We start from the raw sequence: 115,343 nt of genomic DNA on the forward strand, positions 1-115,343 counted from the left end.
TGCTGCGGTACATGTTTGTGATTAGTTCAAGTAATCGTTAACGTTCCAAGTACCAATATCGTCGTCGGTACCCGGTTCAAAGTCTGGGCCATTAGAGAAAATATCGATAGCGCCTAGCTCTCCCGGGCTAATCAATGTATACGGATTTCCCCAAGGGTCTTCAGGTAAACGCTTGATAAAGCCTTCATCAGGATAGTTACGAGGAATAGGATCCAGTGTTGGGATGTTCACTAATGCGTCTAATCCTTGTTCGGTTGTTGGGAAGCGATTAGTGCGCAGTTTGTACATTTCAAGCGCGCCTTCGAGCCTAACAATATCTGTGGCCGCCGCTTTGATTTGCGCTTCTTTTTGATTGTCGAGTACTGCAGGAGCCACCATTGACGCAATAATGCCAATGATCACAATCACTACCATAATTTCAATTAGGCTGAAGCCAGAGTGTCTAGATAAGGTCTTCATTAGATATTTACCATACTATTTAGTGCCAGAATTGGCTGTAAAATCGCCATTACAATAAACATAACTATGCCTGCCATAGTCACAATCAGTAATGGTTCGAATACTTTCAAAGAGATACCTACCAAGGCTTCAAATTCTCGGTCTTGGTTGTCGGCGGCACGAGCCAGCATTTGTTGTAACTCTCCTGATTTTTCACCCGACGCTATCATATGCATCATCATAGGCGGAAAAATCTTAGTGTTATCAAGCGCAGCTCGTAAACTGCTCCCTTCTTTTACATTGACCGCAGCTTCGGCCACTTGTCTCTTAATATGTTGATTTTCGAGTACATCACTCGAGATTCGCATCGCCTCAAGTAAAGGAACAGCACTAGCGTTGAGAATACTCAAGGTACGGGCGAAGCGTGCGGTATTTAAGCCGCGAGACACTTTGCCAATAATAGGTAGCGACAACAGTAGCCGATGATACTTGAGCTTCATGTGCTTCTGCTGCAGTAATCGCTGAAACACTACCAAAAGTGCGGCGAGTATCATGAGTAGCAATAAACCGTTGTTCTGCAGCCAATTACTGATAGAAATAAGGAATTGAGTCAGGGTTGGTAGATCTTGACCCATGTGGTCAAACTGCCCAACAATTTTGGGTACCACTACGGTAAGTAGTAGAACCACAATACCCGTTGCAAAAAACAGCATTAACGACGGGTACACCATTGCTTGTATTATCTGGCTTCGGGTTTGCTGACGTCGCTCAGTGTAATCAGCTAAGCGCATGAGAACGGTATCTAAGTGCCCAGATTTTTCACCAGCGGCCACCATTGCTCGGTACAAGTCATCAAATACACTGGGGAATTCTGCCATCGCATCGGCTAGCCCGTGCCCTTCAACCACTTTACTGCGCACGGCCATCATCATATTTTTATGGCGTGGCTTTTCACTCTGCTCTGCAACAGCAAGCAAAGCTTCTTCTACAGGTAGTGCCGATTCTACTAGCGTAGCTAATTGGCGAGTGAGTAATGCTAAATCAGAAGCAGAGATACGAGGTTTGAATAACGTAAATCCAGAAGACTTTTTGCTACCTTCACTACTTCGCTCAGCGACCTGATTAACCTCTAATGGTATCAGGCCCTTCTCACGCAGTTGTTGGCGCACCTGGCGGGCATTGTCACCTTCAAGTACGCCATTAGTATTGCGACCGCGAGCATTTACGGCTTTATAAGCAAAGGCCGCCATATTAGTCTTCCCTTGTTACACGAAGCACTTCTTCGAGCGCTGTCACGCCTTCAAGTACCTTGTTACAGCCGTCTTCTCGTATACTTGGTGTAGTCTTGCGAATGTACTTCTCAATGGCTTGTTCACCTTGACCTTCGTGCATCATTTCTCGTACTTGCTCGTCTACAATAAGCAATTCATGGATGCCTGTACGACCACGATAACCGGTATGATTACAGTTACTGCAACTTCCTGGCGAATAAATCGTGGTATTTTTCGGGTCGTTAATCCCTAAAATTTCAGCTTCTTGCGGTGTAGGTGTGTGGGCGACTTTACAGTCGTTACACAACGTACGAACCAAACGCTGTGACAATACTGCAAGTAGACTTGATGACAGTAAGAAGGGCTCAATACCCATGTCTTCCAGTCGAGTAATTGCGCCAGCAGCAGTATTGGTATGCAGTGTTGATAACACTAAGTGACCAGTTAAACTGGCCTGAACTGCTATTTGCGCCGTTTCAATATCACGAATCTCACCGACCATTACCACATCAGGATCCTGACGAAGTATGGCCCTCAATCCGCGAGCAAATGTCATGTCTACTCTAGGATTGACTTGTGTTTGACCGATACCGGGCAAGTCGAATTCAATAGGATCTTCTACGGTGAGGATATTGCGGTCACGAGAGTTAATTTCCGTAAGGCCTGCATACAAGGTGGTGCTTTTACCTGACCCTGTTGGACCGGTCACCAAGATAATGCCGTGGGGCTTACGAATAAGCGAAGAAAAGTGTTCGCGGTTATGCCCTGTCATTCCCAGGTCTTCAAGGTTTAGTCGAGCATTGTTCTTGTCTAGAAGACGCAATACAACACGCTCACCGTGACTCGAAGGCATGGTAGACACACGCACGTCAACGGCTCGGCCTGCGATACGTAAGGTAATTCGACCGTCTTGCGGGACCCGCTTTTCAGCAATATCCAGCTTGGCCATTACTTTAATACGCGACACCAACATAGAAGACAGTTTGCGGTTAGGGCGTAATATCTCACGTAAAACACCGTCTACGCGAAAGCGCACAACGAGCTGATTTTCGAAGGTTTCAATGTGGATGTCTGACGCGCCTTCTTTGATCGCCTCACCAAGCATGGCGTTAATGAGCTTGATGATGGGGGCATCGTCTTCGCTGTCGAGGAGATCTTCGGTGTCGGGTAAATCTTCGGCTAACGCAAACAAATCACTCTCGTTGCCTAAGTCTTCCATCAACTGTTTTGCGGCTGAACTATCTCGCTGGAAAGCATCAGTGAGAAGCGTTTCAAAATCGTCCACCGGAATGGTTTGGGGGACGAAAGGCGCGCCTAAAAAGCGACGCACTTCTGCAAACACCGCTACCGGAGTCTCTTCGGTGAAGTATAACTTTGCCGGCGTCTGCTCAGTATCTAGTAAGACTTGATTGCGTTTAGCGAAACTAAACGACAGCTGATTGCTGCCGGCTGATTGTTCTTCCAGCGTTTCTGCTTCTGCTTCAATGGCGTCTGCTTGAGCCTGTATACTCGAATCAGTCATTGTCACCTTGCTCAAGCTGGTCGCGTTCCATCAAGTATTCTTCAAACGAAGGCGGCAAACTCAACGCATCATCCCACGCTGGCATGGCTGGCGTTTCAGCATTTGGCATAAGCGATACACCATCTTGCTGTCGCTGTAGCTGCAACGCGCGCATGTAATTATATTTGCGATGGCTAATAGAATTCATGGTCGCAGCATCACGCACAATCGTAGGGCGTAAAAATACCATTAAGTTACGTTTGCGCTGGCTCGTCGACGTGGTCTTAAATAGGTGACCAATCAATGGCAAATCGCCGAGTAGAGGGACTTTAGATACGCTCTCTTGAACGTCTTCATCGATTAGTCCACCAAGTACAATCGTGCCGCCATCATCAACGATAACTGTGGTTTTTATTTCGCGTTTATTAATTGAAATATCTACAGCAGTAGCACCGCTGACGCTTGATACTTCTTGCTCAATAAGAAGTTGTACCGCGTCGCCTTCGTTAATTTGCGGGGTGACCTTAAGCTTGATACCTACTTCTTGACGATCAACGGTTTGGAAAGGGTTGGAGTTATTAGCACCTGTGGTCGTACCGGTAATAATAGGAACTTCTTGACCAACGATGAAGAAAGCTTCTTCGTTATCCATTGTAGTAAGGTGGGGAGTTGCAAGAATATTCGAATTCGTATCGTTACTTACTGCTTGAACCACTGCACCCCAACCGTCTTCGATTATACCAGCGATCATGCCGTTGGCACCGCCAAGTAGTGACGCCAGTGAAGTTAAGTTACCTTCGATAGTGTCAACGGTCTCAACGGCATTGCCGTTATCTGTGGTAGTGGTTACGGTAACTTCTCTATCTTCCGCTTCGCGCAGTGCAACACCTAGTGAGCCTACTGGAATAACACCGTTGTTAAATTGGGTACCGCCGCCTTCTTCTGAGATCCACTGAACACCCAAAGTGGTGCCGTCGCCCTCAAACACTTCAACAATAACTGCTTCAACCTGTACCTGCGCGCGACGAACGTCCAGTTGACGTACCACTTCTTCAAGTGAACGCATCATGTCAGGCTCGGCAGTTATTACCAAGGCATTAGAATCTTCATGTGCGTCAATACTCACTTCTCGGTTTGCACCTCGGCTAGAAGTACTTGAGCTTTGTTCTTCGGCTTGAATACTCGCAGAAACGCCCTGAAGTACTTGCACTAATTCATCTGCTTGGGCGTAGTTTAAGAACATTACCCGTGTATTACCGCTAGTTTCTAGTTCTTGATCCATTCGTTGGATAAGATTAACCAAGCGTTGACGAGCTTTAATATCGCCACTGACGATAACTGAGTTGGTTCTGTCGTCGGCAACAACACGTGGGTCAGACTTAACTCCTGTGTTTGCTTTGCCTTGAGACTTATTAATACTCTCGATAATACGCACCATTTCAGAAGCAGATGCAAAGCGCAGCTTAACAATTTCCACTTCTTCATCACCGGCTTGGTCGACCCGTTCGATAATTTCTACAAGACGGTTTACCACAGCAGCTCGACCGGTAAGCATCATTACATTTGATGGGTCATGGCTAACTACGTTACCACCGCCAGCTTGGTCATTTAGCTGACGTAAAATAGGCGCTAGCTCTCGAACAGGAACATTGTAGACAGGTACAACACGAGTGATCATTTCGTCGCCGTCTCGCGCTGAACCTTCCACTACAGGAATGTTGGAAGTTTTGGCATCTTTAGAACGCACTACTTTCAAGATACCACTCGGCATTTCTACCACAGCATAATCGTATACTTGGAGCACGTTCAGGAAGAACTGATAGTACTGTTCTTCATCGAGCATATCGTAGCTACGAACGCTGATTTTACCGCGCACATTCGGGTCGACAATAATTGTGCGCTCAAGGTTCTTGCTCACAATATTGATGAATTCGTTAATGTCAGTGTCTTTGAAGTTAGGCATATACTCTGCTGCAGTTGCAGATACACAGAGCACTGCGCCGCAAAGTGCGGAACCTAAGCGCGCTAACATTTTCTGGCTGGTTCGCCTCATATTTCTGTCTTCCTTTGGTGCTTATTCGTTTGTCGGCTGCGGTAAGTCTAGTGAAATGGTGGTTTCACTGCCGTCGCGAATGACGGTCAAATCTAGACTTTCAGCACTGCGCAATTCCGACAATGCTTCACTCGCCTGTTGTTGGTCGGTGAGATCTAGCCCATTAATCGCTGAAACAACATCTCCTGCTTTTAGCCCAGCAGACCTGAATAACGCAGGTGTACTTCCCGGGCTTACCTGATAGCCCACAAGTCGGCCGTTTTCGGTTTTTGGAGATATTGAGATGAAATCGGTAAAACTCGCTGGTCGAGAACGAAGTTCAGCGGTGGCTCTTTGCGCTTCTTGGCTTAGCGTTCTTCGTTGCGTGGGGCCGCTCGAAGGGCGACGAGCATCCGGTCTAATGTTTGCTGAACGTGGCACAGACCTTGTTGCAGGTTGAGGCGCCGTATTATAATCAACACCATCTAGCATGAGTGCTTCGTTTCTGATGCCATTTTTGATGATGACCCGGTCGCTAAATACTTGTTGAAGTGTGGCATTAGTGCCTTCGATTTTTTCACCTAAACCATATACTAGCTGGGTACCACTATTTTCTATAATAGCAGTAGCTGCCGAGGGATCTGAGCTTGTAACTACGCCAGTTAAGGTAAGGTTTAAACGGGTTTCAGGTGCATCTGACACTGGGGTTGTGTCAACCACTGGTGGCGCAGCTTGTGCATCACCAAATAAATTTAACGCTTGTATTTTCGCAATATTGACCCCACTTTGGGCAGTCGAAGGGCGAGATGGTTGAGCGCCTTGAGAAGAGCGAGTTGCAGTGAGCTGCGGTTCTGGCGCAATACGCCACAAAAGCTCCGCAGCAAAGGCAATGAGATACAAGCTCAAAAGCACCACAATAAGCGTATGCAGTTGTTTTTGGTGCTGGGTTACGTAGGTAACCAAGGAGTGAGTGTTTAGTTTATCGAAAGTCATGCCGCCACTGATGGTACTTGCTTTTATTATAATTGAAAAATTTAGGTTAACCGCGCTTTAGCCAACCCATAATAGCCTAGTCAAGGCGGGGGTCTCAACACTAAAGCCACACCATTACGAAATTATTACATGGGTCAACAGCAAACCGACAATACAACACAAAATGTGAGGCTAGACAAGTGGCTATGGGCTGCTCGCCTATTTAAAACTCGTTCAATTGCACGGGAAATGGTGCAGGCAGGCAAAGTGCACTACAACGGCCAACGCGCGAAACCCGGTAAACATGTAGAGCTAGGTGCTATGCTAAAAGTTCCCGCAGGCTGGGACATTCGAGAAATTTGTGTGCTGGGGTTAAGCGAAAAGCGGTTGAGCGCTCCACTGGCGCAGCAGTTGTATGAAGAAACTCAAGAGAGCATACAACAACGTGAAGACAACCAAGCGGCAAGGAAAGTGAACGCATTTCATAGCCCAAGACCAGAACAGCGACCTGATAAAAAACAGCGTCGTCAGATTATTAAATTTAAGCAACAGTAGTAGTGTTGCTGTGTACGAGCAAACATTGGGGCAGTATTAATGAGTACGTTTGATCAATTACATCGATTTCTATTTTCCAAAGCCAACGTGCGTGGGGAGTTAGTAAGACTGAATGAAAGTCTCAATCACATAGTGCATAGCTATGAATACCCTGTGCAAATCCAGCGCTTACTAAGTGAAATGGCTGCAGCTACATCATTACTTACTGCAACACTTAAATTTGAAGGTGAAATCGGATTGCAAATACAAAGCAAAGGGCCGGTGAGCTATGCGGTAATCAATGCCACTCACAATCAAACCTTGCGCGGCGTTGCGCGTTGGGATGAATCCTTGCCAAGTTTGCCAGAGGCGTTTTCTGATTTGCTTAAAGAAGCAGTACTCGTTATTACAATTACTCCTGAAGAAGGTGAGCGTTATCAGGGCGTGGTAGCTCTCGATAAACCGTCGTTGGCTGAATGTCTTGAAGCTTACTTTGAGCAATCAGAGCAATTGGCGACGCAAATTCGCTTGATGACAGATCTTCAGCAGGTCGAGAATACTAAGGCGGCAGGCATACTTATCCAAGTGCTACCCACTAGTGCTGAAGCAACGGACAAGGCTAATACCGGTGAATTTGAGCATATCGGCACACTGACCGAAACGCTGACTGAAGAAGAAATGTTCAATCTGCCTGTTGATGACATTTTGTATCGCCTTTATCACCAAGAAGAAGTTGAAGTGTACCCAGCACAATCTGTCACTTTTTCCTGTTCATGTAGTCGGGAGCGTAGCGCTGAAGCATTAAAAAATGTAGAAAAAGCGGAGTTACTTTCGATTATCGCTGAAGAGGGCGCAATTAAGATGAATTGCCAGTATTGCCACGCTGAATATCGCTTCGATAGCATAGATGTTGAGGCGATTCACAGTGGTAATCACGTCGCTTCAACTACCAACCAATAAAAGAAAAAACTTTTTTAATTATTTTCGGTGGGCGTTTAGATGAAAAAATACTTCATTTAGCGCCTATTTGTATTAAACGCCTATTTCTTCCTATCTCTCGTAATCTGCTCTGTAGAACTACCTATTCTGTAGTTGCCTAAATTCTTCGTGTCAATTTCTGTAATTTTATTACGAAATTAATGAAAATTTTGTTTGATTTATAGTCGATATGTGTCAGCTAAATGATGATTGGCCCTTATTTACTTTAGACTTAAGTCAATGTTAGTTTTCTGAAAGTTATGTTGAAATATTTCTTAGAGGGTTCTGGGTATGAGTGCAGCAACTTCGCTACACACGGATTTAAAAGTGAGTCCGTTGACTGATTTATCTAACGCCGCATTGATCGAAATCGCAGTGAAACGCGGCGAGGGTGTTCTCGACAAAAACGGCGCATTAGTTGTAGAGACCGGAGCGAGAACAGGGCGCTCTCCCAACGATAGATTTATCGTAAAAGAGCCTTCAACTGAAAGCGAAATAGACTGGGGTAACGTCAACAAGCCGTTTGACAGCGATAAGTTCGATGCTCTGTGGGATCGTGTTGAAGCCTATATTGCTACTAAAGACCATTTTTTATCGCATTTACAAGTAGGCGCAGATCCAGAACATGCCCTCCCTATTAAAGTGCGCACGCAAACTGCGTGGCAGCATGTGTTTGCACGTAACTTATTTATCGTTCCCGAATCTTGGAACCCTAACGATGATGAGCCTTGGCAGGTACTCAATGTTCCCGGTTTCGCTTGTGAGCCAGAGCGCGATGGCACCAACAGTGACGGTGTTGTGATTATCAACTTTGCGCAGAAGAAAGTGTTAATTGCGGGAATGCGCTACGCCGGAGAGATGAAGAAGGCAATGTTCTCAGTACAGAACTTCCTCTTACCGGCAAAAGATATCTTACCTATGCACTGCTCGGCTAACGTAGGTGAAGAGGGCGACGTTACACTTTTCTTCGGACTATCGGGTACAGGTAAAACTACACTCTCAGCCGATCCAAAACGCTTCTTGATTGGTGATGACGAGCACGGCTGGGCACCCGGTAGCGTATTTAACATTGAAGGCGGTTGTTATGCTAAATGCATCGACTTGTCTCAGAAAAATGAGCCAGTTATCTGGAATGCAATTAAGTTCGGTACGATTTTAGAAAATGTTGTGCTTGATGACACTCGTACACCTGATTACACCGATACGTCTTTAACGCAAAACTCTCGCGCAGCCTACCCTTTGACGCATATCGATAAGCGTGTTGAGGAGAATAGAGGTGGAGAACCACGTTCAGTGGTCTTCCTAACTTGTGATGTGAGCGGCGTTCTACCTCCAGTGAGCGTGTTGAGTGAAGAAGCCGCGGCTTATCATTTCTTGAGCGGATATACCGCGAAAGTGGGCTCAACGGAGATAGGTTCAACTGCAGATATTGAATCCACATTCTCGACCTGCTTTGGCGCACCTTTCTTCCCGCGTCCAGCAGGAGAGTATGCCGAGCTGTTGATCAAGCGTGTCAAAGAATTTGGTGCCAAGGTTTACTTGGTAAATACCGGCTGGACAGGTGGGCCTTATGGCACAGGTAAGCGCTTCGATATTCCAACAACCCGAGCCATTATTGATGCAATTGTTTCCGGTGCGCTAGCCGATGTTGATACGCAACACATTGATGCATTGAATCTAGATGTTCCCGTGGGTATTCCTGGTGTTGATGAAACGCTGTTAATACCAAAACAAACCTGGGACAACCCAGAGTTATACGACGAGTATGCTGAAAATCTTGTGAAAGATTTCCAACAAAACTTTAAAAAATACCAAGTTAGTGAGGCCATTGTTAACGCAGGACCTCGAAAAGCGTTCTGAATATAGTCAGGGGACTATAGTCAGGATAAGGGGTTGCACCCTACCCCTTCCCAACGTTCATCACACGTTACGTGATTGATGTTTTCGCCCGCGAATTTTCGCGGGCTTTTTTTTGTATGCCCTATCGCGCGCTTAAATTCCTTACTAATCACACTCTGTTTACATAAATAAAACACTTGCTATACGATCTTTTTTCATTTATAAGATCTGCACAATAATAATAACAATATAAACATACTACCTTTATATTAGTTTAGGATTACACATGAAAAACAAGGTTGGAACGCGGTTATTACCAGTTAGTCTTGCTGTTATTGCTGCACTGAATGTGCAGATTTCATACGCTCAAGAAGCTGAGCCTGAGGCAACAAACGACGATATGGTCGAAGTTATCTCGGTGCGCGGTATAAGAAGTAGTCTAAGAGAATCAATAAGCTTGAAGCGAGATGCGCGCTCAATTCAGGACAGTATTGTTGCTGAAGATTTGGGTAAGTTCCCTGATCAAAACGTGGCAGAGTCGCTCCAACGTATTACCGGTGTTGCCATTGACCGAACTAATGGTGAGGGTTCGAAAATCACCGTTCGTGGTTTGGGGCCACAGTTTAACCAAGTACTCGTTAACAATAGAACGTTAGCTACCACAGAACGAGGTAGAGAGTTTGATTTCCAGATCCTTCCGGCTGAACTCATCTCTGGCGCTGATGTTATCAAAACGTCGCGGGCGGACTTAGTCGAGGGTAGTTTAGGTGCTTACGTTAACATTGGTACTGCCCGACCTCTCGACAATGCTGGCTTTCATGCGGCCGGTTCAGTACAAGGTTATTACAACGACTTAGCGGGTGATACTGGCCCAAGAGCCTCGGCTATCGTGAGCAATACCTTTGCCGATGACACTGTGGGTGTATTGTTTGGACTTTCCTATTCTGATGTCACTAACCGGATTGATGCGGCGGCCACAAACCGTTGGTTTGAATTTGCTGCTGGTGACTACAATGCGCGCTACCTCGACGGAACGCCCGTTGCAGCAGATGAAGTTATTCACGCACCTGGCCGTGCAGTTTACTCCATTGACCAAGAAGAGCGCGAACGTTTAAGCGCCAACGCTACTGTTCAGTGGCAAATAAACGACGATGTTACAACAACCTTCGATGTACTTTATTCGGATTTAAGTCGTCAAGCTGACTCGAGTGGTATGCAGGTACCACTGCAAGGCGCAGCATCAACGTGGCAAGACGTTACTGTTACTGATTCATTTACTTTGGCGGGTGGTACTCGTTTAGGCCAACCAATTGATGGTTTGCCCATTGAGCGCGGTCAAGATTCAGAAACACTCGCGCTAGGTTGGAATACCAAAGCTTATGTTGGACGTTGGACCATCGAGGCTGATGTAGCTTACTCAAAAGCAGAAGCTACACCACGATTCAACGAAATGACGTTTCACTATGGCAACACTGACCACAACGGCGTTGCTGCCCCCTTTGACGCATATAACGATGCGCCAGAAGACATCCTTGCGTTTTATCAGGCTTACCTAGCGGGCGATACAGATTATCTGAACGGTTCAATCAAAGGGCGTTCATCTGATCCGTTTATAGCGAATATTGATGGTCAATTGGTACCGGTAAACGGTGACTTTATCGCAATTGATAACACAGGCGATATTCTTAACATCACGCAGACGACCATAGATTTTACTGACCCTGCTGCTGTACGTTCATGGTGGACCAACATTCGTAGCGAACAACTTGAAGATGAAGTGAAAGAAGCGAAACTCGACTTCGACTATGACATCGACGATGGAGTTTTCCGCTCAGTGGAATTTGGTTTGGCCTACACTAAGCGAACTAAAACCCGCGACGTGTATCAAATTGCTAACGGTTGTCGAGATAACTCTGCCACAACACCTTGGTTACCAGTACCAGACCTTGCAAGCGGCTTGTCGGCCGATGATATCGCTCAACTTGAAGCGTTAGGCGGAAGCGCACAGAGTTTCCAGCAGTTTGTAGGTCAAAATACCCTGCAACCATACAACACGTGTCAGGATTGGGATTTAGACGATAGCCTGTTTAGCGTAAACAACGAGAACTATCTGGCGGATGAATCCGGTAACTTCCCACGTAACTTTACCCTAATTAACAACATAGAAGCGTTTAAACGCGCTATGGGCGTGATTAGAAATCAAGAAGTGGGCAGTTCAAATGACTGGACTACTGAAGCACTTCGTCCTTCTGATTCAGTAATTAATGAAGAAGAAAATATTGCGTTATACACCCAAGTGAATCTAGAGGGCGAGTACGGTGATTGGACATGGAGCGGTAATGTCGGCTTGCGCTACATTCGCACCGAGACTACATCGACAGGTGAACGTAGAAATATTCAAAACATTGAAATTGAGAGTATTACTCCGGACCAAGGTACTATTCTTGAATTTACCTACTTCGACCCAGAACCAACCTCACTCGGTCGAGACTATGATGAGTTTTTGCCAAGCTTCAACTTGTCAGTTGACTTGAATAACGGTTTCTTTGTGAAGACTGCAGCGGCAAAAGTGATTACCCGTCCAGCCATTGAAGACACTGGGGTAAATACCACCACAGTGGATCGGGTTCGCTTAGACCAATACTTCACTACCGGCAATAACCCGTTCTTGAACCCATATGAAGCTAATCAGTTCGACCTGTCCATTGAGTACTACCAAGACAATGGTAATGCTTACTCGGTAGGCTTGTTCTACAAAGATATTAGTTCATTTATTTCAACGCGTACCGAGAACATCAGCACGGGCCAGTTCTTTGATACTTTTGACAATGGTGAGCAAGAACTTATTCAGGTAGCTACTCAGCCGTCTAACCGTCCTGGCGGTACCGTACAAGGCTTTGAAGCCGCAGCTCTGCACTTCTTCGACTATCTTCCTGGCTTTATGAGTGGTTTTGGTGTGCAAGCTAACTACACCTACACCGACACTGAAGACAAATTGGGCTCAAGTGATATTCCGGAGCGAGTTAATGTACGTTCTGCTGGAGACGGGCTCGAGGGCTTCTCGAAAAATTCATTTAACTTAGTGGCGTTTTATGACAAAGACGGCTTCCAAGCTCGATTGGCGTACAACTGGCGTGAAGGTTACTTGAAAGAGCGTACAGCGGCTGATTTAAGACTGTTACCTAAGCATGTAGATGATTATGGTCAGTTTGATTTCAGTACTTCGTACGACATTACGGAGAACTTCACGGTTCGTGGCGAGATCATTAACTTAACCAATGAAAACATTCTGGAATTCGCCGATATTCGCGAGCGTGTTTCATTGGTTCAGTATACCGGGAGACGTTTCCAACTTGGCGTAACAGCTAAGTTCTAAGCGCAGTGAGCTTAGTTGTTCACCTGAGTTAAAAGTTTTTTGGCTCGGGTGAACAACGTTTTATTGGCTATGACTATGAATGAAGTAAATTCCATAACTAACTACGTTGTTGTTGGGGGCGGTACAGCTGGATGGATCAGCGCCGCTATTCTTTCAAAAGCACTCAGAAATCAGCCGCATAAAATTTCGGTGGTTGAGTCACCAGATATCCCCACCATAGGTGTGGGTGAAGCCACGATTCCTTCTTTCGTTGATTTACTGGAATACCTACAGATCCCTCTGGCGGAATTTGTCGCAAAAACGGGGGCGACGTTTAAGCTGGGTATCAAATTTGTCGACTGGAAACAAAAAGGCCACCACTACTGGCACCAGTTTGGTGAAGTGGGAAACAAAATTGACGGAGTGGATTTTTACCAGCATTGGCTTAAACATCATTTAACCACGCAAAAGTATGAGTTTACCGATTTCTCCCCAGCCGTTGCTTTAGCAAAACAACATAAATTCTTCATTTCATCCCCTGAACATCCAACCAATCTCTCTAAATCCACGTTTGCCTTGCATTTCGATGCCAGCAAGGTGGCGAAATTTCTTAAACAGTACTGTTTAAGTCACGGCGTGGAGTATGTGCCTGCTAAGGTCTGCGATGTGACGAAACATAACGACGGCAGTATATATAGCTTAGTCACCGATGAAGGGAAAGAGCTCGAAGGAGACTTCTTTTTTGACTGTTCGGGGCAACGTGCCCTGTTAATTGGCAAAGCCCTACGTGTAGGTTACACCAACTGGCAGCACCATTTACCGGTAAATAGTGCCATTGCCGTGCAGTCTGAGTCGCGAGGAGAAATTCCCCCCTATACCGAATCCGTTGCTCTTGAACATGGGTGGCGTTGGCGTATTCCATTGCAAGAGCGAATTGGTAATGGCTATGTGTATTGCAGTGATTTTTGCTCCGACGAGAATGCACGTCAAACCTTGCTTGCCAATATAGAACGTCCAACCTCAGAACCGAGAAAAATCACTTTTACTACGGGCGTAAGACAAAAAATTTGGGACAAAAACTGTGTCGCCGTAGGGCTATCGAGTGGTTTCTTGGAGCCACTAGAATCCACGAGTATATACTTGGTTATGCGGACGATGCTTAAGTTTGTTCAGTCACTACCAAGTGCGCAATTGTTTCAACCCACCATCGACGAATTTAATCGCCTCATGGTGAATGAGTACGAGTATATTCGCGACTTTATTATCTTGCATTATTGCGTGTCTGAACGACAAGACAGCGACTTTTGGAGAATGTGGCAACACATGGAGCTACCCGATTCGCTAAAGTACAAGCTTGAGCTTTTCAAATGTCAGGGGCGACTCATGGACAATTACTATGACTTGTTCTCTCATGAGAGCTGGTACGCCGTGTTAGAAGGTATGGGCGTAAGACCCAGAAGCTATGACCCCGCCATAAACAACTCAGATGATATGTTAGTTGCGCAAGCTCTGGATAAAAGCTTCGCAGCACTTCAGGTGAGTGCTTCCAAATGCCTCGACCATAAGGACTATCTGGATAAGCTTATTGCCGCCTTTTATCGCGCCACAGCCTAGTGCACTGCGCTGTGGCTTTTGACAAACCGGCATGCAATTGTTGTTGCTAAACATAGCGATTGTTCGTAAAGTAGCGCCCATTACCTAAGCAAGCAATAGACTTGCGATTTCTACTGTTTTTCAGGCCGCCACTGGCTTTTTACCCCTACTCATAATCAAATAGTCATCACTGTTGGTTGCTTGCTCGATTTGCTAAATGCATAGACTGGGTTGCGCAACACAGGTGAGAGCGTATTCGTCTTGATTAAAGATAAGGATTTACCCATGGACCGCCGCCCAATAACCATTGTGATATTTACTGGCTTCTACCTACTTGGTTTGCTGTTTTTAATTGTGGGGGTATACTTCTGCCAGACATTATCGTCGATTTGAATGTCACTAAAGCGGATGCCGGTGTGTTGTTTACGCTGTTTTCTTTAGGTTCTATGGCCGGTGCTATCGCAGGAGGTAAATATGCAAGTCGCTTTGACTACCTATTCTTATTGAGTGTTCTCATAGTGGTGAATGCGGTTACCTTGGTGTTTATGTCCTTGGTGACTCACTGGTATCTCATGCTCGTTTATGCGGGAATCATCGGTATTGTGGCGGCCACTATCATCACCATAGGTCATACACTGATTGCCCGCCTATACGAAGAAAAGCGCTTTAAAATGATGGGCATCATGGACTTTATGTTCAGTTTTGGTGCCCTATCAGCCTCTTTCTACGTTACTGGGTTGTACTTGTTGAGCGAAAATTGGCGACTTCCACTGCAGGTCATGGCCGGCATTATGTTTCTATTGAGTGCCTATACCCTTGCGTGCGCCGTACGTTCATCTAAATCAGTCTCTGGCGATGTGGCGACAGAGAGGAAAACACTGTCATTCAAAGTGGTACTGCGCCAACCCGTTTTTCTATTTATGGCTGTACTGACTTTTGGTTATGGCGCGATAGAGTTTGGCAACGCTAACTGGTTCGTGACTTATGCCCAAACCGGATTGGGATACACAGGTGAGCAAGCGCGTAACCTACTGGCTTGTTTTACGGGTGGAATGGTTATCAGTCGTTTGGTGTATACCTATTTTCTAAGGTTCGTCACAGTTCACCATCTCATTATGGTACTCGCCACAGGCACCTTGTTGGGTACCCTTTCTATCAAGCTGTTTACCGACTTATATCTATTGGGTTTAGGTAACTTCATTCTTGGCTTTAGTTTAGGTGCCTTATTCCCACTGGTGTTGTCGTCGGCCATGAACATTGACAGCGACAACGGCCCAGTACTGTCGGGCGTCAGCATTGTAGCGAACTCCATGGGTGTACAAATCGCATCATTTTCCACAGGCGTTTGGGCAAACAGTGCCACTATTAATGTGGCATTTTGGGTGATTCCTATGGCTGGGCTAGTCTTGTGGTTATCTAGTATTGGGTTTGCCTACAAGATGAAGGCAGCGCGATAACCTTCTTTGGTTACCACCTGTCCTGTAGCGCTTTTAACCCATCTAGTAAGCTTCGATGAGTGTGCCTAGCTCGCTCCAAAAACTTCGACTTGCAATGGCGTTGTTGCGCAGTTCAGTCAGCTGAATAGCATCAAACCATGTTCCTTTTTTAATGACTGCATCTGGGTTTGTCAGTATGTTTAGATTGTCCAGTGGATTACCTCTAGAGTAGATAACATCAGCGTTAAACCCTTCAGCAACTTGACCAATCTCTTCCTCCATACCAAGTGCCGTCGCAGGATTTATTGTCGCCGCTGCTATAACATCGAACCGAGAGAGCCCTGCTTGCTCCAGTAGTTTCATTTCACCATGGGTTGCCAATCCATGAGGTGACAATAGCACCCCCGAATCAGAGCCCACCAACAGCGGGATATCGGCTTGATGTAATACGCGGGTAATAGTGAGTAGAAATTGCATGGTAGTTTGATTGTGTTTGACCATGGCATCGGAGGCTTCAAGCCAGCGAGAGACCTGATTATTCTTAGCTTCTAAGGCAATAATACTCGAGGTGTATTCATCGGGAAGGGTATCGAGAAACGCTTGTTTTTGTGCGCTTATCATGGTCAGTTGATTGAAGATATTAAGTGTAGGAGTAATAGGTACTCCCGTTGCCTTAAGGTCATCACTAATCGGTGGAAGCAGTGCTTCGTCCATTTGATAGTTGAGGGGGCCTTGATAGATATCTTCTGCGTGTTCGAAAGATTGAAAACCAATGAGGGTAGATACTGGCATATCGCCAGAGGCGTGGGGACCATGTTTACCCAAAGGCATACCTGATTTATGGGCTTCGTCTACGAGTGCGGTCAGCGCATCTTGATTTAGGTTGCCATATACCTTAATCAGATCGTAGCCAGCCTCGCTAAACTCTCTCACCGCTTCTCTTGCTTGACTAGCCGTGTGAACCGTGCGGTGCATCGGCGCGTTGTCGTATCCAGAAACAATAGGGCTACTCACGGTCACCGTGCTACCTACCATAGCACCGTTGTTTAATGCTTCTCGCCACTCAAGATGTGCAGGAATACCATTCATTATTCGAACATGGGTCACACCATGGCTCAGCGCAATCGGAAAGGCAGCAGGTTCATACATGTGAACGTGCATGTCGATTAAGCCAGGGGTGAGGTAGCCATTGTCACCGTCGATAATAGAAATGTTTAGCGGTAAATTTGCTGGGTTGTACTCACTGATATCAAGTATTTTCCCGTTGCCCACATGAACATTCTGATGAGGAATCACAACCCGGTGCTTAATATCAATTACATTAACGTTAGTGATTACAAATTCACGGTCTGAGTAATGGGTAGGCTCGGCATTCGCATGTTCATGCAGAAGTGAAAGTAATAGCGCCAGTGCAAGCAAGACGTATTTTGTGGTGGTTGAAGGTTTCATAAATAGCTCCGTAGAAATTACGGTGCCAGACTATCTATGACTGCATGCTATATCGTCTAATAACGCGATAATTCACGTCTACAATCGTGATCCTGTACCTATTTGTTGCTTATACTCACTTGGAGTAACACCGACAACGGCTTTAAACACCTTATTGAACGAGGCTTTAGAGCTAAACCCCGAAGCAAGGGCTAGATCGGTAAGAGTATGAGGCGATTCCTGTTTCAATTGCTCACAGAAGTACGCTACACGACATTGATTGATGTATTCGTTGAACGAGACCTTTGCATGAAGATTGATCGCCCGTGAAATATCACGGGTTTGCAATCCGCTCAATTCGCTTAAATCACTGAGTGTAAGCCGTGGTGTCAAGTACCATTGCTTGTCTTTAATTTGTGCGTCGAGATCTGCATAGATACCCTCGAAACTTTCTGGTAACTCTGTGCTTTCTACAACGGCCTTTTGGTGGGTTTGAGCGGGTAATTGATTTCTCTCAACCAACTTTACGATGATGATCATACAAGCGACTAACCACACTACATTATTGAGTCCTTGACCAATAAGGTTCAGCTGATGAGGAATGTAAGGTTGCAGATTGAGTCTCACTAAATCAACACAGTTAAACAGTGCAAGGCCAATAATTATCCATACCAGCCAAGTCAGTGAGTAGTCATCTGCATCTGAACGCTCTTGGCTTATAGTGCGTTGAAACTGGGTTAGCATGTGCACGATTAAGCCCGCGTAAATCAATCGCCACAATGTGCCTATCGCAATCACTTCTTGAGTGAAAGTAGTAAAAAACAAAACCGGTACAACGGGCGCAAAGTGCCACAGTGCTCCCTTGGGTAGTGACTTTTCCACGAATAACTTTATGGCTAAATACGATGCTGGGCCAAACAGCATGATAAAGATGGGACTGATCAGGTAGATATCGCGAGTAATGCCTGTTTCTTCAAGAATATTAATAAGGGAAGCGACTAGCGTAAAAAAGAATAGCGCCGCAATGCCTCTAAATTCGGGCTTCTTCCACAAGAGAAGCCCACCGAGAATAGCAACCGTTGCCGTACCTGATTGAATGAGGTTGATAGGGTTAAGAGGATCCATACTCGACCAAAAATTGCGTGTTAGCGAGGAAGGGCGACCAGTCTTGTTACTTTGCAGGAATAAAAAATTCTGCAATTAGCCCTTGTTGCGGGTGGTTTCGCAGTGCCACTCGTCCATCATGAGCTTCTACTATACGCCGAATAATGGCTAAGCCAAGACCAGAGCCCGTAGAGTTTCTTGCTTTATCCCCTTGCGCGAAGGGCATAAACAGACTGTCCAGCTCTTCTTCAGGTATCCCCGGACCAAAGTCTCGTACTTTACAGTACACGCTCTTTTTCTGCTTATTGTAATAGCTGGTGACCTCAATATGATCAGAGCCGTACTTAAAGGCATTTTCGATTAGGTTATCTAACACCCGTTTCATCGCGATATGGCGCAAGCTCAATGTTGGGATTGGATTGAGATTAAGGCTGATATGATGCTTATCGTCGAGCTGACGCGCTTGTACAAGAGCGTTAATAATGTCGTTCAGATTAGTGTTTTCGTGTACTTCTTCATTGTCGAGACGGGCGTAGTCAATAAATTGGTCAATAATGGCATTCATATCCTCTATGTCGTTAACTATGCCATCTTTAATCCAGCTCTCCTCATCGGGCAACATTTCTGAAGCCAACCGGATTCGGGTGAGTGGTGTACGCAGGTCGTGTGATATGCCCGCGGTCATAATATTACGGTCGTGTTCAAGCTGCTTGATACCCAAATTCATGCGGTTAAAAGCACGGGTGACCTGAATCATCTCAGAGCTTCCAAGCTCTTTGAGCGGAGCAGGATGTTCTCCTTTACCTACCGACAGTGCAGCTTTTTGAAGTTCTTGTAAGGGCTGGGTCATACGTCTTACGAACAACCAGCCGCCTGCCACACTCAATATACCTATCACCATCAAGTACATAGTTAATGGTGAAATGTTAGCCTTATTTAAACCTGAAATTGGAAGGGCAATCCAGGTATCTGGATAGCGATCAAGTGAAATCCACACTGTATAAGGGGCGTTTTTGCCTTCCGACCGAGGTTGAGTGCTTATCCTAACATCAGCCAGTTGGTTGAGTTGGTTGGTCACCTGAGAAGACATAAATTGATAGTACACGGCATCGTCTAAACCGTGGGTTCTCGCGTCGCTAGTGTCATACACATGAACGTTAGTTTTGTCGGCGTATCTGAGTCTTCTCGCCTCATTGCTTACCAATAGGTCGTTGGCCAGCACGCTTTTGACTTGTGTGGCCAGCAGGCTATTGATTTGTTGGTAACTGGGTTGAATAAAGTAATAGGTTACCGACAAGTAAGACACAACTTGGTTAATCAATAGCAATACCCCGATGAGCATTACTGTTTGAGCAAAGGTACTTTGCGGAATGATACGCACGGCGTCAGACTCGATTATTTATACTTGAGTCTCACCATCGGGTACGAATACATAGCCTAATCCCCACACAGTTTGGATATAGCGCGGATTAGCTGGATCAGCCTCTAACATTCTACGTAGTCTTGACACTTGAACGTCGATACTACGCTCTAATGCACTGTAGTCCCTGCCACGGGCCAGGTTCATGAGTTTATCGCGAGAAAGGGGCTCTCGAGGGTGTGTTACTAGTGACTTGAGTACAGCAAATTCTCCACTCGTAAGAGTTAGCGGGTTGCCGTCTGCGGTCATTTCTCGGGTGGCTAAATTAAGACGATAGTTACCAAACTCAATAATTTGCACTTCTTTGGTTGGCGCGCCCGGTGCTTCAGTACTTTTACGACGAAGAACCGCTTTAACTCGTGCAAGCAATTCACGTGGGTTGAATGGTTTGGGAAGGTAATCGTCTGCACCCATCTCTAGGCCAATAATACGGTCAACCTCATCGCCTTTTGCCGTTAGCATAATAATCGGCAGCTCGTTTTCCGCTTGGCGAAGTCGACGACAAATAGACAGGCCATCTTCGCCAGGTAACATGAGGTCTAAGACCATAAGGTGAAAGTTTTCTCGCTCAAGTAAACGATCCATCTGCTCTGCATTTGCTGCAGAACGCACTTGATAACCTTGTTCAACGAGATAGCGCTCTAACAAACTGCGCAAACGCATGTCGTCATCAACAACGAGAATTTTTGAGGTTTCCTGTCCCATAACTTTACCTTACTACCGTTTTTATCACTATAACCACAAGTGAACAAACACTAAAGAGGCGATGGCATTAATCACCACACCTCTTTGTTACAAATAGTGTCAAACGGCTTAAAATGTAAGTACATTCAACGCTTTGGTATCTGCACTACCATTAAGTGTGTCGAGATAAAGCTGGACTATGTTGCCGGCACCATCCACACCTTTTTCGTAAAAAGTGTCTTGAACTTTGCTTGCAAATTGTTGCCATGCACCAGCGTACTTAGTTAAAAATGCGTCGTGTCCCCACTCCCCTTGACGCAGTTTAACCCGTGCCGGTGCGAAGAATATTTCGGCATCTAAGGCTTTCTTGTTAGGTTTCTCTGAGGCCTTCCAATCAGTGGCGCCAATTAACGTAACTGTCGATAGTTTTTCCCCTAAGTGACTACCTAAGGCATTTATTAAGCTGCCGTTAGCGGCAAAATCAAGGAGCCAATAGCTGTCGTTGCTATCAAGCTTGGATAAATCGTCGTAACTCACTACATCATCATAGCAATCAGAGGCGCTTACCATGTCAACATTCGACGGCGAGGTTAATCCAATAACCCGATAGCTCGCGCCTCGAGCGGACTTCTGCTGTTTCAACAGTTGTGCAGTACCCAGCGCTGTTTTGCTTGAAGCGCTAGACAATAACAGTGATTCACCATTAGATAGTTCAGCTACATAATCGTCGAGTACGAAGGAGGTCATAAAGAGCGGACGAAAGTTAAGTTGCCACGCTTCTCGTGTTGGGTTGTATCCCGGGTCGGCAGCGCAGCGTAAATACTGATCGTATACTGGGCTGATACTCTTACGGTTGGTGTGTATATCGATGAAGCCATGGGGGGCTACTTTCCCCGCTTTAATCACCCAGTGGCTTGCCATGGGGAGATAACCGAATACTTTTTCACCTTCTTTAATATCTGCGTGTTTTGACGCAACGACTGTCGCAAACCCCCATACTGGAACAATACCAAAGCCATCACCAGCGGGGAAAAAGCCCCAATATCCCATTCCGTGGCCAAGTGCGGCATAGGTAATATTGTTGGCTGAAAAGCCAAAACTGTCGGTACTTAGCACAACTTCATCGTCACCAAGAGTGGCGGTATCAATGGAATGGCTTACGGTTTTGGTGTTGTTGAGTTGATTTTTATCAACCCAAATCTGGGTGCTATTTATGATTGTCATTGTTCCCATCTCGTTGTGCTGGTTAGGCTATAACCTTGGCTCAACTCAATGAGATTTTCGACTCATTGATGACAATACTTATATATAGTTTGGGTCAATGGACAGATGAGATTTGTCCACTGGGCGTTAATCGTCCTCGTGGCTGAGCCAATCCATTTGATGACCAGCACGGCGTTTTTTATCGAGAAGATCCTCAATGAGTGGTGTAAGAATAAGCTCCATAGCGAGACCCATTTTACCGCCGGGAACCACTAGCGTGTTGATACGCGACATAAATGCGCCATCAATCATTTTGAGCAGGTAAGGGTAATCTACGTTTTTCATTTCCCGTCTAAAGCGCACAACCACAAAGCTTTCGTCTTGGGTGGGGATTTCTCGTGCACTAAACGGGTTTGACGTATCAACTGTTGGCACTCGCTGAAAGTTTACGTGGGTGCGAGAGAACTGCGGGGTAATATAGTGGAAGTAGTCATCTAAGCCTCGCACTATGCTGCTCATTACCGCTTCTCGAGAGTGACCACGGTCTGTGGTATCGCGAACAATTTTTTGTATCCATTCTAAGTTCACGATAGGTACCATGCCCACCAACAAATCAACGTGCTTTGCTACGTCGTTTTCTTCTGTCTTCACACCGCCATGTAAGCCTTCGTAGAAGAGCAAGTCAGTATTCGACGGTAAATCTTGCCACGGCGTGAATGTGCCTGGCATTTGGTTGAATGGCACCGCATCATCAAAGGTATGTAAATACTGCCTAAACTGGCCGGTACCTGAACTTCCGTATTCTCTGAATAAGGTTTCTAGCAATTCAAAATCGTTAGCCTTGGGGCCAAAGTAGCTGATATGTCTGCCCTGTTCTTGTGCTTTTCTGATTTCTACTTCCATTTCAGGACGAGTAAATCGGTGAAAGCTGTCACCACCAACAATAGCGGCGTTAACACTCAAGTTTCTGAATATGTGTCGAATGGCATTGGTGGTAGTCGTCGTTCCAGCGCCAGACGAGCCGGTGATTGCAATTATTGGGTGTTTAACAGACATAAGCGTTTGATTTGAAAATGACACGACTAGTTATAAGCTGTGTCACCCTTTTAATCAAGAGGTACGAGCTGCAACAAGGCTTATAGAACACAATAGTCTTCATAATTGAGTTTTATGCATTTTCTGGTTTTGGTGCGCTATTAAGCCGTTGATATAGCCATCCAATACCTACTAGAGACAGTCCTAGGCCTATAAATGAAATGGCGCGATACAAGCCCTCTAAGTTCGACATATCAACTAAAAACGCCTTGAGCAGCACGATAGCCAGCAGTATGAAACCTGCTCGTCCAATACTATTGTAGTGCCTGATTTGGCTGACAAAAATCATCAACGACGCGATTAATAACCACACTAACGAATACGTATAGAGTTCGGATTGCAAAATGTTGTCGTTAAACATGAGCGCGTTAGGGTGGTAAGCACCGCGAATAAGTCCACTGATGTATAGAAACCCTAAAGCACCAACCACACAAAAGCATAATGTATGTAAACGCTGTGGGATAAGGTTGAACTTGGCTAACCCTGTTAAGACAACAGCGGTTAGTGCCCATTGCACCAATAGCCAGTTAAAAATAAAGCCATCTCCGGTGGGTTGAGGTGCAATGAACGGGTTGTTGGCCACTGACACATCCACATGCAGCAAACCTGCGCCGCAAGCCAGCGCTATGGCAAAGCCTCTGTACCATTTTGCCATTGAGGAGAATTGTGCTCGGTACAAATATACGCCTGACAAAACCAACCAATTAAATGCTAAAAGGACGTACCCTTGATATCCCATCGATATACTGGGGTATTCTCCTAGTAGTAAATAACTGGTTTCAGTGGTAGTTAATAGGGCTACTACATGCACACCAGCACCTTCAATCCATTGTTTTACTTCGTTAATAGGGTTGTGCTTGCGAGCAAACCAAAATATTCCTAGTACAACGGGATAAACCACAATGCTCCAATGAATCCCCATAATGTGTTCACCAGAGTAATCGCTGAGCCATGGTGCAAAAGTGAGTCGACTGGTAATACATACCAATGCCACCTTGTAGAGCCACGTAGGTAGAACCACCTCGTACTTTTTGCTGAGAAAGCTCATTGCAGCGACTTGCACACTGAGCGCCAATGTTAGTGTGGCGGCATCCAAAAGCATGGTTAGTGTGAGAGTCACACAGGCGTTGGCGAGCAAGGCGTAAGTAAGGCGATTTACCGTGACGTTGGAGCGCCCAACAGCGAGCGTACTGACTATGGCGACTAAGCTTAGCTCGAGAGCCCACACTGGATAAAGATGAGGGGCAACCTCATTCGGAGACAAGGCGTAACTTATCCCTAGTAGAGACACTGGACTAACAATGAGTAGCAGTAAGTAAGCAGGTCGTTGAGTAAGGGTGATCATAGCCACGCTGTACACAAGGGCGACGAGAGCTGCGAGCTGAACAAAAAGATAGTTACCACTAAAGAGTAGTCTTAACTCGTCAATCTGCGCAGTTTTGGGCAATAGCAGGTAACTGTACAGGGAAAATGTCAGTGCAAGGTAGGGCCAAGTATCCAGCGCGCTGTATCGATGCGCTGCGCCCAGTAATACTGCAGCTATGGCGATATTGGCGATAACAATGTGACTCACGCTATCGAATAACGCAATGCTTATCGCAAGCATAATCAGTGAAAAAAGAACGCCCAAGTGTTCCTTTCTAGGCATGAGTAACTGTGCTGTAGTGAGAGGGGCTGACATTGTGTTAAGTAAGCGCCAACCGGCAATATCACTGAGCACAAACAGATAAATGCTGAATAATGAAAATAGTAAGAGTGAGCTGAAATCACTGTTGGAAGCGAAGGTCAGGGAAATGCCAAACCAACTAAAATGAGCCGCAAAGGCAAGCCACCACAACCATGATTGTCTGACGGCTTGTGACAACCAGACTGCAGAGGTTGAAACCACCGCAGTATAAATAAGAAGTGCAGTAACGTTGTTACTGCCCGTAGATACCAGCAAAGGTACCGCATAAGCGCCGATGATCCCTATCCACGCCAATAAAGGGCCAAACCTAAAGGCCAGTGAGCTTGCAGCGAGTGCTACTGCGGCAAGTGCGATAAAGGCGGCTTGTGGTGATAGAAAATGGTAAAAATCAAAGGCGACCAATACGATGGCATAACAAGTGACTACGCCTCCGCTAGCAATCGAAGCGCAGATATACGGTGTATTAATATTAAACCGTACTTTGTTTCTCGCCAGATATTCCGCAGCTGCAATAAGAAATACGCCAAAGGTGCCGCCAGCAATAATACGCACGATTGGAGGCAATAAACCCGCTTCGATAGCGTAGCGAGCGAGAAATACGCCACCAATAGCTAAAATCAAACCACCCAGCCATAACAATCCGTTTGCGCGGATAAAATCCGTGAAAGTATCGGCAAAGGACGGGCCCAATACGTCGGTAGATTTAGGGGTGGGTGCTGCTGATGTTGTGTTAGTGGTTACGCTAGGTGTCACGCTAGATGCAAAGCTTGTTTTGACAGGTGACGTTTGCGCTGGCTTTTGTAGCTCAATATTAGCTGTGACTGGTGTTGTTTGTTTCGTCTGAGGCTCTTCAGAAGTTACACTGATATTCGTCGCGGAAGAGGAAGAAGGTGCCTTTAACGCAATTGACGTTTTTAGTGCCGCCAGTTGTTTCTCTAACCATTCTTGTTGTTTTTTTAGCTGGGCAATCTCGCTGGTAAGTCGGCTAATTTTTCCGTTGTGCGTGTAGGCCATTACAACGCCAATGAACACGAAAAGTATCAGTATGAGTGCGGCAAAAACTTCCATTGCAATCCCTCGCAAATGTAAATATTTGTAATTTATAGCATAATTGTTCGACTTATGTACTGAGATTTACAGTGCAAGGGCTCACATCAATGATGGCTTCTATGTTACTTGTAGGTTTTTTTGTCGTGAGGATCTCCGTGATGGTGTTGTAGCAATCGAATGATTAATCGTGCTTCTTCTTCATCCATAGCCAGTAAATCGCGAATCTTCTCAATGTGCTCCACATCATGGCGACTCAGTTCACCATCGGCTAGGGCAGTTTCTACTGAGGCTTTGAAACGCTCCCTTCGCAATTGAATTTGTGCGGTAAAGCTCGATGACAAAATACCCGCAGGTAACGCGTAGAAACAAATACCCATGACGGTAATCAAACCGCCAAACACTTTTCCTAGCGGTGTGATAGGTACAACGTCACCGTAGCCTACTGTGGTGAGTGTCACTAAGGCCCACCACAACGAGGCTGGAATACTACTGAACTCTTCTGGTTGAGTAGCGTGTTCGATGTAGTAAATACAGGTAGCGGCAATAACCGTGAACAACATCAATATACTCAGCGCTGCCAGTAGAGCGTGAGCTTCGTTCTTAATGACCGTCACTAGGGTTTGTACTGAGCGAGAATAGCGACCCAGTTTCATGATTCTGAACACTCGGAAAATACGTAAAATGCGCAAATCTAAGGTAAAAAACACGCTTAGGTAAAATGGGAGTATGGCGAGTAAATCGATAATCGCCATGGGGCTCTTTAAGTATCGCCAGCGAAGCTGACGCTCGGACAAATGGGGGGCATTTTGTTGCGGTGCTGCTGCGCTACTCCACACTCTTAGAACGTACTCTACAGTGAACAAAAACACAGAGACTATCTCAATGACAACCAGTTCAGTGTACCAATGCTGGCTGATATCAGACACGGTAGATACCATCATTGCCGTCACGTTGATGATGATGAGTACAATAAGTGCCATGTCGAACCACTTGCTGGCACTACGGTGAGTTTGCGCCTCCTGATAGGGCGTAAGGATCTGATAACACGTAGCTTTCAGTGACATTCACTCTGATACAATTTGCTGACTATGCATTTACCATAGCAAATTACGCAGTGATTAGTGAGGATATATTGGTAGAGAAGAGGGGCAAAAAAATGGCACCGAAGATTCGATGCCATTTCTAGAAAGCTTTACTCAGCTTCGCGAGCAATAGCGCGATAAGCAATATCGTTACGGAAATACACGCCTTCCCACTCGATTGCTTTCACTAGCTCATACGCTTGTTGTTGCGCTTCGGTTACCGTATTTCCTAGTGCCGTTGCACACAATACGCGACCACCACTGGTCACTACTTCACCGTCTTTAAGTGCCGTACCCGCGTGGAAAACTTTACCTTCGAGCTGAGCCGCGGCATCTAAACCGTGAATCGCGTCACCTTTGTTGTAGCTACCCGGGTAACCGCCAGCTGCTAGTACCACACCAACCGCTGCGTGCTCATCAAACTCAATAGTTTTACCCGCAAGTTCGCCCTTACACGCTGCCTGACACAAAGGAACAATGTCAGACTGCAAACGCAACATAATAGGTTGTGTTTCTGGATCGCCAAAACGACAGTTGTATTCAATCACCTTAGGTGTACCGTCGGCCATGATCATTAAGCCAGCGTACAAGAAGCCCACATAATCATTACCTTCTGACGCCATGCCATTAACGGTAGGCATAATCACTTCATTCATGATGCGATCGTGAATTTCTTGCGTAACCACAGGCGCAGGTGAATAAGCGCCCATACCACCGGTATTAGGACCTTGGTCACCGTCTTGTGCACGTTTGTGGTCTTGGCTGGTGGCAAACGGCAATACGTTTTTACCGTCAACCATCACGATAAAGGATGCTTCTTCACCGTCTAGGAACTCTTCGATAACGACACGACTGCCTGCTTCACCGAAAGCATTACCCGCGAGCATATCGCGAATAGCGTCTTCAGCTTCTTGCAAGGTCATTGCTACAATAACCCCTTTACCAGCAGCTAGGCCATCAGCTTTAACCACGATGGGAGCACCTTTCTCACGAACGTAAGCAAGGGCTGGGTCAATCTCGGTAAAGTTTTGGTACTCTGCTGTAGGAATAGCGTGACGAGCAAGGAAATCTTTAGTGAACGCTTTTGAACCTTCAAGCTGTGCTGCAGCTTGAGTGGGTCCGAAGATAGTAAGACCAGCCTCGGTAAAGGCGTCTACTACACCTGCAACTAGCGGCGCTTCAGGGCCAACAATTGTCAGTTCAATACCGTTTTCTTTAGCAAAGGCAAGTAAACCGTCAATGTCATCTACGCTAATAGCAACATTTTCGAGTTTAGGCTCATTGGCTGTACCAGCATTACCCGGTGCAACGAATACGGTTGAAACTAAGGTAGACTGCGCTGCTTTGTATGCTAGCGCATGCTCGCGGCCACCGCCGCCAATTACAAGTACGTTCATCAAGTGTTCCGATTAACCTTTAGGTTTTACAAATTTTAATGTCATGCGATTGCTCTCGCCAATCGCAAGGTATTTTCTTTATCTTGGTCTTCTAGTGCTAAACGCGGAGGAAGTGTCCAAACACCGCGTGGGTGATCGGCAGTATCCATTGGGTTAGCATTTACGTCGCTGCTCGCTTCAAGCACAAAGCCCGCTTTTTGTGCTGCAGCAATAACGTAAGAGCGCTTCATGTAGCCACTCTTTTCCATGGCTGAATCATCCGCACTTTCTGGTAGCTCATGCTCTACTACACCAAGTACACCGCCTGGTTTAAGCGCTGCAAAGAAAGCGCCAAATGCATTGTCGATACCCTCGTCACCATGGCGCATATACCAGTTGTGAACGTTACGGAAGGTTAGCACCATATCCGCACTACCTGGTGCTGCAACTTCAAGTGCTTTCATTGGATCGAATGCTGTAACTTCTGTACCTTCGTATCGCATGCCTGGTTGAGTTTTTTCAACAAAGCTAGCCAGTGACTTTTTGTAATATTCGTTGCTAGATTCATCTACATAAAAGTGCGCAGCAACAAATTGACCTTCTGCTTTTACTACTGGGTAAAGAATGTCGGTATACCAGCCACCACCCGGAGAAATTTCGACAACTGTCATTTCAGGCTGAAGACCAAAGAAGCGAAGGGTTTGTTGAGGGTTGCGGTATTCGTCACGAACTTTTGCAGCCGCTGAGCGAGCTTCACTCATGGCAGCATCGCTAATGGCATCTGCAGATACGTAAGTAGCAGACATTCCTAGCGTTGCAGCGAGAATAACTTGCGCTAATTTTTTCATCTTGTTGTATTCCTTCATACGTCGTTATTAGGTGTTATTGGTTCTAGGCTTGTACTGAGCGGACTCAGATTTAGATTAAGCATAGCAAGATTGTATTGCACCTAGCTGACTTCCTGTCTAGAAATATCAGCGAGTTATCGCCAATTTTAACAGAATAGAAGAACACAAAACCCCAGCAAACGCTCAACACCAGTCAATTAAGCATTTCAGGTTGCATTAGCTTCGTTGAGAGGAAGCAACAGGCTTTTTACCGCACGCCGCAAGCACATCCCTGTGGGCTCGGCTTCGGCATCCATGCCTCAGACGGCTGTAAAAAGCCCATTACTTCCTCTCGTAAACCAATCACTTTGCTTAACTGACTGGTGTTAAGCAAACGCTGGTTTTATATATTATTAATGGCGGAAGTGACGCATGCCAGTGAATACCATGGCAATGCCATGTTCATCTGCAGCAGCGATAACTTCTTCGTCACGCATTGAGCCACCAGGCTGAATGACGGCTTTAATGCCTGCTTCAGCTGCAGCGTCGATACCGTCGCGGAACGGGAAGAAAGCATCGGATGCCATGACAGAACCCGCAACTTCTAGGTTTTCATCTGCCGCTTTAATACCAGCAATTTTTGCAGAGTAAACACGGCTCATTTGGCCTGCGCCCACACCTACCGTCATACCGTCTTTGCAATAAACAATGGCGTTTGATTTAACGTATTTGGCCACTTTCCAGCAGAACATAAGGTCGCGTAGCTCTTCTTCTGAAGGTTGAGCTTTGGTAACCACTTTAAGGTCGTCCATATCTACCATACCGAAGTCACGCTCTTGTACTAGCAAACCGCCGTTAACGCGTTTGAAGTCATAACCGTCGGTAAGTTGGCCTGCCCAATCACCACATGCAAGAAGGCGAACGTTTTTCTTGGCACTAACGATAGTTTTAGCGTCTTCGCTAACGGTTGGAGCAATGATAACTTCAACGAATTGACGGTCAACAATAGCTTGAGCCGTAGGGCCGTCTAGTTCACGGTTAAAGGCAATAATGCCGCCAAATGCTGAGGTTGGGTCGGTTTTAAACGCGCGGTCATAAGCAGACAAAATGTCATCACCGATAGCTACACCACACGGGTTAGCGTGCTTAACGATAACGCAAGCTGGTTGATCGAATTCTTTCACACATTCTAGTGCTGCGTCTGTATCTGCGATGTTGTTGAACGACAGCTCTTTGCCTTGAAGTTGCTGAGCAGTAGCAACTGAGGCTTCTTGAATGTTGTTTTCAACGTAAAACGCGGCACTTTGGTGACTGTTTTCACCGTAACGCAAGTCCTGTTTTTTGCTCATTTGCACGTTGTAGGTACGCGGGAATTCACTTTCTGTTTCGCAGCAACCTGTTTCACACGTCGCGCTTTCAAGGCGAGCACCAAAATAGTTGGCGATCATGCCGTCGTATTCTGCTGTGTGTTCAAAGGCTTTAATGGCAAGGTCGAAACGCGTCTTGTACGTTAATGAACCTTCGTTGGCATTCATTTCTGCAAGTACAGTGTCGTAGTCTGATGCGTTTACCACTATGGTAACGTCTTTGTGGTTCTTCGCTGCTGCACGAACCATAGTAGGGCCACCGATATCGATGTTTTCAATAGCATCTTCAAGGGTGCAGTCTTCGTTAGCTACGGTTGCAGCAAATGGGTACAGATTAACAACCACCAAATCAATGGGCGCAATGTTGTTTTCTGCCATTACAGCTTCATCGGTACCACGACGAGCAAGAATGCCACCGTGAATTTTGGGGTGAAGTGTTTTAACACGCCCCGCCATAATCTCTGGATGACCTGTGTGGTCAGAGACTTCGATAACTGGAAGGCCAGCTTCACCCAGTAACTTTGCGGTACCACCTGTCGACAGTAATTCTACGCCAGCGTTATGCAGCGCTGTGGCAAAATCCAGGATACCAGTTTTGTCTGAGACACTTAAAAGAGCACGTTGAATAGGTTTTGGTGTTTGCATAAATGTTTAGCTTCAGTATTGGAGTGTGAAACAAAAAGAGCACCTGTTGGTGCTCTTGAGGTGGGCAAAGCCCAGAAATCTTAGTTCATGCCGTATTGCTTAAGCTTTTTGCGAAGCGTGCCACGGTTAATGCCCATCATTATTGCCGCGCGTGTTTGGTTTCCGCGGGTATAAGTCATGACTTCTTCAAGTAGCGGTGCTTCAACCTCTGCCAAAACCATCTCGTAAAGGTTGTCGATGTTGGCGTTGTCTAGTTGCTTAAGGTATTTGTTAACCGCCTGCTTTACTGAATCACGTAGTGGCTTTTGTGCCTGAGTCTGTGAAGGCGTTGTAACTGTAGTAGTGAAAGGAGAAGTCACATTTTGATCGAACATAATACTGTCTTTTGCTCTTAAGTTAGTCATCACTATGCTGCGGGAGAAATCTGTCGGGTTTCTCGTTGTTGCAGCGCTTGAAAATAAACGTTTAATGCTTCGAGTTGCGCGTTTGCGTCTTCGATAGCGTTAAACGATTTACGAAACTGACGATCCGTATCATGCTCCGCGAGATACCAGCCCACATGTTTACGGGCAATTCTTACACCGGTGACGTCGCCGTAAAATTCATGAACATTCGCCACGTGCTCGTGCAAAATGTCATATTGTTCCGTCATTGGTGGCGCAGATAACTTTTCGCCGGTTTCAAGGTAATGAAGGATTTGTTTAAAAATCCATGGGTTACCCTGTGCACCGCGGCCAATCATCACACCGTCCGCACCTGTGTAATTGAGCACCTCTTGTGCTTTTTCTGGAGAAGTAATATCTCCGTTGGCAATCACTGGAATAGAGATCGCCGCCTTTATACGACGAATAGTGTCGTACTCAGCCATTCCTTTAAACATACAAGCTCGCGTTCTACCGTGAACTGCTAGCGACTGTATGCCGTTTTCCTCTGCAATGCGGGCGATATCGACCCCATTGCGGTTTTCTGGGTCCCAACCGGTGCGTATTTTTAGCGTTACTGGAACATCAACCGCTGAAACAACAGCTTTGATTATAGATTCCACAGTGTCTGGATATTGCAGTAATGCTGAACCAGCGAGCTTTTTATTGACCTTCTTTGCAGGGCAACCCATGTTGATGTCGATGATTTGTGCACCATTATCAACATTAAACTGTGCTGCCTGTGCCATAAGCTCTGGATCTGCACCCGCGATCTGCACTGAACGAAGACCTTCTTCGCCTTCGTGATTCATTCTTGCCATCGATTTTGGTGTATTCCACACTTTGGGATTACTCGACAACATTTCTGATACCACCAAACCAGCACCCATACGCTTACACAATTGACGAAACGGACGATCTGTGATGCCAGCCATAGGGGCAAGCATCAAATTGTTCTCTAATGTGTAAGGTCCAATCTGCATGGGGCTCAATCAGTCTCGCTAACCTGGCGAATCAAATATCGCACAGAAAATATACACCCGGCCAAAACGGGGCGCTAAGTGTACGTGTTTTCATATTGCTTGAAAAGGCTAAAAATCACACAAAATTTCACTTCTTAGTCTTGACAGTGAAAAAAATCTGTCACATTAGACGTCTATGAGTGATTTTGGTTTAAAAAATAATCAAAATTGCTTGGGGAGCACGGTTTAAAAGGGTTTTAAGTGGGGTATAAAATACCGTTTACTGATGTTTTATACCCGAAACTCGTGCCCATTCACCTTCAGTGGCACTTTTATCCAGCGTAAAGTTGGTTTGGTAGGCTGTTTCTATCTTCTCGATTTGCTCGGTGAGAATACCTGAAAGCACGAGTTTTCCTCCCACTTTACAGTACCCGGCAATGACGCTTTGTAATTCCAGTAATGGACCTGACAAAATGTTTGCGACAACCACATCTGCTTCCAGTGTAGGCTGGTCTTCTGGCAAGTAAACGCTAAGTCGGTCTTCGACCTGATTGCGTCGCGCATTTTCTTGAGTCGCTTGTAGGGCTTGTGGGTCGATATCAATACCAATGACTTCTTTGGCGCCGAGTTTTAACGCCGCTAGCGCTAAGATCCCAGAGCCACAGCCGAAATCGACCACGGTTTTCCCTGCCATATCGATACCGTCTAACCATTGTAGACAAAGTGAGGTTGTGGGATGAGTTCCTGTACCAAAGGCCAAACCTGGGTCTAGCATCACGTTTACCGCCGTTGGATCTGGCACATCGCGCCAGCTTGGGCAAATCCATAGTCGCTCACCAAACTTCATAGGATGGAAGTTGTCCATCCATTCTCTCTCCCAGTCTTTGTCTTCGAGAGGCTCTAGCTTGTGTTTAAAACCCGGCCCAAGGATTTTAGATTTTTCTAAGCGCTTAACAATGGCAGGCATATCAACCGTTGCTTCGAACAAACCGACCACTTGAGTGTCTGGCCACAACATGGTTTCGCCCGGCTTAGGCTCGTACATGGGCGTATCTTTCGCATCCACATAGGTCACCGCTTGAGACCCGTTGGCACGCAGCATTTCGCCAATGGCGTCTGCAAATTCAGGGGAAGTATCTATTCTAAGTTGTAGCCAAGCCATGGATATTGCCGATAGGTGATTTGGGCGGTATTGTACAGGTTGAGGTAAAAAAGCGAAACGCACTTTCTCACCACTTCGAGGATAACGCATAGCTATGAAACGGGTTATTGTTTTCATGTTGACGATATTAAGTTCTGTCGCTTGTACAGCTGACGAACTGGATGTTGTAGTGAGTTGGCACAAACCTCCTTATGTAGTGATGGATCAGGACAGTGGTTTTGAACTAGACCTTGCACGAGCTATTTTCAATGAGATGGGGCATCAGCTAACGCCCAACTAGTTTACCCTTCGGAAGAATTGAGCGGGCAGTGGCCAATGGGCAGTTGGATATTGCGCTGACTCTCAATTATCGCCATGACGTCGATGTTGATATTCTTACAGACGAATACGTACGATTTCAAAATGTTGCCGTAACGCTAAAGAGTAGAAATATTGAGCTAAACAATATTTCAGACCTTGCTCAATATCGCGTAGTGGGATTTCAGACGGCATCTAGGGTGTTGGGTGAAGAATTTGCTCGAGTGACTGACGATAATTCTAATTACGCCGAAGTGGCTGACCAACGAGCTCAGGTTATTACCATGTTGCGAGGTAATTACGACGTTGCGGTAATGGACGGTAATATTTATCGTTGGATTAGCGCATCCTTACCTGACGAGATTCAAAAGCCCGTAACTATGCACAATTTGTTTGAACGTAATGGTTACCGAGCGGCAATTCCAGATGCAGATTTAAGAACCAAATTTAACGCCATCTTGCACCAGTTTATGCAAGATGGTCGTTATCAAGTTCTTCTCGACAAATATCATCTGGAAAACTTATTTGAAGAGCAAGTTAAGTCTGGGGACTAGGATTACCTATTTAACCCGGACGCTTGACCCAAGCACTACACCATCCGTCTGCTGCTACAAGTTTTCCTGGGAAGATGGCGCATGGGCGGTTCTCGTCGCCTTCATTGCCTTGAATGTACATGCAGTTACTACACATAGACCCAGCCACTTCTGACTTAGGTACGTACTTAAGCGCTTGTGCCGTTGGATCGCTAGTTTGAAGTAGTTCTTGTGCCTGACTGCGCAGTGCAACACTACCGCACGTTAAGCCAATAAGCGTTGCGCCCGACATTTTCAAAAAGTTACGGCGATTCACAGATTTCATTGTAAACTCCCAAGATGCTAACAAGAATGATTCTTTTTTATTCGCTTTCTAAAACGCAAAAACCTGCCCGGGGGCAGGTCTTTCTGTATGTATAATACGTTGAGAATAGCGTAAGTATCATTGATCTGTATTAAAAAAATTAAATTACTTTTTAATCTAGCGCTGATCAGCTCATTTTTGCTAAATCACTGTCTGGCTTCGCATAACTGTATTTGGCGATATGTTGCGTGGAGTGATAGGTATCTAATCCCGAAATACATGCACTGCCAAGGGATGCGATATCTATGTATCCATCGTCTTTCAACGCATCTTTGTTTGATGACGACAGAAAAACTTCTTTGATCTCACCAACAACGAATTCTGTGTCGTTACACAGCGTAAAGTGTTCGGTAACTGTGAGCCCTATTTTAACTGAGCTTTCCTTCACATATGGCGCTGAAAAGCTTTCGCTATACCAGGGTGTTAGCCCCGTGGCATAAAATTCACTTTCATCTTTTTCATATCGCGCTGAAGTTTGGTGTGCCTTGTCGGTAAAGGCTACCCCAATATGATTTAGCGTATAGCTTCCAGTGTTTTTGATGTTCTCTAAAGAGTCCCGTCTAACGGTATGCGGACGCATAACGACACCTAATAATGGCGGGTTGGCACCCACGTGAACCACTGAACTGATGACTGCTAAATTCGCTGTAGTTCCATTAGATGTGCCCAACAAAGAGGCAGATTTAAAGCCTGAAAGGCTATTGATAAAGTTTGCTCTAAATCGTTGTGGCATTTGCTCAATGCGTGAACGATCGAAAAAGTCCTCTTGGTTATCCATTCTCTTGTTCTACTCTTAGTTCGATGTCGTCGTTGAAGTTTGTGGTGACTGTAAGTGTGATGGGGCTGCAACAAATCTGGCAGTCCACTGTTTGCTCTTGGTCAATGTCATTCACTTCGTCTACCTCAACATCATTGGGGGCCATGCAATAAGGGCAAGAAAAATACATGGGTAGGGTTAGGCTCATGGCGTCACAACTCAGTGTTTTAACGTACGAGGTATTACGTCGAAATGGCGCCTGTGGATTGATCTTATGTTAATTCATGTATATATATACATGTAATTCAATATTGTTGTTCTGTGTTGGCATTGGTTCCTGGAATGAGAAAAACCTTACCTCCTCGTTATTACCTAACTCACTTCCACGAGTTTTTAGCTTTTTTCGACGGACAAAACGCGCCGCTGCTGACTGAGAAGGCAAAAGCATTCATTGAACGGTTCCATCAATTAGATGCAGATAAACAGTGCATTATTGCCAGAGCCGCTAATCGAAAATACGCCGTTATCGATCGTAGCCAGTTCAATTACGATGAAATTAATGCACCGCAACAACAAATCGATGCACTCATTGCATCGGGTTGGTTTGATACTATTAAAAATGCTGAACAAGAGGCATTAGAGGGCGTGTTGACAAAAGATGCACTCCTCTCGTTTTTGGCCAGTATGGGCGTGGTTTCTGGCGTAAAGTCCCTATCTAAGAGTGCGTTGTTGGCGAGATTCCTTGAGATTATTTCACATCAGGGATGGCCCGAAGATATGCCTGAGCACGACTATTTGCATTGTGCCTTTATAGAACCACTGAAGTATTTGTTGTTTCTTCACTTTGGCCATACCCGAGGGCGACTAAATCAGTTTTCTATGCGCGATCTGGGAGTCATGCGCACGCGACAAGATGCGGTTAACGATGTTGCGCGTTTCTCTTCATTACAAGACGCCGAATTAGCGTGGTTTTATGCAAGTCAGCGGGCCTTAATCAATTCAGCTTCTTCCGATGAATTACTCGCACTTGCTACGAGCGAACTGCCCAAAACTGAAGACGTTGCTGCAACCGTATTCCGCGATAGTTTCCTTTTCGCTTTGGGTACAGCTCTACTTGAAGACGAACCTACCCATGGGTTAAACGTATTGGGTATGGCAACCAGCGATAAGGCGCGAGAAAAGTGGGTACGGGAGAGCTTCAAAGCTGGAGAAGTTGATAAGGTTAAGGAGGTATTAGAGGGTTACATAGACGAGCCGCCTTCAGATACCTTTTTAGCCTTTGCCGAGGACTTTTACGCGCGAAAATATCATAAAAAGCGCACCAGTGCGTTAACCGATATGCTTCGCGCATCTCAACATACCTTGCTTATTGATGAGAGTAACAATCAGCAAGTAGAGCGAGGTGTGATGGCGCACTACGAACGTCAGGGTAAAACCTGCTGGCGCACTGAAAATCGCCTGTGGCTGAGTTTATTTGGGCTTACTTTTTGGCGTTTATTGTATGAAGAGGACGCGCTAGTTACCGAATTTGATAGGCGTCCTACGTCTATTAAACAAAATAACTTCTACCAAAAATTTGAACTTCACATTGAAGATCTGCTGGCATCTTTCACCAACAAAGAGGACCTTGCTGCTCACGTGAGGAAAGCAGCTGCTGCTCATTATGGCAAGGTGAATAGTATGTTCATGTGGTCGAGCAAGATCCTCGACCCCATACAAGCCTTAATAACCCATGGTGAGTTGACTGTCATCATCACGCTACTCAGGATGATGGCGAGAGACTTCGCATCACTTAAAGACGGCTTCCCAGATATTATGGTGCTAGACGATGGATTGCGCTTTGAAGAAATTAAAGCGCCCGGCGATCAACTGCGTCGCAATCAGTTAGTATCGATTCAACGGATGCAACAGGCGGGATTTGATGTGGGTATCACTGCCGTTGAATGGTATCGAGACCCTAATCAACCCTACGTTGTTGTAGATATTGAAACCACTGGCGGCAACAGTTCCAATCATCGCGTTACTGAAATTGGTATGGTAAAGCTGGTAGCGGGTAAGGTTATTGATACTTACGAGAGTCTGGTGAACCCAGAGCGATTTATTCCATCATCAATAACACGATTAACGGGTATTTCTAATGATATGGTGGCTGACGCGCCGCTATTCTCACAAATCGCGGATGACATCGATAAATTCACGCAAGACGCCGTGTTCGTTGCCCATAACGTGAATTTTGACTATGGGTTTATTAAACAAGAGTTTGCGCGACTCGAACTACCCTTTAGGCGCCCTAAACTTTGCACCGTACGAGAGATGCGCAAGGCTAAACCAGGTCTACCGTCTTATTCTTTAGCTAATCTAACCGCGCATTTTGGTATTACCATGGAGCGGCATCATCGAGCACTATCAGACGCCAGAGCTGCGGCCGAACTACTCAACATTGCTTTTGAAGTAAGCAGCTAATTGTGCGTAAACTAACCACAGTCTGCACGCTTTCTCCACAATCCTATGTCATGCTATTCCTGAACATTTTTATGGGAGTTCATCATGAAAGTTAAAAATACGGTAATTGCTCTGTTGGTCATGGGACTAATAGGTAGTACCCAAGCATTGGCTAATGACAGAGACGAACGTCGTGGTGGCGATAGACGAGGACCTCCTCCAGAAGCGATAGAGGCCTGTGAGGGCAAAGAAGAAGGCGAAAGCGTAACGTTTGAAACGCGACGTGGCGATACCATTGAGGCAACGTGCCAGACAATAGAAGAGCAGTTCGCCGCTGTACCTAACGACCATCCTCGTCGTTAATATCCCGTTCTAAAAAGCCAGCAACAATACCCTTTGTTACTGGCTTTTTCACATTTCTCACCGCTACCGGAATCAGTTTTCAAGTGACTGTTTAAGCGTGTTGATATCTCTTATAAGGTAACCCACCGACGCCGAATTTAGTCCGTTGTAAATGCCGCGAATATGCTTGTTCTGGTCTATCAAAAGAAGGCTCTCTGTGTGCAAAAAATCCTGATTTTGCTGCACATTACCCAAATCTTCACTGGCAAAATAGGACTGTTTTGCAATGGTGTATATTTCGGTTTTGTCTCCGGTCAACAAGAACCAGTGCGAACTGTCGATGTTATTCTTCTGAGCATATTGTTGCAGTACCTCTGTGGTGTCTGTGGTCGGCCGAATTGAATGTTGCACAATTCTCACGTGTGGATCATCGCCGAACGCTTCTTGTACTTTGATCAGTTTAGAGCGAATAGACGGGCAAATACCCGGGCAGGTACTGAAGAAAAAGCCAGCCACATAGATCTTGCCATCGAGAGTTTCGTCGGTAACCTCACGCCCCTGTTGGTCAGTAAAACTGAATGAGGGGATGGTGTGAAAGTCTTCTAAATCCACTTCATCTAGCGACGCCCAAAAAGGCTCGAACGAAGGATCTTTGTAGTAAGGTAGCTCCTCACTATAGGCTAAATTTATCTGGCAACTAAGTAAGCCAATGCTAAGAGTCGCCAGCTTGATTACGGTAGTAATCCAAGGAAATATTTTCATCTTCTAGTCCAACACAGGTATTTGATTTTCTGAGCCCAAATATACGCCCATTTTTATATTCAAAATTACTAAACAATTTTCCATTTAAACGCCAAGCTTGCTGAATACCAGACGGTTGTCCGTCGACAAAGTTATAGCGTTTGAATTTGTTGCCATTGCGATACCAGCTCCACGCTTCTCCTTGTGCTTTACCCGCCTCAAAAAAAGTCGACGAGCGAATGTTGCCGTTATACCACCAACTCTGGGTATAACCCTCTCTAACACCTTTGCGGTAGTTTGACTCGAAAGAGAGCACACCGTCGCGAAACCATTTTTGTGCTATTCCGTGCCTTCGACCATCGGCAAATTCGTCCAATGAGGCCAATTGTCCGTTGGGGTAATAGGTCACCACTTGTCCGGTAAAAAGCTTTGCATCATAAGTACGGAGTCCCGAATTATTCAAAGTAATTTCTGAACCATGAACTCGAATGACTTTGTTGCTTTGTGAACACCCAAAGTTAATCAGTAATAAAAGCAGCGCAAAGGCAATACAAACTTTCAAAACTCAACCTAATTCACGCCATTTGGCGTACCTTGGAAATCCCCGGGGAAAATCAGGTAGTTCTCACCATTAAGATATTGTTCGGGTGAAATGTGATAGTGATATACCGCGTCTTCAGATGAAGTACCGGTATAGGGTGTTAGACCAACGTGTCCGTTAGAGGCATCTACATCAGTAGGGTATTCGCCAGTCTCGTAGTCTCGACGGCCATAAATAAAAAATCCGTCAGACATAATACCAACGAGTTTATCGTCGTCATAAGAAATCGCAGCGGGTTCCAAATGATAGTGATAGGTTGAAGGTCCAGTATGCGCGCCATTTCTATCAAAACCCTGAATTACTCCCAATGAGACATCACCGTTACCTTCTGAGTCATTAAAAATTGGCGCGCCGCTGATCGCAATACCAATTGCTCCCAGAGGTGTAGCCGATGGTGTTTGTGCAAGTTCAGGTTCAATGGGGACGGTAAGCTGAAAAAGGTTATTGTAGTCTTCGATATCGCCCGGAGAACGTCTCTGATTAAATAGTTCGGGGTCTTCAGCTTCTACATAGAGACCACTAGCGTTGCCCGCATCCCAGTAGGACGATGTATGGTTGGGCCTTCCATTTGCTTCAATCGTAACAAAACAACCGTCTTCTGAGAGTGTAGCAGTGACATTCGGAGATGTGTTGAACTCTAGAAATATAGGAGGCAATGCAGAGACTGGGTTCTCACAAGCGTTTCCAGAATCACCTGAGCCGTCTGTATCGCCTGAGTCGGTTGAAGAATCCGGCACACTCACGGTATTGGTGTCTTCAGAACTACTGCCGCCGCAGCCACCGAGTAATAGCAGCAAACTTGCCGATATAAGGGCGTTCTTTTTGGTAAATAGTGTCATTTGTCGATTCAACCATGTTGGTGGTACGAGGAAATTACCACCAGCATATTGAATCAATGTGCAGTTTTACCGCAGAAACTCAGTAGTTGTTGCATATATGAGATATGCGTTTAGTTGAGCTCAGCGCTTGGAATAGAAATACATGAGTGAGTGAAAGACTTTTTATAGCACGCCATTACCGTCCATGTGGCTCAGCTTCGGCATCCATGCCTCAGATGACTATAAAAAGTCTATCACTCCCTCCATTGTGCAATTAAATTCGCTATTTACTGCACTGCTATTAGACATGTGACCTAAAAGCCAACTTAAACGTATTACAACGTCTCTAGAGTTTTTGCGGAACGAATATTGTGTTGAGTGAAGAAGCCCAGTCCAGAGTGATCGAAATGGCATGGGAAGACAGAACGCCGTTTGAAGCCATTGAGCGCTTATATGGTTTGTCTGAAAAAGAAGTTATTGCGCTAATGCGAGCTAACGTCAAAGAAAAAGCGTTTAAAAACTGGCGAGCAAGAGTGACCGGACGCAAAACCAAGCACCTTAAGCTTCGTTCTGACGAAGTTGGCAGAGGTTATTGCCCCTCTCAATACAAGGTGAAAGGGGCCAACAAGCGTAGATAACTTTTATTGTTGGCGATGGTTGCGAACAAGAACGAGCGTAAAAAGCCCACCGATTGCCAATAGAATGCTACTCGGCGCTGAAACCGTAGCGTAGGGATTTACTCCGTAGTAATGCACAATACTGTCTGAGCTCCAGCTAAAGGTTACAGTTGCCGGGGCAGAGAGGCCCAAAGTGGCCATTGATGCATTGGCTATGGTAGAACCACCGCTGATTGATGACCCGTTGACAAAGTCGTCAGCAACATACACTGCGCCGCCGAAATTCAGGCTAGAGGTGTTACCGAAACCAAAGGCGTCGCCGTAATAAGAGGTACTCGCAAGATTACCCACCGCGCTTAGTGCGGTTGAAGAAATTCCTCCGACAACCGACACGCTTGCATTGAAGTAGCCTATGTAGTCGTCCATGTTGAAGTAAAAGTTTCGAGATGGTCTCAACAGACGGTGACTGATCGCCGTGCTTCCTTGAGCAAAAGAAAGGCCGTTTAAGTTAAGTGTTCCTGAATATTCAGAGACAAGGTTGTTCCCATCTTCCCATGTGTAAACTATTACTCCGGCATTTGCAGCGCTTGAAACTACTAGGAGTGCAAATGCTATTAAGACTTTTTTCATAACTCGTACCTTATTCGCTGTGTGAGCGTCGAGTGACTGTAAAACTAAAAAGTGTTTAAGCAAATGCTACACCTATTTTATAGGTAACTGATTATTATACGGTTGTAAGTATGTTAGGTTGGATGGTGTAAAAAGATACGACGCTTTTTATAGGTTTTTCATTACACAAAAGTAATGATTGTTGGTGAACCTAATGAGAGATCGCCGCGTAACTTATTATGCACTGTGAAAGTGTGTACGCGTTCTTGCTGTTTGGCCCATCAATTTGGTGGGCCTTTTTTATTTCCGTCTTTTTATTTAAAAAGAGGCGCTTTTACACCTGTGAGTAGTCGACTTACACCATCAGCAGAATCAAAGCGAACAAACCATTCAACGCTATACTGCGAATATAAGCTTCCTGAAAACTCAGCGGATACGCCATGCCCCTTTCCCAAAAAATCCTCAGTAAGTTCGGCGCGTAATCCAAATCGTTCGCTCACGTAAGAATAATGAGCGAAGTATTCAACGGGATATTGCTCAACAAAAAACTCACCACTCATGCCAGCCACGAGTTTGGTCGAAGATTGGTCTTTTTGTCGAATAGCTTCCAAAAACAATGTTTGATGTTCGGCCACTCGCCAGCGATATTCACCGCGCAGATAACTGTTGTTGGTCATGTATTCAAGGCTAACTTCAAAGCTTTGGTCTTCACCTATCCCTGTTGAGTACTCTAACTCGGCGTAGTCTATATCGCGGGGGAGTTCCAAAGCATTCTTGGCATTAATGTCATCGAGTTGACCTACAACGAGTTCGATAGCTGTGTTGCTTGCGAGTTGTCGTACACCACGCACCCCCTTGATCCAACCAAAACTTGAAAGACCAGATGACGAGACTCGACCTTTATATGTCGGTATTACACCTAGTTCTACTTTGCCGTCTTGGTTTTCATATCTCGCAAAGAGCCTTCTGACATACAGGTGATTAGTTTCGCCACTGTCTATTACGTTATGACTGGAAGAGAAGCGGTCTCCTGTAACCACAAAGCTGTTCAGTGACCATGTATTGTCATTGCCAAAGTGAATCGTCGGGTAGTACCTGAAGCGATACTGAGCGCGAAGATCTCTGTTTGAACGGTCGTCCAATCGTGTTTGCGCGTCTAGTCGATGGCTAAAATTGATTGAAGAAGCCATAGTACTATCAATAGAGAGCATTGAAACTAGTAATGCTGCGGTGAACGTAATACGTTTTTTTGTTAGTTCGATGAATTGCGCTCCTCTTGTTACTATTTGATACGTATAAGTTTAGGCGAGGATCGGATAAAAAAAAGCCGGTGAATAATCACCGGCGAAAGGTATGGAGGAGGACTCCAATGAAGGGAAAACACATGGTTGAAAAAAATGTCGTTAGAAGACCGATTAAGCAACTTGGGATTATTATAAGAAACAGTTTTAATCATTAAAAATTAATAAAGTTGATTTATCTGATAGTAAAAACTGATTTGGAGTGGAGGCCCGACTTGAAAATATGTGGTGTTTGCCCTTCAATAACAAGCATACTGAAGGTGTGCGAAGGTACACATAAAACAAAGGGAGTGACGTTATGGTACAAGACAGCAAAGAAGCGTTTTTGTTTAGCGAGATCAATCAGAAAATAGAAGACTTTCAGAGAGACTCTAAAAAGCACAAGGATATGCATCGAAACTTTCGCTATTGGGCATTCGGTTTAACAGCGGTTTTGTCTACCCTGTCTGGTTTGGCTTTGTACTACCCAGAAAACTCCACCATCTTTAATATCTCCATACTCGCTATTACCGCTATCGCTGGCTTTTTATCCTCTGTTGAGGGGATACGAAAAGCCGACGAGTTGTGGATACACGAGCGCACAACTTATTACGCATTAAAAGACTTAAAGCGAGAATTAGAATTTGAGCTAACAGGAAGTGGCGATAAAGCCAAAGTGCTAGATGCTTGCTTTGTAAAGCTACAATCCTTGTTGAATCAAGCCGGTGAAAAATGGAGCTCAGGATTAGTGGCTAAAAACACCACACAAGATACCCAGTAACATACGAGCTGGAGAATATTCGAGGGAAGATAAAAAGTTCCTTACCTTCCCTCTCGTATTTTTTAGCCGCTTATGTCTTTGCTAAGCCTAAAAAAGTTACCTAGGCTAGACCAAGCTTTTTCTCTAGGTAGTGGATGTTGGTTCCACCAGCAAAGAAGTTTTCGTCGGCCATAATTGAGCGTTGAAGTGGCACGTTAGTTTTGATGCCTTCTACCACTAGCTCGTCTAGTGCGTGACGCATACGAGCAATCGCTTCATCACGGCTTTCACCAAAGGTAATTAACTTACCGATCATTGAGTCGTAATAAGGCGGTACGGTATAGCCTGAATAAATGTGAGACTCCCAACGAATACCCATACCACCCGGTGCGTGGAACATATCAATTTGCCCTGGGCTTGGAATGAAAGTGTCTGGATCTTCAGCATTGATTCGGCATTCAATAGCGTGGCCACGAATTTGAATTTGTGACTGTTCGATCGCTAGTGGTTGACCGGCAGCAATACGCAATTGCTCTTTGATAAGGTCGACACCAGTGATCATTTCAGACACAGGGTGCTCTACCTGAATACGAGTATTCATTTCAATGAAGTAGAACTCACCGTTTTCATACAAGAATTCAAACGTACCGGCACCGCGATAGCCAAGTTCGATACAGGCTTTACGGCAGCGATCACCAATCTTGGCGCGCATTTGCTCTGAAATACCCGGCGCTGGCGCTTCTTCTACCACTTTTTGGTGACGACGTTGCATTGAACAGTCACGTTCACCCAAGTGGATAGCGTTACCCTGACCATCGGCGAGTACTTGAATTTCTACGTGGCGCGGGTTTTCAAGGAACTTCTCCATGTAAACCGTGGCGTTACCGAAGGCTGCGCCCGCTTCTGCTTGCGTTGTCGCAATAGCGTTAATTAGCTCGTCTTCACTACGCACAACACGCATACCACGACCACCACCGCCACCGGCAGCTTTAACAATAATTGGGTAGCCGATACGCTTAGCGATCGCTTTGTTTCTGTCTTCATCGTCAGTCAGCGGGCCATCTGAACCAGGTACACAAGGTACGCCGGCTTGTTTCATTGCGTTGATCGCAGAAACTTTGTCACCCATCAAGTTGATGGTGTCGGCATCTGGGCCTATGAAGATAAATCCGCTCTTTTCCACAGCTTCAGCAAAGTCAGCGTTTTCCGCCAAAAAGCCGTAACCTGGGTGAATCGCAATTGAGTTAGTGACCTCAGCCGCCGCAATAATACGCGGAATATTAAGGTAGCTCTCAGTTGCAGCGGCGTTACCGATACAAATAGATTCGTCAGCTAAAAGAACGTGTTTAAGGTTTTTATCCGCGGTGGAGTGCACCGCCACTGTTTTGATACCCAGCTCTTTACACGCTCTGAGTATACGCAGCGCTATTTCGCCGCGGTTTGCAATAAGTACTTTATCTAGCATGATGCAGCACCTGACTTATTCGATAACAAACATTGGCTGGTCAAATTCAACCGCATCTTGGTTTTGAACAAGAATATCTTTGATAACGCCCGCTTTGTCCGCTTCAATCTGGTTCATCATTTTCATTGCTTCAACAATACAAAGGGTGTCACCAACGTTTACTGACTGGCCAATTTCTACGAACGCTTTAGCGGTAGGCGATGAAGAACGATAGAAAGTGCCTACCATTGGAGACTTAACCACGTGACCTGTTGGTGCTGCCGGTGCTGGTGCTTCCGCAGCTGGCGCTGGAGCCGCTGCTGGAGCAGGTGCGGCAACAGGTTGTGCTGCGGGTGCTGCTACATAGCTTACAGGTGCAGCTGCACCCGTTGCGCCTCTATGAATACGAACAGACTCTTCGCCTTCAGTGATTTCAAGCTCAGCAATACCTGATTCTTCAACGAGTTCGATGAGTTTTTTGATTTTTCTAATATCCATGATCTGTCTCTGTGTTTATTTGTTCGATTTAGGAAGATTAATCGCAGCGGTGAGTGCCAATGAATAGCCTATCGCACCTAGGCCAACAATGACGCCGGCAGCGACATCTGAGAAATAAGAATGGTGTCTAAAAGGTTCCCGGGCATGCACGTTAGATAAGTGCACTTCAATAAAGGGAACATCAATACTCAACAGGGCATCTCGCAGCGCTACACTTGTGTGAGTAAAAGCGGCTGGATTAATAATAATGGCGTCTACATCGTCTGCTGCTTGGTGAATACGGTTAATAAGCTCGTATTCAGCGTTAGACTGAAAGTGAGATAGCACTACATCAGAAGATGCTGCTTGCGCCGTTAAGTCGCTAACAATGTCGTCTAAGGTTTGTGCACCGTATTTTTCTGGTTCGCGTTGGCCTAAACGATTTAAATTTGGGCCGTTAAGTAACAAAATATTCATGAAAATGCTGCTAACTTCTGTAAACGTTCACTTAACTTGTCATTTGAGCAAACTTTCGCGCCAGTTGCACGAAAAAAGACGATTTTTTATGCCTGTTGCCAGTTTGGACAACGATTATAATAAGAGTTCAAGATTTAGCAGCAAAATACTGGTCTAATCAGGTGTTTTCGGCGCAAAGTTTTATTGCTCAGGCCAGTGAGATAGGGTGGTTGCAGCGGGTTTGAGTGTAAATATGATGTGAATACAACCTGTGCTGTATTCACATCATGAGAGGATATGGCCTAATTTTGAAGGATGTTATTGACGTGTGCGGCGAAGTCTTCACCTTTCATAAATCCAGTCACTCTTGCATGGGATAACTCGTTACCTTGGGTGTCAAAGAACAAAATGGTAGGGAGCCCAAGTACATCGAGTTGTTGCTGGAACTCGATATTCACTGGTGTATTGTCCGTCAGGTCAATTTGCATCCATACGGTATTACCGAGAGCGTCGATAACCTTGGGGTCAGTAAAGGTGTATTTTTCAAACTCTTTACAGGCAACGCACCAGTCAGCATAAAGGTCGACCATGACTGATTTACCTTGCGCATTTGCCGCAGCGACTTTTTGTGCTAAATCTTCAGCACTTTTCACAACCATAAACTGAGGATGACCAGCGTCATTGGTCGTATGTGCTGTGGTGATAGTGCTCATTGTACTGTAACCGTAGTAAGCACTACCAACGAGTCCGGCCACAACAAATATGGTGCGTACAAACTTTGCCGCTGAACTTTGAGTTGCAGCGTTCTTTTTGAGTAAGTAGACAAAAGCAGCTAAACCTAGCAAAGACCAAAGTAGATCCGTGTACTCACTTACCCAAAGACGCTCAACAAAAATCAGCGCCACGGCGAGCATCATGAATCCAAAGATAACTTTGACCACGTTCATCCACTCGCCTGCTTTAGGCAGCAGTTTTCCACCTGTCATACCGAATATAATGAGTGGCAAGCCCATACCTAAGCTTAGTAAGTAAAGAGAAAGGAAACCGACGAGCATATCGCCTGTTTGTGCGATAAATAGCAAAATACCTGTCAGTGGTGCGGTAGTGCAGGGTGAGGCAATTAATCCCGACAATATACCCATCACAAAAACACCCACCAAGCTGCCCTGCTTCTGATTATTACTCAGTTGTGTCAGACGCTCTTGCCACGATGATGGCAGTTGTATTTCGTACGCACCAAACATGGCCAATGCTAATGCGCCGAAAATAGTGATAAAAATGCCAAGAATAATAGGGTGCTGCAGTGCTACCTGAAATTGAACACCCGCAGATGCTACTACTAGACCCAGTAAAGAATAAGTAATTGCCATACCTTGAACGTAAACGAAAGTAAGCTTAAAGGCGTGCCCAAGTCTGACAGACTTTCCGTGACCTATCACAATACCCGATACGATAGGATACATAGGGAATACACAGGGAGTGAACGCCAAACCTACACCCAGCGCAAAGAACACTAGCAAAGTTAGCGCTAAGTTTTCGTTGTTTACCAAGCGGTCGAGTAATTCATTTTGCTGAGAAACCGGCGGTTGAGAACTCGCGGTGCTTTCTACTTGGCTTTCTTGCTCGGCAGATATACTCGATAAGTAAATAACTTTGGTGGTTGGCGGATAACAAAGGCCAGCTTCAGCACACCCTTGGTAACGAATTTTCACTACACCGTCTTGTAGCGATGAAACAATGGGGGTATTGATTTTTACCCCATCAAAAAACACCTCTGATTCACCAAAAAATTCATCTTCAATGATTCTAGCTTCAGGATAAGTTGCTTCACCCAGCTCTGCATTTTTTGTTGCGAACTTAAATTGCTTTTTATAAAGATAGTAACCTTCGGCAATATCAAAGGTGATTGCTAAATTGTCGCCTTGTTGGGCATAGTCAAAAACAAACGCCTGATCGACTTTCAAAAACGTGGGCGTATCCGAAAATACATCGTCAAAGCTCTCGTTAACTTGAGCGTAGGTAAGCGGCACTGCCGCTAGCAAACACAGAGCGCACAACGCGCGTAGCAATACTGATTTCATACTAATAATAACTGCCGAATAATTATAAAGGTTACTGATCGAAATCCACTTCGCTTTCGATCCATCGCGTATACTCTTCACTAGCACCAATTTCTTTAATGACCACCCACTCCGGTACCGTATACGGATGGATTTCGCTGGTCATTTTAAAGGCGAGCTTCTCTCTTTCCTTTGTGGTTTTGATAACGAGTTGATACTCATTGTCAGTGGTTACCTCATTTTCCCATCGATATACAGACTGAACGTTAGCAATTATATTCACACAGGCTGCTAAGCGAGCTTCAACAAGCGATTTTGCAATCGTCTGTGCTGTTTGTTCATCGGGTGCGGTACAAAGCACTACACATAGGGTCATGATGTGTTCCCAAAAAGTAAGTTATTGTTATGAGAGTACGAGCACAACAATTCGAATAGACCATTATTGTTACCCTATTCTTTCATAAACTATGCGGTAATTAAAAATACCCATCGTATCATTCTGTTACTAAACGTATGTAACCGCGACTTGCAATTAGGCGTTTACCCCATACATTATTTGTGAGTTGTTAGATAAAGAGTACCTAGATTTGCCCATTTTATTTTTACTGTTTGCGGTATTACCGATATTAGAAATTGCACTATTAGTGAATATCGGCGGTGCTATCGGCGGATGGAACACGATTGCTATTGTTATCTTTACCGCGTTTTTAGGGGCGTTTTTAGTCAAACGGGAAGGTATCAGTACATTGCAAACGGCGCAGGCTAAAATGCAGCGTAATGAGCTTCCCGGTAACGAATTGGTGCAAGGCTTGATGTTGGTGGTTGCGGGGGTACTTTTGGTTACACCCGGGTTTATCACTGACGTATTTGGCTTTTTATTAGTACTGCCTGGCAGTCGTCATGCTATTGCGGCGCAAGTCAGTAAGCACATGAAAATGCGTGTGGTAACCTCACAAACGGGTTTTCATCAACAGCAAAGCCCATTTCAGCAACACAGCAATCCGTTTAACGAAGGCCGTGGCGACGTGATTGACGGTGAATATACAGACACCACTAAAAACGACCCAAACAAACGCATAGAGTAGATGTTTCGGGATTAATTGGCTGGCAATAGTGGGTTATTCTTCCTTCGCGTCAGTCAATTCTTTATCTTTTTCGATTTTTTTCCTCAATGCCCCTTGAGATTGTCAGGTTACTCCCCCATCTAACTTCGCAGACAAGATTTTAACAACTCGATCATCGGGTTGGTCATAAACAATCGACTGTACGTAAACTACAGTTTTTAACACTTAAACTTGAATAGTGAAATTTTCAGGAGACTTGAAAATGGCAATTCGTCCTTTACACGACCGCGTAATCATTAAGCGTGCAGAGCAAGAAAGCAAATCTGCCGGCGGTATCGTACTTACTGGTTCTGCAGCTGAGAAATCTACCCGTGGCGAAGTTATCGCTGTAGGTAATGGTCGTATTCTAGAGAACGGCGACGTAAAAGCGTTGGATGTTAAAGTTGGCGACACCGTAATTTTCAGTGACGGTTATGGCGTAAAAACAGAAAAGCTAGATGGTGAAGAAGTTCTGATCCTTAGCGAAAGCGACATCCTAGCGATTGTTGAATAAGACATTTACGTATAATCGAATTTAAGAGGAATTAATCATGGCAGCTAAAGAAGTACGTTTTGGTGATGACGCTCGTACAAAAATGCTTAAAGGCGTTAACACTCTAGCAAACGCAGTTAAAGTTACACTAGGTCCTAAAGGCCGTAACGTTGTTCTAGACAAGTCATTTGGCGCACCTACCATCACTAAAGATGGTGTATCTGTAGCGAAGGAAATCGAGCTTGAAGACAAGTTCGAAAACATGGGCGCACAGATGGTTAAAGAAGTAGCGTCAAAAGCGAACGACGAAGCGGGTGACGGTACTACTACTGCAACTGTTTTAGCGCAAGCTATAGTAACTGAAGGTCTTAAGTCGGTGGCTGCGGGTATGAACCCAATGGACCTTAAGCGCGGTATCGACAAAGCTGTTGTTGCAGCGGTTGAAGAGCTTAAAGCCCTTTCTACTGAGTGTGCAGACAGCAAGTCTATCGCTCAAGTAGGTACCATCTCTGCAAACTCTGACGCAGAAGTAGGCGACATCATTGCTCAAGCAATGGAAAAAGTAGGTAAAGAAGGTGTTATTACCGTTGAAGAAGGTCAAGCACTTCAAAACGAATTAGATGTTGTTGAAGGTATGCAGTTCGACCGCGGTTACCTATCTCCATACTTCATCACTAACCAAGAAAGTGGCGCCGTTGAACTAGACAGCCCATTCATTCTATTGGTTGATAAGAAAATCTCTAACATCCGTGAACTGCTTCCTACCCTTGAAGGTGTAGCAAAAGCAGGCAAGCCGTTGCTTATCATTGCTGAAGACGTTGAAGGTGAAGCACTAGCTACACTAGTAGTTAACAACATGCGCGGTATTGTTAAAGTTGCTGCGGTTAAAGCACCAGGTTTTGGTGACCGTCGTAAAGCAATGCTTCAAGACATCGCTATCCTAACTGGCGGCACTGTTATCTCTGAAGAGATTGGTCTTGACCTTGAAAAAGTACAACTAGAAGACCTAGGTACTGCTAAGCGCGTAGTTATCGACAAAGACAACACAACTGTTGTTGACGGTAACGGCGAAGAAGCGGCAATCGAAGGTCGTTGCACACAAATCCGTGCGCAAATCGAAGAGTCTTCATCTGACTACGACAAAGAGAAGCTTCAAGAGCGTCTTGCTAAGCTTTCAGGCGGTGTTGCAGTAATTAAGGTTGGTGCAGCTACTGAAGTTGAAATGAAAGAGAAGAAAGACCGTGTTGAAGATGCACTTCACGCAACTCGCGCAGCGGTTGAAGAAGGTGTTGTTGCTGGTGGTGGTGTTGCACTTGTTCGCGCCACTGCAAAACTGGCTGATCTTGTTGGTGAAAACGAAGACCAAACACACGGTATTAAGCTAGCGCTACGTGCAATGGAAGCTCCACTACGTCAAATCTCTGAAAATGCGGGTGCGGAAGCGTCTGTAGTAGTTAACGAAGTGAAAGGCGGCGAAGGTAACTACGGTTACAACGCAGGTAACGACACTTACGGCGACATGCTAGAAATGGGTATCCTTGACCCAACTAAAGTAACTCGTTCTGCACTTCAGTTCGCATCATCAATTGCTTCACTAATGATCACTACTGAAGCTATGGTTGCTGAGCTACCTAAAGACGAAGCTGCTCCTGCAATGCCTGATATGGGCGGCATGGGTGGTATGGGCGGCATGATGTAATCAGTGTTCTGCTTTAATGCTTATGAAAGGCGCTCTTATGAGCGCCTTTTTTGTTTTGTCTGACCTATCTCAAGTAACGAGGAAAATTGATTTTCTAGCATTTTGCCATTTATTATATTTTTACTCTTAGTGGGAAATAGCTGTAAATATTGAACAACGGTGAAAGCTATTGGTAGAAATGTTAGGTACGAATCAATGAGCAAAATTACTGTACAGGATGTTGCAAGTTATGCCGCTGTTATTGTGGCCTGTGTCGCACTATATGTTGGTTGGGATCAGTCGAGAATTTACCGAGCGCAACAGCACGCAGACGTGTTTCCAGTTGTGCAATTGACCAGTCAATACGTAACCCAACGAACTGAAAGCGGGGATTCAATTCGCGTACTACAGCTGTCTGCCAGTAACCAAGGGGTTGGTCCAGCCTTTATAGAGCATGGTGATTGGAATATAGAGGGTGTAAAAATTAATCATGCCTCTGAGATCAAAGCGCTATTCCCAGAAGGGCTGCTAACCGTTGACGAGTACCAAGGACAAATTGATAGCTACCTGTTGGGTGCTGGCGAGGAAAATGTCATTTGGCAAGTGTCGTGGCCAAATAACTCAGAAATGCAGCCAAAGCTTCAAGAATTTATGGATAGCTTTTGGGTAATGAATTTTGAGGTATGTTATTGCTCTTTGTACGAGCGTTGCTGGATCTCTCGATACAACGCAACCTCTCCCAGACCTAAGTCAGTAGACTCTTGCCCTGCCGCAAACTAACTGTTGCTTTTCTTAACTCACTTTACATTCTTGAGAAGACGGATTGCTCTGTGTTGTGAACTTCTATCTCACTGATTGTGTTCGTTCAGCTTTTGAAGAGCAATCTCCGGTGTTGGATTTGAAAAGAGTATTCTATCTTTAAACTTACACTCTACTGAGAGTTTAATTTTTACCATTTTTTCCGTACACTTGTGCTGGAATCTCTTTGTTAAAAAAAGAGAACTTACCCATCGGAAGGAAAATAATGAAAACAAAAAGTACGCTAATTGCGGCGCTAGCAATTCTTGGTTTGTCTGGATGTGCAAGCCACTCAAAAGATATTCAAGCTACATATGTATCCCCAACAGAATATGCCGGATTTACATGTGAGCAAATGCAGGGAGAGATGAGAGAGATCTCAAGACGCGTTGGAATTCTTACTGGTCAAATTGACGAGGAAGCTGATGCAGATACATGGCAAATGGGTGTTGGTTTAGTCTTGTTCTGGCCTGCCTTACTATTCTTAGAAGGTGGTGATGGTGCTCAGGCTTCAGAGTATGCCCTGTTGAAAGGTAAGTATGAAGCAGTAGAGACTCAGTATAAGCGTAGTAATTGTGAAGCGTCTCAAGGTGCAGATTCAGCGTCTTAATGGTTCTGAATATTCCTAAAAATAAAAATGCCCAAACATGTTGATGAGGCACGTTTGGGCATTTTGCGTTATTTGGTAATGGTTCACATAACTAATGTGATTTATAGGTAAAAATGAAAAACATAAATAACCATACTTTTCATTTTAAACCTTAGCTCCGATTTAGAAATCTGTAAAGTTGATTTGATCGGAGACTCGATGGAGTCCTAATTTATACGCTACGTATCAGAGTCTTTTGATATTAGCTGCTTCAACCACTTAATCCCTCGCACAAAAGTCTCTGGTACCGCTGTGCTGTGATCAGAATCTTTAACCACTTCCAGACCAGAAACTGACAACCCATTACCTTCCCTGCTTTTAAGTAGCGCGGTAAATTGCTGGGTAAGGTCCATGCGTGATTCTTCCAGTTCGCCAATGGAAACGAACACATTAGCCTGAACGTCACCAGTTTGCTCCGCTGTAGGGGCTTCAAGTTTCTTTAAAGAATCAAAGCTCATAAGATCGAGCGATGGGCTGCCGAGAATATAATGCTTAAAGGTATCGGGGTGCGAGAGTAAAATATACGCGCCGAACTCTGCGCCCATCGAGTACCCTAAGTAGGCATTTTCATCGATGTTAGTGCGGTAGTTATCTTCAACGTAGCCCATGACTTGATGACGAATAAAGGCTAGGTGCATGTCTGCTTGACCAAATTGATACTTAGTTTGGATGTCTTCTTTTTCATGAGCCACAAATGAGTAGTCTCTAAAACGGCTGGCGAAGGCTCGGCGATGTCCGTAATCAATAGTTGCAGGCATGTTCTTTTGCCATGAAATTCCCACCAAAATGACTTCGGGCATTAAAAACTCAGTGGCACCAGACAGTAGGTCCATGTGCCAATAGGCGTCGGTGGTATAAACAACCGGGTAGCTTTTGTCCGTATCAGCATCGTAACTCTCTGGAAGTTTGATATAGAGCTCGTACAGTCCGCCAGTGACTGAGTTGGTGATGGGAGCCACATGGGTTCTGGGCATTGGGTAGGCTTGAGTGGCCGCTAAAGCAGTATGACAGAGCAGGAGCTTAGCCATAGTAAGTAACAGTAGGTGTTTGATCATCGTGCACTCTTAACTTGGTGTAATTGAAGTGCCTACTATAGTGAGCTGCGAGTTTATCGCTTGATTTCCACCTGACTTCTTTCTGATTTTGTAGTTATTGTGAACGGTTACTGTGCATTTTTACCTTTGTTGTTCGAGTGTCAGTTCTACTACGTCTTTTCTGGCCGCTATTCGATAAGTGAGCAGTATGTGCGAATCATTCACGTCGGTAATGTAGTCGACTTCGTCTGGTAGCTGTGCCAACACCTTAAACTCTAGCGCGTCGATATTATATGACCACAATTGAAAGCTATCATTGATACTGTAAATCACATTGCCTTTAATAACTGCTCGCTTGTCGCTACCTTGCCCTTCGAGTGCTGGGATCACTGCTGCTTCTAGTGCACCTATTTGCCAAAATACGCCCTGGCTATCCATAAATATCACCTGGTTGTTGTATTTCCCTGCCCACTTTACCGGCTTATCTGTGAGAACTTCTGCACCGCCGTTCACTAGGTCAACTTCGGCTAGTTTTAGTGCGCCGTTTATCCGAACATTCACGAGTACAGTGTTCGTGCTTTCGTTCCAGTGATATAAGTCTCTTACGGCATGTTGTGAGGCCCAAGGTTGCATATCGCCATTAAGTTGTAGCGTGAAGAGTTGTGACGATCCGTTCACCAGTAAACTTTCACCACTTTGCGACCACAACAGGTTTCTCACATACGTGTTAACCGGGAACTGACTAAGTGGCCGGGAATTAGAGTCACTGTCACTGAGATCCGAAAGCCACACTTGAGAGGTGCCGTCTCCTTCAGACGAGTATGCAACGGCATTGCCACTGGGTTGGAACTTCCCTCGGTTTTCCTCAAGCATTGAACGTACAATGACATTGCTGTTTAGCTGCTCAAATTGATTGGGTAGGTCAGCAAAAGGAATAGACACAATATCGCTGTCATAATGCCCTTTAATGGCTATCATTTTTTGCCCATCGGGATGAAACTCTGGAGTGCCAATAGCATCGGTAAGGGGCAGACTGACTTTAGACACTTCTCCCTCAAAGTTTAGTGTAAATAACTGCTTGCCCGTACTAAAGATAAGCTGATCTTCGATAGGCGAAAAGTTCGGGGAAATAAAGGTGAACTTGGGAATATCTGCAGGAAATTCGATAACATGACTCGAGAGCAGTTCACCATCAGAGGACACCTTTTCAATGTATAGTTTGTTGTCGGAGTGTACTGATGTGACTGCTATCTCCCGGTTTGAGCTAGACACGTCGTACGACACCACACTGCCATTAATCACCTCGTGCAGACTATTCGTGGAATCATTTTCAATATTGTAGCGAATCAATTGCCAGCGTTGGTTTGCTTTACGCATGAGGGCAACAGTGCTCGAATCTAACCAAATAGGGGTGCGTATTTCAGTATTGGTACATTCCACCACCGTCGTGGGTGATTGGGGGGAATTTAGGGCTGCTGCAAAGTCGAGACGCTGTAAGCTGAAACAGTTCTTTTGCTGAGCGGGTGGTGTGCAGTTATTCTGTTCGATAAATGTGAGGATGTTTCCGTCAGGCGAAAATGATAAGTTTCCGTAATTGCCTAACTCCTGGGTTAACTGAAACTCTTCCTGAGTTTGAATATGCTTTGCCCACAAATTACTGGTACACAGCACCTCGGGAAAACGCTGAAATACGATGTACTGTCCGTCTGGCGAATAGGTGCTGGCGAGTTCTCTGTTGTCGGTAGAGGTCAACAGGCGAATGTCGCTTATCACTATATCGTCCGAGGACCGTGGTGTATTTAGTACAGTAATAAGCCCTGCGAAAATAGCGATAAACAAGCAGGCGGTAACAAACCACTTATTCTTCGGTCTTTCCGCCCTAGCGTCATGCGTAGATTTAACTTCATCTTCTTTCGAAGCGGTTGCCTGTTCCCAGCGAATATCCGTCTCTAAGCTATAGCCCTTTTTAGCATGAGTCTTAATAAAGTCTTGCGATTTACCATCGTCACCAAAGGCTTTACGCAGCTGTGCAATACAGCGCTGTAATGAATTAGGAGAAACAATCGTGTCTTTCCAAACATTATCCATGAGCTCTTCTTGGCTAACTACTTGGCCTTGTCGCTGGGCAAGGTAAGTGAGCACCGCCAAAGCTTTGGGTGGAATTGTCTGTGCAGTTTTATTGTGGGTAATTTGATTGCGCGACACGTCTACAAAAAAGCCGCCAATCCAATATTGTTCTGCCATAAAACCTCAAGCTTATGTTAACCGTGCACTTATATTCTAATGGAGTAACTTCTGCGATAGCTAAGGTATCACTATAACTCCCTGATAAGTATTTAAGTGCACGTGATCACTCAAAAATCAGCAAAAAATCAGGCTGTTTTCATGTGTTTTATGCCAGTAAGCGTATGTTGAAAACACAAATTCGATGAATAGCGCCAATATCAGGATTGGCTTTCAATGAAGATAAGGAATGATTTATGAGGGTAAAACTACATTCTCGACGCGCCGGGTTGCTTGGTTTGTGTGTTGCTGTTGTTACTAGTTTGAATAGCACCATAGCATTGGCAGAAACTCGCGCTACAGCACCAACAGCCAGTGCTGAAGAAGCGCCGATCAAACACTGGCGCATGCCAGAAATTGAACGCAGATTTATGGATATCTCCGAACTAGAAACGCCTTATATTAGTAGGTCGCCCGAAAATCGAGGTGACGGTATTCCAGTGGGTAGCTTAACCGGTAAAGATGGCAAAGCCATTGCCGCCCTTGCACTAGAGCTATCTACTGGTGAGCGAGGCGCTTATGACTCGTTGCTCATTGCCAAAAACAACACACTGTTGTTTGAGTCTTACTTTAAACGCGGGCGAGTGGATTTATCCCATCCCCAATCATCAGCGACAAAAAGTTATACCTCGCTTGCTCTGGGCCGCGCTATTCAGCTGGGTTACTTAACCATGGCCGATTTAGATAAACCGGTGATTAGCTTTTTAGACAATATTGATCGAGCTAACTTAGTCAGTGGTGCTGAAAAGGTCACACTTTTCAATGCGCTTACCATGACAACGGGTATAGAGATTGAAGAGGAAGTGTGGGATACCCTTCGCGAAGATACTCAGCGGGTAAACGGGCAAGGTGAGATCCAAGCCATATTAGAGGAAAGTGCGCCAATCACTGATGAATCACAAGTATTCAACTACGGCACGGGGCCACAATTTGTCATGCAAGTTATCGATGCTGTAGTGCCGGGCGGTGCAAGAGCGTTTGTTACCAAGGAAGTATTTGGCAAGTTGGGCATTACAAACTATGGCTGGCGTACAGCACCCAGTGGCCTGCCTGTTTCAGGCTCCGGGGTAAGTGTAACGTCACGGGATATGTTGAAAATGGGTATGTTGGTTATCAATGACGGTGTTTGGCAAGGTGAGCAGCTAATTTCTAAGGCTTATCTAGACAAAGCGACTAGCCGACAAATCTTCACTGGTGACGATGACATTTACGGAGGCGGTGACCTTGTCTCCAAGCAAGGCTATGGGTTCTTCTGGTGGGGAACGGAGCTTCGCTATGGTGACAAGCAGTACTATACTTTTTCGGCACAAGGCGGCGGTGGCATGTATATCATGGTAATTAAAGATTTGGATTTGATTGTGGTGGTGACCGCCCATGAGCGCAACGACATTACCCAACAAATTACAGCAGAGCGTATAGTGCCAGTATTTGCTTCTCATTGATAAAACGTACACTAGCACTGGCTGAGGATTATTGAAGATATTCAATAATCCTCAGCGCCTAAATATTGTCGCCCACTCAACTTAGTCACCTCTGGATCTCATATCCACTTCTATAATTTCTCTACATCAATCAAACAGAGGCGCTGAGCTTCTATCAGTACACAATAGCCTCCGTTTAATGATGAATTTTATTTGATCAGTACATTTTGTTTACTTTTTAATCACAAAAAGCAGCTTTAAGGCTGTTTTTGTTTTGTTTTTGTAAAAATATGATTGATTATGAGTGATAATGGTTGACTGTGGAGGCTTTGGCGGTAATATATACACCCATATTATTTACATGGCTTGTTTCACGAGAAGTGGGAGTTTTTTAAATGCCAAGCAACAATAAAGAATATCTACACGTAGACTACAGTTGGGATGACGCTAAAGCTGAAGGATTGTCTCCTGTAGATGCTCTAGTTTATCGCTCGAATATTCTGGGTGATGACCAGCGTATTACAAATACCGGTGGTGGTAATACGTCAGCAAAAGCAATGGAAATAGACCCTCTGACGGGTGAAGAAGTCGAAGTGTTGTGGGTGAAAGGCTCAGGTGGTGACCTGAGAACCTCTAAAGCGGCAAACTTCTCATCGCTTTACATGGACAAGCTTATTGCACTTCAAGACATTTATAACAATGCCGATGAAGTGGGCGTGAAAACGCAAATCGAAGACGATATGGTAGCAATGTACCGCCACGCTACGTTTAACCTAAATCCTCGAGCTACATCAATTGATACACCGCTGCATGCCTTTATACCCTACAAGCATGTTGACCACATGCACCCTAACTCTGTAATTGCAGTAGCAGCAAGTAAGAACTCTAAAGCGCTAACAACAAAAATATGGGGTGACGACCTTGTATGGACTGAGTGGCAACGTCCAGGTTTCGACCTTGGCCTTCAGCTTCAGTCTATTTGTCGTGATTACCCTGACGCTAAAGGGGCTCTTCTTGCTGGGCACGGTGTTATCAACTGGGACAACGATAACAAAGCTTGCTACGAGCTAAGTCTAGATATCATCGAAAAAGCTGCAAAGTTCATTGAAGAACACGACAAAGGCGAAATGACCTTTGGTGGTCAAAAGTATGCGAAGCTCGATGAAGAAGGCCGCCAAGCAGTGCTTGTTGAGGTACTCCCTTTCCTTCGCGGATTGGTTTCTGGTGAGAAAAAGCTTATCGGTACTGTTCAAGACGACGACACCATTTTGCGTTTTGTAAACAGTGTTGATGCACCTCGCTTAGCCGATTTAGGAACATCGTGCCCAGACCACTTCTTACGCACGAAGATCAAGCCTTTGTATGTTGATTGGAATCCAGAGACAGACTCTGTAGAGACTTTGAAAACACTACTTGAAGAAGGCGTAAGCAAGTACAAAAAAGATTACAGTGCTTACTATGAGCAGTGTAAACATGACAATTCTCCAGCACAGCGTGCTTCATCACCTTCAATCTGCTTAATACCTGGTGTTGGTATGGTTGCCTGGGGTAAGAACAAGAGTGAATCACGTGTTACTGCTGAGTTCTACAACTGTGCGGTTGAAGTTATGCGCGGTGCAGAGGCAATTGACGAGTACATCGCATTGCCACAGCAAGAAGCTTTCGATATTGAATATTGGTTACTCGAAGAAGCCAAGCTTCAGCGTATGCCAAAAGAAGCACCACTCGCACGCGATGTTGTTGTAGTTATCGGTGCTGGTGACGGTATTGGTAAAGAGACAGCGTTCCGCGTCGCTAAAGAAGGTGCACATGTAGTATGTGCAGACTTGCGCTTAAACGCTGCACAAGTTACTTCCGACGAGCTTACCGCAATTTACGGTCAAGGTATCGGTGTTGCGGGTACAGGTATTTCAGGCTGTGGTCCATCAATTGCGCTAGACGTTGATATTACAAATCGTGAAAGCGTAAAAGCGATGTTCGACAAGGTACTACTGGCTTACGGTGGTATCGATAAAGTTATCGTTACCGCGGGAGTATTCTTGGCGCCTGGACAAGCAGGTATGAGCGACGATCAAATGTTCGACGTGAGCTTTGCTGTAAACGTTAAAGGTGGCTATATTGTTGGCACTGAAGCTAACAAGATTTGGAAGGCTCAAAACCTTCCAGGCGCGCTTGTATTGACCACAAGTGTTAATGCTGCTGTCGCTAAGAAAGGCTCATTGGCATACGACACCAGTAAGTCAGCAGCAAACCACTTAGTGCGTGAGTTAGCGGTAGAGCTTTCACCTCTAGTTAATGTCAACGGACTGGCACCTGCTACTGTAGTTAAGGGCAGCACCATGTTCCCTCGTGACCGTGTTATCGCCTCATTAACCAAATACAATGTAGAGTTTGCAGAGTCTGATAGCGATGACGAATTACGCGACAAGCTAGCTCTGTTCTATGCACAGCGCACGCTAACCAAGCAGCCTATTACGCCGGCAGACCAAGCCGAGGCGGCTTATTTAATGGTGTCTGGCCAGTTGAGCAAAACTACCGGTCAAATCATCAGTGTTGATGGCGGATTACATGAAGCGTTCTTGCGCTAATCCAAGCAGTTTAGGAATACAATAATGACTCAACGTATTGATAAAGGCCTTATTGCCGAAGAAAACGCAAAGCTAGAAGGCTACTTGAACGAAGATTATGATGCATTAGCCTCAAAGCTAGCGCGCCAAAACATCAACATTGATGAAATTACTGCAAAAGCAGAAGCCTTTCAAATTGCCGTTCCTTCTTGGGGAACAGGCACGGGTGGGACGCGTTTCGCTCGGTTCCCTGGTATTGGCGAACCTCGTAACATTTGGGAAAAGCTTGAAGATAGCGCGGTCATCAACGACTTATCTCAGTGTACTGAACGCGTATCTCCGCATTTTCCTTGGGACAAGGTAGACGACTTTTCTGAACTCAAGCAGTTTTCAGATAACCTGTCTTTAAAATGGGATTCTATTAACTCAAATACGTTCCAAGACCAAGCGGGTCAAGAACATAGCTTCAAGTACGGCAGCCTAAGCAACACTAGTGCTGAGTCACGAGAACTAGCGATTCAACACAACTTAGACTGTATTGAATGGGGTAAAACTCTTGGTTCAAAAACTCTTACAGTTTGGGTAGGTGATGGTTCAAACCACCCAGGTCAGCAGCACTTTCAACATGCATTTGAGCGTTACCTCGACAGCATGAAAACAATCTATGCTGGTCTTCCTGCTGATTGGGAATTGCACATTGAACACAAAATGTTCGAGCCAGCTTTTTACTCCACCATCATTCAAGATTGGGGTAGTAACATTCTGGCTGCGATGGAACTTGGTCCACAGGCGAAGTCATTGGTTGATTTAGGTCACCACGCGCCTAACGTAAACATTGAGATGATTGTTTCGCGTTTGATTCAATTCAAGAAATTGGGTGGTTTCCACTTCAACGATTCAAAATACGGTGATGACGATTTAGACAGTGGTAGTCTTCATCCGTACCAGCAGTTCCTTATCTTCAACGAGCTGGTTGATGCAGAATATCGCAATCAAGAGGGTTTTGGCCCTAACTATATGTTAGACCAATCACACAACGTGACTGATCCTATTGAGAGCCTGATGAACTCGGCAGCAAGTGTACAGCGTTCCTACGTAGCAGCACTTCTAGTTGACCGTGTAAAACTTAGCGAATATCAGTATGAGAATGACGCATTAATGGCTAGCAATACGCTAAAACAAGCCTTCAATACTGATGTTTCACCTATTCTTGCGAAAGCTCGCATGAATAAAGGCGGCGCAATTGATCCTATCGCCGTCTACCGAGCGTCGGGTTACCGCGCTCAGGCTGGAGAAGAGCGCCCTAATAGTGGTGGCAACGGCTCTGGCATTGTGTAAATGAAATTGTGTTGAGTAGGTAAAGAATCACAAAGGTGGCTGCTTTTGTGATTCTTTTTTATTTGTGAAGGGAGAAAATACTTCCTTCTTTGCTAAGCGTAATGCGCTGAAGATAAAACCAAAAATTCAGAATAAAACAATAATAAGTTCGTCTATCGCGCAGAGTTGCCATGTGCGAGGCGAGTGTGGAGGACATCATGTCGACAGCTGAAGAGTTTGAATCTAAGCCGGTATCACCTGAAAAACTGCAAGGCGCTAAGCCTTTTGCTGCAAGTTATGCGGGCGAGCACGTTGCAGGGACTGAATTCGTTATCGGTGCTCTGTTTGTATCGTGGGGTGTAGGTGCAACAGATATTTTATTGGGCCTTTTATGGGGTAACTTACTTGCCGTACTTACCTGGGGTCTAATAACAGCGCCCATCGCCACAGACACTCGACTCACCCTTTACGCTTATCTGGAAAAAATCGCAGGTCCGGGCACCATCAAATTATACAGTGTGGTCAATGGTATTTTGTTCTGCGTGCTGGCAGGCGCAATGATCACCGTATCCGCCTCAGCAGTAAGGATCCTCTTCGGTATTGAAGACCAGGTCGGCTATTTCCCGAGCGACCTCAGATTTGTGCTGGTGGTCCTTGGTGTGGGGGCCGTTGTGGTTTACATGGCGGTGAAAGGGTTCAAGAAGCTCGCAGCCTTTGCGGAAATCTGCGCGCCATGGATGATTTTGATGTTTATTATTGGCGCTCTCGCCATGATGCCCATACTAGTGAGTGCGACTGCCGGTGTTGAAGGTATTCATAGCTTCAGTGACTTTTTGGTGGTTGCTAGCGAATCGATCTGGCGTGATACGGAAGGCGAAGTAGGCTTCTGGCATGTAATGGCCTTCGCATGGGTTGCCAACTTAGCCATGCACGGAAGCCTTGGTGACATGACACTATTGCGCTTTGCCAAAAAGCCTCAGTATGGTTACTTCTCAGCTCTGGGTATGTTTATCGGTCACTACCTCGCGTGGGTGTGTGCAGGCATTATGGGAGCGGGTAGCGCAATCGTATTGCAAACCACCATCACTGCTATAGACCCAGGATCAGTAGCGTACACAGCGCTCGGTGCGTCGGGCATTTTGGCGGTGATTATTGCCGGTTGGACAACATCTAACCCCACCATTTATCGCGCTGGTCTTGCGTTTAGCTCACTGAACCACAAATGGGGACGTACCCGTGTGACTATAGTTGTGGGCGTAATCACTACTATAATTGCTTGCTCCCCTTTTGTGTTTTCGGGGTTGCTCGGGTTTGTCGGTTACATGGGATTATTACTTGCGCCAGTAGGTGCCATCATAGTCACAGAACATTGGATTTTCCCTAAAATTGGCTTCACGCGTTACTGGTCGAAATACAAGGGTAATACGACAAACTGGGCGGCTTTTTCTACCTGGATCGTGTCGATGATTGCGGGTATTGCCGTTGAACAAGCCGGTCTATTGCACTTGTTCTTCATTCTTATTCCTCTTTGGGTCTTTGCGACTGCGCTTTATATTGGTTTGGCGTCGATGATGGGGGCAAAAGCAGATTACCCTGAAGCAAAAGATGCTGAGCGAGAAGAAGTTAAACGAAAAATTGCAGAAGTTCGCTACCTCAAAGGTGAGGATGGTGAAAGTGTGGCGATTGAAAGTGTAGAGCCGATGATGGCGGTATTAGCAAAGTACGTATCTTGGTCTGCACTAATTGTATGCGTTGGTATGGGCGTAATGGCCTATCTAGAGGGGGATTCAACCCTATTATCGTCGTGGTTGATTTTCCCTACGTTGACTTATTTCGTTACAGCGACCTATGCATATCTTGCTTCGAAGGAAGATTCAGATGCATCGGCTGGTGAGGCGGTACAATCGAACTAACCGCTAGTTCAAAGTATTAATTATCTATTCTAGAGCGTCATTGTTATTCGAAAAGCCATCTCATGGCACGCAATGACGCTTTTATTAAGTTGTTAAGAGTACCCTATGCGTTTAAAGCAATGTCACAATTTTAAAGATTTCAGAAAGCTCGCCCAACGTAGACTTCCAGGGCCAATTTTTAACTATATCGATGGTGCTGCAGACGACGAAGTAACGTACAGAAACAATACCACGAGTTTTGAAGAATGTGATTTGATCCCAAGTGTTCTCAGAGGCGTTGAGTCTGTCGATATGTCTACCACTGTGATGGGACAAAAGCTCGACCTACCCGTGTATTGTTCGCCAACTGCCTTACAGCGGCTGTTTCACCACCGTGGTGAGCGTGCAGTAGCGGCAGCTGCTTCTAAGTACGGTACCATGTTTGGCGTGTCGTCTTTGGGTACGGTGAGTATGGAAGAGCTACGTAAAACCTACTCTACCCCACAAGTATTCCAGTTTTACTTTCATAAAGATCGTGGTTTGAACCGCGCTATGCTTGAGCGAGCAAAGGAAGCTGGCGTGGAAGTGCTCATGCTAACGGTTGATAGTATTACCGGCGGCAACAGAGAGCGAGATTTACGTACTGGATTCTCAATTCCATTTAAACTCACTCTCGCTGGTATGCTCCAGTTCGCTATTAAGCCAATGTGGGGCATCAACTACGTTACTCACGAGAGTTTCAAACTTCCCCAACTTGATAGCCATGTGGATATGAGTGGTGGTGCGTTGTCTATCGGGCGTTACTTTACCGAGATGCTAGATCCTTCCATGAACTGGGACGACGTTGCCGAAATGGCAGAGTTCTGGGATGGTCAATTTTGCCTCAAAGGTATTATGTCGGGTGATGACGCAAAGCGTGCGGCAGATGTAGGCTGTACCGGTGTTATTCTGTCGAATCACGGCGGACGTCAATTGGATGGCTCAAGCACTGCATTCCACCAACTTACCGAGGTTGTTGATGCGGCGGGAGACAGGCTAGACGTTATGATGGACGGTGGTGTACAGCGCGGAACTCATGTACTCAAAGCCCTTTCTCTAGGCGCTAAAGCCGTTGGGCTCGGTCGTTATTATCTTTTCCCTTTGGCTGCTGCGGGTCAACCCGGTGTAGAACGAGCCCTTGGTCAAATGCGTGCGGAAATTGAGCGTGCAATGAAGCTCATGGGATGTACATCACTTGACCAACTTACTCGTGGAAACCTGCGTTTTCGCTAGTGCTGTAATTACCCTAACCCAACGCCCAGAAAGACCACTGCTATGACAAAACACAATAATGAACATGCGCTAATCATCGACATTGGTAAGACTCACGTTAAGCTTCATATCTTAAATGGTACTTGTGAAAGTGTGTTTTCAAAACAAATGTCGAATACGGTGGACACAAGCGGGCCTTTCCCGAGTGCTCGTGTCGAAGATATTTGGGATTGGCTTTGCAGCGCTATATGCGAAGCTTCAAGTGATTACTTCATCGCTAAAATGACAATTACTACCCACGGCGCAACCGCTGCACTTATAGACAATACAAAGCAAGGAACTAATGGGCTTGTACTTCCTGTATTGGACTACGAATACACCGATACTTTTAGCAATTCGGAAGCTTATCAAACAGCGTGTAGTCCTTTTGAGCATACCTACTCACCGTCGTTGCCTGCTGGTTTGAACTTGGGAAGGCAACTGTTTTGGCTGAAGCAACATTATCCAGATAGTTTCGGCAAGGCTACTGATATATTGATGTATCCTCAGTACTGGGCATGGCGATTCACCGGTGCCCGTTACTCCGAAATAACTTCACTCGGTTGTCATACTGACTTATGGTCAATCGAAAATAACGACTACTCAGCTTTGGTTGATACCCTTGATTGTCGTGACAAGTTTCCACCTATGGCGCCGGCGTGGCAATCTTGTGGTGTGATACTTCCGGACTTAGCCAATCAGCTTGGGTTACCTGAAACCTGTGAATTTTTCAGTGGTATTCACGACAGCAATGCGAGTTTTCTGCGCTACCGTTTAGCGCAAGAGAGCACACCCTTTACGGTAATCTCAACTGGCACCTGGACCATTCTCATGGCATCGCAAGTCGAGCTATCAAATCTTGATGCGAGTCGCGATATGCTTGCCAATATTGATGCTCTTGGCTCTCCTATTGCTTGCGCCCGTTTTATGGGGGGACGAGAATTTGAAGCAATATGTGAGCAGGCTGGATCATGGTTGGGCGAACAATTTGGTTTAGATGACATTCAAAAGGTGATTGATAGCCAAGTATTTGCGCTGCCGGACTTTAGTGATGGAAGCGGTCCGTTTGGTGGACGAAAGGCCGAGTTCATTGGGCAAGTCGATAAAGTGAGTGGTATAGCGTTAGCTACGCTTTATTGTGCACTGATGATCGACCATCAACTTGATAACCTTGATGCGCAAGGGGACATCTATATCGAGGGAGCTTTCCTCAAAAATCCACTTCTGTGTGCTTTAGTTAATCAACTGAGAAGTCACCAGCAGGTTCTGCTGTCAAAGGATGCTACGGGTACTGTACTTGGAGCTGCATATCTTACGTGTTGGGAGGAGGCGTCAAGCCAAATCGACACTGAGATGGCTGCGAAAGTCGATGTGGTTGGCTTGACTGACTACAAAGCTCAATGGCTTCAACAACTAGCCGACCACCACTGATAAACTCACTGACGACGTTTTATTCGTCGTCAGCTTCTTCAACAAGAATAACTTCAATTCCATTGCTTTCGAAATAAGCAACAAGATCAGCATTAGCACCTGTGTCGGTGATCAAAATATCTACGTCAGATAATGGACACAAAATGAAGTTGCTACGCTTACCTAGCTTACTGCTATCAGCCAAAATAACTAATTTCTCAGTCTGCTTTTTAAGTTTTTGCTCTGAGCGAATAAGTAGTGGATCTGATTCCATCACGCCAAACTTGCCAATGCCAGGCGTCCCCATGAACATCATGCTGCCGTGATAGTACTCAGTGCTATCCTTTTCGTATGAACTTAAAACGATACCTTGCTCGCGATAAATTTCACCACCTGGAAGACTCACTTGGCTGTCGCTGTTTTCAGTGAGGTAATTGGCAAGCACAAAAGAGTTGGTGAGAATGTTCAAGTGAATGTCAGTGAGAAACTCACCCATCATATAAGTAGAGCTACCACCATTAATGATGATGGAATCACCTTCTTCACAAAGCTGAGCTGCGCGTTCAGCGATCAATCGCTTGGTATTTGCGCGCTTATTTTTGTCAACGATAAAAGCAGAACTTGCTAAGTGCTTTTTCTTAGGTTGGCTATTAATAGATTCTGCGCCACCGCGGATCTTATTAATTTCGCCACGCTTTGCCATTTTGGTGATATCGCGTCTGATAGTTGCTTCGGACGCGTTAAGCTTTTCAGTCAAGCTGCGAACACTAGCAAACTGTTGTTGATCAAGAATATCTTTTATTAGTTGTTGCCTATGTTTTTCAAGCATGGGTAAGGCGTTTCCTAAGCTATCGTTATTTTCCATCAGTTTGCTCATATTCTATCGGCAATTCTAGTTATGTACAGTTATATCCTAATATAACATCTTATGACTAAATAAGACAGGTGTTGATTATTTGTTGTTAATTTGTGACTATTTTAGTGACTGAATGTTGAGCATATGATCTAATTTTTGAGTGAAATAGACCGATTTAACCGTTTTTCTTCAGATATTTAGCCCTGAAACAGGATCAGCCCGAGCATTATTAATTGGTCATGATTAGCTTTTATTTTTCATAAATAATCTTCACCGCTCATTTACAATCAATTTTTAAGTGGTTAGAATGAAAAACCTGTGTTTTTTAGCGATTTTTGAGTATTTGTTCATTTAGTACACATGAATATTGTGAACAGGTAAGGCCAATAATTGTTAGTAACAAGAACGAAAAAATAAGGTAGCACTTTGAAAATTGCAATTCTCGGCGAATGTATGGTGGAGCTAAGTCAGCAAGCTGATGGGCGGTTTAACATGGGCTTTGGTGGCGATACCTTGAATACTGCCGTGTACTTGGCGAGAAACGGCGGGCAATGTGACTACTTCACCGCGCTAGGTGAAGATGAATATAGTCAGAACATGATGTTGAATTGGGCTGAAGAAGGCATCGGCACCAAGCAAATCAAAGTCTACAAAGATTGTTTACCTGGTTTGTACGTGATTAAAAATGATGATGATGGGGAACGACATTTTCATTATTGGCGTCAGAATGCGCCAGTGAAGCAGCTGCTATCCCGATCGCCGGAAGTGTTTCAAGAACTTCAGCGCTATCCCCTTGTTTTTCTGACTGGAATCACCTTATCCCTATTCAATGATGAAGACCGAGAGCTTTTATATAGCTTTCTTTCTGGGTATAGAGAGAACGGCGGCATCGTTGCTTTCGACAACAATTTCAGACCTAAGAATTGGCGCTCGATGAATCATGCGCTTAACAATTACAAGCGAATGATGTCATGTACGGACATTGCGCTGCTCAGTTTTGATGATGAATTGGAACTGTATGGCGAACACACCGTTGTTGACTGTATTGCACGCTGGCAGAACGGTGGTGCCAATGAGGTTATCGTGAAGCGAGGTGCTGAAGGCTGTGTGGTTGCAAGTGACGATAGTGTAGAGGTTATCCATCAAGAGCACGTTGTTAAGCCGGTTGATACTACCTCTGCTGGAGATTCGTTCAACGGTGCTTATCTAGCGAATAAGTTGAACAACAAATCCATACAAGAATGCGTCAAAGCAGCCAACTTTTGCGCAAGTGTTGTTGTTATGCACAAAGGTGCAATTGTACCGCGAGAAATTAACCTTGTACTGGGGCAGCAGTGATGAAAAAGCTCTTACTCAGAAGTATCTTGTTGTGCGCCGCGTTAACACAGCTCTCAGGCTGTAATAACGAAGATGAAAGTGTCACTTCTATACGATTAGCCCATGGCCTTGATACCAAGCATCCCGTACATCAATCCTTGGTGTACATGGGAGAAGAGTTACATCGCTTGTCTTACGGTACTATGGACATGAAGATTTTCCCTTCAGGTCAACTGGGCTCAGAAAGGGAAATTGTAGAGTTGCTGCAGATTGGTACCTTAGACATGACTAAGGTCTCTGCTAGTTCTCTAGAAGCTTTCGTACCAGAGATGAAAGTCTTTAGTTTGCCCTATTTGTTTAACGACAGTGAGCATTTTTGGAAAACCTTGAACAGTGACCTTGGTAAAGGTTTGCTGGAGGCTGGCAGCGAATACCGCGTTAAAGGATTAGGTTACTTCGATGCGGGTAGCCGAAGCTTCTATACCACTGATGTACGTGTTGACAAGCCGTCTGATTTAGACGGTCTGAAAATACGCGTAATGAATAGTCAATCTGCCGTAGATATGGTGAATACCATCGGTGGATCCGCTACCCCAGTAAGCTGGGGAGAACTATATACTGCATTACAGCAAGGCATAGTTGAAGGTGCTGAAAATAACCCGCCTAGTTTCTTTTTCTCCAAACATTATGAAGTCAGTAAGTATTACTTGCTCGACGAACATACCTCAATACCTGATGTGATTGTCATAGGTACTCACCGTTGGAATAGCCTGACTGCCCAACAGCAAGAGTGGCTGAATGAAGCAATGAGATTGGCCACAGAATATCAACGAAAACTTTGGGCCGAATCCACTGAAATGTCCCTTCGAGAGGTGCAGGCCGCGGGTGTGGAAGTGATTGTGGCTGATAAAACAGCCTTTCAGCAAGTGGTAGAACCTTTATACCAAGAATTAGAGGGGCAGCCTGTAGGCGAGTTGGCAGCCGCAATTAAAATGTTGGGAGAGCAGCAGTAATGACGTTTTTATCCACTTTGGTGGAGCATGTTGATAGGTGTTTGCGAGTATTACTCGCCACCTTAATGGCATTGCTCGTTCTAGACGTTACTTGGCAGGTCACTACAAGATTTATTTTGACACAGCCGAGTTCATTTACCGAAGAGGTGGCTAGGTTCCTGTTGATATGGGTGAGCCTTATTGGCGGTGCTTACGCTTATCGACTGAAAAGTCACTTGGGTTTTGATCTTCTTATTCGGAACCTCTCGCTTGCAAAAGCGAAATTCATGTTCAGATTAACCTGTTTGTTAGTCGCGATATTTGCGATAGCTGTACTCATTATTGGTGGCGGGAACCTAGTTCACCTTACGTGGACACTAGGGCAATTCTCTCCCGTACTCAATGTGCCTATGGCATACATTTACGCGGTAATACCTTTCAGTGGTGTGTTATTCCTGCTTTATAGCATTGTCTTTTTTGTCGATGCTGAATTGCACGTAACACATACATCAAGCTCTGACGATACACAGGGAAAAGCTAATGGTTAGTTTGTTATTGTTTGGCATTTTTGCCCTGTTGCTCCTTATTAATTTACCTATCGCCTTGGCGATCATCTTCGCGACCCTGGTAACTATGCTCATGACCATTGACGGTCTGCCAGCATTGACCACTATTGCACAGCGTTTATCAACGGGTATCGATAGTTTTGCCCTGCTCGCTATTCCTTATTTCATATTGTCTGGCTACTTGATGGGTCAGGGGGGAATAGCCCATCGATTGATTGCCTTTGCCAAAGTGTTGGTTGGAAGACTTCCCGGCGGTTTGGCATTTGTGAATGTAATTTCATGTGCGTTATTTGGCTCTATTTCTGGGTCTGCCGTGGCCTCAACCTCTGCTATTGGTGGGTTTATGATTCCTGCGATGAAGAAAGAAGGTTACGACAGACCATTCAGCACCGCAGTAACGGTGACAGCGGCTACTACCGGCATGCTTATACCGCCGAGTAATATCCTTATCATCTATTCACTGGCCAGTGGTGGAGTGTCTATCGCTGCTCTATTTATTGCAGGCTACTTACCAGGGATTCTGGTGACTTTGCTACTGATTGCGGCGGCATATTTGTACGTTAAGAAACAGGATATAAAGCCACTACAAGCGGAAACTATCGAACCGTTTTGGCCATCATTCTTTGGTGCTATTCCAAGTTTACTGCTTATCGTGCTGATCATTGGTGGAATAATTGGTGGCTTTTTCACGCCAACTGAGGCGGGCGCTGTGGCTGTGCTCTACTCGCTGGCACTATCGCTGCTGATGTATAAAGAGCTTACTGTAAAAGACCTTTACCCCATTTTACTTAAGTCGGTAAATACCACAGCTATTGTTATGCTGCTTATTGGTGCCTCTTCGGCAATGTCATGGTTGATGTCTTATGAGTCTGTGCCTCAATCGATCAGTGAGACTCTACTCAATCTATCTGATAACCCACTAATGATCCTGCTGATTATCAATCTAACCCTGTTATTGATTGGCACCTTTATGGATATGACACCAGCAGTGTTGATTTTTACGCCTATCTTCCTTCCTGTTGCAGAGTCGCTAGGTATATCACCACTTCATTTTGGCATCATGATGATCCTTAACCTTTCTATCGGACTATGCACGCCACCGGTGGGAAGTGTGCTGTTTGTGGGATGCAGTATTGGAAAGGTCAATATCAGCGAAATTATCCGACCTATTTTACCGCTCTATGGCGCAATGATACTGGCACTGATTTTAGTGTCGGCATTCCCAGCGATAAGCGAATTTTTACCGCGACTATTAGGTTTGATATAGCAAACCCATACGCGAACTTAAACCTCAGTTAGGTGTTAATCAAATGCAAGAATACTTACAGAAACAATTTGGTTTGGACGGCAAGATTGCCATTGTTACCGGTGCTACACGTGGGTTGGGTCAAGCCATGGCTGTGGCATTAGGCGAAGCAGGTGCTACTGTGGTTGCCGTTGGTTCTAAGCCTGAAAACCTAGCCAATACCATTGCACTCTTAGATGAGAAGGGCATTAAAAACTTAGCCTTAGGTTGCGACCAAAGTGATAGCGCACAGATCAGTGCAGTGATTGAAAAGACCATCAGCGAATTCGGTCGTATCGATATTTTGGTCAACAATGCCGGTACCATTAAACGTGCGCCTGCCCATGAGTTTAGTAACGAAGACTGGAACGAAGTTATCAACGTTAATCTTAACGGTGTATTCCAGTTCTGTCGTGATGCCGGTAAGCACATGATTGCACAAGGCTCAGGTAAAATTATCAATATAGCGTCGCTATTGAGTTTCTCTGGCGGTATCACTGTGCCGGCTTATGCTGCCAGTAAAGGTGGTGTTGCTCAGGTCACTAAGGCACTGGCAAATGAGTGGGCTTCTCATGGTATTCAAGTCAATGCAATAGCGCCTGGCTATTTTGAAACTGACAATACCTTCAATCTGCGCCAAGACGCTGAGCGTTTCGAGAGTATCTCTGCACGTATTCCTGCGGGTGAATGGGGTAAACCAGAAGACCTTGCGGGTGCCACAGTTTTCTTGTCGAGCAATGCCTCAAATTATATGAATGGTCACATCATGCTGGTTGATGGCGGCTGGATGGCACGTTAATTCGTTGCTTTTTATCTAAATTAAACGAGAGAAATAGTTATGGATTTCATGTACTCCGCAGACATTAGAAGTTACAAAACTATGCGCAATGACGAATTGCGTGAAGCCTTTGTAACCAAGCCACTGTTCGAAGCAGGTAAAATCAACCTGACTTACACCGATGTAGATCGCGGTGTTGTTGCGGGTATCGTGCCCACTAGCGATGCGATAGCGCTTCCCACTCATAAAGAGTTGGCAGCCGACTATTTTTGTCAGCGCAGAGAAGCAGGTGTTATTAACATTGGTGGTAATGGGAGCATTGTCGTTGATGGTGAAACCTATTCCATGCAGAACAAAGACAGCTTATACATTGCTAAAGAGAGCCAAGAGGTAAGTTTTGCCTCTGATGATGCAAGCGCTCCTGCTAAGTTCTACTTGGTGTCTTACCCTGCTCACCGTGTTACTAAAACAGTGCATGTGCCAAAGAGCAAAGCACAGACCATTGACCTAGGTGCCAATGAGACGTCTAACGAACGTACCATTTTCCAGTCAATTCGTCCTGGTATTGTAGACAGCTGTCAGTTGGTCATGGGAATTACCGAGCTTAAATCAGGCAGTGTTTGGAATACTAAGCCGCCACACACCCATTACCGACGCACCGAAATCTACATGTACTTCGATCTACCGGAAGATGAGCGTGTTTTTCATATGATGGGAGAGCCTAAAGAGGTGCGTGCGTTGTCTTTACCTCCAGAGGTAGCGATCGCTTCACCGAGTTGGTCTATTCACAGTGGTGTGGGTACGACGAATTACACCTTTGTTTGGGCAATGGGTGGCGAAAACCAAGAGTTTGATGACATGGACCATCTAGCGATTAGCGATTTGGGCTAAAAAGCTAGGGCAAAAGCAGACACGGATTGAATAATAATTAGGTGTATTAGAATGAATTTGTTAGATGCAGTACCTCCCGGCGTAGTAAGTGGTGAAGCGTTGGATTTGCTATACCGGATTGCAAGGGAGAATAAATTCGCTTACCCAGCGGTAAATGTTGTTGGCACTCACTCAATTAATGCTGCGTTGGAAGCGGCTAAAAACAGCCAATCACCAATTATTATTCAGCTTTCCTATAGTGGCGCGGCCTTTTTTGTAGGCAAAGGCGCCAATGTGTCTGGGCACGATGCCTCAGTCGCGGGCGCTATTGCGGCCGCACACTATGTGCATTGTGTAGCTGAGCACTATGGCGTGCCAGTGATTTTGCATACAGACCATGCAGCAAAGAAGCTGCTTCCGTGGATCGATGGTTTACTCGATGCTGGTGAGCGCTACTTTGCGCAAACAGGTAAACCTTTGTTTAGCTCACACATGTTAGATTTGTCAGAGGAGCCACTCGAAGAGAATATCCAAATTTCTAAAGCGTATTTTGCCAAAATGGACAAGTTAAACATGTCCATAGAGATCGAGCTCGGATGCACTGGCGGTGAGGAAGACGGTGTGGACAACACCGATATCGACAACTCACTTCTCTACACTCAGCCCGAGGACGTTAGCTATGCCTACGAACAACTCGCTGAAGTAGGGCCATTGTTCACTATAGCGGCCTCTTTTGGGAACGTTCATGGCGTCTACAAGCCAGGGAACGTGAAGTTAACCCCCGTTATTCTTAAAAACTCACAGGCATATGTGTCTGAAAAATTCGGTTTGGGCCAAAACTCGCTTAATTTTGTTTTTCACGGCGGCTCAGGTTCGCGACCTGAAGAAATCGAGGAAGCGATAAGCTACGGTGTTATCAAGATGAATATCGACACCGATACACAATGGGCAAGTTGGCAAGGAATCTACGACTATTACCACACTAACGAAGACAAACTACAGTCTCAGATAGGTAATAATGAAAGCCCGGATGCACCCAATAAGAAGTATTACGACCCTCGCGTATGGCTACGCAAAGCTGAGCAATCAATGGCAGAGCGTCTGATCCTCGCATTTACCGAACTCAACTGTGTAAATCGATATTCCAAATAAGACAAATAGATAAACGGGACGATAAGACTTGTTAACGAAATGTTTAATTTATCAGTCATTGTCCCTTTTTTTTAGACCAGTATCACTGAAATTTAAAACAGATATAATCAAAATCAATCATATATTATCAGTTTAACTCTTTTTTAACCTATTTTATTCATGTAGTATACATGGACTAAAACTATCACTGATAGATTTACCACGCTTGATTTATGGCTCCTTGCCTGTCCATCAGAGTCTAGAGTGACGTGAGTAAAACATATTAGGTACTGAGTATATGAAATTGAAAATAAATAATTTGCTGAAAACGATTGCAGCGTCCTGTGCACTTCTCTCTTCTGTTACTTTTGCTTCTGAAAAGCCCAATATCATTTTCATTTTGACAGACGATTTAGGGTTCAACCAAGTAGGCGCATACGGTGATACGCCTATTCAAACGCCCAACCTTGATGCTATGGCTGCCAGTGGGATCCGCTTCGATCAGGCGTATTCGGGCAATACGGTTTGTTCACCTTCTCGCGTGTCTTTGTTTACTGGTCGTGATGGTCGATATATGACTAACAACTCGAATACGGTTGAGCTCAATCACAAAGATATCACCCTCGCTCACGTGCTCAAGCACGCGAACTATGACACCACGCTCATTGGTAAGTATTCCATTGGACAACAAATGGGGGTGACTGACCCACTCGCCATGGGGTTTGATACTTGGTATGGCATGTATTCTATATTGGAAGGTCATCGTCAATACCCGCACATTATGTGGCGAGATGGACAAAAGATCCGTATAGAAGCAAACGAAGGTGGTAAAAAAGGTGCATACGCGCAGCGTTTATTCACCGACGAGGCTATCAAGTACATTGTAGAACCCCGAGAAAATCCCTTCTTCATGATGCTTACGTACTCTTCGCCTCATGCCGAGCTTGGGGTACCTGAAGAATTTAGCCAGCCTTACGCATTTGAGGAAAACCCTTACTCAGGTATGAAAGGTGGCGTTCCTGCAGATAAGTACGCATCTTACTATCCTGAGCCGGTAGATAAGCCAAACGCTGTTTTAGCGGGTATGGTTTCAGCGCTTGATCATTACATTGGTGAAATTGTTGCCACATTGGAAGCTCAAGGCGAACTAGATAACACTCTGATTTTCTTCACTTCGGATAATGGCCCACACGACGAGGGCGGTGCTGATCCAGAATTCTTTGAAGCATCGGCCCCTTATAAAGGCCAGAAACGAGACTTATACGATGGTGGTATTCACGTACCAATGATTGTGCATTGGCCTGCTCGCATCAAGCAAGGACGTGTGGATAACACACCGTGGGCTTTCGCAGATGTACTACCGACCTTCGCTGAAATTGCTGGCGTTAACTTAAACTATGTTCCCCGTGTGCACACTAACGGTGTATCAATTGATGGCTTATTGAGCGACAACCCTGAAGCTATGGAGGAACGTGTACTTTACTGGGAGTTTGCCAAGCAGGTGGGCGACCCTAATTCTGGAGTAATCGGCGATACTTTTCAGGCTGCACGAAAAGGTCAGTGGAAAGCAGTTCGTTACGGTTTCGACGCTGACGTAGAGCTTTACAACATCGACAATGATCCCGGTGAGTCCAATGACTTATCGGCAACGCATAAAGATCTCACTGCGATGTTTTACGCGCTGTTTGAAGAGTATAAATAATGAAAAAGACGCTCTTATCAATTGCCACCTTGTGCCTAGTTCAATTAGGTTTAGCCGGATGTGATGCTACGCCATCGAGTGAACCCTCTGAACAAGTCGCTGGGTATTTTGCTGACAACGGTACAGGTAATCCGCTAGCAGTGGTACAGCACCCAGCCGGTGAATATCACGATGGAATAACCTACGTATCCTATCAAGGGCCGTTTGAAGACCCTTATGTAGCAGCGTACAACCATGAAGCAAAAACGTGGTTAGGCCCCTTTAGAGCAGGTACTAGCGAGTTAGGTCGCAGGGAAGGCCGCACTAAGTTCGATAACCATGGTAAGCCTACGCTACTCATTGATGATGAAGGTTACATTCATATTTTTTACGGTGGTCACGGCGGTGACAGACACCATGGTGAAAACACGCTGGGTAACGTTCACCATGGAGCGAACAAGCATTCTATATCAAAGCGTCCATTCGATATCACTGAATGGGATGAAGTAGACAATATTTCAGTATTTGGAACCTACAACCAAGCACTGAAAATGGACAATGGCGATATCTACTTGTTTTATCGTCACGGTGCCCATCGCAGCAACTGGGTTTATCAGCGTTCTACCGACAACGGAAGAACCTTTGAGGCTCCAGTATCCTTCTTGAAACACAAACGTCGCACTGATTTGAAGGCGGAAGATAGTTGGTATGCGTGGGTAGGGCACGGCGAGAAAGACGAAATTATCGTGACCTTCGATTATCACCTATGTTGGGACTGGGACGCTAATGAGCGTGGGCATACCACTGAGCGTCACGATGCACATTATATGGTGTTTAATACGGTGACAGGTGACTGGACGAACGTGCAAGGGGAGTCGCTCAACATTCCACTGACTCGGGAAGAAGCGGAAGTGAAAACGCTTGCTATGAGTACCGGTCCTGACTGGACATTTAATGGAAGTACTTATTTAGATACACAAGGCTTCCCTCATATCACCACTAATGTGGGCGTTGATCTTGGACTGAAAACTGGCGGCCCTAAACTGCTCCGACACTTGCGCTGGGATGGCGAGCAATGGCTCGGAGGCAATTCTGTTAATGGCTTGGCTGCGGGAAATTCACGTGGAGACTTTATTCTTAGCGGAGAAAGTAACGTTGAAGTTATTTTGGCAGATGATGAGTCAGGTGAAGTCGCCCAATGGTTAAGCAATAACAATGGTGAAACTTTCACTAAAGGCAATGTACTGCTGACCACACAAAATGGAACCTTTGCGATCACTTCAATTATTAAAAATGCACACCCCGATGCATTGGTGATTGCAGCGATTAAAGATAAAGCAAGCCCACATAGACAAATCTACTTACTGGGTAACGAAGGGCCTATTGGAAGGCCGTTGTCAGAGGCGACGCTAGAGAAAGATACCTCTGTTTTTTACTAAACCCGATTTATCACGACGTTCTGTAGTCAAAAAAGGTGTGATTATGTTTAACAAGATTTCGAAAGTAGCAGCAATACCATTCACCGTAAGTTTGCTATTAACTGGTTGCGGTGAGTCGAGTCAAGCTCCGGTAGCTGAAACAGTGGCTCAACCAGCCACTGAAAAAGTGATGGAAATGTCCAGTGCTGAGGTTATTCGTGCCTCTGCTCATGATATCGCTACTCGTTCTGGTTTGTGGCAAATAGAGCAATTTGGCAATCTAGATTACATTCCTGAGTCACACAGAGCAAAGTCTGAAAATCCTAAGTTCTGGATACAAGCGGCTTTCTACATCGGTCTGACTAAGTGGCTCGAGGTTGACAAAAACCCAACGCTGATGGCGTACGTAGAGAATATGGCGAAAGAGCAAGAATATGGGTTACTTACCGACCGTCCTTATCATGCTGATGACCATACCATTGGTCAAACCTACCTTTGGTTAACCGAGCAAACCGGCAATCAAGATGCCTATAAACCCACCCAAGAGCACTTTGACTGGATCCTAGCGAATAAACCCGATGTAGGTTTGGAGATGTTAGATAGCACGGCAAGTGGTTCAGGTAAGGTGCATCAAGAAGGAAATTGTCAACTCCGTTGGTGCTGGGCTGATGCGCTATTCATGGCACCGAGAACTTGGCTAAAACTGAGTAACGCTACAGGCGAACCAAAATATTTCGAATACGCTGACAGCGAGTTTTGGGCGGCGGCAGATTATCTATTTTCTGATGATTACGGCTTGTTCTTCCGAGATAGTCGCTACTTTGAGATGAAAAGTGATAACGGTGAACCAGTGTTTTGGGGGCGTGGTAACGGATGGGTGTTTGCGGCCATTCCGCTAATCATTGATGATCTTCCAGCTGGCCATCCGTCACGTGAGAGATACCTTGAACTGTATAAAAAGAACGCTGCTGGACTATTAAAACTGCAGACTGAAGATGGCTACTGGCCCGCTTCGCTAATGGATCCGAACAAGGTGAAAACGCCAGAAGTGAGCGGAACCGGATTTATTACTTATGGCCTCGCTTGGGGTGTCAACAATGGTGTGCTTACCGACCCTGCTGCAAAAGAAATCGTTGAGAAAGGTTGGGCGGCATTAGAACGTGCAGTGTCTGAGAATGGACGGGTTAATTGGGTACAACACGTGGGTAAGTCCCCTGACCCAGTGAAAGAGAGTGATTCACAGCTATACGGTGTAGGCGCAGTACTTCTCGCTGCATCAGAAATGGCTAAGTGGCAATAGCTGTCGCTTTAGGGCCTAGAGTATGTCCCTGCTCCTGGCCCTTTTTTTATTCGAGGCTTGAGAGGTATCTATGCTGAGCGCGACTAAACGTTTCTTTTTGTTGTTTTCGGTGCTTGTTTCAACGGCTTGTACCATGGTGTATGAGCAAACAGAAACAAGAGATACCATCAGGGTACTGATTATTGATGGGCAGAATAATCATACCGTATGGCCAAAAAGTACGGTAATGATGAAAACCTATCTAGAGCAGACAGGGTTGTTTACGGTCGATGTTTACCGAACTAATCCTGTGTGGCGAGCCCACGAACACCCTGCGTTTCTGGCGTACTGTAACCATCGTGAGCATTTTGCTGTTGATAAGCCTGTAACTGATCCCACGTTTAATCCAACTTTTGAAAACTACGATGTCGTGGTATCTAACTTTGGTTACAACGCTGCGTATTGGCCAGAGGCAACGCAGCAATCATTTGAAGCCTACATGGCTGGCGGTGGTGCATTTGTTGCTGTTCATGCAGCAAATAATGCTTTTCCTGACTGGCAGGCATACAACGAGATTGTTGGATTAAGCGGCTGGGGTGGTCGCAACGAGAATCATGGTCCTTACGTTTACTTCGATGAGCAAGGCAATGAAATACGTGATACTGGCCATGGCAATGCTGGTGCTCATGGCACGAAGCACGAATTTCAAATAACAGCACGGACACCACATCCAATTACTCAAGATATGCCAACGACCTGGATGCATACGAAAGATGAGTGCTACGGTAATTTACGTGGCCCTGCCGAAAACTTGACCATCATCGCCAGCGCTTTGTGTCCCCTTGAAGAAAAAGGTACTGGAAAGCATGAGCCCATGCTGATGACCGTTACTTATGGTAAAGGTCGGATATTCCACACCACCTTAGGGCACCAGCAGGTGTCATTTGAGAGTGTTGGGTTTATTACCACTTTCTTACGAGGCACTGAGTGGGCTGCGACCGGAGAAGTTACTATTCCCGTACCGTCGGACTTCCCCACCGAAATGCAATCTACTCATCGACCTTTTGAGTTTAGCTTTTAAGCGGCAACTGAAACACCGGTAGTTAGGAGGTGATACATGGGCTTTTTACGAAAACTGCTAGTAGCGAGTATCGTTATAGGGTTTGTAATTAGTTGTAACACCACTGAAACTCCAGAAATACTCCCAGCCCCTATTGCGCTAAAAGTCGGTGAAGGGTTTGTCAATCCCATCGGCTATTACGAAGCTGAACCAAGGTTTTCATGGCAGCTAGGTGATAGCTTGGGTTCTGGCTATCAAATGGCCTATCAAATTCAGGTGAGTTCGACCGTCGCCTCACTGAGTGTTAATCCCGATTTATGGGATAGCGGAAAGGTATTCTCAACGGATAATGCGTGGCAGCGTTATCAAGGTAATGCCCTGGATTCGCGAGATATCGCCTTATGGCGAGTACGAATTTGGGACAACAATGGAAATGTGTCTGAGTGGAGTAAACCTCAGTCGATTGAAATGGGTTTACTCGCCACTACGGATTGGAGAGCGCATTGGATAGGACACCCTCAAACGGCGTTGTCTGCACACCCTTCCCAAGAGCGACTTGCCACACCTCAATACCTGCGCAAGACCTTTAATATTGATGGTGAAGTACAATCAGCTAGGTTGTATATCACAGCAAAAGGCTTATTTTCTGCTTTTGCGAATGGGGTAGAGATTGCGCCTAATGATGTGATGACACCTGGGTGGACACCATACGACAAAAGAATTGAATCTCTCACTTATGACGTGACTACATCGCTCGTGCAGGGTGAGAATGCATTGGCGGCAACCATTGCTGGTGGTTGGTATGCGGGCAGAATTTTTAAATTTACAGAGAAAGATCATACGCTTCCCGCCCGCCTTTTAGCTCAGCTAGAAATTACTTACCAAGATGGTCGCGTTCAGAGAGTTGTATCTGACGACTCCTGGCGAGCCTCTCAACAAGGACCAATCAGGTTTGCCAGTATTTATGATGGTGAGCACTATGATCAATCTTTTGAAATCGAGGGTTGGACAACAGCAGCATTTGTAGATGAAAACTGGGTAAGCGCTACTGCTTCTCCGCTGGACGGCGATGTGAAAATCGTTCCCAAACGCCACAACCCTATTCGTACTACAGAGCACATGACAGCAAAGGCTATCGTCAGTGTTGAAGGGGATAAAGTCGTTTTTGATTTTGGACAGAACATGGTTGGTGTGCCTAAGCTCGCTTTGCCAGTGCTTAAGGGACAAGAGGTCCAGGTTCGATATGCTGAGGCTTTGCACAAAGGTGAGTTTTATACCGACAATTATCGCAGTGCTAAATCTGAAAACCGCATTATGCCCAGCGAAAGCGGGTTGCTGGAGTATCAGCCCCGATTTACTTACCACGGTTACCGCTACCTAGAAGTTACGGGGTTTGATACCCGTTATGTGCCAAATATCTCTTGGGCAACGGCGCAAATTCAACATTCAGACGTTGATATTCACGCGAGTTTTACGTCAAGCCACCCAAAGCTAAATCAACTATCACAAAACATTGTGTGGGGACTGAGAAGTAACTTTTTTGATATTCCTTTGGATTGCCCACAGCGGGATGAGCGTTTGGGTTGGACGGGTGATGCCCAAGTATTTGTAACACCCTCTATGTATATGGCGGATGTTTATGGGTTCTGGTCAGCGTGGTTACAGAGTATTCGGGAAGAGCAAGCAGAGAATGGTAAGGTGCCGCTTTACATACCTTACGTTGAATGGTTGAACTTTGCCTCTTCGGGATGGGGAGATGCGGTCACTATTATTCCATGGGAGCTGTACATGCTCACCGGTGACAAATCCGTGCTAGAAGACAATTACGACATGATGATGTCATGGGTGCAATATCATCACAGCCAAAGTGAAGGATTTGTTTCCTCAATGAGTACTTTCGGCGACTGGCTTCAACCTTATCCTGTTATTACCAAAGAGGGGGACAACGGAAATCGAGGAAACACGGATTTTAGTTTAATTGGCACTGCCTATTTTGCGCGCTCCGTTGAGCTTACGATGAAAACCGCACAAGTACTTGGCCGTACACAAGACGAAGCCCAATTATATGAGCTTCATCAGAAGGTTAAACATGCCTTTGCAACGACATTTTTTGATGAAAATCTCAATCTTATCAACGCTATCCCGACACAAACTACTTATTTATTGGGTTTAGCCTATGACTTGTTCCCTCCACACCAAACTCCCCTAGCTGTAGATAAGCTTATTGGTCTATTGGAGCAAGCAGATATGCACTTGCGTACCGGATTTTTAGGTACTCCACTACTCACCCAAGTGCTTCAAGACGCAGGACGTAGTGACATTATTTATGAGTTACTGTTTCAAGAGACCTATCCATCTTGGTTTTATTCTATCAATAACGGCGCTACCACAACGTGGGAACGTTGGAATTCATACTCATTAGAAGATGGCTTTAATTCTGAGGGAATGAATTCACTCAACCATTATGCCTACGGCACCGTGTCGCGCTGGTTCTACGAGGGGATTTTGGGGATAAAACCACTGAGTCCCGGATTCAAGCAAGTACTCATAGCACCGCAAATTGGTGCTCGACTGACAGAAGCGAAAGGCAGCTATAACACCCCACAAGGAAAAGTCGGTGTGGAATGGAAAAAACAGGGCAATCATCTTGTTATTCACATTGAAATTCCACCAAATACTCAAGGTCACGTTGTTATTCCTGATCCATCATTGCAAGAGTTAACACTTAATGGGGTACCTGTGGAGCCAACACGACTGAACAATTTGCGAACGGGGGGCTATGAAATATCAGCCTATTTACAAAACTAAAAAAAGTAATGGTAAAAATTGTATTTAGTCTAATTTGGTCATAATTAATCATGTTAAATCTTTTCTGTTCATGTTAAATTTTCTGATTATTCGCAAAACTTGGGCCATTGGGTGAAATCATGAGACATTGGAGTACAACATTGGGTTTAGCAGATAAGCTTGTCACAGAAAAAGATCGGCTGTTCCGCCTGATACTCCTTAGTTCAGTAGCTGCGTTAGTTTCATGTACGGGCACCGCGGAGCAAAGTGCGGTTTCATCGTCCTCGACTGAGGAAAAACTACCCAACATTCTTTTCATTTTATCCGATGACCATGCATGGAACGATTATGGGTTTATGGGGCATGAACTCATCGAGACCCCAGCTCTTGATCAACTTGCCAGCGAAGGGGTTACTTTTTCTCGAGGGTATGTACCTACATCTTTGTGCCGCCCGTCACTCGCCACAATTGCAACAGGTCTTTACGCTCATCAGCATGGAATTACAGGGAATGACCCTTCTCGCTTATTACCTGGTGGAAAGCAGGGCGAGACCTATCAACAACAACGCGCTGAAATTATTGCTAAGGTTGATGAATTAGACACGATTGCTGAGTTATTAGGTGAACAAGGCTATGTGTCTTTGCAAACCGGAAAGTGGTGGGAAGGAAGCTTCGCCAGAGGTGGGTTCGATGAAGGTATGACTCGAGGTTTTCCCAATCCGGGTGGGCGTCATGGCGATGACGGGCTGACGATTGGTCGAAATGGTATTGGTGAGATCACGGACTTTATAGACCGAGCCAAAGCACAGGATAAACCCTTTTTTGTGTGGTACGCGCCGTTTATGCCTCACACCCCGCATACACCCCCTGAGCGTATACTGGCCAAATACAGAGACCAGATGTATCGGGGAAACCCACTTCCGATATCTGTAGCTAAATATTTTGCCATGGTGGAATGGTTTGATGAGACCAATCAGCAGCTTTTCGACTACCTTGAATCTGCAGGTGTTAAAGACAATACCTTAGTGGTTTATGTGTCTGACAACGGTTGGGTAACTAATCCTTCGATGTCTGAGCGCTTTCTACCGCGCTCAAAACAGAGTCCTGGTGAGAGCGGCGTACGCACACCTATCATGTTTTCTTGGCCAGAGCGCCTAGCCCCGCAAATGCGTGCCGAGGTAGTGAGCAGTATTGATATTGTTCCTACAGTACTCGCAGCCGCAGGTATTGAAGTTCCGAGCACGTTACCGGGTGAAAATCTGTTGCCTGATATGTTAGAGCAGTCGCCAATTGATCGAACCGCCATATTCGGAGAGGGGTTCGCTCATGACATGGATGACTTGAACAATCCAGAATCTACCTTGCTCTATCGTTGGGTCATCGAAGGTGAGTGGAAGCTCATTTTGAGCTACGACGGCAAGAACGTAAGCTATCAGAAATACCACAAAGACGTTCTTGCTCCACCAAGGTTATACAACCTCATGCAAGACGAGCATGAAACACAAAACCTTGCTTCTGAGCATCCCCAAATCGTTGAGCGCCTGTCACAAAAATTGACTGAGTGGTACCCCCTGAAAGAGCGTGAGGTATTGCAATAGTTCGAGTGTAAACCCAAAAAAGAAGAATAGATGTTATGTTCAAAATACGATTAAAACGTCACATGAGCTTGCCTCTTAAGATACTAATAGTGTCTTTTGTTTTGTTACATGTTAAGTGGTTACATGCAGAAGTCACACTACTGAATGAAGTCCTGATCACCGATTCGGGGTTGCACTTTGATGGACGTAAGGTGGGCAAAGATGCACAAACGTCTGCGACCAACACCTATGATTACTATTTTGGACGCAGCATTTCGGCGCACGGCGACAGCATAAAAGTGTATCAAGAATACGTTTTTATGACGTGGTATCGAGGAGGTAAGTTCGACCGCAGAGTCATGCTAACGCGCTTAAATACCAAAACGGGAAGTATTCAACATATTGCTTTTCCTCACAGGCATACGGGTTTCAGAAACATGTGGTGGATTGGTGAATCACATAACGCTATTGCAGTGGCTATTAGTCCAATCAATGAAACGATTCATCTGCTATACGACATGCACGCTTACAGCGCTAAAAAACCCAGTGACGGAAGCTTGGCTACAGATTATTTTCGCTACTCCTATTCTGTTCCTGGCGCAGCAACTGTCGCTGACGAGGACTTCACGTTAGCGCAGTTCGTCCCTGATGAGAGTCCGATCAGCACAGGTGACTACGATTACAAGCACCTGACTATGACAGGGACGATAGACCCTAGTCAGTTTGCAGGTTTGACCTACCCTACCTTTTTCACCAATACCGACGGCACCTTACTCATGTATATGCGCAAGGGTGGTAACAACAATGGTGGATACGTTTTCAATCGCTATGATGCAGAGAATCAGGTGTGGTCAGACTTTACCCAGTTTAATGTACTCAATGCATCAAATCACGGTCTAGCGTATGACTGGGGTCTTTATGGCAACATGAAGTACGTTAATGGCAAGTTACGTGTTGGCTTTCAGCGCCGATCGAGCAACAACAACGACAAATACCAATATCAAAACGGGTTTTATTACGCGTATTCCGATCACCCTGACGGTTTTGGAGAATGGAAAACCCACAATGGTGAAGTGATCCCTTTCCCACTTGTCGACGCAGACGACATTAAAATATTTGAGCCGGGTGACTTAGTAAAAACGACGACACCGAACCAAGTTTCTATTGTCAGAGGGTTCGATTGGAACGTCACTGAAAAAGGCGATGTGCATTTGATCGGTACGGTTATCGACAAAGAAAATAAAGACACTGTTCACGTTCATACCTATAAGCCTGCTGGCGCGTCAGAGTTTATCACCTCAACTGACTTTGCTGGAGCGTCTGAGATATATACCGCGGGCGATGATATTTACATTATCGGCCTGACCCGCGACGGTTACCCGTTTGTTGAAAAAGCGCAAGGTGGCACGAACGAATTTAGCCGAATTTATCAGGGGCGCGGTGGTAAACGCTTTGATCACGGTAAAGTACATATCTCTCAAGGGAAGCTTTACTACTACTTGATGGAAAGAGGATCAGGGAGCGCTCAACCACTTTACTTACAGATCATTGATCTAGATATCGTTGATAAATCCTAATTCAAAGAAATAAAAAATTGGTAAGGCCACCTGCCTGTGCTATGGTGGTTCATGTGAACCTTGTGTGTAGCAAGGTGAGAGTTTAAAAATACTGAGGCACAAAATGATTAAAAAACGCTATTTGAGCAGTATTGTTGCTGGCTTACTCGTGGTGTCAGGATGTAATAATCAAAACAATAGTGTTGTTACCGACGATGCTGCAGCGCCTAACGAACCAGAGGTGACCACATCAGCTGTTTTTAGTACATCACAAGCATCAGAAAACCTCGAGTTTGCTAAGCAGCAGTACTTGAAAATGATTGGTCATGTGGAAAAGGGCGAAAATCTTACACTCAGACCTAACTGTGCTGCGTCACCTGAGATGATTTGCGTGCCTCGCTCGGAAGAACATGACGGCATATTCATGGAGCAGTCTGAAAAATGGACGAATGGCTTCTTCCCTGGCGTGCTTTGGAAGTTGTTGTCTGCGAAGTCACACATGAACCTAACCGCAGAAGAAGAAGCTAAGCTTTATTCTTCTGCGCAATACTATCAAGCGACACTTTTCTCAGAGGCTTTGCGCGGAACAACCCATGACTTGGGTTTTATTCTTTATGATTCCTTTGGCGAAGCTCTTTCATATGACGCATTAAGTGATGAACTTCGTGCCTCGTATCAACAGGCATTAACGACTGGGCGCGCAACACTTGCTACTCGATATGGTGATGAACAAGGCGTCATACGCTCATGGGATTGGACACCGCGTATGCGTATTACCACCATGGAAGACGGAGAGCCGGTCGCAGATCGCTACACACTGTCTAATCCTTGGACCTACCCCGTTATCGTAGACAATATGATGAACTTGGAGTATTTGTTCGATAGCGACAGCGAGCGTTATCACGAAATTGCTTTCAACCACGCGAAAAATACTGCGCTAAATCATTACTTTTATGATGAAGGTGACACGGCACAACAATATCCTCTGTCTTACCATGTGTTCGATTACGGTGAGTTTAAACCAGGTAACTGGCAGGGCGTTGGTAATATTTCAGCGTGGGCTAGAGGACAAGGTTGGTCCCTTTACGGATTTGTAACTGTCGTTGAAGCTATGAAAAATGCGAATATCGATTTGGCGGATTACCCAGATTTTGAGGCTCATGTACACAAGCTATACGGTAGTGTAGAGCACTTGCTTGAAGATGGCTTGGTACCTTACTGGGATTTCTTTGCAGCTCGTGATAACGCGACTGATTATGCTGAAAATATATCCACAGATACGACGGTTTTCTCCGGTATACTCGCGCTGTGCGACAAAGATATTGAAGAGCACTTAAAGCCGTATAAGGGGTATCGCCCTATGACTCTCGATGCGTCTATGATGTCGCAAGAGTCATTAACGCGGCTTGAAGGTAAAGTGGGGCGACACGGTGAAGTCATACTGCAAGGAGACAAGTTATTACCTTGCGGTACTAAACCCTACCCTGAATCTCACACTAAGATACCTCGTGATAGTTCTGCCGCAGCAATTTATGCCGCAGCACTTTATCGCTACGCACTGTTCACCGATAATGTGGCGCATAAACAAAAGTTTGCCGATTTAGCCGATAGCATTATGGCTGAACTTACTGCGAACTATAGAACAGACCGTGCCAAAAACGGCCGGCCTAATAGTTTTGAGTATGGTTTTGTACTTGCGGAAGCTACAGGTGACATGGGCAACGGAGGCGAACTAGACACGCCGATTATCTACGGCGACTTCTATTTTATTGAAGCAAATATGTTGAAGATTGCACTTGACGCAAGCCTCTAATACTTTACAACGCTATGTGTGTTAGTTTTAAAGCGAGTGTATGACGTCACTCGCTTTTTTTATGAATAAAGGAAGGGAAATGCCGCACAGTATTCCGTCAAAGAAATTCAGCCAGTCTATTGGCGCTACATTGAGTGCCATTGCTATTACACTTACAACAGCAACTTCTGCTTTCGCTGCGCAAGATGTTTACTTTGGTACTGGGAATAAGCAGGGCGATGGGATCTACCATGCGACATTTGACGAGACTTCTGGTCATCTTTCAGCTGCTACGCGGGTCGCCGACATTGATGCTCCTGGATTTCTAGCTAAACACCCAAAGCGTGATGTTATCTATGCCGTGGCAGTAGCTGAGGATGTTCCCGTGGTTGCGGCGTACAAAAAAGCCCAAGACAGTTCTCTCGTATTCATTAACAGTGTAGCGATTGGCGATGGCTCGGGTACCCATATCTCGGTGCATCCGTCTGGCAAGTTTCTAATTACCGCTCAATATGGCGGTGGGTCAGTAGCGGTATTTTCTCTTGGTGAAGACGGGGAAATCGTTGAGCGCACACAACTGATTGAGCACCAAGGCGGTAGCAAAGTCTACAAGAATCGACAGGATAGCCCGCATCCACATTGGGTTGGATTTTCACCCGATGGAGAGTACGCAGTCGTTCCAGACCTTGGACTCGACGCTGCTATTATATATGAAGTCAATGAAAGTGAGTATACACTTACTCATCATGGTGAAGCAGTCACAGTTGCTGGTGGTGGTCCTCGTCATATGAGATTTTCGGTGGATGGGGAACGCATTTTTCTGCTCAATGAGTTCACTTTGAGTATATCAACTTTTGACTATGACGCGGCGAAAGGTACTGCCCAACGTGTCTCGGTGACACCTACCTTATCGGAAGCGACGAAATCACAAGAAGCATTCAATTCAGCCTCTGAAATCTTAGTGCATCCCAATGGCGAGTTCGTTTATTCAGCCAACCGCGGTCATGACTCGGTGAGTGTGTTCACTTTAGATGATGACGGAGCGCTATCGCTATTAGAAAATGAACACGTACGCGGCGCATTCCCTCGTAATATCAACTTGGATTTATCAGGTAAGTGGCTGTTTGCAGCGGGACAGCACTCAAATACGGTATCGGTGTTTGCTATCGATCAGTCCTCAGGCTTACTGCAATATCAAACCGGTAATACGATAAATGTCCCTGAGCCAATTTGTATTTTATTTGATGAATAGTGCTGTTGAAAAAGCTCTCTCGAAGGGATGAGAGAGCTTTCAAAACTAGTTTGTTAAAACTAGGGAGTTACCGTAAATGTTTCGGTAAGAGTGTCAGCGGAGGATGTGCCAACCTCGACAACAAAATCTCCTGCTTCCACTTTTGTTTCCATATCTAGCCCAGTAAAGGCCAACATATCTGGGGTGATTGTAAAAGAGACCATTCTGGATTCGTTAGGTGCTAGCGATATTTTTTCGAACCCCTTGAGTTCTTTCGCCGGGCGGATCACTGAACCGATAACGTCTTGTATATAAAGCTGAACCACTTCTTTGGCATGATAATTACCCGTGTTTGTTACTGTTACTGACACAGTAAAGGATTCATCTTTAGATACCTCATTTTTCGATAGTACCAAATCACTGTAGTTGAATGTGGTGTAACTCAGCCCGAAACCAAAGGGGTAAAGAGGTTGTGCTCCCAAGAACATATACTCTTTCTTAAAGTTGATATTTTTCTGACTGTAATGGAAGGGCAGTTGGCCAATATGACGAGGCACAGTCACGGGCAGTTTTCCAGAGGGTATTGCTTCGCCGATGAGCATTTTCGCTACCGCAAGATCACCTTGTTCACTTAAATCCCATGTATCTAGAATGGCATCCGCATGCTCATTTACCTCAGGTATTGCCAGCGTACGTCTGTGTTTGAGTACAACGATAACAGGCTTCCCAAGTGCGCTAACCTGCTCTACTAGCGTATTTTGTAAACCTACGAGCTGAATAGAGGCGCGATCGCCTAATCCACGGGCAAAGTAGGCTTCTTTAGCAGTGAATTTGTCGCCGCCCAAGAAAAGCACAATAACGTCGCTTTGTTTTGCTGCATTGATTGCGTTGTCAAAACCTTCTTGATTCTCACTGTTGGTGAGTAATCTTGGCTCAAAGGGCTGTTCGTCGGTTAAAGAGAAGCCCGGTTCAACAACAAGTGCCTGTGTATCTCCTAAAACTTCTCTGAATTGCTGTTCGGTGTTGTCGCCCACTAATGGGCCAATCAAACCAATGGTTGCATTGTTGATGTTTTCCAGTGGAAGTGTGTTGTTAGCGTTCCTCAACAGAATAATAGATTCAAGATCAGCTTCATGTGCGAGTGACAAGGACTGTTCGTTTCGCACGGCAGCGGCGACCTTTGATACATCGATAAACGGATTATCAAATAGCCCAAGAATAAACTTAACCCTTAGTACTCGACGAACGGCATTATCAATTTGCTCCACAATTGCAGGGTTTTCGCGAGCTAAGCGAGGTAGGTATGCATATGCATCTTCACTGTACAAATCGATGTCTAGCCCTGCATCTAAACCCATAAGGGCTGCATCGTCTGGCGTTTCGGCAACACCCATAAAATAATGCAGACGTGCGATGTCATTAGAATCTGATACGGTATATCCTGAGAACCCCCATTGATCTCGTAGTAAGTCGGTGAGTAACGCTTTATTGCCGTGACTTGCGATACCATTGAGATCACCATGAGACGCCATAATGCCTAGTGTATGCGCTTCTTGTACCGCCGCTTTAAAGGGAGGAAAAATTTCATCAATAAGCGTGCGTTCTGAGATTTGAATAGATGCAAAGTTACGTCCGCCTTCTACTTGACCATAGCCTGCGAAATGTTTAGTCACTGCACCTATGTGTGTTCCGGCCGATAAGCCTTCAAAACGGCCCTGTACACCATTGACGGCAGCAACTACCATACGTGTGGTGAGATAAGTATCCTCGCTATATGCTTCGCTCATGCGACCGAATCTGGGGTCACGCATGATATCAGCTTCAGGTGAGTGGCAGATGTGAAGCCCTCGTAAACGCGCCTCTCGACCAATCGTATCCCATACCTGTTCAACAAGAGGTTCGTTCCAAGTTGCAGCCATATTCAATGGGCGGCTGAATCGCGTTGTGCCTGTAGCATCCACACCGTTATAGGCTTCAGTGATAAATAGGGCAGGAATACCCAAGCGGCTATTCTCTATGATGTATTTTTGTAGCAAATTATTGTGTATCGCGGCTTGCTCGGGGCTGAGGAATTCCCCTGGGTTTTTAATGCCTGCAATTCCGTACTTGAGCTTTTCCTGAACAACCTCTGACAAGATTAACTCGTTGCTCTCTGAAGCTTCAACACCTTTGTTAGCATGAAAAATACGCATCTGACCCACTTTTTCCTCTAGTGTCATTTGCGCCACAAGTCGCTCCACTTTCGCCGATATTTCAGCTTCTTCTTTCACTGATAGCGGTGAGGAAATAACAGAAAAAACAGGAAATAGCAGAAGTAACGTCAGTTTACTTAGCTTGTTTAACATGATGGGTACACCTTGTTATTGTTTGTAGTTAGCACAGCTGATGCACGCAATTTCATAAATGGGTCATGCGGCCTTACCAGTGCAATCCTAACAATTCCGTGGTGTGAAGATCAATCGAAAAGATTGTAAATGATTTTTATTGATTGATTGTGACTTGTGGGCGTGCTGAACGGTTTGAGCATGCCCACGTGTAGATAGATGATTACTGTTGAGTATATTTACCCGTCAACATGTCAGTAATGTCGGCCGCGGTGGCGAAGTTGTTTCCGCCTTTATTGGCGCCAGTGATCCACCAATACATCATACCGGCGTCTGAGCAATCGAATTTATTGGTTTGGAACGGAACTATGCCGTCTTGCTCTGCATAGGCGAGCATTTCCCATATAAAGTTCATACCAGGGTTATTTGATTCTTTAGCCCAGTCCCACTCGTGAATCGGGCCCTGCAAACCCAAATTTTGGTCGCCAATTTGGTGTTCTGTTACACCGTGCTCAAGGATTTGCTCCCACGTAAAGAAGTCGCCACTGTTGTCATTTGCAGGGTGATGCGACACCACGTGGACGTACTTGGTTACGTCGGGGTTTGCTTCTGCTAATGCATATCCAATAAGGTCTGGCTCTCCAGCCTCAATAATCCATAAAGGATCGTCAGATGTTGAATTGTTTATTGCATCTACCAAGTCTTGAGTAGCTTCTTGTTGGTGCGTTCTACAATTGTAATAGTCTCGCAGCTGTGGAAAAGGACCGAAAAGCTCGATACTTTTTCCACTCAGGTAATGAAGTACTTTCTGGCGACGTGCTTCGTTTTCTGGGTCTATTTGATAGCGAGCCTTGTTTCTGAAAGGGTCTAAATCGCAAGAATGAGATATGTGTACTATGCGATCAGATAGCCCCGTTTGTTGTAATAACGCAAACATCACTGGTGTTGCACCAATATCATCAGGATCCGGTGAATTACCGTCAATGACCACCGCTAGTCTGCCTTGGGGTGCCTTAACAGTATCTAACTCTGTATCGGTTACATAACGTTCCCAGAACGCATGGACAGACTCTGTTCTGTGATCTTGGTCGAAGATCCACCAAATCTCTGCGTGGTCTGAAAAGTCTACACCGCCTTTGGGAATGACCGAGTAGGATGCGTCAAATTCGGTACCTTTTATCAAACTATCAGCGAGCGTCCAAAGCGCTTTTGGTACGGCGAAGCTGTTCTCTTCACTCGTAGCCGCGTTTATCCATTTATTGCCCTCTGCAACATACATGGGCGTCACAGGACCCCTTCGATTATTTCTATCAAAGATCCGTCGCGGCTTGTTACCGTCTGATACGGGCTGATAGTGTGTTAATGCTTTCACTCGAGCGAGTGCTTCGGGGTTGGTTTTACTCTCATTCCAATCGCTATGTTGAACAACAATAACGTTGTTTTTTATTACCGATGGATGAATACCCGCCGAGAGCAGTGCTTCTAGCCAGTCTCGCGTAAAGTCTGACTGTCCAGCCTCTTGTACCCACGCTTTACCACCTTGGGCAAGAACGGCCTTTACCCTGTCTCTTACCAGTGTTATCGCATTGTCTCGGTGATGATGAGCGTCTACCCAGTTAAAGTTCTCTTTACCGAAAGCAAGCTCAAGCAACCCGTTTGCATTAATATAATCGCCTACTTGCTCGCCGTAAGTGCCTGCAACAGCGATAAAGTTTGTATTATTCATGTCCTCATGGGCAAACATTGAACCTAGCGCGGCAATGGCGTGAATGTCATCAGCATCTGGCTTCAAATCGAATTGCGATACAAGAATATCACTGTGTTTGCTGAAGTAGGCCCGCGGTCGTTGTGCCGCTTCTGAAGGTGATACGGTTAGTGATTGCCAACGACCTCTTGACCACGCTGTACCGCCATGCTCAGGTATTTCACCATTGGTATGCGCTACTGACGCTACACTGATAGTGTCGCCTGACTTAAGTGTTATGTCTCGCCATGTATGTGGCGCCGGTGCTAAATCTAACTCAGACCCCTTGCCAATATAGGCACCACGGTATGTTCCAACGACCACGCCGTTCACCAACAGTCGATAAATGGGCTCACCATCTTCTTCACTCATAGTAGTAATTTGAATATCGAATCGACCTGATTGGCCGGTATATTCCACCGAAGCTTGGGCAAATAAATTGCGATATTCAACACGACGCGCGTCAATCGCTAGTGCATTATTTCTACGGTCATGGTAGTAGGGCGCGTCTGCATCGGCATTAATAGCAAAGTCTTCAATAGCGTTATATACAATAGGTGCTTGGGTCGCTGCATCCACACCAAAAGAGGTGACTAATGCAAACAGCAGTGAAGTGACGGCGATACGGCTTGTTTTGATAAACATCGATTGATGACTTTATATTGTTGGATTTGATTGAAAATGATAATTTTTTGTTAGCAAAGGATCAAGCTTTACTAAATAATGTTCACATACTCATTGAAGTAACCAAGCTAAAGTGCGAGCTGGAAAATACAAATTTGAATATGAACTAAGGGGATTTTGTCAGTGACGTTAACAATAAAAGCTCATTTACTTTGGGGTATAATAGCGTTTGCCACACTGAGCTACTGTAATTCGACATCTGCACAGACAGCGAGTACACCTCATACAGACACTCGACCTAATATTCTCTGGCTTGTCGTAGAAGACATGAGTCCAATCATTGCTGCATATGGTGATGACACGGTGGACACACCAAACATTGATAGATTGGCCAAAGAGGGGGGTTACTTACACCAACGTTTATTCCACATCCGGTGTTTGTGCTCCGAGTCGAGCTGCAATTACGCTAGGAATGTATCCCTCAGCCGTGGGTGCTAACCATATGCGTACGTCATCAAATACCCAAGATACTGGGTTACCTGCTTATGAAGCGGTACCGCCAGCACACGCGAAAATACTGAGTCAGTACTTGCGCGAGGCGGGCTATTACACCACTAACAATGTAAAAACTGATTATCAGTTTTTACCACCTAAGGCCGCTTGGAACGAGAGTAGTGTTTTTGCCCACTGGCGTAATAGACCTGCTGGCCAACCTTTCTACGCGGTGTTCAATTTTACAACAACCCATGAGTCAGGTTTGTTTGAGCCGTATGGAATAAGACATATAGAGTCGAGACACTACTTTTCTGATGATGCTGCGCGTATCGCCCAACTTCCACAGCATCATGCTCAGAAAACCAGTGTCATCGACACGCCTATACACCTACCAATTGATACGGTTTTCAAAGTTCCTCCATATCTTCCAGATACCCCTGAAGTACAATATGACCTGTGGAAAATGTATAACAATTTGGTCGAAACAGATCGTCAAATTGGTGCGATTATTCAACAGCTTATTGATGACAATTTGTATGATTCTACCATTGTCGTTTTCTATTCTGACCATGGCGGTCCCCTGCCTCGTCAAAAACGACTCATTTACGATAGCGGGCTTCAGGTTCCATTTATTATTCGTTTTCCCAATGCGCGGCGAGGGGGAAGTACAGACGACCAATTGATTAGCTTCGTTGATTTTGCACCAACCACACTAGGCATGGCGGGCATCGACGCACCACCGCACATGCATGGTCAGGATTTTTTGGCGATTGATACAGAAAAGAGAGAATACATTCATGCAGCGGCAGACCGATTTGATGGTTTTACCGACGTGATAAGAGCGGTGAAGAACGAGAGATTTAAGTACATTCGAAACTATCGGCCTGAGCAGGGTTACTATTTACCTGTGGTATATCGTGAGAGGATCCCTACGATGCAAGCACTACTGAGACTGCGAGATAGCAACGGGCTAACGCCAGAACAAGCACAGTGGTTTCGGACGAGTAAACCCGTGGAGGAGCTTTTTGATACCCATAACGACCCACATGAACTTGTTAATCTTGCCGGTGAAGAACGATACCAAGATGAGTTGCGCCAACTTCGTCTGGAAATGGACCGTTGGCTTGCGGACATTGGTGATGTTCCAAATACTGCCGAGGTTGATTTAATAAACGCATTGTGGGGCGGGCAGCCAGAAAAGCCCACAACTGCGACGCCTGAGTTCAGCACGATGAATAATAAGTTTGTGCTTTCTAGTGATACCGAGGGCGCGGTTATTTCTTACCAATTGAGTTCGGATGATTCAGCACAGTGGCATTTGTACACCGGTCCCTTTTTGGTTCCAAGTAAAACGTCAGTGACGGCTGTGGCACATCGTTTGGGTTTTAATGAAAGTCCTTCAGTAGTGGTGAAAAATTAATCTTATTCTGGATTGTTACTGTGGTGTTAAGAAATTAAATGATATATATTGACTGCAAATGATTGTTTGTGGTTGATTTTGTTGTGAAGAGAGTTGCTAGTTATATCTCACTGGGTTTTGTAGCTGGAATAGGCTGTGTATCATGTGTATCCCAACCTCAAGAGAACGAGTGGATTGCACTCTTCGACGGAGAATCTCTCGATGGATGGGTGCCGAAGTTTGCAGGGTATCCCCTAGGTACGAACTACAAAAATACATTTCGTGTAGAAGATGGCTATCTAGCAACAAACTATGACCAGTACGACGCGTTTAACTTTGAGTTTGGGCATCTCTACTACGAGCAACCTTTCTCACATTATCGCTTACGGGCAACATACCGATTCCAAGAGCAACAGTTGCCTGGGTATCGCAATGCGTGGAAAAACAATGGATTTATGATTCTAGCGCAGCCACCAGAATCTATGGGCCTCGAACAACGATTTCCAGCCAGTATTGAAGTGCAACTCTTGGGGGCGAATGAAGACACGGAATCTCGTCCTACCGCGAATATTTGTACGCCAAATTCCCACGTTGTTATCGACGGCGAACTCATCACCAAACACTGTATAAAGTCGACCTCGCAAACCTACCGCGGTGACCAATGGGTTGATGTAGAGATAGAAGTCCGAGGTGATGAGGTAATCAAGCACTGGATAAATGGCGAGTTAGTCATGGAATATAGCGCCCCTCAGCTGGATGAAAAATCACAAGAACTTGCTCCTTATTACGGAGGCAGTGCAATGCGTTCGGGTTATATAGCTATTCAGGCGGAAAATAGTTACGTGCAGTTCAAATCTATTGAGCTGAAGGTCATTCAATAACTAATTTATCGAGCATGATTTTGCATCTACGACTAAATCTGAGTTTTCTGATGAGTAACCGTTTGTGGTTGATATTGGTAGTTGCCGGCTTTTTTAATGAGGTGCAGGCGGCTGAAAATACAGAACATCTTTTCGAGCCAACACTGAGTCAGTTTGAGAACATTTATGACCACGGCAGCGCCGAATTTGAGGACGGAGTGGTTTATCTGCAATCCACCAAAAACTGGTTCTTCACAACAAAAAAACGCTACAAGGATTTTGTACTCACTCTCGATGTGAAAATGCCAGATGTAGAAGAGTTCAGTAATTCTGGCGTGATTTTTAGAGGACAAATTGTTGATGACCTCGATGTTAGCTATGTCATTGGCTATCAAGCAGAGGTAGACCCTAGTGATCGACGTTGGACAGGTGGTCTTTTCGATCAAGGGCGTCGCAAGTGGTTATACCCACTCCACCCTGAGAGAAGTCATAGGGACGACGATTTTAAAACCAGTTTTTTGCCACCTTGGGGAGATTCTCAGGGGACTGCATACAAGCATCTCGAGTGGAATCAAATCCGCATCGAATGTTTGGGCGCTGATATAAAAATATATGTAAATGGTGTGCTAACGACTCATGTTCGCGATACGAGAGACAGTGAGGGGGTCATTGGTATTCAGCATCACGGAAGTAAGCAGTTAGTTACGTCGGGTGTCACCGACAATATTGTGATGTTTCGAAATTTGACGATTACCGAGTGGTAAAGGCTAAAGCGATGGATAAGTACGATGTAATTGTAGTGGGCTCTGGTATTACCGGAGGATGGGCAGCAAAAGAGTTTTGTGAAAAGGGCTTCAAGACATTGGTGATTGAACGGGGTCGTCACATTACTCATCGAGGCCCTGAGTATACTGACATGCAGGCGCCATGGCAGATCGACAACCGCAACCTAGTGCCCGAGCGTATCGCCGAAGAAGGGCGATACGGCAATATCATCAATAAAGGTTTCTTTAAGCCAGCCACTCAGCAGTTTTTTGCTGATGAAAGTGAGCATCCTATTTCTTATCCCGAAGACAAGCCCTTTCGGTGGGTTCGTAGCTATCAACTCGGAGGACGCTCTGTTACCTGGGGCAGACAAGTACTTCGCTGGGGACCAAAAGACTTCGAGGCTAACGCCAAAGATGGTCATGGTGTACCTTGGCCCATTGGGTATGATGACTTAGCGCCTTGGTATGATCGCGTAGAATCTTTTATTGGTGTGTCGGCGAACAAAGATGGATTAGACGTGCTTCCCGATGGCGTATTCCAGAAACCGTGGGAAATGAGCTGTGCTGAACGATTTATTTCAGACAATTTAAAGAAAAAATATACCGATAGACATCTAATTATCGGACGTGCAGCGAATATCACTGAACCAACACCCGAACAACAATCATTAGGAAGAACTCAATGTCAGGCTCGTTCCTACTGTAAACGAGGGTGCTCTTTTGGGGGGTATTTCAGTTCTTTGTCTGCAACCCTACCTGCGGCAGAGCGCACGGGTAATCTGACTGTGGTGACTGACGCTATCGTCGAAACTGTTGACTATGACGAGACAACGGGTAGAGCGAGTGGTGTGACGGTTATCGATGCTCACAGCAAAGAGAAACGTCAGTATAAAGCCCGAGTGGTTTTCTGTGTGCCTTGGCATTGGGCTCAGTACAAATCCTACTTAACTCCAAGTCTGCAACTTTTCCCAATGGTCTGGCGAATAGCAGTGGTGCTGTGGGTCACTACATCATGGACCACTTTACGGGCGTTATTGCGAATGCCGAAGTCCCCGGATTTGAAGATACTCACGCTATCGGTCGACGTCCTATTGCTACTTATATTCCCAATTACCGCCATGAGCAAAAAGACGATGCCGATTTTATTCGTGGTTTTGGCTACCAAGCTACTGCGCAGCATAGATCGAACACGGGCACAGCAGCAAATAAAGTAGGGATTGGTGCTGATGTCAAAGCAGCGAGCAAGCAACCTGGGCCATGGCGCTTTCTCACTCTGATGTACGGAGAAATGCTACCGTACTGGGAAAATCAAGCGTCTCTACATCCGACCAAAAAGGACCAATGGGGTATTCCACTACTCCATGTTGACGCAGAGATTAAAGAGAACGAGCGAAAAATGATCAAGCAGGCAGCCATTGATGCTGAGGAAATCCTCGAAGCAGGAGGATGCGTTGATATCAAACTAGATGTAACGCCTGAAGACGGTCACATTCAAATTGGTGATCGCATTCATGAAATGGGGGGCGCGTGTATGGGTAGTGACCCTAAAACCTCAGTACTCAATAAATGGGCGCAGGCCCATGACGTGGATAACTTGTTTGTTACTGATGGTGCGTGTATGTCTTCTTGTGCAACACAAAACCCGAGTTTGACCTATATGGCCATTACTGCGCGCTCGGCCAATTACGCTGCGCAACTACTAACCGAAGGTAAGCTGTAAGCTAATCCATTGAAATAGGAGAGCATATTATGCTTCACACACAAATAACTCGCCGAGTATTTATTGGTGCGACGGCGTACGTAGTGACTGCGCCCTTGCTTGCCTCGGTTCTCGACGTCAGCAATGGATTGAGAAAAGTCACAGAAAACGGACAATTTTTTAGTGCGCAAGAAATGACGGCATTGGTTGATATTGCAGAAATCATGATTCCAGAAACGGATACGCCGGGGGCGACTTCCGCACACGTGATACCTGTACTGGACGCCATGATGCTAACGTGGGCGGTGGAAAAGACTCGAACTCAATTCAGAACTATCATAAAGCAAGTTGAGTCTGTGGCTAAAGATACATTTTCTGCGTCTTATACCTCGTTGTCGAAAGGGGATAGATTGTCATTAATCAGTGCATTAGATGAGCGTGCATTTGCTAATAAAGCGACTGCGTTGTCAGAGAACTATCGTAAATTGAAAAAATTGGTGTTTCATTTGTACTACACATCGGAAGAGGCTAACCCCAATTTTATGCTCGTGCCGGGTGCATACCGAGGATGTGTTACTCAAGCTGACATCGATAGGTTTAATGCTCAAAGACGGGTTGACTATTTATAGTCAACCCTAACACTTCAAGATTAAAGCCTGCCTGCTTTGATTTGTTTGTCGGCGTAATCTACTGCACGAGCAGCAAGCGCCATATAGGTCAGGCTGGGGTTTTGTGTGCCTGCACTGGTCATGCAAGCGCCGTCAGTCACAAATACATTGTCAACATCGTGTAGCTGATTCCACTTGTTGAGTACTGACGTTTTAGGGTCATTACCCATTCGCGCGGTACCCATTTCGTGGATACAAGCACCGATGGTAAATTCGTTATTTCGCGCGCGAATGTCGGTACAACCAACAGCTTCTAGCATTTCAACTGCTGCTTTTACACTGTGTTCCCGCATTTTAAGCTCATTTTCACGTAATTTTGCATCAAATACTATGATGGGCATGCCATGCTTATCACGTTTATCAAAGTTCAAATACATGCGATTTTCGTGATACGGAAGAATTTCGCCAAAGCACTCCATGTTGATACGCCACTTGCCGGGTTTAAAAATAGCGTCCTTAAGTTCTGTACCAATGACTCCCGCTGGCGTGTTACGTACGCGAGAGGCGCCACCTTGATAGCTGAAGTTTCGCACGTAGTCACTTTGTTTTGTTTCTTCGTTTATATTGGTAAATGGTGGTATGAAGAACCCTTTGGGTTTGCGACCGAGGTAGTATTCGTTATCGTAACCTTCAAGTATGCCAGACGCACCCATACCATAGTGATGGTCCATGAGGTTATGTCCCAACTCACCACTACTGTTACCTAAGCCATTAGGGAAGCGCTCTGAACGGCTATTTAGAAGAATAGCTGTGGTTCCAACTGTGCTCGCATTACAAAAGATGACGCGAGAGTGATATTCGGAGATTTCACCGGTATTGGCATCTTTGACACGGACACCAGAGGCTTTTTCCGTTGCACTATCGTAGATGATCTCCATCACAATCATGTCTGATACTACTGTTAAGTTGCCTGTCTCTTGGGCCACTGGCAATGTGGCAGACTGAGTACTAAAAAATGCGCCAAACGGACAGCCTCGCTTACAGCGATTCCGTGCCATACAAGGGCCTCGAGTTCCCTTGTGAACCTCTGGATTATATTCGCTCAAGTTCGCAGTACGACAGGGTGTTACAACGCGGTTTGGGTATTTTTCTCGCACCGCCTCTCGCAATGTTTGTTCAACATGGTTGAGTGGGAATGGTGCGATAAATTGACCGTCGGGTGCTTGCTCAAGACCTTCGGCTTGACCTGCAATACCTACGAAGGTCTCTACGTAGTCATACCAAGGCTCAATATCAGCGTAGCGGATGGGCCAATCTATCGCTATACCCTCTTTCTTATTGGCTTCAAAATCAATATCACTCCACCGGGGGCAATGTCGTCCCCAGTTCACTGAACGCCCACCTAGATGATGTCCGCGGATCCAAGCAAACGGCGCGTCTTCGTCGTAGGGGTACTCATCATCTCGATTCATGAAGTGCTTGACTTCTTCTTTAGCCCACCAGGTTAGGCGGCTTTGTTTGAAGTAGCGCTCTTTCTTTTCCTTTTCGCTAATTTGCCCTTGGTTTGGCATATCCCAAGTGTCGAGAAACGCCGTTGGGTAGTCACCGTGGTTTACCATACGACCACGCTCGATCATGACCGTTTTGTAACCCTTTTTACACAGCTCCATGGCGGCATATCCGCCTGAAATTCCAGAGCCTATTACTATTGCATCAAATGAATTCGTCATGTTTACTCCGCCCATGCTTTACCGCCTACATCGGACACTGATATACGTGGCACATACCTGCCAGGAATAGGCAGGTAATTTAAGTGATTTTCTGCGATTACTTCGTTGGCCAAGTAGTAAGAAAGAGTTTGCTGTTTCACATCAATGTACGCTTTATAGACGTCGCTGGGGGTTTTCTGTTGTTCTAATGTAATGAGCAGCTGCTTCTTCTCATCACCAGAAAGTGAGCTAAACCCTTGAGCGTCTAAATATGCTCTGAAGGCCGCATAATTGTTTGCAAAGCGCTGTTGGTAATTGTCATCAAACACGTTGTGAAACATACCGTCCATAACCATGTGCACGCCAACGTCGGTGGCTGATGGTGTATCGGTCTTTGGCAGGATAGTATCCATAATACTCGCGATGTGTGACAAGGTATCCGATGAGAAGTGTTGCCTAGATGTGGGCACACCTGTGATTGTCGTTGGGGTGTTAAGAAGGTTTGCTGCGGATAAAGGTGAGCATATTGCAGCACCTGTCATAGCGGCGACATACTTCAAAATACTACGTCTTTCCATTGTGGCTCTCTTATTAGTCTCGTCGAACGTTAATGAAGGTGTTGCGCTCGGCGACTTCCTCGCTACGCGCGGCTTCGTAATACGCAATGTATTCGTCTACCTTTTGGCTCAATTCATTGACAATAGATGCGTATGCAGGGTCGTTAGCTAGATTACGCGCCTCTTGAGGATCGTTTTCGAGGTCATAAAGTTGCTCGTAATCGTGTTTATAAAAATCAACGTACTTCCATTTTTCAGTTCGCACTCCCACGGTAGGGGGAATCGATACTCGGCTCGGTTGATACATATGCTCGAAGAAAAAAACCATCGCGCCACTGCTGTTGTTGAACATTGTCCAATAGCGCGAATAAGCTTTCACCTTGGTAAGTTTTAGGCGGTGTAAGATTGGCAGCATCTACAATGGTAGAAGGGATATCTATGTTCAGTGCGATATCTGTGATTTCTCTTGGCTGCGTTTGTCTCGGGTCGTAGATAATGAGTGGTACCCGCAGGTCCTCGTCCCACCCAAACCATTTACCAGCCAGTTGACGTTCATTGAGGCTGTAGCCATTGTCACCCATATAAATAATGATGGTGTTTTCAGCCATACCTTGCTGCGCAAGAGACTCTCTGATCATTCCTACGGCTTTATCGACACTACTCACTGCTCGGTAATAACGCTTAATCATTCGCTGATATTTTTCTGGGGTGTCATATCGCCATGCCCAGCGTACCCGGCCCGCGGATGCTTTTAAAAAATCGGGCAGTGCGTTAAAGGTTTCATCATCAGATAACCGCGCTTGTGGAATCGTTACGTCGGTGTACATAGATTCGAATTCGGGTGGATAATGGTACTGATCCTCAATATCTATATCGTGTGCATGAGGGTTCCAAAAATTAACCGCCATTACCCATGGCTTTTCGTCATTACGTGAATCTTCAATAAAGTCTTTGGCAAGTTCGGCAATATAGTAAGTTTGCGGCAGTGTGCTGCCTTCATATTGTTCGGTTTTTGCTTGCAGTAGGGGTTTGAAAAAGTCGAATCGCTCGTTGTTGTCGCCCTGAATTTTTATCTCGTATTTACCAACAAAAGCGGTGCGATAGCCTGCGTTCTTCAATAGGTTCGGATACATGTTTGCCGACTCTTGAACACCCGTGGACGGTTGTTGAAAAGTAAAATCGTGAGTACGTTCGGTGAGGCCGCTTAAAATACTAACGCGGCTTGAGGCGCAAATAGGTGTAGTGACAAAAGCGTTGCGAAATACCGTTCCCTCGTTAGCTAGTGCATCAAGTTGAGGCGTTTTAACTATAGGATGGTACTTGCCTAGCATGTCCCAGCGATGATCATCGGCAAGGATAAACAATATGTTTGGACGGGATTTATCGTCATTAGTAATTGGCGATGTTTGCGTATTATTCTGCGCCAATACTTTTGTGGCCTGAACATCGTGGCCTTGAGGTACATAGTTAATGTCTTGGGTGAGCAGTAGCTTGTCTAGCTCGAATCCATCTTCACGCATAGACACCATTACTGTGTGTACACCCGCTGAGGGGACTTCAAGAATAATGGTATTCGGCACACCACAATGATTGTCTTTTACTCGCTGTGCTGACGACCATGTCCATTGCTTTTTCCCTTTACACAACTGAAGTCTTTGACCCGACGCAGGCCACCTACCGTTGATACCCACATGGAGACCGTTGTCTTCACTTCCAGTGCTGTAAGCTCGGGCCCATACGTAATAGGTACCGGGTTTTTCAAAGAACACTGGGTAATGAAGCACTGCCATTGCTCCTGCTTCGTTCGTAAAGTTTTCACCTCTTACAAGCGCATGGTCGTGGGTTTGTCGAGTGTCTGGCAATAGCTCAATGTATGCTCCGCCACTAGCGTCTTCCAGGTGAGGAGGATCCGCGTCCATGAGGTCTTGGATTGATTCAGTAGAGGGAAAAGTTATCCATGCGCGCTTATCGGAAAGATGTTGCGAAGCATAATCTTCAGCCTCGATGGCAAGGGTTGCTGTCGAGGTTGAAGGAGTATTGGTGCAAGAAAAAACGCCCAAAGTACATGCAACGAGAAAGGCGTTTTTTACGTATTTACTCACAACTACTGTCCCCATTTTGTCATTTCAGAGGCAGCAAGAAGTACAGCCCCTACACCGTATAATTGGGTATCATATTTGCTCACTGGATCAGGCGATTTTCCTACCTGCTGTACCCAGTTAACTCGTCCCGAAGGTTCTACAGCCCGCTCTATCGCGCTCCAGCCATTGAGTACCGACTGACGATATTTAGGTTCAGTTAAAATGCCATTGTTGACGCCCCACGCCAAACCAAACGTGATGAAGCCAGTACCACTCACCTCTGGCGTTTTTACCTTGTCAGGGTCTAGTAGCGATGCCGGCCAGTAACCATTGGCGTTTTGAATACGTTGTAATCCAGCTGCATTTTTCTTATACAGTTCAATATAGCGTGCTCTTGATGGGTGGTCTTGCGGGAGATCGTCGATAATTAACGGTAGTGCAGCAAACACCCAACCATTACCTCGGCTCCAAAATACGGGCTTGCCGTTGTCGCTGGTCTTTTCAAAATAGCGACTATCGCGGAAGAATAAGCCATATTCTTCTGAAAATAGATAATCTACCGTGGCCCAAAACTCACTATCTGCAAACGCAAAATAAGCAGGGTCTTGTGTGATGTTGCCCAATTTAAGCCAAGTTCTGGGAGCCATAAACAAGGCGTCTGACCAACACCACCTGTCCTGGCAAGGACTCTCATAGGCATGACGCTTTGGCAGCGATTCATCCATCTCTAAACTGACTGTTGAAGGATTTGCAAGAATCTCGTCAAACAGTGCTTGAGTAGGCTGATAAGTGTTGTGATCACCGGTTTGCTCAGCAAGCCACAAGTAGGTTTGTCCTATGGCATGATCGTCTGCGTGTTTTCCTCGAGATAATCGCAGAGCGTAGTTCTCGGCTTTTGCCATTTGTGCAATGTGCGCAAGTAGCGCTGGATCTTCCACAGTTTCAGTCCAGCGCGTCAGTCCGATGTAAAACGCCGCTTGGATCCAACCTTTAGGATTAGCACTGCCAATGCGATAGCGCTCTGCTAAATAATCGTAGTTATCTAAATGGTTGACTTGCCACTGACTTGCGCGACTACCGATATCGTGAGCAGATAGCTGGATGGCGCGAATACTCTCATTGTTAGCAGATACGGTTTGGCTGTTGCTGTGTTGTAATGCGGAATCGCTAACACATGCCGACAGTACAAAGGGGAGAAGCACAAGAAAACCGATGCGCTTGAAAACTAGATTCATAATGTGAAAACCATTTACTTATTTGTAACAACTGTATCTTATACAATAAAAGTCATATATAGTCACTATCAATCACGATTAATCATTTTATGTTTTTTAGTAAAGTACTGTTGCGTTCTAGTAAGGTGTAATAAAAGATGAAAATAAAGCGAGTGAGATTCAGCAAGCTTATTAGCTTGGTTGTGCTGTCTATGACGCTATTCGCCTGTACCACGGCTACCGAATCTGTCGATAATGTATTGCAGCCCAGTAATTTAAGGGTAGAAGATGTTGTATTCCCTCTCAATGTGCACAGTGAAACACCCAATTTATCGTGGCATGCCAACCTTGTTACTCAGTCACATTATCAGATCCAAGTGGCATCAAGTCTCGATCTTCTAGTGAGTGGTGCACCTGATCTGTGGGACAGCGGCAAGATTAAAGGCCAGCAATCACTTCATGTCCCTTATAGTGGTGAACCACTATTTTCTCGTGATACTGCGTATTGGCGTGTGCGAGTATGGAGCAGTGAAAATGCTACGCCCACACCGTGGAGTGATACTGGTGTCTGGGAAGTAGGTCTGGTCAATCACAGTGATTGGCAGGCAAAGTGGCTCCAAGTGGCATTGCCGGAGCAAGCGGTAACAACACCTGATGTTATGCAATGGATGCGTTACGCGGCTGACTTAGAAAATCCTAAACTGCCAGCTTCAAAAGTAGCCACACAAGAGCGTGTTTTAAAACAACTTGAAGCGAGCGCAACCGCGGGTTTATTCAGATATGAGTTTGATGTAAGCGCCTCAGCCACAATTGTAAAGGCGAGACTGCATAGTACAGCGGGTGGTTATTACGAGATCTTTATCAATGGTAGCAAAGTCGATGACCGAATTATGGACCCTGGGCAAACAGACTTTGACAAACGTATTTTGTATAACACCGATGATGTTGTGGAACTGGTGGAGACAGGGACTAACGTGATCGCGGTGCACTTAGGGAGTGGGTGGTATGACGAAGCCATCGCGTTTAGTAAATGGGATAATCCAGATGCTGCGCCAGGCTCTTCAAGTACCCGTTCGTTGTCATTCGGGCAGCCTACCTTTATTGCGCAACTAGAGCTCACCTATAGTGACGGGAGTACCCAAGTGGTTGCGACTAGTGATAAATGGTTAACCCACGCTTCGCCAGTGCTCAAAGAAGGGCTTTTCTCTGGTGAACTTTTTGATGCTAACCAGCAAATAGAAGGCTGGAACGACAACACTGATATTGACGTAAGTACTTGGGTTAATGCCAAAGCACTAGAACACTGGCCTACCCAGGTACTAGAGCCTCAGCGACTACCACCAATTACTGCGCAAGAGCAGTTAACCCCTGTTGAGATATTTCACCCTAAAGAAGGGGTATGGGTATATGACTTCGGGCAAAACTTTACTGGAGTTCCAACGCTCGATATCGCTAAGCTTGGCCTTGCACCTCAGCAAGCTGTGTTCTTAAGATACGGTGAGTGGGTTGATGCTTATGGCAATGTGAGCCTGAAATCAGGCGGTGGCGCACCCTTATTGAAGCAAGCTGACGGATATATAGCGTCAGATACTATTAATACCACGTGGACGCCGAGTTTTACGTGGCACGGCTTCCGATATGTGGAGGTAACTGGTCTATCAGAAGCGCCGCCACTTGATGCGATTTCAGCACATTTGGTGCGCAGCAATGTAGATACTGTGGGGCAGTTCGAAAGCTCTGATCCGTTAATCAACCGTATTCACGACACTGCTTTATGGGGTTATGAAAGCAACCTCATGGCACTGCCTATGGATTGTCCGATCAGAGAGCGAGCAGGCTGGACCGGAGATGCTCATGCGGCGCTAATTACCGGTAATTACAATTTTGATATGACGAACTTTTGGTCAAAGTACCTTGGCGATTTTAGAACTGCGGCCTTTATTGCACCAGCCGTTGTTCCCGGAAAGCGTACCCATGGACCCAATTTTGATTGGGCTGCGGCCGAAGTAATGATTGCATGGGAGCACTACCGTCATAACGGTGATATCCAACTACTTAAGCAGCAGTACGAGAGTATGTTGGAATACATGAATGCGGGCGAAGCAGAGCTAGAAAACAATTTACTTCGCAAAGGGTATGGCGATTGGTGCGATCCAGTAGTAACGCCGGGTACGCCTCGAGTGAATGGTCGTTGTAGCCCTCAGCATACAACGCCTACACAAACGAGTTCAGCTTTTTATGCCCATACCGCCAACCTCATGTCGAAGATAGCGAATGTACTGAACAAACCCAATGACGTTGAGCGGTTCTCGACACTATTTAACACCATAGCCAATCAATTCAATGTGGAGTTTTTTGATCAGCAGAGCAGCAGTTATGGTAGTCAAACAGCGAACGCGCTGGCGATTATGCTAGATATAGCACCAGACGAGATTAAGCCCAAAGTGGCTAAAGCGATTCATGATGATGTAGTTAATAACTGGCGCGGTCATGCTTCTGTGGGCGCACTGGGGCAAACTTACGTTTATCGCGCACTGAGTGACTACGGGTATGCAGACACAGCCTTCAACATTTTTAAAGCAGAAGGTTACCCCGGATATCAATATTTATTTGAAGAGTTGAATGCGACCACGCTGTGGGAACGCAAAGGTTTTTACGATCCTAAACAAGACCCCGATGGCACAATAGGTCCAGGCTTCTCGCTTAATCACCCATTTCATAGTGGTTACGACGGCTGGTTTTATGAAGGTTTAGGCGGTATTCGTCCCTTCGACGATACCGTAGGCTATCAGCAATTCCATTTAAAGCCTCAATTCGTAACGGGATTAGACTGGGTAAAAGTATCATATGAAACCGGATATGGTGTCATTGAAAGCCGTTGGCGTCGCGAAGCTGGAAAAGTCACATGGGAATTCACAATACCCAATAACACTCAAGGCTTTGTTGATGTAAACGGTAATGAACCAAAATGGTACACCGCAGGGCACTACACTCTCAGTATCTCGGAATAACGTTTCTGATATTGGAGAGGGAGTAATGGATCTTTTACAGCCGTCTTCGGCATGGATGCCGAAGCCGAGCCCCCATGGATGGGTTTACGGCGTGCAGTAAAAGACCCATAGCTCCCTCTCAACGCGGCCTAAACTGGTATTACCCTTGGCCAGTGATTGATTTGGAAGAGTTAAAACTACTCTAGATGAAACACTTTGTTGATAGGGGTTACTATCGGAGAGTTATCGTCGTTTGTTTCCATGATGTCGGCCATGAAGGCCCACCATTTTTTAACGATTGGGGTGAGTGGTAGATTGTCCATACCGTGATCGTCAGTGCGCTTTAGTACGGCAAATAACTTATTTGATGATGGCTCATGAAATATAGAGTAATCGGATACCCCTGCTTCTTTTAATGCAGTCACCAGTTCTGGCCATATCTCGTCATGACGTTTTTCGTATTCTGCTTCATAACCGGGCAGAAGTTGCATTACAAAAGCAATTTTTTCCATGGTTGTCGTCCAATATTTTGAGTCTAAAAAAGCCTGCGATTGGGCAGGCTATAGTTTTAATTTTATTGATGAAAATGTTGTAACTAGTTCATGCCATCTAGGTAAGACTGCCAAGCGCTATCTGTGGTTATCTCGCCAGCACCTTGCCATGCAAAGCCAGCCTTGTACGACAAGTGACCATTTTCATCGGTAGTAGTGAACATCCAAATGTGACTTTCGTCTTTTACGTCACTTGGCATATGTTCAATGCCTTCGACTAAGGCTGGCGATAACAATGCACCTGTACCCACACCTAGATCATCGATAGTTTCCCATGCTGATATACGGCCTGTGTCTTTATTGTAGGCAACGGTAGCTTTTTCATCATGTGTTGCCACACCAATCGCAATGGGTAGAGCAGCAGGCTCACCATCGAGTGTAAATACAGAGTCTACTTGGAAAAGCTGTGTACCAAGGGGTAAGGAAATAGTTTTCATTTCTTTAACGATACCCAGTGGTGTGTACCACTCGTACTGCAGTCTGAAAACAACTTTTTCGCCACCATTTTCGAGTACTTCATAGGTTTTATAGCTGTGTGCCGTATAGGGTTTCCCTTCCACCCAAATGGCAGTGCCACCGACGCCACGACTAATACCGGTGTGGTATGGGTCGTAACCTTCGCCGTGATCTTCATGATAAGAAACCCCTTCTGTATGGGCTTTGTACCACTTGTCGATAATTGAATAGTCTACTCGTTTAAACCATGCATCTACGCCACTTGAATGACCCTTTAACGGCGCCGCTGGACCATATACACGAAATGCCACCTTGTCGTTTTCCCACGCAAAGTCGTCTCTTCGTTCAGGGACAAACCTTCCGTACGCCATAACGCTTGGGATCGATGGTTCGGCACTCGCTGTTGTACTCATATCTTCGGTAGTTTGACATCCGGTGAGTAGTACACCTGAACCAAGAATGGCCGCTAATACTTTTTGCTTTAATTTCATGTTGTTAGTCATAGGGTTTCCCGTAATCTCAGCTCCACGAGCCGCATGCAATGATTCAAAACTATGTATTTGTGATTGATGTTGCATTATAGTGACTGGAAATGCAATTTAAGTTTGCCGATTTGTTAAATTGGCGCCTACACTACTACTGAGTGTTCAGAGGTATAAGATGAAGCGACGCAGTTTTATTTTGGGTGGTGCTGGTGTGGCCGCCGCAGCAGCGGCATACCAGTTTGGTTGGCTATCTGAGTTAAAAAAGACATACCCAAATGTTCTTATGCTTATTGTGGATGACTTAAATGACTGGGTAGGTTCTCTGGGAGGACACCCCAACGCTCGCACCCCAAATATAGATAGGCTAGCGAGTCAGGCAACGGTATTTACCAATGCCCACGCGCCCGCGCCCATTTGTGGACCCTCACGGGCGAGTATAATGACAGGTTTGGCTCCCGCCACGACTGGCATTTATGGCCATGTTCACGATGATGATATCAAACAAGCCAATGATAAAGCTGCTCAATCCATATTTTTAAGCGAGTACTTTAAGTCCCATGGATATTACACCGCTGCAGTGGGCAAGGTGTTTCACCAAGAGGTTGCTGGTGGAAGTTTTGATGATTATGGCGGTCGAGTGAAGCTCTTTGGTCCATACCCAGAAGAGAATTTTAAATGGGACCAACCAAAAACCAGCACGGATTGGGGACCATTTCCAGAACGTGATGAGCAAATGCCAGATTATGATTCTGCGAAATGGATGATCGGCAAATTAAACGAGCAGCACGATAAACCTTTCTTCATGGCATGCGGTTTCTTGCGACCTCATGTGCCATGGCATGTGCCCAAAAAGTGGTTCGATATGCATCCTATCGAAACAATTCAACGCCCTCCATACTTGGCTAATGATCTCGATGACGTGCCAGAAATTGCACGACGAATTACCGACCATCCGATGATGCCCACTACCCAGTGGGCAATTGAGAATAATGAATACGAAAACATTATTCAGGGCTATTTGGCCAGTGTATCGTTTGTCGACTCGTGTGTAGGCATGGTTTTGGATGCCCTTGAGCAAAGTGAGTACGCAGATAACACCGCTGTGGTTTTATGGGGAGATCACGGTTATCACATTGGTGAAAAAGACAAGTTTGCCAAAATGACCCTATGGGACAGAGCTTCTCGTACACCACTTATCATTCAACCACCTAGATCCCAATGGGGGAAAGACGGGGCGCAAGTTACCAATAGACCTGTGAGTCTGCTCGATCTTTACCCTACTCTAGTCAAAATGTGTGGTTTACCGCCTAACCCACTTAACCAAGGACGAGATATCAGTCCACTCATTGATAACCCGAACGCGCCTTGGCAACACGCCGCGGTAACGACTTACGGCCCCAATAATCATGCTGTGAAAACTGAGCAGTATCGATACATTCGTTATGAAGATGGTTCTGAAGAACTTTACGATCACAAGAGGGACCCCAATGAATGGGACAATGTTGCCGATGACCCCAGTTACTTCCAGATAAAAGCGGAGTTACAAGCTTATCTTCCAACAGAGAACGCTCAGTGGTCCTCAGTCTCTCAATACCGTGGAAATGATTACTTTACTGAATTAACCGATCGAGCACAGCAGACCGATTGAAAACTAGCGACGTATTACCATAGATATATGATGGTAAGGCCAGTTATGTAGCATGGTTAAAAATTGGTCTTTTTAAGGCTTTTTACGGAATATTTGACTGGATATGAAAACTTTTTGTTAATTATGCTTGTTAATTATGCAAATTGTATTTACATTATGTTTGCGAATTATGAACACATGACACACGTACGCACACTTGGGAGCAACATAATGAAAAGTCACTATTTCAATAGAACGACCATTGCAGTCTCTATTGCTTGTGCACTGGCATCAGTGCCAGTAATCGCGCAAGAACAAGCAGATAGCGCGGATTCAGATGATACCGTAGAGATTATTGAGGTTTCGGGGATCAGAAGTGCACTCATCAGCGCACTCAACGAAAAACGCGGCGCTTCGAATATTAAAGAGGTTATTCAAGCAGAAGATATTGGTAAGCTGCCTGACCAAAACTTGGCTGAAGTGCTTGAAAACGTCACAGGCGTGCAAATTGATAGAACAAGTGGTGTGGGTACTGGCGTTCAAATACGTGGTACCGACGCGAACCGAATCGAAATTAATGGTGTTTCTACGGTAGGATCAGGTGCAGGAAGAACTGGGATAAGCTTCCAAGATATTCCCGCAGCGCTTATTTCATCACTAGAAGTGACCAAAGCGCCAACGGCAAGAACCATTGAAGGTTCTGTGGGCGGTACAATTAATCTAAAAACGCTTCGTGGTAACAGCTTAAAAGACACGTTAATGCAGTTCCGCGTACAAGCTGAAAATAGCAACCTCGCAGACGAAACCACACCGCGTATATCGGGAACATTCGGTGACAATTGGCAAACGGATGCAGGTAAACTAGGTGTTGTAATCACGGGTAGCTATGCTGAGCAGGAAGTGGCGTCAGCAGAACCTCGCTTTGACCGAGACCGTGTGGTCATGCCTGATTCTGGTTTAAACAGCGCAGAAGCATTTCCATTTTTGCGTACGCAATTTCTCGACCAGCCTTTTCAGAAACGTTCTTACGAAACTAAAAACCTTACAGCATCATTCGAGTTGGAACCGACCGAAGACTTAAAGTTCTATTTCGACGCCACGATCAATGATCAACAAGAAGCTAACCGCGGTGCGAGAACCCTGTTCTCTGGTACTGGTGGTAACCCCGTTATTAATAACACTACAAACACTGGCTTTGAGACCGTGAATTTGGGCAGTGTTGATGGTGAGTTTGGTCGATTAAATCTAGGTGAAGTGCAAGTAGTCACTAGTGGTATTTTGGGTGTTGGCGTAAGCGATGACGGCAGTGTTATTGACCCGAACCTACGTGCGTCTAACAATACTGGTGCTCGTGAAACTGTAAGTACAGTGTTTGCGTTGGGTACAGAATGGCAAAGAGAGAGCTACAAGTTAACGGCAGAACTCGCTTACTCAGGCTCAGAAACCGACAATACGTCATTGAACACCACGCTAGATTTCATTAATCCTAATGGTCCGCAAGTCGGTCCTGATACGCGTAATGACAATGGTACACCGGCAATATTCAATATATCAAACAACACCTTTGAGTTTGGCATTGCTCAAGGTTTACCCGAGACACCAACCACTGGACAACTACTTGACCCTGCCAATTATGCATTGCGTTCGGTCGGGCAAGGCCTAACACAGCGAGAAGGAAGTGAGCTTGCAGCTCGCACTGATATTGAGTACTACCTTGAAGACGTTCCCTTCTTCACCCAGCTTAATGCGGGCCTTCGTTGGAGTCGCATCGAAAACTCTCTTGACCGCTCTTCTGCATCGAATAGTTTTGGTAACTGGGATAGACCGCGAGCAGATTTGTTTAGCGACATCATTGTGGCCGGACCAAACAACTTTAACGGTGGGGATAATCGTACTTTATTTATTTCAGACTACCTTATTGTTGACCCAGAATTGTCGTTCAATAGTCCTCAGTCTGTCATAAACTCAATCAATGACGCTATTGTGGCGAACAATGCGCTACGTGGTTCTGATGTGAACGAGTTGCTGTCTGAGCAAGTCGTGAACGTATCGTCGTTCTTTGATATTGAAGAAGAGACTACAGCCTTGTATGTCCAAGGTGACTACGAAGCTGAATTTGGCGATATTTTTGTCAGCGGTAATCTTGGTGTGCGCTATGTCGCCACAGATATTACTTCTGTAGGTGCTCAGGAAGTTAATGGTCAAACGGTAATTACCACCGAAACCAGCGACTATGATTTTGTATTACCTCGACTAAACGTGAATGCAGAAGTAGCTGAAGACGTTATTCTTCGCTTGGGTGTGGGTAAAGATATTCGTCGTCCGAACTTTGAAGATCTCTCCACTTCTGCAACATTTGGTGCAGGTGCCTCTGCAACTGTAAATATTGGTAACCCTGCGCTACAGCCAGAACAAATTTGGTCGTATGACCTGTCACTTGAATACTACTTCACACCTTCAAGTATGGTGAGTATTGGGTTCTTCCACAAAGAAAGAACCGACCTGATTACTCAAGTGCGCGAAGAGCCAGACGAGCCAATCGGCCCAACAGGACAGATCGAGCGTGACGTTACAGACCCTTGTGAAGGCGGCGGTATCTTTAACCCGAACGTTCCACCCGAGAACTACAATGTATTCTCTAGCCGCACTGATACCTTTGGTATTTGTGTACCGGTAAGTACCAACATCAATGCTGACGGTACTGAAACTCAGTCAGGTGTTGAAGTGGCGTTGCAATACGACCTCAATGAGTTTGAAGACTCGTTAGGTTGGGCGTCAGGCTTTGGTATTATCGCAAACTATACCTACCAAGAGTCAGGCGAGGCGTTGGATGAGTTCCGTTTTGCCTCTGCACCCATCAACCAGATCTTAGGAAGAACGGATACCGACAACAGCACCCCAACGCTGGCTGATGATGTGGTTACTCAGCGTATTACGTTAAATAAACTGTCTGAAAATGCTTACAACTTCACTGTGTTTTATGACAAGTATGGGTTTAGTGCCCGTTTGCGCTACACCTGGAGAGATGCATTCTCTGAAGAGTTAAGCCGTATGCGTTTTAACATTCCACCAATTGTGGGTGCGCGTGGTCAGCTTAATATGAGCCTGAGCTATGAAATTAACGATCAGTACACCGTGGGTATTGAAGGTGTGAACCTTACTCGCGAAGACCGTACTCGTTGGTGTTTCAACGAAGGCGCGCTTTTGTGTGAGCAAAACCTTACCGACCGCCGAGTCACTATCGGTATTACTGGTAAGTTGTAAAACCTGTATCACTACGACTAGGCACTTAGTGTGTGCCTAGTTAACTTTAACTGGAAACTCCGTCTGAAAGGTCGGAGTTTTTCGCGTTGTTAAAAGGGCAACATACTTATGATAAAACCCCTGCATTTGTCGTCAAAAAGTGTGGTTTATACGCTTTCTCTTTTTTTATTTCTTTCTTGTTCACAGCGTCTAAGGTCAGTGCCGAAGACAACACTTCTTCAATTAAATCCATAGCGGTGGACAATGTGTGGTCAGGTCATCGTATTAAGCCGGACTTGCTCACTCGTGGTAACTATCAATACGTAGCGTACTTTGATGCCAACCGCCAAATGACCGTTGCAGAACGGATGTTGGGTAAACCATGGCGTTACTATAAAGTCGACAGCTGGCTGGGCTGGGATAGCCACAACTATGTCACCATGGAAGTAGATGCAAAAGGTCACCTTCACCTCATCGGGAACATGCACGGTGATGCATTGGAATACTTCCGTACACGCAAGCCCTATAGTGTTCGTTCCCTAGAGCGGGTTGACATCATGGTGGACCCATCGCTAGAGCAGCGTATGACTTATCCAATTTTTATGCTCAATAAAGATAAACAGCTGCTCGTTAAATATCGAGACGGTGGCAGTGGCAACGGCAGCGAAATTTATAATATTTACGATACTGAAACCAAAGCATGGGCAAGACTACACGAAAACAATTTTCTCGACGGTGAAGGACTCATGAGTGGGTACTTTGAAGGCCCTACTTTGGGGCCCGATGGCAGATTTCATCTTATTTGGGTGTGGCGAAATACACCAAACGCGGCGACTAATCACAGCTTGTCGTATGCGCGCAGTGAAGATCTCGTTAACTGGGAAGATTCCAGTGGTCAACCGATTGCTTTACCTCTTACCCACGCAACAACCGAAATCGTGGATCCAGTGAAGCCCGGCGAGGGAATGATTAATGGCAATATTAAACTCGGTTTTGATGGGGTTAATCGCCCTGTCATTAGCTACCACAAGTACGATGACAAGGGTAATACCCAAATGTATTTGGCTCGAAGAGAAGCGGGTGGGTGGAACACTGTGCAAATGAGCGAATGGCAGGATTTTCGCTGGGAATTTGGTGGTGGTGGCTCACTGGGTCGCTTTCCAATAAAACCTTATCCACCCCAGTTACAAGATGATGGTACTTTGCATGTATTGGTGCGAAAGAACGACGATATACTTCGCTTTGTTGTGTCGGGAGAGACGCTTGCAACCCTTGAAGTTTCTAAAACTTCACTCTACCCCTCAGCAATTACGCCTGTCACTGAACGCGCTAACCAAGAAGTCATTCGTACCGCTCAGTTACCACTAGAGCATCAGGTATTTAAAGGTCGTGGAGATCTTCAGCCAGATGGAACTGAGTTTTATCTCTCTTGGTTTAGTCAACCCGGCAACAGAGACAGAGCACACAGTGTTATCTCTAAGCCAAGCGTACTGCTGCTACACGAGACAGAGTAATACGGGCATTCACTTGAACGACTGACTGTACCTTTGATTTATAAGGTACAGTCAAATGTTTGTTCAACTTCGGTATTTGGGACGAGTGAATGAGCATCAAAGAACAACCCACAAAACAGCAGATTCGCTTGACTTGACTTGTGTTCAAGCAGTGGCTCAACGTTAGTTTTATTCAGGCCTTTTAAACGCATGAGCGGTGTCACAAGGTGACTCATATCTATCTC

Annotated in this window: 94 protein-coding genes and 1 pseudogene (2 of these 95 running past the window's edge); 49 read left to right on the top strand and 46 right to left on the bottom strand. The window is 45.5% G+C overall.

What is annotated here, in order from left to right:
- The 6 genes in view from gspH to gspC are tightly spaced (at most 21 nt apart) and all read right to left on the bottom strand, a layout consistent with a single transcriptional unit that may run on beyond the window.
- A protein-coding gene (gene gspH / locus EYS00_RS00820; RefSeq protein ID WP_130634685.1) for a type II secretion system minor pseudopilin GspH crosses the window boundary here: on the bottom strand, positions 1-13 show its beginning. The gene continues 623 nt to the left of window position 1, outside the view; the window shows 13 of its 636 coding nt (coding positions 1-13); the start codon lies at positions 11-13; the stop codon falls past the left edge of the window.
- An 8-nt stretch (positions 14-21) separates the two neighbouring features.
- Positions 22-459 (bottom strand): type II secretion system major pseudopilin GspG, encoded by a 438-nt coding sequence (gspG, locus tag EYS00_RS00825; protein ID WP_130634686.1) that lies wholly within the window; start codon positions 457-459, stop codon positions 22-24.
- Positions 459-1,688 (bottom strand): type II secretion system inner membrane protein GspF, encoded by a 1,230-nt coding sequence (gene gspF / locus EYS00_RS00830; protein WP_130634687.1) that lies wholly within the window; start codon positions 1,686-1,688, stop codon positions 459-461. The genes gspG and gspF overlap by 1 nt, the downstream gene beginning before the upstream one ends.
- A 1-nt stretch (position 1,689) precedes the next feature.
- Positions 1,690-3,231 (bottom strand): type II secretion system ATPase GspE, encoded by a 1,542-nt coding sequence (gene gspE, locus EYS00_RS00835; protein ID WP_130634688.1) that lies wholly within the window; start codon positions 3,229-3,231, stop codon positions 1,690-1,692.
- Positions 3,224-5,263 carry a type II secretion system secretin GspD gene (gene gspD, locus EYS00_RS00840; RefSeq protein WP_130634689.1) on the bottom strand — a complete coding sequence of 680 codons (2,040 nt, stop codon included), beginning with the start codon at positions 5,261-5,263 and terminating at the stop codon, positions 3,224-3,226. Before gspD ends, gspE begins: the two co-directional genes overlap by 8 nt.
- A 21-nt stretch (positions 5,264-5,284) precedes the next feature.
- Positions 5,285-6,235, bottom strand: coding sequence for a type II secretion system protein GspC (gspC, locus tag EYS00_RS00845; protein ID WP_130634690.1), 951 nt, complete (start codon positions 6,233-6,235; stop codon positions 5,285-5,287).
- A gap of 129 nt (positions 6,236-6,364) precedes the next feature.
- Here gspC and hslR point away from each other — a divergent pair, with 129 nt between their 5' ends.
- The 6 genes from hslR to EYS00_RS00875 all read left to right on the top strand — a co-directional run bounded on the left by hslR (position 6,365) and on the right by EYS00_RS00875 (position 15,970).
- A complete protein-coding gene (gene hslR, locus EYS00_RS00850) occupies positions 6,365-6,769 on the top strand; it encodes a ribosome-associated heat shock protein Hsp15 (RefSeq protein ID WP_130634691.1) in 405 nt (134 codons plus the stop codon).
- A 39-nt stretch (positions 6,770-6,808) separates the two neighbouring features.
- Entirely contained in the window at positions 6,809-7,708 is a 900-nt protein-coding gene (gene hslO / locus EYS00_RS00855) for an Hsp33 family molecular chaperone HslO (RefSeq protein WP_130634692.1), read from the top strand.
- Between the two features lie 309 nt (positions 7,709-8,017).
- Positions 8,018-9,586 carry a phosphoenolpyruvate carboxykinase gene (locus EYS00_RS00860; protein ID WP_130634693.1) on the top strand — a complete coding sequence of 523 codons (1,569 nt, stop codon included), beginning with the start codon at positions 8,018-8,020 and terminating at the stop codon, positions 9,584-9,586.
- Between the two features lie 265 nt (positions 9,587-9,851).
- On the top strand, positions 9,852-12,941 hold the full coding sequence (locus EYS00_RS00865) for a TonB-dependent receptor (RefSeq protein ID WP_130634694.1): 3,090 nt from the start codon (positions 9,852-9,854) through the stop codon (positions 12,939-12,941).
- A gap of 75 nt (positions 12,942-13,016) precedes the next feature.
- Positions 13,017-14,534: a tryptophan halogenase family protein gene (locus tag EYS00_RS00870; RefSeq protein ID WP_242618595.1), complete on the top strand. Its 1,518-nt coding sequence runs from the start codon at positions 13,017-13,019 to the stop codon at positions 14,532-14,534.
- Between the two features lie 368 nt (positions 14,535-14,902).
- Positions 14,903-15,970, top strand: a complete 1,068-nt coding sequence (locus EYS00_RS00875) for a sugar MFS transporter (protein WP_242618596.1) — start codon at positions 14,903-14,905, stop codon at positions 15,968-15,970.
- Between the two features lie 42 nt (positions 15,971-16,012).
- Here EYS00_RS00875 and EYS00_RS00880 read toward each other — a convergent pair whose 3' ends face one another.
- The 14 genes and pseudogenes from EYS00_RS00880 to prmA all read right to left on the bottom strand — a co-directional run bounded on the left by EYS00_RS00880 (position 16,013) and on the right by prmA (position 33,463).
- Entirely contained in the window at positions 16,013-17,398 is a 1,386-nt protein-coding gene (locus tag EYS00_RS00880; protein WP_130634696.1) for an amidohydrolase family protein, read from the bottom strand.
- 78 nt (positions 17,399-17,476) lie between these two features.
- Positions 17,477-18,502: an AraC family transcriptional regulator gene (locus EYS00_RS00885; protein ID WP_130634697.1), complete on the bottom strand. Its 1,026-nt coding sequence runs from the start codon at positions 18,500-18,502 to the stop codon at positions 17,477-17,479.
- A 46-nt stretch (positions 18,503-18,548) separates the two neighbouring features.
- The gene (gene envZ, locus EYS00_RS00890; RefSeq protein WP_130634698.1) at positions 18,549-19,862 is read right to left on the bottom strand and encodes a two-component system sensor histidine kinase EnvZ; all 1,314 of its coding nucleotides are present in this window, start codon (positions 19,860-19,862) and stop codon (positions 18,549-18,551) included.
- An 18-nt stretch (positions 19,863-19,880) separates the two neighbouring features.
- Positions 19,881-20,606 carry a two-component system response regulator OmpR gene (gene ompR, locus EYS00_RS00895; protein WP_130634699.1) on the bottom strand — a complete coding sequence of 242 codons (726 nt, stop codon included), beginning with the start codon at positions 20,604-20,606 and terminating at the stop codon, positions 19,881-19,883.
- Between the two features lie 108 nt (positions 20,607-20,714).
- The gene (locus tag EYS00_RS00900; RefSeq protein WP_130634700.1) at positions 20,715-21,809 is read right to left on the bottom strand and encodes a DUF2855 family protein; all 1,095 of its coding nucleotides are present in this window, start codon (positions 21,807-21,809) and stop codon (positions 20,715-20,717) included.
- A gap of 126 nt (positions 21,810-21,935) precedes the next feature.
- The gene (locus EYS00_RS00905) at positions 21,936-22,844 is read right to left on the bottom strand and encodes a phosphoribulokinase (RefSeq protein ID WP_130634701.1); all 909 of its coding nucleotides are present in this window, start codon (positions 22,842-22,844) and stop codon (positions 21,936-21,938) included.
- Between the two features lie 112 nt (positions 22,845-22,956).
- Positions 22,957-25,638, bottom strand: coding sequence for a DUF2339 domain-containing protein (locus EYS00_RS00910; RefSeq protein ID WP_130634702.1), 2,682 nt, complete (start codon positions 25,636-25,638; stop codon positions 22,957-22,959).
- Between the two features lie 104 nt (positions 25,639-25,742).
- The gene (locus EYS00_RS00915; protein WP_130634703.1) at positions 25,743-26,684 is read right to left on the bottom strand and encodes an ion transporter; all 942 of its coding nucleotides are present in this window, start codon (positions 26,682-26,684) and stop codon (positions 25,743-25,745) included.
- A 128-nt stretch (positions 26,685-26,812) separates the two neighbouring features.
- The gene (purD, locus tag EYS00_RS00920; protein WP_130634704.1) at positions 26,813-28,099 is read right to left on the bottom strand and encodes a phosphoribosylamine--glycine ligase; all 1,287 of its coding nucleotides are present in this window, start codon (positions 28,097-28,099) and stop codon (positions 26,813-26,815) included.
- Positions 28,100-28,111: 12 nt separating this feature from the next.
- Positions 28,112-28,926, bottom strand: a pseudogene (locus tag EYS00_RS00925) (class I SAM-dependent methyltransferase).
- A 392-nt stretch (positions 28,927-29,318) separates the two neighbouring features.
- The gene (gene purH, locus EYS00_RS00930; protein ID WP_130634705.1) at positions 29,319-30,917 is read right to left on the bottom strand and encodes a bifunctional phosphoribosylaminoimidazolecarboxamide formyltransferase/IMP cyclohydrolase; all 1,599 of its coding nucleotides are present in this window, start codon (positions 30,915-30,917) and stop codon (positions 29,319-29,321) included.
- 80 nt (positions 30,918-30,997) lie between these two features.
- Positions 30,998-31,291: a DNA-binding transcriptional regulator Fis gene (fis, locus tag EYS00_RS00935; protein ID WP_012520109.1), complete on the bottom strand. Its 294-nt coding sequence runs from the start codon at positions 31,289-31,291 to the stop codon at positions 30,998-31,000.
- 32 nt (positions 31,292-31,323) lie between these two features.
- Positions 31,324-32,322, bottom strand: a complete 999-nt coding sequence (dusB, locus tag EYS00_RS00940; protein ID WP_130634706.1) for a tRNA dihydrouridine synthase DusB — start codon at positions 32,320-32,322, stop codon at positions 31,324-31,326.
- A gap of 259 nt (positions 32,323-32,581) precedes the next feature.
- Positions 32,582-33,463: a 50S ribosomal protein L11 methyltransferase gene (prmA, locus tag EYS00_RS00945; protein WP_130634707.1), complete on the bottom strand. Its 882-nt coding sequence runs from the start codon at positions 33,461-33,463 to the stop codon at positions 32,582-32,584.
- 115 nt (positions 33,464-33,578) lie between these two features.
- Here prmA and EYS00_RS20475 point away from each other — a divergent pair, with 115 nt between their 5' ends.
- Both EYS00_RS20475 and EYS00_RS00950 read left to right on the top strand, forming a co-directional pair.
- Entirely contained in the window at positions 33,579-33,743 is a 165-nt protein-coding gene (locus EYS00_RS20475) for a hypothetical protein (protein ID WP_207301670.1), read from the top strand.
- A 28-nt stretch (positions 33,744-33,771) separates the two neighbouring features.
- The gene (locus EYS00_RS00950; protein ID WP_165399276.1) at positions 33,772-34,314 is read left to right on the top strand and encodes an ABC transporter substrate-binding protein; all 543 of its coding nucleotides are present in this window, start codon (positions 33,772-33,774) and stop codon (positions 34,312-34,314) included.
- Between the two features lie 10 nt (positions 34,315-34,324).
- Here the strand turns inward: EYS00_RS00950 and EYS00_RS00955 are convergent, their stop codons facing one another.
- The 3 genes from EYS00_RS00955 to EYS00_RS00965 form a co-directional block, all read right to left on the bottom strand.
- Positions 34,325-34,618 (bottom strand): high-potential iron-sulfur protein, encoded by a 294-nt coding sequence (locus EYS00_RS00955; protein WP_130634710.1) that lies wholly within the window; start codon positions 34,616-34,618, stop codon positions 34,325-34,327.
- Between the two features lie 166 nt (positions 34,619-34,784).
- Positions 34,785-35,435 (bottom strand): flavin reductase family protein, encoded by a 651-nt coding sequence (locus tag EYS00_RS00960; protein WP_130634711.1) that lies wholly within the window; start codon positions 35,433-35,435, stop codon positions 34,785-34,787.
- Positions 35,428-35,622, bottom strand: coding sequence for a CPXCG motif-containing cysteine-rich protein (locus EYS00_RS00965; RefSeq protein ID WP_130634712.1), 195 nt, complete (start codon positions 35,620-35,622; stop codon positions 35,428-35,430). Before EYS00_RS00965 ends, EYS00_RS00960 begins: the two co-directional genes overlap by 8 nt.
- A 134-nt stretch (positions 35,623-35,756) precedes the next feature.
- Between EYS00_RS00965 and EYS00_RS00970 the strand changes: the two genes are divergently transcribed.
- Positions 35,757-37,877, top strand: coding sequence for an exonuclease domain-containing protein (locus tag EYS00_RS00970; protein WP_130634713.1), 2,121 nt, complete (start codon positions 35,757-35,759; stop codon positions 37,875-37,877).
- Positions 37,878-37,961: 84 nt separating this feature from the next.
- On the top strand, positions 37,962-38,219 hold the full coding sequence (locus EYS00_RS00975) for a hypothetical protein (RefSeq protein ID WP_130634714.1): 258 nt from the start codon (positions 37,962-37,964) through the stop codon (positions 38,217-38,219).
- Between the two features lie 72 nt (positions 38,220-38,291).
- On the opposite strand, the gene EYS00_RS00980 is transcribed toward EYS00_RS00975, so the two are convergent.
- Genes EYS00_RS00980 through EYS00_RS00990 form a run of 3 tightly spaced genes read right to left on the bottom strand, consistent with a single transcriptional unit; the run spans position 38,292 to position 40,379 of the window.
- A complete protein-coding gene (locus tag EYS00_RS00980) occupies positions 38,292-38,960 on the bottom strand; it encodes an SCO family protein (RefSeq protein WP_130634715.1) in 669 nt (222 codons plus the stop codon).
- Positions 38,911-39,501: a toxin-antitoxin system YwqK family antitoxin gene (locus EYS00_RS00985; RefSeq protein ID WP_242618597.1), complete on the bottom strand. Its 591-nt coding sequence runs from the start codon at positions 39,499-39,501 to the stop codon at positions 38,911-38,913. Before EYS00_RS00985 ends, EYS00_RS00980 begins: the two co-directional genes overlap by 50 nt.
- A gap of 8 nt (positions 39,502-39,509) precedes the next feature.
- Positions 39,510-40,379 (bottom strand): YHYH protein, encoded by an 870-nt coding sequence (locus EYS00_RS00990; protein WP_130634716.1) that lies wholly within the window; start codon positions 40,377-40,379, stop codon positions 39,510-39,512.
- Between the two features lie 347 nt (positions 40,380-40,726).
- Between EYS00_RS00990 and EYS00_RS00995 the strand changes: the two genes are divergently transcribed.
- Complete coding sequence (locus EYS00_RS00995) at positions 40,727-40,996, top strand: TIGR03643 family protein (RefSeq protein WP_130634717.1); 270 nt, start codon at positions 40,727-40,729, stop codon at positions 40,994-40,996.
- 3 nt (positions 40,997-40,999) lie between these two features.
- On the opposite strand, the gene EYS00_RS01000 is transcribed toward EYS00_RS00995, so the two are convergent.
- Both EYS00_RS01000 and EYS00_RS01005 read right to left on the bottom strand, forming a co-directional pair.
- Positions 41,000-41,605 carry a hypothetical protein gene (locus EYS00_RS01000; protein WP_130634718.1) on the bottom strand — a complete coding sequence of 202 codons (606 nt, stop codon included), beginning with the start codon at positions 41,603-41,605 and terminating at the stop codon, positions 41,000-41,002.
- 293 nt (positions 41,606-41,898) lie between these two features.
- The gene (locus EYS00_RS01005) at positions 41,899-42,774 is read right to left on the bottom strand and encodes a hypothetical protein (RefSeq protein ID WP_130634719.1); all 876 of its coding nucleotides are present in this window, start codon (positions 42,772-42,774) and stop codon (positions 41,899-41,901) included.
- Positions 42,775-43,183: 409 nt separating this feature from the next.
- Here EYS00_RS01005 and EYS00_RS01010 point away from each other — a divergent pair, with 409 nt between their 5' ends.
- Complete coding sequence (locus tag EYS00_RS01010; protein WP_130634720.1) at positions 43,184-43,645, top strand: DUF4231 domain-containing protein; 462 nt, start codon at positions 43,184-43,186, stop codon at positions 43,643-43,645.
- 100 nt (positions 43,646-43,745) lie between these two features.
- Here EYS00_RS01010 and accC read toward each other — a convergent pair whose 3' ends face one another.
- From accC to cutA, 5 genes are all read right to left on the bottom strand, one after another.
- Positions 43,746-45,089, bottom strand: a complete 1,344-nt coding sequence (accC, locus tag EYS00_RS01015) for an acetyl-CoA carboxylase biotin carboxylase subunit (RefSeq protein WP_130634721.1) — start codon at positions 45,087-45,089, stop codon at positions 43,746-43,748.
- 15 nt (positions 45,090-45,104) lie between these two features.
- The gene (gene accB, locus EYS00_RS01020) at positions 45,105-45,566 is read right to left on the bottom strand and encodes an acetyl-CoA carboxylase biotin carboxyl carrier protein (RefSeq protein ID WP_130634722.1); all 462 of its coding nucleotides are present in this window, start codon (positions 45,564-45,566) and stop codon (positions 45,105-45,107) included.
- A gap of 15 nt (positions 45,567-45,581) precedes the next feature.
- Entirely contained in the window at positions 45,582-46,022 is a 441-nt protein-coding gene (aroQ, locus tag EYS00_RS01025) for a type II 3-dehydroquinate dehydratase (RefSeq protein WP_130634723.1), read from the bottom strand.
- 281 nt (positions 46,023-46,303) lie between these two features.
- Positions 46,304-48,082 carry a protein-disulfide reductase DsbD gene (locus EYS00_RS01030; protein WP_130634724.1) on the bottom strand — a complete coding sequence of 593 codons (1,779 nt, stop codon included), beginning with the start codon at positions 48,080-48,082 and terminating at the stop codon, positions 46,304-46,306.
- A gap of 31 nt (positions 48,083-48,113) precedes the next feature.
- Complete coding sequence (gene cutA / locus EYS00_RS01035) at positions 48,114-48,437, bottom strand: divalent-cation tolerance protein CutA (RefSeq protein WP_130634725.1); 324 nt, start codon at positions 48,435-48,437, stop codon at positions 48,114-48,116.
- Between the two features lie 211 nt (positions 48,438-48,648).
- On the opposite strand from cutA, the gene EYS00_RS01040 reads away from it, so the two are divergent.
- From EYS00_RS01040 to EYS00_RS01060, 5 genes are all read left to right on the top strand, one after another.
- On the top strand, positions 48,649-49,146 hold the full coding sequence (locus EYS00_RS01040) for an FxsA family protein (protein WP_130634726.1): 498 nt from the start codon (positions 48,649-48,651) through the stop codon (positions 49,144-49,146).
- Positions 49,147-49,387: 241 nt separating this feature from the next.
- A complete protein-coding gene (locus EYS00_RS01045) occupies positions 49,388-49,678 on the top strand; it encodes a co-chaperone GroES (protein WP_130634727.1) in 291 nt (96 codons plus the stop codon).
- Between the two features lie 37 nt (positions 49,679-49,715).
- Positions 49,716-51,356: a chaperonin GroEL gene (groL, locus tag EYS00_RS01050; protein WP_130634728.1), complete on the top strand. Its 1,641-nt coding sequence runs from the start codon at positions 49,716-49,718 to the stop codon at positions 51,354-51,356.
- Between the two features lie 195 nt (positions 51,357-51,551).
- Entirely contained in the window at positions 51,552-52,115 is a 564-nt protein-coding gene (locus EYS00_RS01055) for a hypothetical protein (RefSeq protein ID WP_130634729.1), read from the top strand.
- A 244-nt stretch (positions 52,116-52,359) separates the two neighbouring features.
- Positions 52,360-52,743: a hypothetical protein gene (locus EYS00_RS01060; RefSeq protein ID WP_130634730.1), complete on the top strand. Its 384-nt coding sequence runs from the start codon at positions 52,360-52,362 to the stop codon at positions 52,741-52,743.
- A gap of 218 nt (positions 52,744-52,961) precedes the next feature.
- Here EYS00_RS01060 and EYS00_RS01065 read toward each other — a convergent pair whose 3' ends face one another.
- Together EYS00_RS01065 and EYS00_RS01070 are read right to left on the bottom strand one after the other, a co-directional pair.
- Positions 52,962-53,837, bottom strand: a complete 876-nt coding sequence (locus tag EYS00_RS01065; RefSeq protein ID WP_130634731.1) for an alpha/beta hydrolase — start codon at positions 53,835-53,837, stop codon at positions 52,962-52,964.
- Positions 53,838-53,957: 120 nt separating this feature from the next.
- Complete coding sequence (locus EYS00_RS01070; protein WP_130634732.1) at positions 53,958-56,060, bottom strand: transcriptional regulator; 2,103 nt, start codon at positions 56,058-56,060, stop codon at positions 53,958-53,960.
- A 236-nt stretch (positions 56,061-56,296) separates the two neighbouring features.
- Here EYS00_RS01070 and EYS00_RS01075 point away from each other — a divergent pair, with 236 nt between their 5' ends.
- The 6 genes from EYS00_RS01075 (at position 56,297) to EYS00_RS01100 (ending at position 66,017) form a co-directional block, all read left to right on the top strand.
- Positions 56,297-57,541 carry a serine hydrolase gene (locus EYS00_RS01075; RefSeq protein ID WP_130634733.1) on the top strand — a complete coding sequence of 415 codons (1,245 nt, stop codon included), beginning with the start codon at positions 56,297-56,299 and terminating at the stop codon, positions 57,539-57,541.
- Positions 57,542-57,915: 374 nt separating this feature from the next.
- Complete coding sequence (locus tag EYS00_RS01080) at positions 57,916-60,108, top strand: bifunctional rhamnulose-1-phosphate aldolase/short-chain dehydrogenase (RefSeq protein ID WP_130634734.1); 2,193 nt, start codon at positions 57,916-57,918, stop codon at positions 60,106-60,108.
- 24 nt (positions 60,109-60,132) lie between these two features.
- Positions 60,133-61,425, top strand: a complete 1,293-nt coding sequence (rhaI, locus tag EYS00_RS01085) for an L-rhamnose catabolism isomerase (RefSeq protein WP_130634735.1) — start codon at positions 60,133-60,135, stop codon at positions 61,423-61,425.
- A gap of 197 nt (positions 61,426-61,622) precedes the next feature.
- Positions 61,623-63,317 carry a cytosine permease gene (locus tag EYS00_RS01090; protein ID WP_130634736.1) on the top strand — a complete coding sequence of 565 codons (1,695 nt, stop codon included), beginning with the start codon at positions 61,623-61,625 and terminating at the stop codon, positions 63,315-63,317.
- A gap of 105 nt (positions 63,318-63,422) precedes the next feature.
- Positions 63,423-64,568 carry an alpha-hydroxy acid oxidase gene (locus tag EYS00_RS01095; RefSeq protein WP_130634737.1) on the top strand — a complete coding sequence of 382 codons (1,146 nt, stop codon included), beginning with the start codon at positions 63,423-63,425 and terminating at the stop codon, positions 64,566-64,568.
- 42 nt (positions 64,569-64,610) lie between these two features.
- A complete protein-coding gene (locus EYS00_RS01100) occupies positions 64,611-66,017 on the top strand; it encodes an FGGY-family carbohydrate kinase (protein ID WP_130634738.1) in 1,407 nt (468 codons plus the stop codon).
- A 19-nt stretch (positions 66,018-66,036) separates the two neighbouring features.
- On the opposite strand, the gene EYS00_RS01105 is transcribed toward EYS00_RS01100, so the two are convergent.
- Positions 66,037-66,861 carry a DeoR/GlpR family DNA-binding transcription regulator gene (locus tag EYS00_RS01105; RefSeq protein WP_242618598.1) on the bottom strand — a complete coding sequence of 275 codons (825 nt, stop codon included), beginning with the start codon at positions 66,859-66,861 and terminating at the stop codon, positions 66,037-66,039.
- A gap of 417 nt (positions 66,862-67,278) precedes the next feature.
- Between EYS00_RS01105 and EYS00_RS01110 the strand changes: the two genes are divergently transcribed.
- The 16 genes from EYS00_RS01110 (at position 67,279) to EYS00_RS01185 (ending at position 88,193) form a co-directional block, all read left to right on the top strand.
- Entirely contained in the window at positions 67,279-68,190 is a 912-nt protein-coding gene (locus EYS00_RS01110; protein ID WP_130634739.1) for a sugar kinase, read from the top strand.
- Positions 68,190-69,182, top strand: coding sequence for a TRAP transporter substrate-binding protein (locus EYS00_RS01115; RefSeq protein WP_130634740.1), 993 nt, complete (start codon positions 68,190-68,192; stop codon positions 69,180-69,182). Before EYS00_RS01110 ends, EYS00_RS01115 begins: the two co-directional genes overlap by 1 nt.
- Positions 69,182-69,709 (top strand): TRAP transporter small permease, encoded by a 528-nt coding sequence (locus tag EYS00_RS01120; protein ID WP_130634741.1) that lies wholly within the window; start codon positions 69,182-69,184, stop codon positions 69,707-69,709. Before EYS00_RS01115 ends, EYS00_RS01120 begins: the two co-directional genes overlap by 1 nt.
- Positions 69,702-70,994, top strand: a complete 1,293-nt coding sequence (locus EYS00_RS01125; RefSeq protein WP_130634742.1) for a TRAP transporter large permease — start codon at positions 69,702-69,704, stop codon at positions 70,992-70,994. The genes EYS00_RS01120 and EYS00_RS01125 overlap by 8 nt, the downstream gene beginning before the upstream one ends.
- 43 nt (positions 70,995-71,037) lie before the next feature.
- Positions 71,038-71,811, top strand: a complete 774-nt coding sequence (gene kduD / locus EYS00_RS01130) for a 2-dehydro-3-deoxy-D-gluconate 5-dehydrogenase KduD (RefSeq protein WP_130634743.1) — start codon at positions 71,038-71,040, stop codon at positions 71,809-71,811.
- 39 nt (positions 71,812-71,850) lie between these two features.
- The gene (gene kduI / locus EYS00_RS01135) at positions 71,851-72,681 is read left to right on the top strand and encodes a 5-dehydro-4-deoxy-D-glucuronate isomerase (protein ID WP_130634744.1); all 831 of its coding nucleotides are present in this window, start codon (positions 71,851-71,853) and stop codon (positions 72,679-72,681) included.
- A gap of 51 nt (positions 72,682-72,732) precedes the next feature.
- The gene (gene fbaA / locus EYS00_RS01140; RefSeq protein WP_130634745.1) at positions 72,733-73,812 is read left to right on the top strand and encodes a class II fructose-bisphosphate aldolase; all 1,080 of its coding nucleotides are present in this window, start codon (positions 72,733-72,735) and stop codon (positions 73,810-73,812) included.
- 277 nt (positions 73,813-74,089) lie between these two features.
- Positions 74,090-75,493: a sulfatase-like hydrolase/transferase gene (locus tag EYS00_RS01145; protein ID WP_130634746.1), complete on the top strand. Its 1,404-nt coding sequence runs from the start codon at positions 74,090-74,092 to the stop codon at positions 75,491-75,493.
- Positions 75,493-76,911 (top strand): BNR-4 repeat-containing protein, encoded by a 1,419-nt coding sequence (locus EYS00_RS01150; RefSeq protein WP_130634747.1) that lies wholly within the window; start codon positions 75,493-75,495, stop codon positions 76,909-76,911. The genes EYS00_RS01145 and EYS00_RS01150 overlap by 1 nt, the downstream gene beginning before the upstream one ends.
- 43 nt (positions 76,912-76,954) lie before the next feature.
- A complete protein-coding gene (locus EYS00_RS01155; RefSeq protein WP_130634748.1) occupies positions 76,955-78,190 on the top strand; it encodes a glycoside hydrolase family 105 protein in 1,236 nt (411 codons plus the stop codon).
- Positions 78,191-78,260: 70 nt separating this feature from the next.
- Entirely contained in the window at positions 78,261-79,250 is a 990-nt protein-coding gene (locus tag EYS00_RS01160) for a ThuA domain-containing protein (protein ID WP_242618599.1), read from the top strand.
- 36 nt (positions 79,251-79,286) lie between these two features.
- The gene (locus tag EYS00_RS01165; RefSeq protein ID WP_130634749.1) at positions 79,287-82,037 is read left to right on the top strand and encodes an alpha-L-rhamnosidase; all 2,751 of its coding nucleotides are present in this window, start codon (positions 79,287-79,289) and stop codon (positions 82,035-82,037) included.
- A gap of 119 nt (positions 82,038-82,156) precedes the next feature.
- On the top strand, positions 82,157-83,614 hold the full coding sequence (locus EYS00_RS01170) for a sulfatase (RefSeq protein ID WP_130634750.1): 1,458 nt from the start codon (positions 82,157-82,159) through the stop codon (positions 83,612-83,614).
- Between the two features lie 89 nt (positions 83,615-83,703).
- Positions 83,704-85,170, top strand: a complete 1,467-nt coding sequence (locus EYS00_RS01175) for a BNR-4 repeat-containing protein (protein ID WP_307723725.1) — start codon at positions 83,704-83,706, stop codon at positions 85,168-85,170.
- 103 nt (positions 85,171-85,273) lie between these two features.
- Complete coding sequence (locus EYS00_RS01180) at positions 85,274-86,962, top strand: hypothetical protein (protein WP_242618600.1); 1,689 nt, start codon at positions 85,274-85,276, stop codon at positions 86,960-86,962.
- A 79-nt stretch (positions 86,963-87,041) separates the two neighbouring features.
- On the top strand, positions 87,042-88,193 hold the full coding sequence (locus tag EYS00_RS01185) for a lactonase family protein (protein ID WP_130634751.1): 1,152 nt from the start codon (positions 87,042-87,044) through the stop codon (positions 88,191-88,193).
- A 59-nt stretch (positions 88,194-88,252) separates the two neighbouring features.
- On the opposite strand, the gene EYS00_RS01190 is transcribed toward EYS00_RS01185, so the two are convergent.
- On the bottom strand, positions 88,253-90,517 hold the full coding sequence (locus EYS00_RS01190; RefSeq protein ID WP_130634752.1) for a glycoside hydrolase family 3 N-terminal domain-containing protein: 2,265 nt from the start codon (positions 90,515-90,517) through the stop codon (positions 88,253-88,255).
- Between the two features lie 202 nt (positions 90,518-90,719).
- Positions 90,720-92,885 carry a hypothetical protein gene (locus tag EYS00_RS20745; protein ID WP_242618601.1) on the bottom strand — a complete coding sequence of 722 codons (2,166 nt, stop codon included), beginning with the start codon at positions 92,883-92,885 and terminating at the stop codon, positions 90,720-90,722.
- Between the two features lie 334 nt (positions 92,886-93,219).
- On the opposite strand from EYS00_RS20745, the gene EYS00_RS01200 reads away from it, so the two are divergent.
- From EYS00_RS01200 to EYS00_RS01220, 6 genes are all read left to right on the top strand, one after another.
- A complete protein-coding gene (locus EYS00_RS01200) occupies positions 93,220-94,779 on the top strand; it encodes a sulfatase-like hydrolase/transferase (RefSeq protein WP_242618602.1) in 1,560 nt (519 codons plus the stop codon).
- Between the two features lie 83 nt (positions 94,780-94,862).
- Positions 94,863-95,639: a DUF1080 domain-containing protein gene (locus EYS00_RS01205; RefSeq protein WP_242618603.1), complete on the top strand. Its 777-nt coding sequence runs from the start codon at positions 94,863-94,865 to the stop codon at positions 95,637-95,639.
- Positions 95,640-95,689: 50 nt separating this feature from the next.
- Positions 95,690-96,382 carry a DUF1080 domain-containing protein gene (locus EYS00_RS01210; protein ID WP_130634753.1) on the top strand — a complete coding sequence of 231 codons (693 nt, stop codon included), beginning with the start codon at positions 95,690-95,692 and terminating at the stop codon, positions 96,380-96,382.
- An 11-nt stretch (positions 96,383-96,393) separates the two neighbouring features.
- On the top strand, positions 96,394-97,599 hold the full coding sequence (locus EYS00_RS01215; RefSeq protein WP_242618604.1) for a GMC family oxidoreductase N-terminal domain-containing protein: 1,206 nt from the start codon (positions 96,394-96,396) through the stop codon (positions 97,597-97,599).
- 74 nt (positions 97,600-97,673) lie between these two features.
- Entirely contained in the window at positions 97,674-98,105 is a 432-nt protein-coding gene (locus EYS00_RS20750; protein WP_242618605.1) for a GMC family oxidoreductase, read from the top strand.
- Between the two features lie 29 nt (positions 98,106-98,134).
- A complete protein-coding gene (locus EYS00_RS01220; protein ID WP_130634754.1) occupies positions 98,135-98,713 on the top strand; it encodes a gluconate 2-dehydrogenase subunit 3 family protein in 579 nt (192 codons plus the stop codon).
- A gap of 20 nt (positions 98,714-98,733) precedes the next feature.
- Here EYS00_RS01220 and EYS00_RS01225 read toward each other — a convergent pair whose 3' ends face one another.
- From EYS00_RS01225 to EYS00_RS01240, 5 genes are read right to left on the bottom strand one after another with little or no spacing between them, the layout of a single operon-like run.
- A complete protein-coding gene (locus EYS00_RS01225) occupies positions 98,734-100,422 on the bottom strand; it encodes a GMC oxidoreductase (protein WP_207301671.1) in 1,689 nt (562 codons plus the stop codon).
- A gap of 2 nt (positions 100,423-100,424) precedes the next feature.
- Positions 100,425-100,979, bottom strand: a complete 555-nt coding sequence (locus EYS00_RS01230; protein ID WP_130634756.1) for a gluconate 2-dehydrogenase subunit 3 family protein — start codon at positions 100,977-100,979, stop codon at positions 100,425-100,427.
- 13 nt (positions 100,980-100,992) lie between these two features.
- Positions 100,993-101,223, bottom strand: coding sequence for a sulfatase/phosphatase domain-containing protein (locus EYS00_RS20755; RefSeq protein ID WP_181412785.1), 231 nt, complete (start codon positions 101,221-101,223; stop codon positions 100,993-100,995).
- A complete protein-coding gene (locus tag EYS00_RS20645) occupies positions 101,213-103,060 on the bottom strand; it encodes a sulfatase-like hydrolase/transferase (RefSeq protein ID WP_242618606.1) in 1,848 nt (615 codons plus the stop codon). The genes EYS00_RS20755 and EYS00_RS20645 overlap by 11 nt, the downstream gene beginning before the upstream one ends.
- Positions 103,061-103,062: 2 nt before the next feature.
- Complete coding sequence (locus tag EYS00_RS01240; protein WP_130634757.1) at positions 103,063-104,274, bottom strand: glycoside hydrolase family 105 protein; 1,212 nt, start codon at positions 104,272-104,274, stop codon at positions 103,063-103,065.
- 137 nt (positions 104,275-104,411) lie between these two features.
- On the opposite strand from EYS00_RS01240, the gene EYS00_RS01245 reads away from it, so the two are divergent.
- Entirely contained in the window at positions 104,412-107,264 is a 2,853-nt protein-coding gene (locus tag EYS00_RS01245; RefSeq protein WP_165399277.1) for an alpha-L-rhamnosidase, read from the top strand.
- 176 nt (positions 107,265-107,440) lie between these two features.
- On the opposite strand, the gene rhaM is transcribed toward EYS00_RS01245, so the two are convergent.
- Positions 107,441-107,755 (bottom strand): L-rhamnose mutarotase, encoded by a 315-nt coding sequence (rhaM, locus tag EYS00_RS01250; RefSeq protein ID WP_130634758.1) that lies wholly within the window; start codon positions 107,753-107,755, stop codon positions 107,441-107,443.
- 83 nt (positions 107,756-107,838) lie between these two features.
- Complete coding sequence (locus EYS00_RS01255) at positions 107,839-108,753, bottom strand: DUF4861 family protein (RefSeq protein ID WP_242618607.1); 915 nt, start codon at positions 108,751-108,753, stop codon at positions 107,839-107,841.
- A gap of 157 nt (positions 108,754-108,910) precedes the next feature.
- On the opposite strand from EYS00_RS01255, the gene EYS00_RS01260 reads away from it, so the two are divergent.
- The 3 genes from EYS00_RS01260 to EYS00_RS01270 all read left to right on the top strand — a co-directional run bounded on the left by EYS00_RS01260 (position 108,911) and on the right by EYS00_RS01270 (position 115,119).
- Positions 108,911-110,383 carry a sulfatase gene (locus EYS00_RS01260; protein WP_242618608.1) on the top strand — a complete coding sequence of 491 codons (1,473 nt, stop codon included), beginning with the start codon at positions 108,911-108,913 and terminating at the stop codon, positions 110,381-110,383.
- A gap of 210 nt (positions 110,384-110,593) precedes the next feature.
- Positions 110,594-113,626 (top strand): TonB-dependent receptor, encoded by a 3,033-nt coding sequence (locus EYS00_RS01265; RefSeq protein WP_130634759.1) that lies wholly within the window; start codon positions 110,594-110,596, stop codon positions 113,624-113,626.
- Positions 113,627-113,712: 86 nt separating this feature from the next.
- The gene (locus tag EYS00_RS01270) at positions 113,713-115,119 is read left to right on the top strand and encodes a BNR repeat-containing protein (protein ID WP_242618609.1); all 1,407 of its coding nucleotides are present in this window, start codon (positions 113,713-113,715) and stop codon (positions 115,117-115,119) included.
- Positions 115,120-115,157: 38 nt separating this feature from the next.
- On the opposite strand, the gene EYS00_RS01275 is transcribed toward EYS00_RS01270, so the two are convergent.
- Positions 115,158-115,343 carry the 3' portion of an alginate lyase family protein gene (locus EYS00_RS01275; protein WP_130634760.1) on the bottom strand. The gene runs 915 nt beyond the window's last position, so 186 of the gene's 1,101 nt are visible here — the last part of the coding sequence; the start codon falls outside the window, past its right edge; the stop codon is at positions 115,158-115,160.

Origin of the sequence: Alteromonas sp. KUL49, assembly GCF_006538345.1 — a bacterium.
GTDB lineage: Bacteria > Pseudomonadota > Gammaproteobacteria > Enterobacterales > Alteromonadaceae > Alteromonas.

Bases quoted from the DNA above. Each gene is read 5' to 3' on its own strand.
- gspG (WP_130634686.1), bottom strand. From the start codon at position 459: ATGAAGACCTTATCTAGACACTCTGGCTTCAGCCTAATTGAAATTATG.
- gspF (WP_130634687.1), bottom strand. From the start codon at position 1,688: ATGGCGGCCTTTGCTTATAAAGCCGTAAATGCTCGCGGTCGCAATACT.
- gspE (WP_130634688.1), bottom strand. From the start codon at position 3,231: ATGACTGATTCGAGTATACAGGCTCAAGCAGACGCCATTGAAGCAGAA.
- gspD (WP_130634689.1), bottom strand. From the start codon at position 5,263: ATGAGGCGAACCAGCCAGAAAATGTTAGCGCGCTTAGGTTCCGCACTT.
- gspC (WP_130634690.1), bottom strand. From the start codon at position 6,235: ATGACTTTCGATAAACTAAACACTCACTCCTTGGTTACCTACGTAACC.
- hslR (WP_130634691.1), top strand. From the start codon at position 6,365: ATGGGTCAACAGCAAACCGACAATACAACACAAAATGTGAGGCTAGAC.
- hslO (WP_130634692.1), top strand. From the start codon at position 6,809: ATGAGTACGTTTGATCAATTACATCGATTTCTATTTTCCAAAGCCAAC.
- EYS00_RS00860 (WP_130634693.1), top strand. From the start codon at position 8,018: ATGAGTGCAGCAACTTCGCTACACACGGATTTAAAAGTGAGTCCGTTG.
- EYS00_RS00865 (WP_130634694.1), top strand. From the start codon at position 9,852: ATGAAAAACAAGGTTGGAACGCGGTTATTACCAGTTAGTCTTGCTGTT.
- EYS00_RS00870 (WP_242618595.1), top strand. From the start codon at position 13,017: ATGAATGAAGTAAATTCCATAACTAACTACGTTGTTGTTGGGGGCGGT.
- EYS00_RS00880 (WP_130634696.1), bottom strand. From the start codon at position 17,398: ATGAAACCTTCAACCACCACAAAATACGTCTTGCTTGCACTGGCGCTA.
- EYS00_RS00885 (WP_130634697.1), bottom strand. From the start codon at position 18,502: ATGGATCCTCTTAACCCTATCAACCTCATTCAATCAGGTACGGCAACG.
- ompR (WP_130634699.1), bottom strand. From the start codon at position 20,606: ATGGGACAGGAAACCTCAAAAATTCTCGTTGTTGATGACGACATGCGT.
- EYS00_RS00900 (WP_130634700.1), bottom strand. From the start codon at position 21,809: ATGACAATCATAAATAGCACCCAGATTTGGGTTGATAAAAATCAACTC.
- EYS00_RS00905 (WP_130634701.1), bottom strand. From the start codon at position 22,844: ATGTCTGTTAAACACCCAATAATTGCAATCACCGGCTCGTCTGGCGCT.
- EYS00_RS00910 (WP_130634702.1), bottom strand. From the start codon at position 25,638: ATGGAAGTTTTTGCCGCACTCATACTGATACTTTTCGTGTTCATTGGC.
- EYS00_RS00915 (WP_130634703.1), bottom strand. From the start codon at position 26,684: ATGTCACTGAAAGCTACGTGTTATCAGATCCTTACGCCCTATCAGGAG.
- purD (WP_130634704.1), bottom strand. From the start codon at position 28,099: ATGAACGTACTTGTAATTGGCGGCGGTGGCCGCGAGCATGCGCTAGCA.
- purH (WP_130634705.1), bottom strand. From the start codon at position 30,917: ATGCAAACACCAAAACCTATTCAACGTGCTCTTTTAAGTGTCTCAGAC.
- fis (WP_012520109.1), bottom strand. From the start codon at position 31,291: ATGTTCGATCAAAATGTGACTTCTCCTTTCACTACTACAGTTACAACG.
- dusB (WP_130634706.1), bottom strand. From the start codon at position 32,322: ATGCAGATTGGACCTTACACATTAGAGAACAATTTGATGCTTGCCCCT.
- prmA (WP_130634707.1), bottom strand. From the start codon at position 33,463: ATGGCTTGGCTACAACTTAGAATAGATACTTCCCCTGAATTTGCAGAC.
- EYS00_RS20475 (WP_207301670.1), top strand. From the start codon at position 33,579: ATGTTGACGATATTAAGTTCTGTCGCTTGTACAGCTGACGAACTGGAT.
- EYS00_RS00955 (WP_130634710.1), bottom strand. From the start codon at position 34,618: ATGAAATCTGTGAATCGCCGTAACTTTTTGAAAATGTCGGGCGCAACG.
- EYS00_RS00960 (WP_130634711.1), bottom strand. From the start codon at position 35,435: ATGGATAACCAAGAGGACTTTTTCGATCGTTCACGCATTGAGCAAATG.
- EYS00_RS00965 (WP_130634712.1), bottom strand. From the start codon at position 35,622: ATGAGCCTAACCCTACCCATGTATTTTTCTTGCCCTTATTGCATGGCC.
- EYS00_RS00970 (WP_130634713.1), top strand. From the start codon at position 35,757: ATGAGAAAAACCTTACCTCCTCGTTATTACCTAACTCACTTCCACGAG.
- EYS00_RS00975 (WP_130634714.1), top strand. From the start codon at position 37,962: ATGAAAGTTAAAAATACGGTAATTGCTCTGTTGGTCATGGGACTAATA.
- EYS00_RS00980 (WP_130634715.1), bottom strand. From the start codon at position 38,960: ATGAAAATATTTCCTTGGATTACTACCGTAATCAAGCTGGCGACTCTT.
- EYS00_RS00990 (WP_130634716.1), bottom strand. From the start codon at position 40,379: ATGACACTATTTACCAAAAAGAACGCCCTTATATCGGCAAGTTTGCTG.
- EYS00_RS01000 (WP_130634718.1), bottom strand. From the start codon at position 41,605: ATGAAAAAAGTCTTAATAGCATTTGCACTCCTAGTAGTTTCAAGCGCT.
- EYS00_RS01005 (WP_130634719.1), bottom strand. From the start codon at position 42,774: ATGGCTTCTTCAATCAATTTTAGCCATCGACTAGACGCGCAAACACGA.
- EYS00_RS01010 (WP_130634720.1), top strand. From the start codon at position 43,184: ATGGTACAAGACAGCAAAGAAGCGTTTTTGTTTAGCGAGATCAATCAG.
- accC (WP_130634721.1), bottom strand. From the start codon at position 45,089: ATGCTAGATAAAGTACTTATTGCAAACCGCGGCGAAATAGCGCTGCGT.
- accB (WP_130634722.1), bottom strand. From the start codon at position 45,566: ATGGATATTAGAAAAATCAAAAAACTCATCGAACTCGTTGAAGAATCA.
- aroQ (WP_130634723.1), bottom strand. From the start codon at position 46,022: ATGAATATTTTGTTACTTAACGGCCCAAATTTAAATCGTTTAGGCCAA.
- EYS00_RS01030 (WP_130634724.1), bottom strand. From the start codon at position 48,082: ATGAAATCAGTATTGCTACGCGCGTTGTGCGCTCTGTGTTTGCTAGCG.
- cutA (WP_130634725.1), bottom strand. From the start codon at position 48,437: ATGACCCTATGTGTAGTGCTTTGTACCGCACCCGATGAACAAACAGCA.
- EYS00_RS01045 (WP_130634727.1), top strand. From the start codon at position 49,388: ATGGCAATTCGTCCTTTACACGACCGCGTAATCATTAAGCGTGCAGAG.
- groL (WP_130634728.1), top strand. From the start codon at position 49,716: ATGGCAGCTAAAGAAGTACGTTTTGGTGATGACGCTCGTACAAAAATG.
- EYS00_RS01055 (WP_130634729.1), top strand. From the start codon at position 51,552: ATGAGCAAAATTACTGTACAGGATGTTGCAAGTTATGCCGCTGTTATT.
- EYS00_RS01060 (WP_130634730.1), top strand. From the start codon at position 52,360: ATGAAAACAAAAAGTACGCTAATTGCGGCGCTAGCAATTCTTGGTTTG.
- EYS00_RS01065 (WP_130634731.1), bottom strand. From the start codon at position 53,837: ATGATCAAACACCTACTGTTACTTACTATGGCTAAGCTCCTGCTCTGT.
- EYS00_RS01070 (WP_130634732.1), bottom strand. From the start codon at position 56,060: ATGGCAGAACAATATTGGATTGGCGGCTTTTTTGTAGACGTGTCGCGC.
- EYS00_RS01075 (WP_130634733.1), top strand. From the start codon at position 56,297: ATGAGGGTAAAACTACATTCTCGACGCGCCGGGTTGCTTGGTTTGTGT.
- EYS00_RS01080 (WP_130634734.1), top strand. From the start codon at position 57,916: ATGCCAAGCAACAATAAAGAATATCTACACGTAGACTACAGTTGGGAT.
- rhaI (WP_130634735.1), top strand. From the start codon at position 60,133: ATGACTCAACGTATTGATAAAGGCCTTATTGCCGAAGAAAACGCAAAG.
- EYS00_RS01090 (WP_130634736.1), top strand. From the start codon at position 61,623: ATGTCGACAGCTGAAGAGTTTGAATCTAAGCCGGTATCACCTGAAAAA.
- EYS00_RS01095 (WP_130634737.1), top strand. From the start codon at position 63,423: ATGCGTTTAAAGCAATGTCACAATTTTAAAGATTTCAGAAAGCTCGCC.
- EYS00_RS01100 (WP_130634738.1), top strand. From the start codon at position 64,611: ATGACAAAACACAATAATGAACATGCGCTAATCATCGACATTGGTAAG.
- EYS00_RS01105 (WP_242618598.1), bottom strand. From the start codon at position 66,861: ATGGAAAATAACGATAGCTTAGGAAACGCCTTACCCATGCTTGAAAAA.
- EYS00_RS01115 (WP_130634740.1), top strand. From the start codon at position 68,190: ATGAAAAAGCTCTTACTCAGAAGTATCTTGTTGTGCGCCGCGTTAACA.
- EYS00_RS01120 (WP_130634741.1), top strand. From the start codon at position 69,182: ATGACGTTTTTATCCACTTTGGTGGAGCATGTTGATAGGTGTTTGCGA.
- EYS00_RS01125 (WP_130634742.1), top strand. From the start codon at position 69,702: ATGGTTAGTTTGTTATTGTTTGGCATTTTTGCCCTGTTGCTCCTTATT.
- kduD (WP_130634743.1), top strand. From the start codon at position 71,038: ATGCAAGAATACTTACAGAAACAATTTGGTTTGGACGGCAAGATTGCC.
- kduI (WP_130634744.1), top strand. From the start codon at position 71,851: ATGGATTTCATGTACTCCGCAGACATTAGAAGTTACAAAACTATGCGC.
- fbaA (WP_130634745.1), top strand. From the start codon at position 72,733: ATGAATTTGTTAGATGCAGTACCTCCCGGCGTAGTAAGTGGTGAAGCG.
- EYS00_RS01145 (WP_130634746.1), top strand. From the start codon at position 74,090: ATGAAATTGAAAATAAATAATTTGCTGAAAACGATTGCAGCGTCCTGT.
- EYS00_RS01150 (WP_130634747.1), top strand. From the start codon at position 75,493: ATGAAAAAGACGCTCTTATCAATTGCCACCTTGTGCCTAGTTCAATTA.
- EYS00_RS01155 (WP_130634748.1), top strand. From the start codon at position 76,955: ATGTTTAACAAGATTTCGAAAGTAGCAGCAATACCATTCACCGTAAGT.
- EYS00_RS01160 (WP_242618599.1), top strand. From the start codon at position 78,261: ATGCTGAGCGCGACTAAACGTTTCTTTTTGTTGTTTTCGGTGCTTGTT.
- EYS00_RS01165 (WP_130634749.1), top strand. From the start codon at position 79,287: ATGGGCTTTTTACGAAAACTGCTAGTAGCGAGTATCGTTATAGGGTTT.
- EYS00_RS01170 (WP_130634750.1), top strand. From the start codon at position 82,157: ATGAGACATTGGAGTACAACATTGGGTTTAGCAGATAAGCTTGTCACA.
- EYS00_RS01180 (WP_242618600.1), top strand. From the start codon at position 85,274: ATGATTAAAAAACGCTATTTGAGCAGTATTGTTGCTGGCTTACTCGTG.
- EYS00_RS01185 (WP_130634751.1), top strand. From the start codon at position 87,042: ATGCCGCACAGTATTCCGTCAAAGAAATTCAGCCAGTCTATTGGCGCT.
- EYS00_RS01190 (WP_130634752.1), bottom strand. From the start codon at position 90,517: ATGTTAAACAAGCTAAGTAAACTGACGTTACTTCTGCTATTTCCTGTT.
- EYS00_RS20745 (WP_242618601.1), bottom strand. From the start codon at position 92,885: ATGTTTATCAAAACAAGCCGTATCGCCGTCACTTCACTGCTGTTTGCA.
- EYS00_RS01200 (WP_242618602.1), top strand. From the start codon at position 93,220: ATGACACGGTGGACACACCAAACATTGATAGATTGGCCAAAGAGGGGG.
- EYS00_RS01210 (WP_130634753.1), top strand. From the start codon at position 95,690: ATGAGTAACCGTTTGTGGTTGATATTGGTAGTTGCCGGCTTTTTTAAT.
- EYS00_RS01215 (WP_242618604.1), top strand. From the start codon at position 96,394: ATGGATAAGTACGATGTAATTGTAGTGGGCTCTGGTATTACCGGAGGA.
- EYS00_RS20750 (WP_242618605.1), top strand. From the start codon at position 97,674: ATGCTACCGTACTGGGAAAATCAAGCGTCTCTACATCCGACCAAAAAG.
- EYS00_RS01220 (WP_130634754.1), top strand. From the start codon at position 98,135: ATGCTTCACACACAAATAACTCGCCGAGTATTTATTGGTGCGACGGCG.
- EYS00_RS01225 (WP_207301671.1), bottom strand. From the start codon at position 100,422: ATGACGAATTCATTTGATGCAATAGTAATAGGCTCTGGAATTTCAGGC.
- EYS00_RS01230 (WP_130634756.1), bottom strand. From the start codon at position 100,979: ATGGAAAGACGTAGTATTTTGAAGTATGTCGCCGCTATGACAGGTGCT.
- EYS00_RS01240 (WP_130634757.1), bottom strand. From the start codon at position 104,274: ATGAATCTAGTTTTCAAGCGCATCGGTTTTCTTGTGCTTCTCCCCTTT.
- EYS00_RS01245 (WP_165399277.1), top strand. From the start codon at position 104,412: ATGAAAATAAAGCGAGTGAGATTCAGCAAGCTTATTAGCTTGGTTGTG.
- rhaM (WP_130634758.1), bottom strand. From the start codon at position 107,755: ATGGAAAAAATTGCTTTTGTAATGCAACTTCTGCCCGGTTATGAAGCA.
- EYS00_RS01255 (WP_242618607.1), bottom strand. From the start codon at position 108,753: ATGACTAACAACATGAAATTAAAGCAAAAAGTATTAGCGGCCATTCTT.
- EYS00_RS01260 (WP_242618608.1), top strand. From the start codon at position 108,911: ATGAAGCGACGCAGTTTTATTTTGGGTGGTGCTGGTGTGGCCGCCGCA.
- EYS00_RS01265 (WP_130634759.1), top strand. From the start codon at position 110,594: ATGAAAAGTCACTATTTCAATAGAACGACCATTGCAGTCTCTATTGCT.